This is a genomic window from Streptomyces spinoverrucosus (assembly GCF_015712165.1).
Classification (GTDB): Bacteria; Actinomycetota; Actinomycetes; order Streptomycetales; family Streptomycetaceae; genus Streptomyces; species Streptomyces spinoverrucosus_A.
In genome coordinates this window covers 1595548-1710890 of the sequence record NZ_JADPZX010000001.1, presented here as the reverse complement: position 1 = coordinate 1710890, position 115343 = coordinate 1595548, and the positions used below count along the sequence as shown (strand labels likewise).

The following is a 115343-nucleotide window of genomic DNA, read 5'->3' as shown; positions in this document are numbered from 1 at the left end:
GCACCCTGCGCGGCCGCGCCCGCCGCGGGCACGCCACCACCACCCCCGACCACATGCGCGAGCCCGGCCCGCTGCGCGACGCGCTCGTCCTGGAACTCGGCAACCGCTCGCTCGCCGAGTCCCGCGCCGTGAGCGTCCTGTCCAATTACGTCATCGGCGCCCCCGGCGTCGTCGAGCAGGAGTTCTTCGTCACCCAGGTGGTGGACGAGGCCCGCCACGCCCTGATCTTCCGCGACCACCTGACAGACCTGGGCGTCCCCGCCGAGGGCCTGCTCGACTTCATCGCCGAACAGGGCACCGACTACACCCGACGCGTGCTCAACCCCATCGCCGAGTTCGCCACCTCCGTCGTGCGTGACGAGGGCGACTTCATCGGCGCGGTCGCCGTGTTCACCATCGTGATCGAGGGCGTGCTCGCGCCGGCCGCCGAACTGAGCGAGCGCAAGTGGACCCTGCTCGACCCGGCCGCCGCCGAGATCGCCCGCGGCGCGTCGATCGACGAGATCCGTCACCTCACCGTCGGCAGCTCCATCGTCCGTGAGCACCTGGCGCGCTGCCCCGAGTACCGGCCGCGCCTGATCGAACTCATCCGCCGCGGCCGCGCGCTCTGGGACGAGCTGCCCGCGGAGGAGTTCGTCCTGGAACGCGAGGAACTGTTCCAGCAGGGCATGGGCGCCCACGCCGAACTGCTGCGCGACTACGAGGTCTTCCCCGGCTGCAGGCTTCTGGAGACCACCCCGAAGCAGCGCTACGACCTCGCCGAGCGCTGGACCGACGACATGGCCGAGGTACGGCTGCCGTACATGGGCATCCCGGAAGCCGTCGAGCTGATCCGCACCACGCGGTGACCCGGATGGCCGCGCACGGGACGACGCCGCTGCGGGGCTCCCTGACGACGCCGAAGATCGTGTTCCTGGTGGCCGCGGCGGCGGCCCCCATGTCCGGCGTCGTCGGGTCCGTCCCCCTCGCCTACGCCATCGGCAACGGGGCCGGCGTGCCGGCGGCCTTCGTACTGGCCGGACTCACCCTGCTCTGTTTCTCGGTCGGTTACGCCGCCCTGAGCCGCAGGGTGGTGAACACGGGCGGCTTCTACGCCTACATCGAACGCGGACTGGGACGGCACCTCGCCGTGGCGGGCGGGCTGGTGGCGGTGCTGTCCTACAGCGCCGCCGTGGCCGGCGTCGCCGGCGCCCTCGGCTACTTCGCCGAACTGGCCGCCGCCTCCCACGGCTGGCATGTGCCGTGGACGGTGTGGACCTCGGCGGGCATCGCGCTGGCCGGCCTCATGGGGTACCGGCACATCGACCTCAGCGCCCGGCTGCTCGCCGTCCTGATGATCGCCGAGGTCGCCGTCCTGCTCGTGCTCGGCGTCGCCGTCGTCGCCGACCACGGCACCGCCGCCTTCCCGGCCACGTCCTTCGCCCCGCACACCGTGGTCGCCCCGGGACTCGGCGTGGCGTTGATGTTCGCCCTCATCTCGTACGTCGGGTTCGAGGCCGCGGCGCTGTACGGCGAGGAGAGCCGTACGCCCCGGCGCAGCGTGCCCGTGGCGACGTACTCCTCGGTCGTCCTCATCACCGTCTTCTTCGCCCTGATGAGCTGGGTGGGGGTGGGCGCGGTCGGTGCGGACGGCCTCAGCGGGGCGGCCGGGACCCAGCTCGGCGACCTCTTCTTCAACCTCGCCGGCCACTACCTCGGCGGTGGGATCACCACCGTCATGCAGATCCTGCTGTGCACGAGCCTGTTCGGCGCCCTGCTGGGCCTGCACACCGCGGCCAACCGCTACCTGTTCGCCCTCGGCCGTGAGCGGATCCTGCCGGGCGCGCTGGCCCGGACCCACCCGCGGCACGCCTCCCCGCACCTCGCGAGCCTGGCCCAGATCACGGTGACGGCCCTGGTCTGCGCGGCCTTCGCGCTCGCCGGCGCCCACCCCTACACCAACCTCGCCACCACCATGCTCGGCTTCGGAACGGTGGGGATCGTCGCGCTCCAGGTCGCGGTGAGCCTCTCCGTGATCGCCTACTTCCGCCACGACCCCGAGCGCCACTGGTGGCGGACCGTCGTCGCCCCGCTCCTGGCCACCGCCGGTCTGACCGGCACGCTGGTGCTTCTGCTGTCGAAGTTCTCCCTGGTCACGGGCTCCACCTCCGCAGTCGTCAACAACCTGCCCTGGCTCCTGCCGGTCACCGCGGCGGCCGGCCTCGCCCACGCCCACCGCCTCCGCACCCATGACCCGGGACCACCACCATCGTCCGGGCCCTTCTCCTCACCAACCCGGTCGCGCGCGCCTGCCGAACAGCAGCCCGCGCGGTTCCGGCGGCGGGGGCGTGCCCGGCTTCAGGGGCCAGGCGAGCAGCATGCCGACCAGGAAGCCGACGATGTGCGCCGCGTACGCCACGGTGCCCGCGTCGGAGACGCCCTCGCCGGCGGAGTACACCGCCTGGAGCCCGAACCAGCCGCCCAGCACCAGCCAGGCCGGCAACCTCAGCGGCAGGAAGATCAGGAACGGGACCAGCACCCACACCCTGGCCTTCGGGTACAGCACCAGATAGGCGCCCAGTACACCGGCGATCGCCCCCGAGGCGCCGATCAACGGCTCGCCGGACTCGGAGTTCAGGAGCGCGAAGCCGTACGACGCCGCATAGCCGCAGACGCCGTAGAACAGCGCGAAGCGCACATGCCCCATGCGGTCCTCGATGTTGTTGCCGAAGATCAGCAGGAAGAGCATGTTGCCCAGCAGATGCAGCCAGCTGCCGTGCAGGAACATCGCCGTGAGCACGCTCAGTTCGGGCGACTTGTCGTACGTCGGCGGGCCCACCACGCAGCCCGGGCCCTGCGGGCCGACCGCGATGTCGCCCGTGGGCACCAGGCGTGGCAACTGATGGTGAATCAGTTCCTGGGGCACCACCGCGTACCGGTCCAGGAACGCCTGGAGATGGCACAGTTGCGCCAGACTGCTGTCACCCGCCACCGAACCCGCGAGGCCGGGCATGAACAGGAACACGACGACGTTCGTCGCGATCAGCGCGTACGTCACCCAGGGCGTGCGGCGCGCGGGGTTCACGTCATGGACGGGGATCACCACAAGGAAGTAGTGCCCTCGATGCGCCCGCCGAACCGGTGAACGCGGCCGCCCGGGTGTGCGTATGTCTCCTCGACCGGCCGCGGCACGGCGAGGCGCGTCGCGGGACGAGGTGAGGACAGGCGATGAACGACCGAGTTACTCCTCCGATGCAAGCCACCCCCGACGGCGAGGCGCAGCTCGCGCTGGTGGTCCACCTCCCCTGGGAGGACGTCGCCCGACTCGGCCAGGAGGCCGGCCGTATGGCGGCGCAGTTGCAGCGACCGGTGACGCTGGACGAGGCGGTGAGCCACCGGTTGCGGTCCGTTTCCCCGGGGGCGCACGCGAAACCGGCGGGGGCGCAGCCGAGTGCCATGCCGGCGGCTGCGTCGGTGTCGTCGTTGCCGTCCAGGCCGCCGTCCGAGCAGGCGCGGCAGGCGATCGACCGGATCAACGGGACGGCGTAGAGGGTGTGCGGGTGGTTTGCCGGGTGCGGGTTGTCTGTGGCTGGTCGCGCAGTTCCCCGCGCCCCTCAGGTTCGCTGCCCTACCGCCTTTGATGCCTTGCGGGCCGCGACCAGCACCGGATCCCACACCGGCGAGAACGGCGGCGCGTACCCCAGGTCCAGTGCCGTCATCTGCTCCACCGTCATCCCGGCCGTGAGCGCCACCGCCGCGACGTCCACCCGCTTGCCCGCCCCCTCCCGGCCGACGATCTGCACGCCGAGCAGCCGCCCCGTGCGGCGTTCGGCGAGCATCTTCACGGTCATCGGGGACGCGCCGGGGTAGTACCCGGCCCGGCTGGTGGACTCGATGGTGACCGCCTCGAACCGCAGCCCCGCCCGCCGCGCGTCCTTCTCCCGCAACCCGGTCCGCGCGATCTCCAGGTCGCACACCTTGCTCACCGCGGTCCCGACAACCCCGGGAAACGTCGCATATCCGCCGCCGGCGTTCATGCCGATGACCTGTCCGTGCTTGTTGGCGTGCGTGCCGAGGGCGATGTGCCGCTCCCGCCCGGCGACCAGGTCGAGAACCTCCACGCAGTCACCGCCGGCCCAGATGTTCTCGTGACCGCGCACCCGCATCGCCAGATCGGTGAGCAGCCCGCCGTGCTCCCCGAGAGGCAGCCCCGCCGCCTCGGCGAGCGTCGTCTCGGGGCGTACGCCGATGCCGAGCACCACCACGTCCGCCGGGTACTCGGCGTCCTCCGTGGCCACCGCCCGCACCCACCCGTCGTCCCCGGTGAGGATCTTGGTGACCTCGGCGTCGTTGACCATGGCGATGCCCATGCCCTCCATGGCCCGGTGCACCAGCCGCCCCATGTCCGCGTCGAGCGTGGACATCGGCTCCGCGCCCCGGTTGACGACCGTCACCTCGTAGCCGCGGTTGATCAGCGCCTCGGCCATCTCGACACCGATGTACCCGGCCCCGACGACCACCGCACGCCGCCCACGCGCGCGTGTGAGGGTGTCCAGCAGCTCCTGGCCGTCGTCCAGGGTCTGCACCCCGTGCACGCCGGGGGCGTCGACGCCGGGCATGTCGGGGCGGATCGGCCGGGCGCCGGTGGCGATCACGAGTTTGTCGTACGACGTCCAGGACTCGGCCCCCGAATCGACGTCACGCGCGCGTACCCGCCCCGCGTCGACGTCGATCTCCACGACCTCCGTGCGCAGCCGCAGGTCGATGCCCCGCGCGCGGTGCTCCTCGGGCGTGCGCGCGATCAGCTCGTCGCGGTCGGAGACCTGGCCGCCCACCCAGTACGGGATGCCGCACGCCGAGTAGGAGGTGAAGTGGCCGCGCTCGAAAGCCACGATCTCCAGCTCGTCCGGGCCCTTCAGCCTGCGGGCCTGGGACGCCGCGGACATGCCCGCGGCGTCGCCGCCGACCACGACCAGTCGCTCTCTGGTACCGCTCGCGCCGCTCATGTTCATGCGAACACGCTACGGCCGCCGGGCATTTCAGTCCTGCTCGCCCCGCTCCTCCGCCCGCGCGGAGCCGGTCGTCGGCTCCGGAGCCTGCCGTGCCGTCGGCAGCGGCCCCAGCGCGGTCGTCGCGGACGCCGTGGCCGTGCGGCGCGTCCTGCGGGGCCGTACGAGACGCAGCCAGACCAGGACGACAAGCGCCGCCAGGGCCGCGAACGGCAGCACCGCGCCCAGGGCCACGACGATCCAGCGCAGCATCGTCACGAACGCGCCCCAGCCGCCCGCCAGCGCGTCCGTGAACCCGGGGTCCTCGTCCTCCTTCGCGGCCTTCTTCACCGGCGTCTCGGACAGCGACAGGGTGATGGTGGCCAGGCTCGTGCGGTCCTTCAGGGACGCCTGCTGGGCGAGCAGCGCCTCCAGGTCGGCCTGGCGGCTGCTCAGCTCGCCCTCCAGCTCCACCACGTCGCTCAGCCGGGTCGCCTGGTCCATCAGCTCGCGGATCCTGGCGACGCTGGCGCGCTGGGTCTTGATACGGCTCTCCACGTCGACGACCTGGTCGGTGACGTCCGTCGCCTTCGCGGCGCGGTCGAGGAGCTTGCCCGCGCCCTCCAGATCGGTGAGGACGTCCTCGTACTTGTCGACGGGCACCCGCAGGACGACCCGGGTGCGCTCGTTGCCGCGCTCGTCCCGGGTGGTGGTCTCGCTGCCCACGAAGCCGCCCGCGGTCTCGGCGGTCGTACGGGCCTCGTCCAGGGCCTTGGGCACGTCCTTGACCTGCACGGTCAGGGAAGCGGTGCGGATGATGTGGCTCGCGGGCGGCCGGGGCGCGTCCGGGGCCCTGTCGGCGCCGGACTGGCTGCCGCTGTCGAAGGCGCCCTCCTTGGCGCCGGGTGCCACGGCCCGGTCCTGGGCGGCGCCCGCGTCACCCCCGGCGGCGGAGGAGGTGGTGTCGTCCGCGCCGCTGCATCCCGTCAGTGCGAGAGCGGCGGCGAGCAGGATCCCCGCCAGGGCCCGGACCGGGCGTGGCGCGGAGTGTCGTGCGGAACGTGATGCGCGCATGTGGGCGTACCCCCGAGGGTCGTGACAACTGACGCTCCTTCGACGCCGGGGCGGGCCGGGACGTTGGACCCGTGCGGTCCCGATGCGGTCACGGTCGGGACTCGGCGCGGCCACGGGGCGGCAGGGGTGACTGTCAGTGGTGTCTGAGAAGGTGGATCCATGAACGCAGCACGCACGGACGCCGGGCAGGTCGTCGTCATCGGAGCCGGAATCGCCGGCCTGGCCGCCGCTCACCGGCTGCTGGGGCGCGGGGCGCGGGTGACCGTGCTGGAGGCCTCCGACCGGATCGGCGGCAAGCTGCTGCCCGGCGAGATCGCGGGCGTGCGCGTGGACCTGGGCGCGGAGTCGATGCTGGCCCGCCGGCCCGAGGCGGTCACCCTCGCGCGCGAGGTGGGCCTCGAGGACCGGCTCCAGCCACCGGCCACCGCGACCGCCGCCCTGTGGACCCGCGGCGCCCTGCGCCCGATGCCCAAGGGCCACGTCATGGGCGTGCCGGGCACGGCGGTGGCGCTCGCCGGCGTGCTGTCCGAGGAGGGCCTGGCGCGCATCGAGCGCGACGCCGACCTGCCTCGCACGGAGGTCGGCGACGACGTGGCGGTGGGCGGGTTCGTCGCGGCGCGCCTCGGCCGCGAGGTCGTCGACCGGCTGGTGGAGCCGCTGCTGGGCGGTGTCTACGCGGGCGACGCGTACCGCATCTCGATGCGCTCGGCCGTCCCCCAGCTGTTCCAGGCCGCGCAGGAGCACGACTCGCTCACCGAGGCGGTCCGGGAGATCCAGGCCAAGGCGGCGGCCGCCCCCCAGACCGGTCCGGTGTTCATGGGCATCGAGGGCGGAGTGGGCAGCCTGCCGGTCGCCGTCGCCGAGTCGGTGCGGGCACGCGGCGGCGAGATCGTGACCGGAGCCCGCGTGACGGAGCTGCGCCGGGCGGGCCGTACGGGCTGGCGGGTCGTGGCCGGCGACCGGGTCCTGCACGCCGACGCGGTGATCGTCGCCGCGCCCGCGCCGGCCGCCGCCGAGCTGCTGCGCGCGGAGGCCCCGGCGGCCGCGACCGAGCTGGCCGCCGTGGAGTACGCGTCGATGGCGCTGGTCACCCTCGCCTACCGCAGGTCCGAGGCGCGGCTGCCCGAGGGCAGCGGCTTCCTGGTGCCGCCGGTCGACGGGCGGACCATCAAGGCATCCACGTTCGCCTCCCAGAAGTGGGGCTGGATCGCCGACGACGACCCGGACCTGATCGTGCTGCGCACCTCCGTCGGGCGGTACGGCGAGACGGAGATCCTCCGCCGTGACGACGCCGACCTGGTGGCCGTCTCCCGACGCGACCTCGAAGCGGCCACAGGCCTGGACGCCACGCCCGTCGCCACCCGCGTCACGCGCTGGGACGCGGGCCTGCCCCAGTACCCCGTCGGCCACCACGCGCGCGTGGCCCGCATCCGCGAGCACGTCGCCAAGCTCCCGGGCCTCGCCGTGTGCGGCGCGGTGTACGACGGGGTGGGCATCCCGGCGTGCGTCGCCGGCGCGTACGCGGCGGTCGACCGGATCCACGGCGATCTCGCGGCTGTGCAGGAGCTCACCGCCCACCCGGTGCAGAGCCTGCACGGCGGAGCGGGAGAATAAGGGACATGAGTGACGACGCCTCCACCCCCGCCCCCGACCGGATCCCGAACAAGGGCAAGCTGGCCAAGGACCTCAACGAGGTCATCCGCTACACCCTGTGGTCCGTGTTCAAGCTGAAGGACGTGCTGCCCGAGGACCGCGCGGGCTACGCCGAAGAGGTCCAGGAGCTGTTCGACCAGCTCGCCGCCAAGGACGTCACCGTCCGCGGCACCTACGACCTCTCCGGGCTGCGCGCCGACGCCGACCTGATGATCTGGTGGCACGCCGAGACCAGCGACCAGCTGCAGGAGGCGTACAACCTCTTCCGCCGCACCAGGCTGGGCCGCGCCCTGGAGCCGGTGTGGTCGAACATGGCGCTGCACCGCCCCGCCGAGTTCAACCGCAGCCACATCCCGGCGTTCCTCGCCGACGAGACGCCCCGCGCCTACGTCAGCGTCTACCCGTTCGTGCGCTCCTACGACTGGTACCTGCTGCCGGAGGAGGACCGCCGCCGGATGCTCGCCGACCACGGCAAGATGGCCCGCGGCTACCCGGACGTGCGCGCCAACACGGTCGCCTCCTTCTCCCTCGGCGACTACGAGTGGCTCCTCGCCTTCGAGGCCGACGAGCTGTACCGCATCGTCGACCTCATGCGTCACCTGCGTGGCTCGGAGGCCCGGCTGCACGTCCGCGAGGAGGTGCCGTTCTTCACCGGCCGCCGCAAGTCCGTCGCCGACCTGGTCGCCGGGCTGGCCTGACGCCTCCGTCGCGGCGGAGCCGCGGCCGGCGTCACCCGGCAACCGACGGCTCGGGCTCCGGGCGCGGTCCGCAGGACGCCCGGCGCTCCGGGAGGCGGCCCTGCAGCAGGTAGGCGTCCAGGTGGGCGTTGACGCACGGGTTGGGGCCGCCCGCCATGCCGTGCGTTCCGGAGTCCCGCTCGGTGACCAGGACCGAGCCGGACAGCCGGCGGTGGAGTTCGAGGGCGCCGTCGTAGGGGGCGGCGGCGTCCCGCTCGGCGGCCAGGATCAGCGTCGGCGGCAGCTCGCCCGGCCCGGTCCGCACATCGAGCGGCCGCTGACGCGGGGCCTGCCAGTACGCGCACGGCAGGTTCAGCCACACGTTGTGCCACGTCTCGAACGGCGCCACGCGCGCGAGCCGCGTGTTGTCCCGGTTCCACACCTTCCACTGCGTCGGCCAGGGCCCGTCGTTGCACTCGACGGCCGTGTAGACGGCGCGGGAGTTCTCCGCCTCCGCCGCCGCCTCCTCGCGCGGCGCCGCCAGGTCGATCAGCGGCTGCGGGTCACCCTTCAGATACGCCGACAGCGCCTCGGCCCGCAGCGGCCAGTGGTCGTCGTAGTAACCGGCCTCCAGGAACGCGCTCTGCAACTGCCCCGGCCCGACCTTCCCGCCCGCCGGGTTCCGGGCGAGCCGCGCCCGCGCGGTGTCGTAGCCGCGCTGCACCTCCCGGGGTGTGGCGCCCAGCCCGTACACGCCGTGGTGCCTGGCGATCCACTCCTTCATGTCCGCCCAGCGCCCCTCGAACGCGGCCGACTGGTCGAGGTTGTTGCGGTACCAGATCTGCGCCGGGTCGGGGTTCACCGCCGCGTCGAACACCATCCGCCGTACGTGCGAGGGGAACAGGGTCGCGTACAGCGCCCCGAAGTAGCTGCCGTACGACGAGCCCACGAACGTCAGTTTCTCCTCGCCCAGCGCGGCGCGCAGCACGTCCAGGTCGCGGGCGTTGTTCAGGGAGTGGTAGTGCCTCAGCGCGCTGCCCGACCGCTGCGCGCACCCGCGCGCGTAGGCCTTCGCCTGCGCGATGCGCTCCTTCTTGAACGACTCCGAGGGGTAAGTCGGCGCGGCCGTGGGGCCCTTGACGTGCTCCTTGAGGTCCTGGCAGGACAGCGGCGCGGAGCGGCCGACCCCGCGCGGGTCGTAGCCGACCAGGTCGTACGCGGCGGTCAGGCGCTTCCACTCGGGGAGCACGTCGACCAGCGGGAAGAGCAGGCCGGAGGAGCCGGGACCGCCCGGGTTGTAGACCAGGGCGCCCTGACGGGGCACCCTGCGCTTGCTGTTGTGCGGATCCCGATGGGTGGCCCGCACCCGGCTGACGGCGAGCCGGATCTGCTTGCCGTCGGGCCGCGCGTAGTCGAGCGGGACGGTGACCGTGCCGCACTCCATGTCCTTCAGCAGGCCCTGCGGGTCGGCGCACCGACCGAAGTCGATCCCGGCCGTCGCGGCACGCGCGGCGGCCACGGCGGTGCCGCGCAGCTCGGCCGCCGCGTCCGGGCCGGCCGGTGCGCTGCCGGCCGGGGTGGCGGCGAGGGTGGTGAGGAGCAGGGAACCGGCGGCCGTGTAGAGGGCGGCAGCTCTCATCGCGTATCCCTTCGGTGCGCGGCAGCGACAGAAGGGATGTTTCGTACGATTGTTGGCAAAGGCAAGCACAGGCGGCCGGTGTCGGCCCCAATGCGCCCATACGCCCTTCGGGAACCCCCGGAGTCCGCGTCAGCCGCGCCGGTACGGGCCGCGATGCGCGAAGGCCGCCCGCAGGTCCGGCTCACCGACCGCGCGGATGCCGCGTACGGCGACCGAGGTGAGGTAGGCGCGCTCGTCCCCGGCGTCGGCCGGGTGCCGGGCCAGCGCACCCAGCAGCCGCTGACCGGCCGGTGAGGCCCAGCGCGAGTACGGGTGGGCCTCGATCCGGGCCAGGGCGAGGCAGCTCAGGCAGAGGACCAGCGGCAGGGCGAACCAGAGGGCGATCAGATGCCGCGGCACCTCGTCCTGAGCCGGCATCAGCAGCGCGGCCACCCCGAGCGCCGACACGGTCAGCGCGGCGAGCCGCACCCGGCGCACCCCGGCCCCGACGGTGGTCCCCGCCCCGGCCGGCACGGCGAGACCGGCCCTGACGAGCCGGTCGGCGAGGCCGTGCATCGCGTCGGTGGCGGCGGCCGCGGCCCGTACCGGAGCGATGGGCGACTGCCCCTCCGGCCCGATCACCCCTATCACCGACCGCTCGATGTCGTCGCGCCCACGCGGGTCCACGACCGTCGCCCAGCCCGTGTGCGCGAGGAGCAGCCGCCGCTGGCGCGCCATCGACACCAGCGTCAGATCGGCGACCCGCGCCGGACCGCCCGACAGGAACGCCGCCTCGTACAGCGTCAGATCGTGTGTCCCGCCCGCTTCCGTGTCGACGCCCGCGGCCCGTACGGCGGCCAGGCACAGCCGGGTGCAGGCCAGGCCGGCCACGGCCCAGGCCAACAACAGAAGGAGGACCCAGAACATGCCGCGTTTCTATGCCAACCGACTGGGAAACTCCATGCCTTGTTCACATTTCGGGACCGAGCGTTGTCGGTATGTGACGTTCCGTTTAATCTGCGGGGCCCTGCAAGGGAACCGGGATGGTGCGATCCGCTCAGCGGCGCAGCAGCACCCGGCGGGCCCGCGCCATCCGCGAGCGCGGACGCGGCGCAGAACCGGACCGCTCCAGCCACCACTCCCGCAACTCCCGCCGCGCCCGCGCCTCCTGCGGCCGGCCGGCCAGCAGCAACCGCTCGGCGAAGTCCAGCGCGTCCCGCCGGTAGCCCCCGGTCATCGGTTGCCGCTGGGCGTATGCGAGGAAGGCGGGCCGGTAGGCGGCCCCCAGTATCTCGGGCAGCTCCGGCGCGACCTTCGCCACCACATCCGCCCGCTTCCCGGACAGCGCCCGCGCCTGCACCCCGAGCCGCACCCGGTCGAACCCTTCGGGCACGGGGGTACCGGCCACCAGCGCGGAGAGCAGCGCGGCCTGGGCGAGGGCGAGGCGCTGACGGGCGGGTTCCCCGGTGGAGTCCGCGGCACCGCGCGCGGCCGCGCGAGCCGTGGCGGCCGACTCCACGGAAGCCGCCGGTATCGCCGTCCGGGCCCGGCCTCCCTCCTCCAGCGCCGCCCGAATCTCCGCCAACTCCCGCTTCAGCTCGGCCGGTTCCGGGAAGTTCTCGTCCCGTTCCAGCAGGACGCCGGGCGGGCAGACGCGGGAGGCGAGGTCGGTCAGGATGTCGAGGACCGGCCGGGGGACCGGGTGGGCGTGGCTGTCGTGCCAGACGCCGTCGCGTTCGAAGCCGCCCGCGACATGGACGTACGCGATGGCCTCAAGTGGCAGCTCGGCGAGCGCCTTGGCCGGGTCCTCGCCCCGGTTGACGTGGTTGGTGTGCAGGTTCGCCACGTCGATCAGGAGCCGTACGCCGGTCCGGTCGGCCAGCTCGTACAGGAACTGCCCCTCGGTCATCTCCTCGCCCGGCCAGGAGATGAGCGCGGCGATGTTCTCCACGGCGAGCGGCACCGGCAGCGCCGCCTGCGCGATGCGGACGTTCTCGCACAGCACGTCGAGGGCGTCCCGCGTGCGCGGCACGGGCAGCAGGTGTCCGGCCTCCAGGCGCGGGGACGCGGTGAGCGGGCCGCCCGCCCGGACGAACGCGATGTGCTCGGTGACCAGCGGCGAGCCGAGCGCCTCCGCCCGTTCGGCGAGGGCCGTGAGACGCGCCGGGTCGGGCCGGTCGGCGCCACCGAGGCCGAGGGAGACGCCGTGCGGGACGACGGTCACCCCGCGCTCGCGCAGCCGCAGCAGCGAGTCGGGAAGGTGGCCGGGGCAGACGTTCTCGGCGACGACCTCGACCCAGTCGATGCCCGGCATACCCTCCACGGCGTCCGCGATCTCCGGCCGCCACCCGATTCCGGTTCCCAGTCGCTCCATGACCCCCTCCTTCACCGCTGTCATGCACCTGGATCCGCTGTGTCGTCTCCTTCGACGGACCGCTGTTTCCGGCGTGAGGGGGGTATGGCCCCGCCACCGGGGCCCGAACCCTGCCGCGTGTGCCTTCAGAGGAACATTTGAGGTTGCGACGGGCCGCCGCCTGGAGGTACGCGGCACACGCCCCGGTTGTTCAAACACCCCCGCGCAGCGCCGGATGATCGGCGACGACGGTGCAGCTACCGGCGGGGATCTCGGTGAATCCGGCATCGCGCACCAACGGCAACCCGGACGTGGTGAGTCGACGCCAGCGAGTCGGCTCCGCGGTCCGGACCGCGAGGGGGAACCCCGCGTCGCGCCAGACGGCGCGCTCCTCCTCCGACAGTTCCCACCAGGCGAGTTGGGCGCCGTGCCCGGCCTGGGCCATCGCCTTGCCGGCCGACATCTCGACCTGCGGATTCAGCCACAGCACCGGCGCACCCGGGTCCGCCTCGACCGGCGGCTCCGGATCGTCGAGATCGGTGCCGGAGACCTGAAGCCGCGCCAGCTCCTTGGGCCACCCGTCCAGGGGAACCGGCGGAAACACCCTCACCTCCGCCGACTTCCCCGTCACCGTGATCCCGGGCAACGCCTCGGCCCGCCGCCACTCGGCCCCCCGGGCCCGCCGCACCACCTTCCGAATCCGCGCGTCCTGCCAGTCCCGCACGGCCTGCGCCCACTCCCCGTCACCCACCGACCGCTCATCACCGAGCATGACGAGCACGGCACGGGCGGCGGTCTCCAGGGCATCGGTCCGCGCGGGAGGCGCCCCCTTTTCGATCCGCACGACAAGAGGCAACACAAACTGCGGCGCGGCATCACGAGCGTTGGTTTCGGGATGGTGATCAACAGGCGGTTCACTATTCACGCCGTCCAGTGTGCCAACCCCAGGGGCGCGGGGCTGTGTCGATATGCGGCTCCGCCGCGTGGGCGCGCCCAGCCCCCCACCACCCGCACCCCGAACTCAAACGGCACTACCCCGAAACAAGCCGTCCTCACGAAACCCCGCCGGAGGCCACCGCCCCGATCAGCTCGGACACCTTCACAAACCGATACCCCTGCCGCCGCAGCTCCGGCACGATCGCCCGAACCGCCCGCTCGGTCGTCGGCGCCGCGCTGCGCGTGCAGTGCAGCACGACGACCGACCCCGGCCGCACCCCCTCAAGCACCTGCCGGGCCACCGCGTCCGCATCCGTCGCGAACGCGTCCCCGCCCACCACGTCCCACTGCACCGCCGTCACACCGGTGGCACTCAGCGCCCGCAGCGCCCGCTGGTCGTAGCAGCCGCCGGGGAACCGGAAGTACGGCTTCACGTCCGGCACGCCCGCCCGGCGGAACGCCGTGTACGCCCGCTCCACGTCGGCCCGCATCCGGTCCTCGTCGATGGTCGGCAGCCCGTAGCAGTCGCCGGTGAAGGCGTAGTGGCTGTAGGAGTGGTTGGCGACCTCGAAGAGCGGGTCCCGGCCGATGCTTCGGGCCTGGATCGGGTACTCCTCCGCCCAGCGGCCGGTCATGAACACGGTCGCCGGCACCTTCAGTGCCCGCAGCGTCGCGATCAGCTGCGGATTGTCGAAGCGTTCGCCCTTGGCTGCCCGGCGTCCCTGATCGGCGGTCATGTCGGCGTCGAAGGTGAGGGCGACGATCTTGCCGTTGGCCCGTGGGCCGTTGGTGAACACCGGCGTGAGGCCCGCGGGGCCGGGGGCGAGCGTGGGAGGCGCCGAGGGGGAGGGAGTGGGCGTCGAGGGGACCACCACCCGGCTGCCCTGCGGCGCCTCCGCGGTGCCGCAGGCAGCCAGGCCGGCCCCCAGTACGCAGACGGTGATGACTCTTCGTGCGTAAGGGATCACCGTATGAAAATATGACAAACGGGGCGGAGCGAGTGTCGACGCGACGGGCGGGTCACCCGGCCGGCGGCCTCCGCCACGGACCGCGCACCGCGAACGTCGTGCCCGGCCTGTAGCAGTTGACGTACATCGTCTCGCCGTCCGGCGAGAACGTGACGCCCGCGAACTCACCCCACTCCGGCGCCTCGGGGGTGCCGGTGTTCTGCCGGTTGCGGGCCAGCGTGTACACCTCGCCCCGGCGGGTGACACCGAAGACGTGCTGAGCGCCGCTGCCGTCCTCGCAGACCATCAGGCCACCACCGGGCGCGAGGCAGACGTTGTCCGGGGACTCGCCGGGGAGCCGGACGTCGGTGTCCGGACCGAACACGATCACCAGGGTGAGGCGGCGCGCCGCCGGGTCGTAGCGCCAGACCTGGCCGAAGTGGTCGGCCGCCGAGCCGTCCCTGCTGCGGGCGTACGAGGAGACGAAGTACACGCCGCGGCCACCCCAGTAGCAGCCCTCCAGCTTCTGCGCGCGTGTGATGCCCCTCGGGCCGTAGTCCTGGAGGCGGACGGGGGTCTCGGCGGCGAGCGGGTCCGGTACGTCCACCCACTCGACGCCGTCGAAGCACGCGCCGGTCTCCTGGATCGACGACAGGTCGGGTACGCCGGGCACGCGCATCGCCTGCAACCGGCCGCCCGCCCGCAGGGAACCCGTCCCGCCGAGCGGCTTCTCGGGCAGGAGCCGGTAGAAGAGGCCGAAGGGCTTGACGAAGGCGTCCTCCGTCTCGTAGACGACTCCGGTGCGGGGGTCGATCGCGACCGCCTCGTGCTGGAAGCGGCCCATCGCGGTCAACGGGACCGCGCCGGTGCGGCGCGGGTCGGCCGGGTCGACCTCGAAGACGAAGCCGTGGTCCTTGGCGTAGCCGCCGGTGCCCGCTCTCTCCTCGGTCTCCTCGCAGGTCAGCCAGGTGCGCCAGGGGGTGGGGCCGCCCGCGCAGTTGACGGCCGTACCGGCGAGGGCGACCCGCTCGGACCGGACTTGGCCGCCGGAGTCCAGCGTCAGCGCCGTACAGCCGCCCTTGGCCGCCGGGTCGTAGGTCAGGCCCTCGACCACCGGGACGGGGATCTTCGCCGTGGCGCGGTTCTCGTGGTTGCGGACGAGGTGGACCCGGCCGTGGCGGCCGGGGAGGGCCGTCATGCCGTCGTGGTTGGAGGGGACACGGCCCTCGCCGGAGGGCAGTGGGTCGCCCTCACGGGAGAGAACCCGGTAGCGGAAACCTTCCGGCAGGTCGAGCAGACCCTTCGGGTCGGGTACGAGGGGGCCGTAGCCGGTGTGGCCCAGGTGCTGGGCGGCGGCCGTACCGGTGAACAGCTCGGACAGGGCGCCGGAGAACGCGATGCCCGCTCCCAGGGCACCGGTGCGGGCGAGGACGTGACGGCGTGTCACGGACATGGGAAACCTTCCTGCTGGCGGACAGGACAGTGACCTCGCCGTGTCTATCAGCTACCGCCGGTCGCCGGAACCACGCGCGTAGCACCTGTCACGGACCGTCGGTGGGGCCCGGGGTGGGGTGCGGTTCCTGTGCGTGGGCCGGGTTGCCGTCGGACTGCCGCGTGAGGCTCGCGGTTTCGTCCGGCTGCGCCGTGAGGCCTGGAGCGGGGCCCGGCAGTTGGGTGAGGCCCGGGGTGGGAGCGGGCTGCTGGGTCGCGTCCGGGGTGGGGCCGGGCTGCTGGGTGAGGCCCGGGGTGGGAGCGGGTGGCTGTGTCACCCCCGGGGTGAGGCCGGGCTGCTGGGTCGCGTCCGGGGTGGGGCCGGGCTGCTGGGTCGCGTCCGGGGTGGGGCCGGGCTGCTGGGTGAGGCCCGGGGTGGGAGCGGGCTGCTGGGTCGCGTCCGGGGTGGGGCCGGGCTGCTGGGTGAGGCCCGGGGCGGGAGCGGGCTGCTGGGTCGCGTCCGGGGTGGGGCCCGGCTGCTGTGTCACCCCCGGGGTGGGGCCGGGCTGCTGGGTGAGGCCCGGGGTGGGAGCGGGTGGCTGTGTCACCCCCGGGGTGAGGCCGGGCTGCTGGGTCGCGTCCGGGGTGGGGCCAGGCTCCGGTGTGGGAAGCGGCGGGTGGTTCGGGTCCTGGGCGTGGGTGTGCGTGTGGTCCGCGACCTGGGGTGCCCTCTCCAGGAAGCGCAGCAGCTCCACCGGGAACGGGAGCACCAGCGTGGAGTTCTTCTCGGCGGCGACCGCCACGACCGTCTGGAGCAGCCGCAGCTGGAGCGCGGCTGGTGTGTTCGCCATCTGCTGGGCCGCCTCGGCGAGCTTCTTCGACGCCTGGAGTTCGGCGTCGGCGTTGATGACGCGGGCCCGGCGCTCGCGGTCGGCCTCGGCCTGGCGGGCCATGGAGCGCTTCATCGTCTCCGGCAGCGACACGTCCTTGATCTCGACCCGGTCCACCTGTACGCCCCAGCCGACGGCCGGGCTGTCGATCATCAGTTCCAGGCCCTCGTTGAGCTTCTCGCGGTTGGACAGCAGGTCGTCCAGCTCGCTCTTGCCGATGATCGAACGCAGTGACGTCTGGGCCATCTGGGAGACCGCGAACTTGTAGTCCTCGACCTTGATCAGCGCGCTCGCCGCGTCGACCACCTTGAAGTACACGACGGCGTCCACGCGTACGGTCACGTTGTCGCGGGTGATGCCCTCCTGGGCCGGCACCGGCATCGTGACGATCTGCATGTTGACCTTGTGCAGCCGGTCCACGAACGGAATGATCAGCGTGAATCCGGGCGACCGTATCTCGCCCCTGAGCCGGCCGAGGCGCAGCACCACTCCGCGTTCGTACTGCTTGACGACCCGAGCCGCCGCGGCGAGGTAGACCACACCCACGGAACCGGCCGCGGCGGCCGCCGCCAGGAGATCTTCGAGCATGACGACCTCCTCACCAGAGGCCCGCGATGTCTGCTCCTGCAACGATATGCCCGGTGTCCGGTCCGGGGCCATGGGGCGACGGAGCGGACACCGGGCGGAAGGCGCCGGTCAGGGGCTGGTGAGCTTCACCGGTTCGGTGCCGGAGGTGCTGTGCCGCTCGGCCCAGCTGTCCAGCGCCGTACGGCACGCGTGGTCCAGATGGTGCAGACCGGACAGGTCCAGCACGATGGGCCGGTCCTGGGGGAGTGACTCCAGGCTGTCGAGTATCTTCGGCAGCCTGAGGAAGGTCGCGTTGCCCGACAGGTAGACCTGGATCGGGCCGGCGCCCTTGTCTATGACCTCCATCTTCAGGTGCGAGGCCGCCCAGGCGGTCTTGACGACCGACAGGGCGAGGCCGATCAGGACGCCCTCGAACATGTTCACGGTGACGATCGCCACCGCCGTGACCACGAGGATCAGTGCCTCACCCCTGTGGCCCCGCCACAGGGCTCCGATCTGGCGGAACGGGATCAGCTTCCAGCCCGCGTGCACGAGGATGCCGGCCAGGGCGGGGATCGGGATCAGCGCCAGGGCCCACGGCATCGCGGCGGCGAACAGCAGCAGCCACACTCCGTGCAGCACCCGCGAGGCCTTGGTCTTCGCGCCCGCGTTGACGTTGGCGGAGCTGCGCACGATGACCGCGGTCATGGGCAGGGCGCCGAGCAGTCCGCAGACGGTGTTGCCCGTGCCCTGGGCGATCGTCTCCTTGTCGTACTGGGTGCGCGGACCGTCGTGCAGCCGGTCCACGGCCGCCGCGCTGAACAGGCTCTCCGCGGAGGAGATCAGCGCGAAGGCGATGATGGTGCCCCAGATGGCAGGCCCGGCCAGCTCACCGAAGGCCTCGGCGCCCGGCGGCTGGACGACACTGAGCAGGCCCTCCACCTGGACGGTGGCGACCGGCAGGCTGAAGGCGAGGGAGGTCACCGTGGCCAGGACCACCGCCGCGAGGGCGCCCGGCACGGACTGCACCGCCTTCGGCAGCTTCTTCCACAGCACGATGACGGCGATGGTGCCGACGCCGATCGCGAGGGAGGCCAAGGCCTCGGTGTCGCCCAACGCGTCGGCGAACGCCCCGGGCAGTCCCACGATCTTGTCGATACCGCTCTGCGGGGCCTTCAGGCCCGCCGCCGCGTAGATCTGACCGGCGATGATCACCAGGCCGATCCCGCAGAGCATGCCCTCGACGACCGAGACCGATATCGCCCTGAACCAGCGGCCTATCCCGAGGAAGCCCATGGCGAGCTGGAGCAGGCCGGCCATCAGCACGATCACGCCGAGCGTGGCCACCCCGAACTCGCTGACGGCCTCGAAGACCAGCACGGTCAGGCCGGCGGCCGGACCGGACACCTGAAGGCTGCTGCCGGGCATGAGCCCGGTGACGATGCCGCCCACGATGCCGGTCACCAGACCCAGCTCCGCCGGGACGCCGGAGGCGACGGCCACGCCGACGCACAGCGGCACCGCCACCAGGAAGACGACGATGGAGGCGAGGAAGTCCTGCCTCAGGTAAGGGAACTTCGACAGCACGGTCATCAGCTCCCTCAAAGCGTCTCGAACGTGCCGGACTCGGCGCGGTGTTCGCGCGTGATGCCGGTGTGGACCTCGTAGTACCAGCCGTGCAGCCGGAGTTCACCCGCGTCGAGGCGCTTGGCGATGCCCGGGTAGGAGCGCAGTCGCTCCAGCTGAGTGAGCACGTGGTTCTGCACGGCCTCGGCGACCGTCGGGTCGCCGGGGTCGGAGCACTTGGGCTCGTCCGCGGCGTGTGCGAGCCAGTCGCGTACGGCGGGTACGGCCGTCAGGTCGTCGTGGCGCACCACCGCGCCGACGGCGCCGCAGTGCGAGTGGCCGCAGACCACGACGTGCTGGACGCCGAGCACCTCCACGGCGTACTCGATGGTGGCCGCTTCCCCCGCGGGGGTGGCGGAGGTGTACACGGGGACGATGTTGCCCGCGGTGCGCAGCTCGAACAGCTGGCCGGGGCGGGCGCCGGTGATCAGGGCAGGTACGACCCTGGAATCGGAGCAGGTGATGAACAGGACCTCGGGGGACTGTCCCTTGGCGAACTGGGCGAACTCCTCAGGGCGCTGTCCGAACATGCGGGCGTTGTCGATGAGGGGCTGCATGGCGTGGTGATTCCTCCTGGCGCGCCGTGGGGGCGCGTCGGACGTGCATGACAGAGGGTCAAGAAGTGGGGGGACTGCTCTGCTCTCAGCAGCGGAAGACCTCAAGTGCGGCCGGAGAGTGGGCGGTCGAGGGTCTCGACATACGGTCGTACGCGGCGCTGGGCACGACCGCGTCGGATGCGGCCCCCTTGTCCCGCGCCGACTGCGGGCACTGGGGCGCGCAGGACGCGGAGTCGACCGCGCGGCGGCGGTCGGGTATGCGCAGGGGACCGGTCGGGTCCCCCGGGTGCGTGCAGCTGTGGGCCGCGGCGCCTTCGGCACGCAGTGCCTCGCCGGAGGGGTTTGTTCCGGGCTGAGCTTTGGCCTCGACGTGACGGGCCGTGTACACAGCTGCGAAGGACGCGGGAGGTGCGAAGAACGGGAGGGCGAACAGGACGGTGATGAGGACCGCGAACAGGGTCCGGGTCGTCGTACCTGGAAACATGAGCCTCCCTCCGGTTCGGCGCACCTCTAGTCCGTACCAACGATTGGTCAACGGTTGGTCAAGAAAGACAGTAACCCTGCAAAGTTGTTTGCACGGTTAACTTGGCGTTTCGAACCGAAGAGAGCCTCAAAAGTGAGGGTGAGCTGGCGCAATCCGCCTCTTGATCTTTGGGGCGGCGTGGCGTTATTGAGGTTCGGTCAGACGCTGGGCGTCCCGGGCCAGCGCGGTCAGCCGGGAGATGGCCCGGAAGTACTTCTTCCGGTAGCCGCCCTTGAGCATCTCCTCGCTGAAGAGCCGGTCGAAGGGCAACCCCGAGGCCAGGACGGGGACTTCACGGTCGTAGAGCCGGTCCGCGAGCACCACGAGCCGCAGCGCCGTCGACTGGTCGGGAATCGGCCGCACGTCGGTCAGGCACACTGCCTTGACGCCGTCCGTCAACGCGCCGTACCGGCTGGGGTGAACCCGGGCGAGGTGGTCGAGCAGCTGCGGGAAGTCGTCGAGCGAGGCGCCCTCGGTGGCGTGCGCCGTCCGGGTCACCTGTTCGCCGCTGTACGGCGCCGGCGCCTCGGGCAGGCCGCGGTGGCGGTAGTCCTCGCCGTCGATGCGCAGGGCGCGGAAGTGGGCGGACAGGCCCTGGATCTCGCGCAGGAAGTCGGCCGCCGCGAAGCGGCCCTCGCCGAGCTTGCCCGGCAGGGTGTTCGAGGTGGCGGCGAGCGCGACGCCCGCGTCGACCAGCTTGCCGAGCAGGGTGGAGACCAGGACGGTGTCGCCGGGGTCGTCCAGCTCGAACTCGTCGATGCACAGCAGACGGTGCCCGGAGAGCGTCTGCACGGTCTTCTGGAAGCCGAGGGCGCCGACCAGGTTGGTCAGCTCGACGAACGTGCCGAACGCCTTGAGGGCGGGTTCGGCCGGGGTGGCGTGCCAGAGGGAGGCGAGCAAGTGGGTCTTGCCCACGCCGTAGCCGCCGTCGAGGTAGACGCCGCGGGGCCCTGCCGGGGGCTTGGGTGCCCTGGCCCTGCCGAAGCCGAAGAATCCGCGCCTGCCCGCGCCGGGGGCCGGGCCGAGGCCGGCCGCGAAGCCCTCCAGGACCTGGACCGCCTCGGTCTGGCTGGGCTGGTTCGGGTCCGGGATGTACGTGCTGAAGCGCACCGAGTCGAAGCGGGGCGGGGGCACCATCTCGGCCACCAGGCGGTCCGCGGGGACGTGCGGCTCGCGCGCGCAGAGGGAGAGGGGGGCGGCTTCGGCGGCTATCGGGCTTCGGCCGGCGGCGGTGGAGGAGGACACGCTTACCCATGCTAAGGGGTGCTTCGGGGGCGGTTTCGGCCACGGGGATAGTTCCCCGCCCCGTGGAACACTGCACGGCATGCGACGCCTGTTTCCTGTGACCGATACGACAGCGGATCCGGCCGGCCGTGAGTGGGAGCTTGCGGAGCTGGCCGAGGCCTATGCCTATCCCGAACCGGAGCCGGGCGAGCCGGTGGCGTGGCTGCGGGCCAACATGGTCTCCACGCTCGACGGAGCCGCCCAGCACGACGGGAAGTCGCAGCCCATCTCCAACGCCACCGACATGCGGATCTTCGGCACACTGCGAGGACTCGCGGACGTGGTGCTGGTCGGTGCCGAAACGGTCCGCCAGGAGGGGTACCGCCCCGCACGCGCGCGTGCGGAGTTCGCGGCGCGGCGGGAAGCCGCCGGACAGGACCCGGCGCCCGCGATCGCCGTGGTCAGCGCCAGCCTGGACCTGGACTTCTCGATGCCCCTGTTCACCTCACCGGTGGTCCCCACGCTGATCCTCACCGGCGCGGCGGCGGCGCCCGACCGGGTGGCCGCGGCCGAGAAGGCCGGCGCGCGGGTGGTGATCGCGGGCGACGGCGTCGGCGTGGAGCCCGCACGGGCCGTCCGGGCGCTCGCCGAGCTCGGCCACACCCGGCTGCTCACCGAGGGCGGGCCGCGGCTGCTGGGCCAGCTGGTGGCGGCCGGGGTGCTCGACGAGCTGTGCCTGACCGTCTCCCCGATGCTCACCGCGGGGGGCGCGCAGCGGATCGCCGGGGGCCCGTCGGTGGCGGTTCCGCAGCGGTTCGAACTGGTTTCCCTGCTGGAAGAGGCCGGATTTCTGTTCTCCCGCTACCGTCGGTCCTGAGATCGACGGAATCTACCGTTCCGTTTAGCTTTCGGCGGGCACACTAGGACTCGCACTACCCGTGCGATCGCGGGGCAGGATGGTTTCCGCAGGGCCAGGTACGGCCCACGGAGGACAGAGGGCCCGTGGGCCCTCGAAGCAGAAGGGGCGCCTTGTGTTCACAAGCGTTTTGATGATCGAGAAGGCCCTCACGTCCGCCGACGTGGAGTTCGTCACCACCTTGCACGGGGACGAGTCGGTCACCTTCCATGTGCTGCTCCAGCCGCGCGGCGAGCAGGCGGACCGGTTGCTGCGCGCCATCGACGACCTCGCGATGGGGGCGCTCGACGAGGCGGCGCGGGAGCGGGAGACGCCGGAGGGCGAGGCGGCGAAGAGTGAGGGGCAGCGGGCGCTGGACGTGTCCCTGCAGGCGCTGCGGGCCTCCGGCAGTGCGGCGGAGGGGCGGCTGATCGAGGATCATCCGCTGGACGCGCTGAAGGGGGTGGTGGAGGAGGTCGGGGCCGACGAGGTGATCGTGCTCACGGATCCCCATTACGTCGAGGAGTTCTTCCATCGGGACTGGGCTTCTCGGGCTCGGCACAAGGTGGGGGTGCCGGTGCTGAAGCTTTTTTCGCACAGCAAGGTGTAGGGGCGGTTGCTGGGTGTCGGCGGGTGCGGGGGTGCGTGGGGGCTGGTCGCGCCCACGCGGCGGAGCCGCATATGAATACAGCCCCGCGCCCCTGGCGGCGTGACCGTGCCGCCCCCTTACAAGGCGCCCCCCGCCGTACGGAATAGGCTGGGGCCGCGCCTCCCCGCCGGGGCGCGCTGATCGTCGTAACGGATCTTGGGAGAACACGCATGGCACCCGGCCTTCCTACCGCCATGGATCGACCGCACTTCATCGGCATCGGTGGGGCCGGGATGTCCGGTATCGCCAAGATTCTGGCGCAGCGGGGGGCCAAGGTCGCCGGCAGTGATGCCAAGGAGTCGGAGACCGTCGAGGCGCTGCGGGCGTTCGGCGCCACCGTGCACATCGGGCACGCTGCGGAGCACCTCGCGGACGACGCCAGCTGTGTGGTGGTGTCGTCGGCGATCCGGGCCGACAACCCCGAGCTGGCCCGCGCGGCCGAGCTGGGCATCCCGGTGGTCCACCGGTCCGACGCGCTGGCCGCCCTGATGGACGGGCTGCGGCCGATCGCGGTCGCCGGTACGCACGGCAAGACCACGACCACCTCGATGCTGGCCGTGTCGCTGTCCGAGCTCGGGCTGCGGCCGTCGTACGCGATCGGTGGTGACCTGGACGCGCCCGGTTCCAACGCGCTGCACGGCGAGGGCGACATCTTCGTCGCCGAGGCGGACGAGAGCGACCGCAGCTTCCACAAGTACGCGCCCGAGGTCGCCATCGTCCTCAACGTGGAGCTCGACCACCACGCCAACTACGCGTCGATGGACGAGATCTACGAGTCCTTCGAGACCTTCGTCGGCCGCATCGTGCCCGGCGGCACCCTGGTGATCTCGGCGGACCACGAGGGCGCGCGGGAGCTGACCCGGCGGGTGGCGGCCTCCGGCGTCAAGGTCGTGACGTACGGCGCGGCGGACGACGCCGACGTGCGGGTGCTGTCGGTCGTGCCGCAGGGGCTGAAGAGCGAGGTCACCGTCCTGCTGGAGGGCCGCGAGCTCACCTTCGCGGTCTCGGTCCCCGGCCGGCACTACGCCCACAACGCGGTCGCCGCCCTCGCGGCCGGAGCGGCCCTCGGGATCCCCGCCACGGAGCTGGCGCCGGCGCTGGCGGCGTACACCGGCGTGAAGCGGCGGCTGCAGCTGAAGGGCGAGGCGGCCGGGGTGCAGGTGATCGACTCCTACGCCCACCACCCGACCGAGATGACCGCGGACCTGGAGGCGATGCGGGCGGCGGCCGGCGACGCGCGGATCCTGGTGGTCTTCCAGCCGCACCTGTTCTCGCGGACGCAGGAGCTGGGCAAGGAGATGGGCCAGTCCCTCGCCCTCGCGGACGCCTCCGTGGTGCTGGACATCTACCCGGCCCGTGAGGACCCGATCCCGGGCGTGACCAGCGAGCTGATCATCGAGGCGGCCCGGGCGGCGGGCGCGGACGTGACGGCGGTGCACGACAAGGGCGAGGTTCCCCAGGTGGTGGCGGGAATGGCCGGGGCCGGTGATCTCGTTCTCACCATGGGCGCGGGCGATGTCACCGACCTCGGACCGCGCATTCTGGACCGCCTGTCGAAGTGAGGGGCTGACACCCATGTCGTACGACGTCGAGAAGCCGGACGAGCAGTGGCGCGTGGAGCTGACGCCGGCCGAGTACGCCGTGCTGCGCCAGGCCGCGACGGAGCCCGCGTTCACCGGTGAGTACACCGACACCAAGACCAAGGGCGTGTACGCGTGCCGCGCCTGTGGTGCCGAGCTGTTCACCTCGGACACCAAGTTCGAGTCGCACTGCGGCTGGCCGTCCTTCTACGACCCCAGGGACAGCGACGCGGTGGAGCTGGTGGAGGACCGCTCGCACGGCATGGTGCGCACCGAGGTGCGGTGCGCGCGGTGCGGTTCGCACCTCGGACATGTGTTCGAGGGTGAGGGGTATCCGACGCCGACGGATCAGCGGTACTGCATCAACAGCATCTCGTTGCGGCTGACGCCGGACGAGGACTGACGCGGGGCAGGGCCGAAACTCGGTCAACTCGCCCCCGGACGCCGGATACTGGTGCCTCTCAGGATGCGGCGACCAGGGGAGTGAGTCTGTGAACTCTGCGGGAGAAACAGGTGGCCGGGGCGGCCGGCACGCGGTCGTCGTGGGCGGAAGCGTCGCGGGGCTCCTCGCGGCGCACGTCCTGGCCGGGCACGCCGACCGGGTGACCGTCGTCGAGCGCGACCGGTTCCCGGACGGCACGAAGGCGCGGCCCGGCGTACCGCAGGCGCGGCATCCGCATGTCCTCCTGGAGGGCGGGCAGGTGGCCCTGGAGTCGCTGCTGCCGGGCTTCCTGACGGAGCTGCGGGCGGCGGGGGCACCACGGGTGGGCATGCCGGCCGACATGGTGCTGTGGCAGGACGGCCGCTGGATCCGCCGGTCGCCCACCACGACGCACATCTACACCGGGTCCCGCGCGCAGCTCGAAGAGCTCGTGCGGCGGCGGGTTCTCGCCAATCCGGTGATCAGCGCGGTGCAGGGGACCGACGTCGTCGGGCTCCTCGGCGACGCCTCGCGCGTGCGGGGCGTGCTGCTGCGGGACCGCTCCGGCGACAGCCGCGCAGAGCCCCGGGCCCTTGAGGCCGACCTGGTCGTCGACGCCTCCGGCAGCGGCACCAAGGCTCCGCAGTGGCTCGCGGCGATCGGCGCCGAGGCCCCGCACGAGGAGACCATCGACACCGGGCTCGCCTACGCCTCCCGCGTCTACCGCGGCAGCAGCGGCGTCCTCGACGGCGAGGCCCTCGGCTACTTCGTCTATCCCAACCCCGACCAGGTGCACGGCGGCGGTGCGCTGCCGTTGGAGGACGGCAGCCATCTGGTCATCGTCTCCGGGCTGCGCGGCGACGAACCGCCCACGGACGACGACGAGTTCGTGACGTACACCAAGAGGCTGCCGCATCCGCTCCTGCACCGGTGGCTGGACGAGGCCGAACCGCTCACGCCGGCGTTCGGCTACCGGCGGACCGCGAACATCCGCCGCCGCTACGACCTGTCCGGCCGCCGACCGGCCGGATTCCTCGCCACCGGCGACGCCCTGTGCACCTTCAACCCGATCTACGGGCAGGGCATGGCCGTCGCCGCGATGAGCGCGGTCGCCCTGCGCGACGCGCTGGCCGATCCACGCCGGGCACCCACGACGCGGCGCGTGCTCCGGGCGCTCCTCGCGGCGTCCCGGCAGGCGTGGGACATCTCCGCCGGGGCGGACCGCGCGATGCCCGGCGCGGTCGGCAACGCGGTCGCCGGCGGGCCCGCGGACCGTGTCGCCGGCTGGTATCTGGGCCGGGTCCAGGAGCGATCCCCCGGCGACCCGGTCGTGGGGCGCGCGTTCCGCTCCGTGCTGACCCTCTCCGCGCCCGTCAGCGCCCTGTTCGCCGCGCCCGTGGCCCGGGCCGTCCTCTTCGGCCCGCCCGCGCCGTCGCCCACCGAGCCGCCGGCGGCACCGGAGCGACCGGGCGCCTGAGCGAGGTCATTCCGTCGGGTCGTCCTTGCCCTCGAACGCCCCCAGGATCCGCTCCGCCGCCAGCGTCGCCGTCAACTCACCGTCCCTCACCTGCTGTTCGAGGGCGGGCGCGAGGGCGCGTACCGCCGGGTGGGCATGCAGGCGGCCCAGCAGGTCGTCGCGGACCATGGTCCAGGTCCAGTCGACCTGCTGGTCGCGGCGCTTGGCGGCGAGGCGGCCGGTGGAGTCGAGCAGCGTGCGGTGCTGTTCGAGGCGCTCCCAGACGGTGTCCAGGCCGGTCGACTCGCGGGCGCTGCAGTGCAGCACGGGCGGGGTCCAGGCGGCGTCCCTGCCGTGCATCAGCCGCAGTGCGCCCGACAGCTCGCGTGCCGCCGCCCGCGCGTCGCGCTCGTGCGGGCCGTCCGCCTTGTTGACGGCGATCACGTCAGCCAGTTCCAGGACGCCCTTCTTGATGCCCTGCAGCTGGTCGCCGGTGCGGGCGAGGGTGAGCAGCAGGAACGAGTCGACCATGTTGGCGACGGCGGTCTCCGACTGGCCCACGCCGACCGTCTCGACGAGGACCACGTCGTAGCCCGCCGCCTCCATCACCACGATCGACTCACGGGTGGCCTTGGCGACGCCGCCGAGCGTGCCGGCCGTGGGGGAGGGGCGCACGAAGGCCGCCGGGTCCACGGCCAGCCGCTCCATGCGCGTCTTGTCGCCCAGGATCGAGCCTCCGGTCCGGCTCGACGACGGGTCGACGGCGAGCACGGCGACCCGGTGGCCGAGCCCGGTCAGCAGGGTGCCGAACGCGTCGATGAACGTCGACTTCCCGACCCCCGGCACCCCGCTGACGCCGATCCGCCGCGCCTTGCCGCTGTACGGCAGCAGTTCGGTCAGCAACTGCTGGGCCAGCACCCGGTGTTGCGGCCGGGTGGACTCGACGAGCGTGATCGCGCGCGCCACGATCGCCCGCTTCCCGTCGAGCACGCCCTTCACATACGCGTCGAGATCGATCACAGTTCGTGCCCGAGGCCGTCCGCCAGCCGCTCGACCAGGTCGTGGGCCGCGTCCGGGATCACCGTCCCGGGCGGGAACACGGCCGTCGCGCCCATCTCCAGCAGCGTCGGCACGTCCTGCGGCGGGATCACCCCGCCGACCACGATCATGATGTCCTCGCGGCCCTCCTCGGCCAGCGCCTCGCGCAGCGCCGGTACGAGGGTGAGGTGGCCGGCGGCCAGCGAGGACACCCCGACGATGTGCACGTCCGCCTCGACGGCCTGGCGGGCCACCTCGGCCGGGGTCTGGAACAGCGGGCCGACGTCCACGTCGAAGCCCAGGTCGGCGAACGCGGTCGCGATCACCTTCTGGCCGCGGTCGTGGCCGTCCTGGCCCATCTTGGCGACCAGGATGCGCGGACGGCGGCCCTCGGCCTCCTCGAAGGCGTTCACCAGGGCGCGGGTGCGGTCCACGGACGGGGACTCACCGGCTTCGTTGCGGTACACGCCGGAGATCGTACGGATCTGGCTCGCGTGCCGTCCGTACACCTTCTCCAGGGCGTCCGAGATCTCCCCGACGGTCGCCTTGGCGCGGGCCGCGTTCACTGCCAGCTCCAGCAGGTTGCCGTCGCCCCCGGCGGCCCGGGTCAGCGCGTCCAGCGCGTCCCGGCAGGCGGTCTCGTCCCGTTCCTCGCGCAGCCGCCGCAGCTTCTCGATCTGCTGGGCGCGCACCGAGGAGTTGTCGACCTTGAGCACCTCGATCTGCTCGTCGCTGTCGACGCGGTACTTGTTGACTCCGATGACCGGCTGGCGTCCGGAGTCGATCCGGGCCTGGGTGCGGGCCGCGGCCTCCTCGACCCGCAGCTTCGGGATGCCCGCGTCGATGGCCTGCGCCATGCCGCCCGCCTGCTCGACCTCCTGGATGTGCTGCCAGGCACGGCGGGCCAGGTCGTACGTCAGCTTCTCGACGTAGGCACTGCCGCCCCACGGGTCGATCACGCGCGTGGTGCCGGACTCCTGCTGGATGAGCAGCTGGGTGTTGCGGGCGATCCGCGCGGAGAAGTCGGTGGGCAGCGCGAGCGCCTCGTCCAGGGCGTTGGTGTGCAGCGACTGGGTGTGGCCCTGGGTGGCCGCCATCGCCTCCACGCACGTACGCGTGACGTTGTTGAACACGTCCTGCGCGGTCAGCGACCAGCCGGAGGTCTGCGAATGGGTGCGCAGGGAGAGGGACTTGGTGTTCTTCGGGTTGAACTGCTTCACCAGCTTCGCCCACAGCAGGCGGGCCGCGCGCAGCTTGGCGACCTCCATGAAGAAGTTCATGCCGATCGCCCAGAAGAACGACAGCCGGGGCGCGAACGCGTCCACGTCCAGGCCCGCCTCACGTCCGGCCCGGATGTACTCCACGCCGTCGGCGAGGGTGTACGCCAGCTCCAGGTCGGCCGTCGCGCCCGCCTCCTGGATGTGGTAGCCGGAGATGGAGATGGAGTTGTAGCGGGGCATCCGCTGCGAGGTGAAGGCGAAGATGTCGGAGATGATCCGCATCGACGGCTTCGGCGGATAGATGTACGTGTTGCGGACCATGAACTCCTTGAGGATGTCGTTCTGAATGGTCCCCGCCAGCTTCTCGGGCGGTACGCCCTGCTCCTCGGCCGCCACGATGTACAGCGCCAGCACCGGCAGCACGGCGCCGTTCATCGTCATCGACACGGTCATCTTGTCCAGCGGGATGCCGTCGAAGAGCTGCCGCATGTCGTAGATCGAGTCGATCGCCACGCCCGCCATGCCGACGTCACCGGTCACGCGCGGGTGGTCGCTGTCGTAACCCCGGTGCGTGGGCAGGTCGAAGGCGACCGAAAGGCCCTTCTGACCGGCCGCCAGGTTGCGCCGGTAGAACGCGTTGGACTCCTCGGCGGTGGAGAAGCCCGCGTACTGGCGGATCGTCCAGGGCTGGTTGACGTACATCGTCGGGTACGGGCCGCGCAGATACGGCGCGATGCCCGGGTAGGTGTCCAGGAAGTCCAGGCCCTCCAGGTCCTGCCCGGTGTAGAGCGGCTTGACCGCGATGCCCTCCGGGGTCTCCCAGAGCAGGTCGTCGCCGGCGGCCGCCTTCTTCACCGCCGTACGCCACTCGTCGGTGCCGCCGTCGGTGGCCGGGGTCCCCAGCTCGATCCCGGAGAAGTCGGGGACGGACATCAGGACACTCCCATCCGGTCGAGGGTCGCGGAGAGCACGGCGACCGCGTCACAGCCCGCGAAGACGTAACTGTCGACACCCGTGTACTGCCCCGGCTTCCCCGCGAGGAACACGTGCGTGGCGCCCGCCGCCGTCAGCTCGCGGGCGTGGTCCTCGGCCTGCTCCGCGTACAGCTCGTCGCTGGAGCACAGGCAGGCCTCGCTCGCCCCGCTCTGCTCGAAGGTGCCCTCCGTGACGGGCTCGATGCCGCCCGCCTGGAAGAGGTTCGCGGCGAAGGTGGCGCGCGCGGTGTGGGCGGCGGCCGGGCCGAGGGTGGCCAGGAAGATCCGGGGGCGGGAGCCGGTCGCGGCGAGGTGGGCGTCGGAGCGGGCGCGCAGCGCCTCGTAGGCGTCGTCGCGGCGGACCCGGGGCAGGCCGCCGGTGGGCGGCTCGGGGGCGGGCTCGCGGACGACGGGCTTCTCGGCCAGGTGCGGGAACTCGCTGACGCCGGTGACGGGTTCGCGGCGCTTGGCGAGCTTCGCGCCGCGCGCGGCCCAGGTCTCGGCGAGCCGCTCGCGGACCATCCCCGAGCGCAGGGCGGCTTCCTGACCGCCCGCGCGCTCGATCGTGCGGAAGAACTCCCAGCCCGCGTGGGCGAGTTCGTCGGTGAGCCGCTCCACGTACCAGGAGCCGCCCGCCGGGTCGATCACCCGGGACAGGTGCGACTCCTCGATGAGGATCGTGGAGGTGTTGCGGGCGATCCGGCGTGCGAAGGCGTCCGGCAGGCCCAGCGCGTGGTCGAACGGCAGTACGGTCACGGCGTCGGCGCCGCCGACACCGGCGGCCAGCGTCGCCACGGTGGTGCGCAGCATGTTCACCCACGGGTCGCGGCGCGTCATCATCACCGGCGAGGTCACGACGTGCTGCACCTGCGCCCCGGGCCCGCCGCACACCTCGGCGACCCGCGCCCACAGCCTGCGGGCCGCCCGCAGCTTGGCGATCGTCAGGAACTGGTCGGCGGTGGCCGCGTACCGGAACTCCAGCTGCCCGCAGGCCTGTTCGACGCTCAGGCCCGCTTCGGTCAGCGCCCGCAGATACGCGACTCCGGTCGCCAGCGAGCACCCCAGTTCCTGCGCCGCCGAGCCACCGGCCTCGTGGTACGGCAGCGCGTCCACGGTCAGCGCCCGCAGCCCCGGGAACTCGTCGGCGCACCGGCGCGCGAGCCCGGCCACGACCGAGAAGTCGTACGACTGCCCCGTGCGGGCCTCGAACCCCAGCGGGTCGGCGCCCAGGTTGCCGCGCGCCGCCTCACCGGCGACGCCCCGCTCCTCGTACAGTCGCAGCAACTCCCGCGCCGCGTCCTCGACCTCGCGTCCGGCGTCGAGGACCACGGGTGCCAGGTCGAGATAGACGCCGTCGAGGACCCGGCCGAGCGACGACACCGGCAGGCCGCTCTCGCCGACGACCAGCCAGAGCGAGGTGACGCCGTTCTCCAGGTCGGCGAGGACCGCGCCGCCGTCGACGGTCGCGTGCCGCTGCCGTACGTCCCAGCCGCCGAGGGTGTTCCCCTCGGCCCGGGCGCCCCGTACAAAGGGTGCGAAACCGGGGAGGCCGGGCTCGGGCGCGGCATCGTGGGCGGTGTACAGGGGGCGGACGCGGAGTCCGTCCTCCAGCGTGGTGGCCAGGGCGTCCTCGGCGGCCGTGCCCTCGACGTCCTTGCCCGACTTGCGCAGTACGCCCGCCACAAGGCGCTGCCACTGCTCACGGGTCGCGTCGGAGAACTCGGCGGCCAGAGTAAGCCCGTCGTCGGGCAGGACCGTCATGCTCGGATGCTAGGCCAGGTGGACAAAGGAGCAGCAGAGGGCACGGCTGTGACCTTGCCCTCTCCGGGTGGGCCTTGAAGGGGCGGCGGATTCCGTACTACGCCGGGGTGTGACCGCTCTCACGCGTGCGGCGCCGGCCGCTGCTCGGGTTGCGGTGCGGCCCACAGGCCGCGGACATGGCCCAGATGGCGGGTCATGACGGCGTGCACGGCCCGCTCGTCGCGGGCGAGCAGGGCGTCGAGGAGTTCCAGGTGCTCCTCGGCCGACGCCTGGAGCCGGCCCTGCTCCACGAGTGCGGTCAGGCCGTACAGGCGGGCGCGGCGGCGCAGGTCGCGGACCACCTCGACGAGGTGCTCGTTGCCCGCGAGGGCCAGCAGGCCGAGGTGGAACCGCAGATCGGCCTCGACATAGGCGATCAGGTCGCCGGCCACGGCCGCGGTGACGATCTCCTCGGCGACCGGACGCAGCCCGGCGAGCGCCACCGGGTCGGCTGTGCGGGCCAGTTGGACCGTGGTCGGGATCTCGATCAGCGCACGGATGTGGGTGTACTCGTCGAGCTGTCTCTCGGAGACGGCCGTGACCCGGAAGCCCTTGTTGGGCACCGCGTCGACCAGGCCCTCCTTGGCCAGGTCCAGCAGCGCCTCGCGCACCGGCGTCGCGGAGACCCCGAAGCGGGCGGCGAGCGCGGGCGCCGAGTAGACCTCGCCGGTGCGCAGCTCACCGGCGATCAGGGCGGCACGCAGGGCGTCGGCGACGCGCTCGCGGTAACTGCTCCGCCTGCCGCCGAGCGTGGGCAGGCCGGGGGTGGTCGTGGGGTGCGTCATCGCCGTTCCTTCCTCACAGGACGAACCCGGCGGGGAAGGGGTCGTCGGGGTCGAGCAGGTACTGGGCCGTGCCCGTGATCCACGCCCGCCCCGTGAAGCTGGGCAGCACCGCCGGGATCCCGGCCACCTCGGTCGTGCCGAGCAGACGGCCGGTGAAGTGGGTGCCGATGAAGGACTCGTTCACGAAGTCGGTGTGCAACGGCAGTTCACCCCGGGCGTGCAGTTGCGCCATGCGGGCGCTGGTGCCCGTACCGCAGGGGGAGCGGTCGAACCAGCCGGGGTGGATCGCCATCGCGTGGCGCGAGTGGCGGGCGGTGGCGTCCGGGGCGAGCAGATGGACATGGTGCAGGCCGTGGATCGACGGGTCCTCGGGATGGGCCGGCTCCTCCTCGGCGTTGACGGCCTCCATCAGCGCCAGGCCCGCCTTCAGGATGTCGTCCTTGCGAGCGCGGTCGAACGGCAGGCCGAACTCCGCCAGCGGCAGGATGGCGTAGAAGTTGCCGCCGTACGCGAGGTCGTACGTCACCGTGCGCCCGTCGGCGAGCGTGGCCTTGCGGCCGAGGCCGACCGAGAAGGACGGCACGTTGCGCAGGGTGACGTTGCGGGCCGCGCCGCCCTCGACCGCGACCTCGGCGACCACGAGCCCGGCCGGGGTGTCGAGGCGGACGGTGGTGACCGGTTCGGTGACCTCGACCATGCCGGTCTCCACCAGCACGGTCGCCACGCCGATCGTGCCGTGCCCGCACATCGGCAGATAGCCGGAGACCTCGATGAAGACGACACCCCAGTCGCAGTCGGGCCGGGTGGGCGGCTGGAGGATTGCGCCGCTCATCGCCGCGTGACCGCGCGGCTCGTTCATCAGCAACCGCTTGATGTCGTCGCGGTGTTCCCGGAAGTACAGCCGCCGCTCGTTCATGGTCGCGCCGGGGATGGTGCCGATCCCGCCGGTGATCACGCGGGTGGGCATGCCCTCGGTGTGCGAGTCGACGGCGTGCAGGACGAGAGTGCTGCGCACGACCAACCTCCTTTACGCCAGTCCCGCCGCGACGGCCTTCTCCGTCGCCGCCCGCACCGCCGCCTCCTGCTCCGGCGCCAGCGGCGCCCGCGGGGGCCGGCACGGGCCGCCGTACCGTCCGACGATGTCCATCGACACCTTGATGGCCTGCACGAACTCCACGCGCGAGTCCCAGCGCAGCAGCGGGTGCAGCTGCCGGTACAGGGGCAGCGCGGTGCCCAGGTCGCCGGCCACCGCGGCCCGGTACAACTGGACCGAGGCCTTCGGCAGCGCGTTCGGATACCCGGCCACCCAGCCCTTGGCGCCCGCGATCGCCAGCTCCAGCGCGACGTCGTCGGCGCCGATCAACAGGTCCAGTTCCGGGGCGAGTTCGGCGATGCGGTACGCCCGCCGGACGTCGCCGGAGAACTCCTTGACGCCCCGGATCAGCCCCTCGCCGTGCAGCCTCGCGAGCAGCTCCGGTACGAGGTCGACCTTGGTGTCGATCGGGTTGTTGTAGGCCACGACGGGCAGGCCGGCCCGGGCGACCTCCGCGTAGTGCGCGAGGACGGACCGCTCGTCGGCACGGTAGGCGTTGGGCGGCAGCAGCATCACCGCGCCGCAGCCCGCGTCGCGCGCCTGTTCGGCCCACCGTCGGGCCTCGGCCGCACCGTAGGCGGCGACCCCGGGCATCACGCGCTCGCCGCCGACCGCGGCGACGGCGGTCTCGACGACCCTGGCGCGCTCCTCGGGGGTGAGGACCTGGTACTCGCCGAGCGAGCCGTTCGGTACGACACCGTCACAGCCGTTCGCCACGAGCCAGGCGCAGTGCTCGGCGAACGCCTCGTAGTCCACGGACAGGTCGGCGGTGAGCGGGAGCGCGGTGGCGACGAGGACGCCGCGCCAGGGGCGGTGCTGGTCAGTCGTCATGGGGGTCCTTCCCGTCCGGCGGGTTGTCGGGTGGTCCGGTCTGGGTGTCGCGGCCCTGCCCGGCCAGCACGCCGAGCGGCACCGGCCTGGCGAACGGTGTGCGGGCCGGGGTCGGGGGGCAGCCGGTGAGGGCGGCGACGGCGGGCCCGCACATCCGGCCCTGGCACCAGCCCATCCCGGCGCGGGTGAGCAGCTTCACGGTCCGTACGTCACCGGCGCCGAGCTCGCGCACGGCCGCCCGGACGGCGCACGCCGGCACCTCCTCGCAGCGGCAGACCAGCGTGTCGTCGGTGACCTGCTCGGTCCAGTGCGCGGGCGGCGCGTACACCGAGTCCAGCGCGGCGAAGAACCCGCGCAGTGCCGCCCGGCTCCGCGCCGCCCCGGTCCACGTCCGCGCGTCGGGCCGCCGGCCGGTCAGCCGTGCGGCGGCGGAGCGGCCCGCGATGTGTCCCTCGGCGAGCGCGAGGTCGGCGCCGCCGATGCCGGTGGCTTCGCCCGCCGCCCACACGCCGGGCACGTCGGTGCGCTGTTCGTCGTCCACTTCCACGGCGACCCCGTCGAGGCGGCAGCCCAGGGTGGCGGCGAGGTCGGTGTGCGGCAGCATGCCGTGGCCGACGGCGAGCGTGTCGCAGGCGATACGGCGCCGGGTGCCCGGACGGACCCGGCCCCCGGCGTCGAGGGCGGCGACCGTCACGGCGTCCAGCCGGTCGTCGCCGTGTGCCTCCACCACCGTGTGGCGGGCCAGCAGGGGGACTCGGTGGCGCAGCAGCAGCCGGGCCGCGTATCCGGCACCTTCGGCGAGCTTGACCGGCAACGCGGCCAGGGCGCGGGAGTGGCGTACGAGGGCCTTCGGGTCGGCGGACTCGACCAGTGCCGCGACCCGCGTGCCCGCCGCGGCCAGCCCGGTCGCCACGGGCAGCAGCAGCGGCCCGGTCCCGGCGACCACGGCCGTGCGTCCGGGCAGCACGAGCCCGCCCTTGAGCATGGCCTGGGCGCCGCCCGCCGTGACCACACCCGGGAGCGTCCAGCCGGGGAACGGCAGCACCTTCTCGTAGCCGCCGGTGGCGAGGACGACCGCGTCGGCGTCCACCGTCACGCCGTCCTCCTGGAGCGGACCGCGCAGCGCGTGCACGGTGATGCCGACGGGGTGCCGTTCCACGCACCAGACGTGATGGTCCGTCAGGTGCGTGACGTGGCCCGCCGTGAGCTGCCGGTCGAGGCCCGCGCGCAGTCGCCGCCAGGTGCGCCACTGGTGATGCAGCGCCTGCGGGCGGCGGGCGCCGAGCCCGGACGCGGGCTGCCGGTAGAACTGGCCGCCCGCCTGAGGGGCGGAGTCGACGAGGGTGACCCGGACGCCCTCGGCGGCGGCCGCCAGTGTCGCCGCGAGGCCCGCCGGGCCCGCGCCGATCACCGCGAGGCGGGGACGGTCAGTCATCGTGCCCCGTCCCGTCCTGCGTACGGATCGCGTCGCCGGGACGTGCCGGGACCAGGCAGGCGCGTTGGTTGGGGCGGCCGTTGACGGTCACCAGGCAGTCGAAGCAGACGCCGATCCCGCAGAACACCCCGCGCGGCCGGCCGGCGCCGCGCGTGCCGCGCCAGGAGGTGACACCGGCCGCCCAGAGCGCGGCGGCGACGGTCTGGCCGGGCAGCGCGTCGATCTCGCGGCCGTCGAAGGTGACCGTGAAGGCGGGACCGGGCCGGGCGTCGGTCAGCTCCAGGGGGTTCATCGGACGCCCTCCACGCAAGGGTTCACGGGGCCAGGGTTCACGGGGCCTCCTCCGCGAAACGGTCGGGACGGAAGGGCGCCAGGTCCAGCTCCGGCGCCCGTCCGGTCAGCACCTGGGCGATCAGAAGTCCGGTCCCGGTCGCCAGCCCGATGCCCGCGCCCTCGTGTCCGCAGGCGTGCAGCAGGCCGGGCAGGCGCGCATCGGGGCCGATGGCGGGCAGGTGATCCGGGAGATACGGCCGGAAGCCGACGTACGTCCGCATGGCCCGCACCCGCCCGAGGAACGGGAACAACCGGACCGCGCCCGCCGCCAGCGCCCGTACCACCGGCAGGGAGAAGGACCGGTCGAAGCCGACGCGTTCGCGGCTCGCGCCGATCAGCACCGGGCCCGCCGCCGTGCCCTCGACGACCGGCGAGGTCTGCAGGGCGGCCGAGTCGCTGGCCACGTCGGCCACGTAGTCGGCGGCGTACACCTTGTGCCTGACCAGACGCGGCAGGGGCTCGGTGACCAGGACGAACCCGCGGCGGGGGAGGACGGGCAGCCGGACCCCGGCCAGTGCGGCGATCTCACCGCCCCAGGGCCCGGCGGCGTTCACGACGGCGGGCGCGTGGATCTCGCCCCGGTCGGTCCGCACGCCGCGCACGGCACCGTCCGGCCCGCGCAGGACGCCGGTCACGGTCCGGCCGGTTTCGAGCCGGGCACGGGAGGCCCGTACGAGGTGCGCGGCGGCCAGGGCGGGCATGACCTGGGCGTCCTGCGGATAGTGCACTCCGCCCGGGAGGCCGGGCGCCAAGTGCGGCTCCAGCTCCTTGAGCTGCCGCTCGCCGACGGGTACGGCGTCGACGCCGGCGGCCCGCTGGCCGGTCGCGAACTCCTCCAGGGCGGCCAGGTCCTCGGGCGAGGAGGCGACGACCACGCCGCCCTTCGCCTCGTACTCGACCGCGGTGCCGAACTCCTGCGCCAGTTCCGCCCACAACCGGGCGGACAGCAGGGCGAGTCGGAGCTCGGGGCCGGGTTCCTTGTCGGAGACGAGGACGTTGCCCTCGCCGGCGCCGGTGGTGCCGCCGGACACCGGGCCCCGGTCGACCAGCGTGACGTCCAGGCCCGCCCGGGCCGCGTGGAAGGCGCAGGCGGCGCCCACCATGCCGGCCCCCACTACCACGACATCGCAGGTCAGCGGCTTGGTCACGGCAGTAATATGTCACATGGCGCAGGGTCACGGGAATACCCTCGACCCGGGTTCCTCGGTGGTCGTACGCGTTACCCGGCCGATTCGGCCGCGTGCGGGCTGATCACTCCGAAGGTCACCAGGGCGATGATCACCACGCCGAGCGCGATGCGGTAGTGCACGAACGGCATGAAGCTCTTGGTCTCGATGAACTTCATGAACCAGGCGATCACCGCGTACCCCACACCGAACGCGATGAGTGTGGCCAGCACCGTGGGTCCCCAGGTGACATGGCCGCCCTTGGTGGCGTCCCGCAACTCGAACAGGCCGGAGGCGAGGACGGCCGGGATGGCGAGCAGGAAGCAGTAGCGGGCCGCGGCCGCGCGGGTGTAGCCCATGAACAGGCCGCCGGAGGTGGTGGCGCCGGAGCGGGAGACGCCCGGGACGAGGGCCATCGCCTGACACAGGCCGTAGATCAGGCCGTCTCTGACGGTGAGGTCGTGCAGGGTCTTGCCGGGCACGGCGGCCTGGCCGCCGCCCGCACGCTCGGCGCGGGCGGCGAGGCGGTCGGCCACGCCCAGCACGAGGCCCATGGCGATGAGCATGGTGGCGGTGAGCCGGAGATCGCGGAACGGCCCTTCGATCTGGTCCTTGAACGTGACACCGAGGACGCCGATCGGGATCGAGCCGATGATCAGCATCCGGCCCAGCCGGGCGTCCTGGTCCCCGCGCATCGTGCGGTCCGTCAGGGAACGGCACCAGGCGGTGACGATACGGGCGATGTCCGAACGGAAATAGATCAGCACGGCCGTCTCCGTGCCGATCTGCGTGATCGCCGTGAAGGCCGCGCCGGGATCGTGCCAACCGGAGAAGGCGGCCACGAGACGCAGATGCGCGCTCGACGAGATCGGCAGGAACTCGGTCAGTCCCTGGACCAGACCGAGAATGACGGATTCGAACCAGCTCATGGGGGTGCGCCGTCCCGGGATGTCGACGTCCGAAAACGAAGCGCCAGCGTATCCAAGGGATCCAAGGGGTTCCGGGCGGCGCTTCGGGCAGGGAGTTCCGGTTGCGCGTAACCGGAAAATGGCGGTTTCGTGAATTCACGGTGTCCTTGTCAACCAGTGTTTCTGGCGAACGTCACGAGGTGAGAGGGCGAGTCTGCCGTGATGACCGAGGACGGTCGCCCCTGCCGCCCCGGCCGCCCCGAGCGGGAGGGTCGGAATGGCGGGCAGTCGATGCGTGGTCTATGTCGGTTTGTCACCCATTTAAGGTGTTCTGTGTGGCGCGATGGCTCCAGTCGTTCCGAAGACCTCCGACGGCCGGTGCCGTCGGCCGTACGAACACGCCCGCACCGGGAACCGGCGTGTCGTCGCGGCTGACGGCGCTGCGGTCGACCGTGGCCGGGATCGGGACGACGCTCGACGAGCAGACCACCTGCGGTGAGCTCACCAAGGTGGCCGCCGGGCACACCGGGTGCACCGCGGCGATCGTGCGGCGCGCCTCGGAGGAGGGCGAGGTGGAGTTCGAGGCGGTCAGCGGCGACCACACGCTGCTGCCCGACCTCCGGTGGGCCGCGGAGGTGGCGTGCCGGGCGGACAGCCGGGTCGGGCACGAGAGGTACGGCCCCGCGCTCTGCGTGCCGCTCGCCACCGGCGAGGACCGCTACGGCGTCCTCGTGTGCGTCCGGCGCCACGGGCCCTTCACCCCGTCGGAGGTGGACATGCTGGCGCTGCTCGCCGAGCGGGCCGCCTCGCACATCCGGCACGCCCGGGAGCACGACCGGATGAGCCGGATCGTCGGTGATCTCCAGCGCGCGCTGCTCGCCGAGCCGGGCCGCCCGCACCCCAACCTGGACGTCGCCATCCGCTATCTGCCGGTGGGGCAGCGCGCCCTGGTCGGCGGCGACTGGTGCGAGACCGTGCGGCTGCACTTCGGGCGGACCCTGCTCGTCGTCGGCGACGTGATGGGCCACGGCCTGGAGGCGGCCGTCGACATGACCGCCTACCGTTCCGCCCTGCGCTACATCGCCTCCTCCGACCTCCCGCCGCACCGTGTACTGCGCCAGCTCGACGACATCGCCTCCAGCGAGTCCGAGCGTCGGCCGGCCACCTGTCTGATCGCCCGCGTCGACCCCGTGCGCGGTCAGGTCACGCTGGCCAGTGCCGGTCATCTGCCGGCCGCCGTGATCGACGGCAAGGGTGACACCTCGCTGCTGCCGGTGCCGGTCGGCCCGCCGCTGGGCACCGGTCTCGGCGGCTACGAGCCGGCGACGTACCACCTGGAGGCCGACGAGACGCTGCTGCTGTTCACCGACGGGCTCGTCGAGCACCGCGGCGAGGACATCGACGAGTCCCTGAACCGGCTGGCCAGGCTGCGCTTCACCGCCTCGGAGGGCGTGGAGACCATCCTCGACACCGTCCTCGCCAACCTCGACGCCCGCCACGCGGAGGACGACGTGGCCGTCCTGGCGTCCCGGCTGCGGCACCGGCCGCAGCCGGGGGACGAGGGCGCGGCGCTCGGCATGTGAACGCCTCCTCGTGAGGGTCCTGGGCCTCTTACGGATGTGCGTTCCTTACGGATCCAGGACATCTGAGGCCCCCCGTCCCGTACCCGCGCTCGGGGTGCGAGGCTGGCGGCATGGAACAGCAGCCGTACGGAGCCCGGGTCCTGGTCGTCGACGACGACCCGACCGTCGCCGAGGTGGTCTCCGGGTATCTCGACCGGGCCGGATACGTCGTGGACCGGGCCGGTGACGGCCCCGACGCGCTGGCGCGGGCCGCCGCGCACTGGCCGGACCTGGTCGTGCTGGACCTGATGCTGCCCGGCATGGACGGTCTTGAGGTGTGCCGGCGGATGCGGGGGCGAGGCCCGGTGCCGGTGATCATGCTCACCGCGCGCGGGGACGAGGACGACCGCATCCTCGGCCTGGAGGTGGGCGCCGACGACTACGTCACCAAGCCCTTCAGCCCCCGCGAGCTGGTCTTGCGGGTGGAGTCCGTGCTGCGCCGCACCCGGCCCGCCCCGCAGTCCACGGGCACCCTCGGTGCCGCCGGGCTCACGGTCGACCCGGCCGCCCGGCGCGCCACCAAGAACGGGACCGAACTCGCCCTCACCATCCGGGAGTTCGACCTGCTCGCGTTCCTGCTGCGGCACCCCGGGCGGGCGTTCAGCCGGGAGGAGCTGATGCGTGAGGTGTGGGGGTGGGACTTCGGCGACCTGTCGACGGTGACCGTCCATGTGCGGCGGCTGCGCGGGAAGGTGGAGGACGATCCGGCCCGGCCGCGGTTCATCCAGACGGTGTGGGGCGTCGGCTACCGCTTCGACGCCGGCGACGGGGAGGCGTGAGCCGTGCGGGACACTCTGCTCATCGCGCTGTTCGCCTTCCTCGGCGCCGTCGCGGCCGGGCTGGTCGGCGCCGGTGTGCTGCTGCTGGTCCGGCGGCGCTCGCTCACCGCGCACATCACCGTGGTCGCCGCCGTCGCCGTCGGCGCGATGTTCGCGGGCACGCTCGCGGTCGCGCAGGCGATGTTCCTGTCCGCGCACGACCTGACCGTGGTGACCACCGTGGTCGCGATGGCCGCCGTGGTCTCCCTGGCCACCGCACTGCTGCTGGGCCGCTGGGTCGCCGCCCGCAGCCGGGCCCTCACCCTCGCCGCCCGCTCCTTCGGCGACGGCGGCGACTTCACCAGCCCCGACGGCCCCGCCACCGCCGAACTGGCCGCACTCAGCCGGGAGTTGGAGGCGACCAGCCGCAAGCTCGCCCAGTCCCGGGACCGCGAGCGCGCCCTGGAGAGCTCCCGGCGCGAACTGGTCGCCTGGATCTCGCACGATCTGCGCACCCCGCTCGCCGGACTGCGCGCCATGTCCGAGGCCCTGGAGGACGGCGTCGCCGCCGACCCCGACCGCTACCTCCGCCAGATCCGCGCCGAGGCCGAACGCCTCAACGACATGGTCGGCGACCTCTTCGAACTCTCCCGCATCCACGCGGGCACGCTGGCGCTCAGCCCGAGCCGGATCTCGGTGTACGACCTGGTGGGCGACGCCCTCGCGGGCGCGGACCCGCTCGCCCGGGAGCACGGCGTACGGCTCGTCGGCGACCGGGTCGAGCAGGTGCCCGTCGAGGTGGACGGCAAGGAGATGAGCCGGGTGCTGGGCAACCTGCTCGTCAACGCGATCCGGCGGACGCCCGCCGACGGCACGGTGGCGGTGGCCGCCGAGCGCTCGGCCGACGGCGTGGTCCTGTCCGTGACGGACGGCTGCGGCGGGATCCCGGACGAGGACCTGCCGCGCGTCTTCGACACCGGCTGGCGTGGCACCGACGCCCGGACACCACCGGCCGGGGCCGGGCTGGGGCTCGCCATCGTGCGGGGCATCGTGGAGGCCCACCACGGGCGGGCCGCCGTACGCAACGTTTCCGGCGGCTGCCGTTTCGAGGTGACGCTGCCGACGGCGGACGTGTGAGGCACCGGGGCGGGCGGCGACCGTGCTACGGCGCCTCGGACGCCGCGTACCGCTGGAACAGCGACGCCGTGCTACCGCGCCTCGGACGCGCGTACGGCTGAACGGTGCGCCTGGTGGGCAGCCGCGCCGGGGCGGGACTCTCTACCGCGCCGCCGACGTCGCGTACTCCTGAACGGGCGCGTCGGCCGGCAGCCGGACCGTGAACGCCGTCGCCCCCGGTGCGCTGGTCAGTTCGATGGTGCCGCCGTGGGCCCGTACCAGTGAGCGCGCCACCGACAGGCCCAGCCCGCTGCCGCCGCGGTCGCGGCTGCGCGTCTTGTCGACCCGGTAGAAACGGTCGAAGACGCGTTCCCGGTCGGCGGCCGGTATCCCGGGACCCGCGTCGGAGATCCGCACCAGCGCCGCCCCGGCCGCGACCGAGACCGCCACGCACACCTCGGTCCCGGCCGGGGTGTGCACGGCGGCGTTGGTGAGCAGGTTGTCCAGCACCTGCCGGATCCGCTGCGGATCAAGCCGCAGTTCCACCGGCCGGTCCCCGGTGGTCACCGTCAGCGGATGGCCGGGGTGCGCGGCGCGGAACGCGTCGGCGGCCTGCTCGACCAGCTCGACCAGGTCCGCGTCCGCGAGCCGCAGCGGCGCCTCCACCTCGGCGGCGTCGAGCCGGGCGAGCAGCAGCAGGTCGTCCAGCAGGAAACCCATCCGGGCGGCCTCGGCCCGCAGCCGCGCCAGGTGCTTGTCCCGCTCCTCGGGCGCGTTGGCGGCCGCGTACTGGAAGAGGTCCGCGTAGCCGCGTACCGACATCAGCGGCGTCCGCAGCTCGTGCGAGGCGTCCGCGACGAACCGGCGCAGCCGCTGCTCGGCCTCGGCGCGCACGGCGAGGGAGTCGTCGATGTGCTCCAGCATGGTGTTGAACGCCGTGCGCAGCTCCTCCACCTCCGGACCGCCGCCCCGCCGGTCGGCGCGCAGCGGCAGCCGGGCCGCCGACTCGGTCAGGTCGTGCGAGGCGATGCCGTGCGCGGTGTGCGCCATGTCGCTGAGCGGTTGCAACCCGCGCCGCAGCAGCTTCCGGCCGGCCACCACCAGCGCCAGCAGCGCCAGTCCGAACGTGACCGCCTGGATCGTGATCAGCTGCCGGACCGTGTCGTCGATGTCCGCCATGGGGGCGGCGCTCACCAGCACCACGCCGGGCTCGACCTCGCAGGCGCGCAACCGGTACTGGCCCGCGCCCCTGATGTGCTCGGTGCGCAGCAGCTCCGTGTCGGCGGCGGTCTGCGCCCGGGCCAGGGCGGTGAAGTCGTCGACGTCCGCCGGCAGGTCGGCGGGATCCTCGGGGTTGCGGAGCACGGCGGCGCCGCCCGACACGTCGTACACCGCGTAGTACCAGCTGTAGTACTTCTTGCCCGAGAGCGTGCCGTAGTCCGCGATGCTCTTGGACTGGGCGATCTGGCCCTGCGCCAGCTGTGTGTCCAGCTGGGCCGACAGATAGTCCCGCATGTACGTCGTCAGGGCCGTGCCCACGACGGAGAACACCACCAGCGACAGCACGCCCAGCCCCAGCGCCAGCCGGGTGCCGAGGCGCAGCCTGCCGTACGCCCCGCGCAGCCGGCGGATCACTGGGCCGCCTTCCGGATCACGTATCCGAAGCCGCGGACCGTGTGGATCAACGGCTCGCCCTCGTCGTCCAGCTTGCGGCGCAGTCGGCTGACGACCAGTTCCACCACGTTGGAGCGGCCGCCGAAGCCGTACTCCCACACATGGTCGAGGATCTGCGCCTTGGTGAGCACCGTCGGCGACTTGCGCATGAGGTAGCGCAGCACCTCGTACTCGGTCGGCGTCAGCGTCAGCAGCCGTTCGCCGCGCCGCACCTCACGGGTGTCCTCGTCCATGGTCAGGTCCCCCACCCGCAGCACCGACCGCTGGAACCCGGGCCCCGTGGCGCGCCGCAGCACCGTGCGCAGCCGGGCCATCAGCTCCTCGACCGCGAACGGTTTCACCAGGTAGTCGTCCCCGCCCCGGGTCAGCCCCGCCACCCGGTCGGAGACCGCGTCGCGCGCGGTGAGGAACACCACCGGCACCATCGTGCCCGAGGCGCGCAGCCGGTCGAGCACACCGAAGCCGTCCACGTCCGGCAGCATCAGGTCGAGCACGACGATGTCCGGACGGAACTCGGCGGCCCGGCGCAGCGCCTCGTCGCCGGAGTTCGCGGTGACCGCCTCCCAGCCCTCGTAGCGGGCGACCGTGGCGACGAGGTCGGCGATGGGCGGGTCGTCGTCCACGACCAGCAGTCGTACTTTCTCCACCCGTTCATAGTGCGGCAACGGCCGCCCGCCACCAGACCCGGTCACCATCCGGACACACATCGATATCCACCTGAAAGTTGCACGACAGGGAAACGACAGCTCCGGCCAGCCAAGCTCGGTGTCCCAAGGCCCCGACCAAGGAGTTGCCGTCCGTGACGACCGTCCAGTCGCCCGCCGCGCCCGTCGCGGCGATACGTCCCAAGGTGATGGCCCGCACCGGCCTGTACGCCGTGCTGGCCGCGAACGTGGCCGTGGTCACCTACTTCTTCGTCCAGGCCGGATTCGCCTCCAACGCGCTGATCGTCATCGGCCGCCTCGCCGGGCTGTACGCCGCGCTCCTCATGGCCTTCCAGCTGGTGCTGGTGGCCCGGCTGCCCTGGTTCGACCGCCGGATCGGCATGGACCGGCTCACCCTCTGGCACCGCCGGCTCGGCTTCTCACTGCTGTGGACGCTGCTCGCGCACGCGGTGTTCATCACCTTCGGCTACGCCGACTCCTCCGGCCTGGACCCGGTCAACCAGCTCGTCGACCTCGCCGAGACCGTCGAGGGTGTGCTGCGGGCGGTGGTCGCGCTGGCGCTGATCATCGTGGTCGGCACGGTCTCGGGGCGGTTCGCCCGGCGTCGGCTGGCCTACGAGACGTGGCACTTCATCCACCTCTACACCTACCTCGCCGTGGTGCTGGCCTTCTCCCACCAGGTCGCGGTCGGTACGACCTTCGTCGCCTCGCCCACGGCCACCGGCTACTGGTGGACCCTGTGGACCGTCGCCCTCGGCTCGGTGGTCGTGGGCCGCCTGGTGCTGCCGTTGTGGCGGAACTGGCGTCACCAGTTGCGTGTCTCGGCCGTCGTCCCCGAGAACGACAACGTCGTCTCCGTCTACGTCACCGGCCGCGACCTCGACCGGCTGCCCGCCCGCGCCGGCCAGTTCTTCCTGTGGCGGTTCCTGACCCGGGGCCGCTGGTGGCAGGCCAACCCCTGGTCGCTGTCGGCCGCGCCGGACGGCCGCTCCCTGCGGCTGACCGCCAAGGCCCTCGGCGACGGCAGCGCCGGACTGCGCCACCTCGAGGTCGGCACCCGCGTCTTCGCCGAGGGGCCCTACGGCGCCTTCACCACCATGCACCGCACCCGGCCGGACGCCCTGCTGATCGCCGGCGGAGTCGGCATCACCCCGATGCGGGCCCTGCTGGAGGAACTGCACGGGCACGCCGTACTGATCTACCGGGTGGCCACGGACCAGGACGCCGTGCTCTACGACGAGCTGCGCGAACTGGCCCACGCCAAGGGCGCCGAGCTGTACCTCGTCACCGGCCCCGCCCAGCCGGACCGGCTGTCCAAGGGCGAACTCGCCCGGCTGGTGCCCGACATCGCCGACCGCGACGTCTACCTGTGCGGACCGCCCGGCATGACCCGCGCGGTGCTGAACAGCCTGCGCGAGCTGGGCGTGCCCAAGGCGCAGATCCACCACGAGCGCTTCAGCCTGGCCGGCTGACGGACCCGACGGGAACGAGGAGCACCACATGAAGCGAGCACTGCCCGTCCTGGTCCTGACCGTCGCGGGGCTGATCCCGGTCTTGCGCTACGAGCCGTCCGAGACGACGACCACCACCGAGGCGACCCAGCCGGCCTCGACACCCTCTTCTTCAGCGGCTTCGGGGACGTCAGGGGCTTCGGGGACGTCAGGGTCGTCAGGGACTTCAGGGTCTTCAGGGACTTCCGTCTCTCCCGTAGTGGCGGGCTCGACGGTGAACACCGAGAAGGGCCCCGTACAGGTGGAGGTCACCTTCGAGGGCGACGAGATCACGGCGGTACGGATGCTCCAGCAGCCGGACCATCCGCAGACGACGGCCGCCGTGCCGACGCTCATCAAGGAGACCCTCGAAGCCCAGAGCGCGGACGTCGACTCGGTGTCGGGCGCCACGATCACCAGCGAGGGCTACAAGGAGTCGTTGCAGGCCGCGATCGACGCGAAGGGCGCCTGATGCACCGGGTCGAACACGTCATGGGCTTCCCGGTCTCCCTGCGGATCGACGACGAGCACGTCCCCGAGGGGCTCGCGGACGCCGTGTTCGCCTGGCTGCGCGAGGTGGACGACAGGTTCAGTCCGTTCAAGGCGGACAGTGAGGTGTCCCGGCTGGACCGGGGCGAGATCGGCCTCGGCGGGGTCAGCGCCGACCTCGCCGAGGTCCTCGACCTGTGCGAGCAGTACCGGATCGCGAGCGGCGGCGCCTTTGACGCCCGCCTGCCCGGTCGGGGCCTCGACCCGTGCGCGGTGGTCAAGGGCTGGTCGGTGCAGCGGGCGGCCGAACTGCTGACGGCGGCCGGGGTGCGGCGGTTCTGCCTCAACGCCGGGGGCGACGTGGTCGTCGCAGGCGGTCCGTGGCGCGTGGGGGTACGGCACCCCGAACACGCCGATCAGGTGTGCACCGTCCTGGAGCTGACCGACGGGGCGGTCGCGACGTCCGCGTCGTACGAGCGCGGCGAGCACATCGTCGACGGGCGCACCGGCCGTGCGGCGACCGGCCTGCTCAGCGTCACGGTCGTCGCGCCGACCCTGACGGAGGCGGACACGGCGGCGACGGCGGCGTTCGCGATGGGCGCGGAGGGGGTTGCCTGGGCGGCCGCGCGGGAGGGGTGCGAGGTGTATGCCGTGGACAGGGTGCGGCGGGTGCGGCGTACGGCCGGGTTGCCGGTCGCGGTGTGAGCCGGCCCCGCCGGGTGTCTCACAGTGCGGCTCCTCGAACACGACCGACGTCAGCAGCCGCCCGAGAGCCGCGCCGATGCCGTAGTGCGGGCCGTGCCCGAACGCGAGGTGCCCGTCCCCCGGGCCGAACTCCCGGGTGAGGTCGAGGCGTTCGGGAGTCTCGTACTCCGCCTGGTCGAAGTCCTCCGTGCGTATCGGCGTGGCGCCGATACGCACCAGGGTGACGTACCGCAGGAGTTCGGGGACCGCCCGCCGCAGCAGCTCTGCGCGTACTCCCGAGGAAGCACTCGGAGCCTTCCGCCGGCAACTCCGCCTGCGGATCCGGTACCGCCTCTTCCGTAAGGAATCGATCGCGACCCGCCAAAGTCCCGCAACACAACCCGTCTAGACTCTCCCCGCAACGGCCCGCCCCCCAGGCGAGAGCGGGCGGCGACTGCCACACCCGAAGGGCGCTCGGCGTTTTGATACGGATAGATTCAGTCACGAAGCGGTATCCCGACGGGACGGTGGCGGTCGACCGGCTGTCACTGGAGATACCGGACCGATCCATCACGGTCCTCGTCGGTCCCTCGGGGTGCGGCAAGACGACGACCCTGCGGATGATCAACCGGATGGTCGAGCCCAGCGAGGGCAGGATCCTGCTCGACGACGTCGACATCATGCAGCAGCCGGTGAACACCCTGCGCCGGTCCATGGGGTACGTCATCCAGAACGCCGGCCTCTTCCAGCACCGCACGATCGTCGACAACATCGCCACCGTGCCCCGCATGCTCGGCTGGGGCAAGGACAAGGCCCGCTCCCGGGCGCGGGAGCTGATGGAGCGCGTCGGTCTCGACGCCTCCCTCGCCAAGCGCTACCCCTACCAGCTCTCCGGCGGACAGCAGCAACGCGTCGGCGTGGCCCGGGCGCTGGCCGCCGACCCGCCGGTACTGCTGATGGACGAGCCGTTCTCCGCCGTCGACCCGGTCGTCCGCAAGGGCCTCCAGGACGAACTCCTGCGCATCCAGGACGAGTTGGGCAAGACCATTGTCTTCGTCACGCACGACATCGACGAGGCCGTCAAACTCGGCACCATGGTCGCCGTGATGCGCACCGGCGGCCGGCTCGCCCAGTTCGCCCCGCCCGCCGAGCTGCTGTCCAACCCCGCCGACGAGTTCGTCGAGGACTTCCTCGGCGCCGACCGCGGCATCCGGCGGCTGTCCTTCTTCCCGTCCGCCGGACTGGAACTGCTCACCACGCCGATCGTCGCCGTCGACGCCTCCGCCGAGCAGATCGCCGACCGCGGCTCGGCCGACGTCCCCTACCTCCTCGTCACGGACCTGGACGGCAGGCCGCTCGGCTGGAGCACGCCCGGCGACCTCACCGCCGGGCGGATCGAACCGGAGCGACTGCTGCCGTACGGGCGGCCGTTCGTCGCCGAACGGGACTCGCTGCGGGCCGCGCTCGACGGTGCCGTCCTGTCTCCCACCGGCTGGGCCGTCGCCGTCGACGGGGAGGGCCGGGCCGCCGGGGTCGTCTCGCAGCAGACCATCGGCGAGGCGATCCGGGGAGCGCACCAGGAGAGCACCCCGGCCGAGCGGGTCGCCGGATGAACGGCCTCTTCGACCTGCCCAGCGACCTCCAGAACACCTACTGGGGCCTGATCGCCCTGCACCTGCGCGAGGCGCTGATCCCGGTGCTCGCCGGACTGCTCGTGGCGCTGCCGATCGCGCAACTGTGCGTGCGGCTGCGCTGGCTGTACCCGCCCGTGCTGTGGGTGACGACCGTGCTGTACGCGATCCCCTCGCTCGCCTTCTTCGTCGTCCTCATCGACTACACCGGCCTGAGCGAGACCACGGTGATGATCCCGCTCGCCGTCTACAGCCTGGTGGTGTTCGTCCCGGCGATCGTGGACGGCGTCCGCTCGGTGCCCCGCGAGACCCTCGACGCCGCCACCGCCATGGGCTTCGGGCCGGTACGCCGCTATGTGCAGGTGCAGTTGCCGATCGCCGCGCCCGCGATCATCGCGGGGCTGCGGGTGGCGTCGGTGTCGAGCATCTCCCTGGTCAGCGTCGGCATGCTGATCGGCAACCAGGGCGCCCTCGGCAACCTGCTCAACAGCGGCATGATCTACAACCAGCCGCGCCTGATCTGGCTCTCCGTCATCGGCACCGCCGTCCTCGCCATCCTCGTGGACGCCGTGCTGATCGGCCTGCGGATCCTCGTCACGCCCTGGATGCCGCGCGGCACCCGTCAGAACGCGCGCCCGACCGCCCTGAAGGACGCCGCCCGGTGAACGTACTCGACTTCATCAACGCCTTCTTCAGCGACAGCGCCCACTGGCAGGGCTACGACGGCATCCCCACCCGCCTGCTGGAACACATCCAGTACACGCTGATGGCGCTCGGCATCGCCGCCGCCGTCGGACTCCCCGTCGGACTGCTGACCGGGCACACCGGGCGCGGCGGCAACACACTCGCCCTCATCGCCACCGCCGCCCGCGCGCTGCCCAGTTTCGGCCTGATGGTGCTGATGTTCGTGCTGCTCGGGCTCGGTCTGGCGCCGGTGATGATCCCGTTGGTCGTCCTCGCCATCCCGCCGATCCTCGTCACCACCTACGAGGCGATGCGCTCGGCCGACCCCGCCCCCGTGGACGCCGCGCGGGGCATGGGCATGGCCGAGGCCGAGGTCCTCTTCCGAGTCGAACTCCCGGTCGCGCTGCCGCTGATCCTCAGCGGCCTGCGCTCGGCGGCCATCCAGATCGTCTCGACGGCCACCATCGCCGCGTACGTCAGCTTCGGCGGCCTCGGCCGCTACATCGTCGACGGCCTCTACCAGCGGGACTACGAGAAGGTCGTGGGCGGCGCCACACTGGTCGCCGTACTGGCCCTGGCGACGCTCGGCGTGTTCTGGGCGGCAGCGCGCCTCACGGTGTCCCGCGGGGTCCGCCGGGGCGCCTGACACCGCCTCATCCCTCGGTGCGGGCCAACGCCAGCTCCAGTACGACGAGCAGCGCGTCCCGCACCGAGCCGCGCTCCCGGGCGTCGAACACGACCACCGGGACGTGCTCGGCGACGTCGAGCGCCCAGCGGACCTCCTCCAGCGCGTGCTCGACCCGCCCGTCGAAGGCGTTGATCGCCACCGCGAACGGGATCTGCCGGTGCTCGAAGTAGTCCACGGCCGCGTAGCAGTCGTCCAGCCGCCGGGTGTCGACGATGACCAGCGCGCCGACCGCGCCCTCCACGATGTCGTCCCACATGAAGCCGAACCTGTCCTGCCCCGGCGTACCGAACAGATACAGCTTCAGCGTCGGGTCGATGGTGATGCAGCCGAAGTCCATCGCGACCGTGGTCGTCGTCTTGCGCGGCGTGTGCGACAGGTCGTCCACCCCGGCCGCGACCTCCGTGATGGCGGCCTCGGTGGTCAGCGGCTCGATCTCGGAGATGGCGCCGACGGCGGTGGTCTTGCCCACGCCGAAGCCGCCCGCGATCACCAGCTTCACCGGCAGTGGCGGCCGTACGGCACTCTGCGCGGCCACGCCGACGGCGAGCGGTTCAGTCGGTGTCACGGAGTACCCCCCGGGAGTCGGGGATGGCGCGGAGGCCATCGATAACCCTGCGCAGGACGGACGCGTCATGGGTGACGGCGGCGTTCGGCACGTACACCGCCAGATGCCCGGCGGTGCGCAGGTCCTCGGCGAGGACCCGGACGACGTTGAGGTGCAGCCGCAGCAGCGCGGCGATCTCCGCGATGGACTGGGGCTGCTTGCAGGCGGCGACGATGTCGTGCCGCTCGAAGGAGAGCCCGTCGAGCGCGTCGAGCCCCTCGGCGGTGGCCACCACCTGGGTCTCGACGGGCATCGCCCGGGCGGACGCGGCCTCGCCCGCGCCCGCCACCCGGCCCGCGGTGACGAGGAACGGCCGTACGGCGGGGACGGGGCCGACCGGGTGCGGTCCCGGGGGCGTCGAGTCGTCCGCCATGGGGTGTCTTCCTCCTCGACCGGGCGGTGACCGGTCAGCCCGTCGACGCGACGCCGACGCTGTTCTTCAGTTCGAGCACGAGCTGGGGGCTGAGCGCGGCACCGGCGCGGTTCGCGAACAGCGTCATCTCGTAGGCGATGTTGCCCAGCTTGGCCTCCTTGTCGGCGACCACGCCGAGCACGGCGCCGCTGCCGATCGCGGAGACCAGCACATGACCGCCCTCCAGGTCGATGATGACCTTGTTCAGCGCGCCCAGGCCGTAGTTGCCGGACGCTCCGGCGGCCAGGCTGGTGAGGCCGGAGACGATCGCCGCGAGCCGCTCGGAATGTGCGCGCTCACGCAGCTGCGCGACGGCGATCAGCAGTCCGTCGGAGGACACCGCGATGGCGTCCACGACGCCCGCGGTCTCGGTCGCGAAACGGTTGAGCAGCCACGTGAAGTCGGCTGCGGCGGCCCGCAGTTCGTCCGGCGTGGTGCCTCCCGTCGGAGTACCACCTGTCGACGTGCTCACTGCTCCGCTCCTTCCGGGAGGTGCCTGGGTTCTTGCGAGTCGCTGTCGCGCGTGCCGGGTGTGCTGCCCGGGTTCTCGTTGTCGCGGGGGTCGTACGAGGCCTGCGTGCCGTCCGCTGTGCCGTCGGCGCGCCGGGCGTCCCGGTGGGCGCGTGCCACGGCCGCCTCGAACTCCTCCAGGGCGTCGCGGACGGCTTCGGCGTCGGCGGGCGCGGCGGCGGCCGATCGCGTCTCCGGGCGCTCGGCCTCGGCGCCGGCGGTCGTCCGCAGGGTCGCACCACGGACGCGGCGACGCAGCGGACGTGGGCCGTCCGGGGGTGCCTCGGTGCGGGCTCGGGGAATGAGGGGCTGCTGGTCGCCGGTGCGGGCGGCGACATGCCGGGGGACTCGGCGGGGGAGCGGGGTGGAGTCGTCCGCGGGGGCGCCGGGTCGGGCGTGCGAGGTGTCCACCGCTTCCGAGGGCACGCCCGGTACAGCGGTCGAGGAGCGCGGCCCGGACGGGACGTGCGCCTGGTCGCCGCCTTCTTCGCCGGGCCCGGACAACACGGCCCGCCCGGCCGCCACCTCGGCACTCGTACGGCCCCCTGACGTGCCCCCGGAGACCACCGTGCCGCCCTCCGCCGAACCGCCGGGTGCCGCAGAACCGCCGCCCTCCGCCGAACCGCCGGGTGCCGCCGTGACGCCGGGTGCCGCCGCGTCGTCGCCCGCCGAACCGCCGGAGGCAACCGCGCTCATCGTCAGCAGCAGCGTCGACGGGATGCCGACCTCGGCCGTGACACCGCCGCCGGGTGTGCGGGAGAGGGTCACGCCGATCTCCCAGCGGCGGGCCAGGGTGCCCACCACGAACAGGCCCAGCACCTTGGTCGGGACCAGGTCGAGGCGTTCGCGGCGGATCAGGCGGGCGTTCTCCTCGGCGAGCCGCTCGGCGCTCATGCCGAGGCCGTGGTCGGCAACGGTGATCGTCGCGCCCTCGTCGCCCGCCCGCACGGTCACCTCGACGGGGCTGCCCACGGGCGAGAACGACACGGCGTTCTCCAGGAGTTCGGCCACCATCAGCGTGAGGTCGCCGACGATGTCCGGCTCGACCATGATCTCGGTACCGGCGTGCAGCTCCACCCGCTGGTAGCCCTCGATCTGGCCGAGCGCGGCCCGTACCACGTTGGTGAGCGCGGTCGGCCCGCCGTCCAGGACGGTCTCGCGGATGCCGGCGAGCAGCATCAGGCTGTCGGCGTTGCGGCGCAGCCGGACCGCGATGTGGTCGATGCTGTACAGCCGTTCCAGCAGGGCCGGGTCGGTCTCGCCGCGCTCGACGGCGTCGATGAGGACGAGCTGCCGGGTGGTGAGGTTGCTGACCCGGCGGCCGACGTTGCCGAACATCTCGGCGACGTTGCGGCGGCTGAGCACCTGCCGCTCCAGCAGCGCGGCGGCGGTGGTCTGCACCTGGTTGAAGGCGTCGGCGAGGTCACCGATCTCGTCCCTGGCGGCGACCGGGATCTCCCGCAGCCGCGGCGGCGCGTCGTCCTCGGTGTCGTCGTCGGCCACGCGCGCGAGCTCACGTCCGGCCACGTCGGCGACCTGCCGGGCGGCGCCGGTGAGCGCCTGCACCGGACGGACCACCGAGCGGCGTACCACCACCGAGACGGCACCCCACAGCAGGAAGCCGAACAGGGCCAGGCCCAGCAGCCAGGCCGCGTTCCACCAGGCGTCGTTGGAGGCGTCGTCGGCGCGGTCGGCGATCTGGTCGATGAGCGAGCCGGTGATCGCCAGCCGGGTGTCGGACTGCTCGCCGTAGGTGGGGTAGCCGGACAGGGCGAGGGTGAACTTCGCGCGGAGCACGCTCGGCGTCGCGGCCTGCAGCGCGCTCGGGTCGATCTGCAGCTCGGCGTACTGGCGCAGGATGTTCGCCTGGGCGGGGTTGTGCTCGATGCCGCGCAGCTCGGCCGTCTGCTCCTCGGTGGCGAACCGGCCGAACCGCTCGGCCTGGTGCTCGTACAGCTCGTAGGCGCCGACCGCGCTGATGAACTCGATGAGCGCGTTGGAGTCGCCGGTCGAGGCCGAGAACACGCTGGTCTCGAACGAGCTGTGCGCGGCGTCGGCGCGCAGCAGCGAGTCCAGCAGATTGCCGGTGAAGGTGGCCGCGAGGGCCGCGTTGCGGTCCAGGCCGAGGCCGTCGATCAGGCCTCTGGCGGCGTTGTGGTAGGCCGGGTCGATGTTGTCGGCGGGCAGATAGCCTTGCTCGATCGTCCGCCGCAGACTGCTCAGGCCCTCGACTTCCCGCAGCGCCTGCGCCTCGGTCTCCGGCAGCCGGTCGCCGAACGTGCCGCGCACCTTCTCGACCTGGGCGTCGGTCGCGCGCTGCGCCGCGCGGTAGTCGTACAGCGAGGGCGTGGCGCCGCTGCCGCCGGCCTCGTACCGCACGGACAGCAGGATGGCCTGCTGGTGCTCGGTCTCCACCTGGTCGACGAGTTCGGCGACCCGCGCGCTGTCCCGGACGAGGGTGGCGGCCTCCGCCGCGTCGCGCGCCTGCGTCACCTGGCCGGAGATGAGGTACGTGAGCAGCACCGCGAGTCCGGCCAGCGGCACGCCGACCAGGACGTTGAGCTTCTGACGGAACGGCCGGCGGTCGGCGAAGCCGCGAATGCCACCCCGGGCCCGCGGCGAGGCCGAGAGCGCGGGGGAGGGCGCGCCCACCTCGTTCGTGGACACCGGGCCTCCTTCGTGGGGTGTGTGTCACGGCTGTGACCGGAGGGCAACTCCGGTGAGACTATCGCCTCTTGTGACGGCGGATCGCACCACTCCAAGTCAAGAATCCGTTACAACCTGCTCTTCAATGAGCGGGAATCGTTCGCAACTCCCTCACAACCGGTCACTCATCGAAGCCATTTGGTGACCTGGCTGCTCTTGACTGAGTGAGAAGCGGCTGGATTGGATCAGTAAGTACGGTGTGCGCGCCGTATCGCCCAATCCTTCAGCCCGGAACGGGAAACGTGACTTCAACCGTGAAGAGCACCTGGTCCAGTACGAGACAGCGCGGCGCGGCCGCCGTCGCCCTGGCCGTCGCGGCGACGCTGGTCGCCGGTTGCGGCTCGTCCTCCGACGACACGGCCGACAACCCGCTCGCGGAGGGCACGTCGGACGGCAAGACCGTCGTCGTCGGCTCCAACAACTTCCCCGAGAGCATCCTGCTCGCCGACATCTACGGCGAGGCCCTGAAGGCCAAGGGCATCGAGGTCGAGTACAAGCCCAACATCGGCAGCCGTGAGACCACCTACGGCCTGATGAAGAACGGCACGGTCACCGTGCTGCCCGAGTACAACGGCTCGCTGCTGGCCTACCTCGCCCCCGACACCGAGCAGAAGTCGACCGAGTCCGTGAACGCGGCCGTCAAGGCCAAGCTGGACTCCAAGCTGACGCTGCTGGAGTCGGCGCCGGCCGAGGACAAGGACTCGGTGTCCCTCAACGCCGAGACCGCGAAGAAGTACAACCTCACCGCCCAGTCCACCCTCGCCGACCTCAAGGACATCGCGCCCGAGCTGGTCATCGGCGGCTCGCCGGAGTTCCAGACCCGGCACCAGGGGCTGATCGGGCTGGAGAAGGAGTACGGCCTGAAGTTCAAGTCCTTCAAGGCCCTCGACGCCGGTGGCCCGCTGACCCAGGCGGCGCTGACGAAGAACACCGTGCAGGCCGCGGACATCTTCACCACCGACCCGACCATCACCAAGGAGAAGTTCGTCGTCCTCAAGGACCCGAAGAACCTCTTCGGCTTCGCGAACGTGACCCCGCTGGTGTACAAGGACGGCCTGCCCCAGGAGGGCATCGACGCCCTCAACGCGGTCTCCGCCAAGCTCGACACCAAGACGCTGCTCGACCTGGACACCCAGGTGCAGCTGGAGAACAAGGACCCGCTGGACGTGGCGAAGGCCTGGCTGGCGTCGGTCGGCCTGAACTGACCCGGCTCACCGCCTCGTCGTCCCGACGTGCCCCGCGCCGCCTCTGCCGGCGCGGGGCACGCTTGCGTACCGAGGCAATCGCCGTGTGAACCGAAACTGGACATTCACTGTCAACCCTCGGACAGCAAGGGTGAGTTTCCGGCCGGACAAAGGGTTTCCCCTGTATCCGCGCGGCCGTCCCGTTGCCTATCGTTCCTGCACAGCTGACCCCCAGGTAACCCCTGAAAGGGCCCGCTCCGCGCCAGGCCGGCCTCCGCACGCCGCTTTTCGACATCACCCCCCTCCGCTTCGACGTGGAAGCGCATCGACCGCCGCTCCGCCCTGCCCGGAGCACGGCCACGAAAGGCAAGCCCTTGCGAACCTCCCCTGCCAACAGACGCAAGCTGATATCCGTCGCCGCCGTCTCCGCGGCGCTGCTCACCGCCGCCGCCCCGGTCGCCGCGGCCCAGGACCCCTCGCCCGGCGCAGCCGCCGTCCCCACCGCCCAGACCGAGGCCGCCCCCGGCACCCCCGCCGAACGCCTCATCGTCGGCTACAAGTCCGGCGCCGCCGAGGCCAGGTCCAACAAGTCCGCCGAGGCCGACGCGGCGGCCAAGGGCGAGAAGACCGGCGAGGACCTCGACTTCCAGCGCCGCCTCGGCACCGGCGCCGCCCTGGTCGACCTGGGCGAGAACCTCACGAAGTCGGACGTCGCCGACGTCGTCGCCGAGTACCAGGCGGACCCGCAGGTCGCCTACGTCGTACCGGACCGCCTCAACACCCCGCAGGCCGACCCGAACGACACCGACTACGCCAAGCAGTGGGACCTGTTCGAGTCCACCGCCGGCATGAACGTGCCGGCCGCCTGGCCGACCTCCACCGGCAGCGGTGTGACGGTCGCCGTCATCGACACCGGCTACGTCGCCCACTCCGACCTCGCCGCGAACATCGTCGGCGGCTACGACTTCATCGCCGACACCGCCGTCTCCGTCGACGGCAACGGCCGCGACAGCAACCCGGCCGACCCGGGCGACTGGTACAACGCCAACGAGTGCGGTTCCGGCATCCCGGCCAGCAACTCCTCCTGGCACGGCACCCACGTCGCCGGCACCATCGCCGCCGCCACCAACAACAGCAAGGGCATGGCGGGCATCGCCTACGGCGCCAAGATCTCCCCGGTGCGGGTGCTCGGCAAGTGCGGCGGCTACGACTCCGACATCATCGACGCCATCACCTGGGCGTCCGGCGGCACCGTCTCCGGCGTCCCCGCCAACTCGAACGTGGCCAAGGTCATCAACATGAGCCTCGGCGGCGACGGCGCCTGCACCAGCGCCACCCAGAACGCCATCAACGCGGCCGTGAACCGGGGTACCACCGTCGTCGTGGCCGCGGGCAACGACAACGACAACGTGGCGAACCACTCGCCGGGCAACTGCAACAACGTCATCTCGGTCGCCGCCACCAACCGCTCCGGCGCCAAGGCGTCCTACTCCAACTACGGCTCCCTGGTGGACATCTCGGCCCCCGGCGGCCAGACCAGCACCGGCACCGCCAACGGCATCTACTCCACGCTGAACTCCGGCACCAAGACGCCGTCCACCGAGTCGTACGCCTACTACCAGGGCACCAGCATGGCCACCCCGCACATCGCCGGCCTCGCCGCGCTGATGAAGTCGGCCAAGCCGTCGCTGACCCCGGCCCAGATCGAGTCGGCGATCAAGTCCAACGCCCGAGCGCTGCCCGGCGCCTGCTCCGGCGGCTGCGGCGCGGGCCTGGCGGACGCCGCGAAGACGGTCCAGGCCGTGGCCGGTGGTACGTCCACCGGTACGACGTTCTCCAGCAGCTCCGCCGTCTCGATCCCGGACGCCGGTTCGGCCGTCGAGTCGCCGATCACCGTCAGCGGCCGCAGCGGAAACGCGCCCTCGGCCCTCCAGGTCGCGGTCGACATCACCCACACCTTCCGCGGTGACCTGGTCATCGACCTGGTCGCGCCGGACGGCTCCACGTACCGCCTGAAGTCCTCCAGCAGCTCGGACTCCGCGGACAACGTCAACACCACCTACTCGGTGAACGCCTCCAGCGAGACCGCCAACGGCACCTGGAAGCTGCGGGTGCAGGATGTCGCCGCGCAGGACACGGGCCGGATCAACAGCTGGAGCCTGACGTTCTGACGTACGTCCTGACAGGACGCGTCTCCTGAGCGGGCGGGTCGACCGGTGCGGATGGGCGCCGGCCGGCCCGCCCTGTTGTCGTTGCCGGGACGCCTTGAGCCGTCATGGGCCATGGCGCCGCACGCTTGACCGGCGGCTCACTACGCCACGCGGCTGTCCAGCGACGCCAGCACCCGCGCCCCCCGGTCCGCCCGGCTGTCCAGCCCGAGCAGCAGGCCGGGCACCGCGATACTCGGCAGCACGTGGGACCACAGCACCGACAGACGTCGCCCCAGATCGTCCCGCCCGGTCAGGGCCCGCGACATCAGCTGTATGCCGGTGAACGCACCGACCAGCAGCTCCACCGTCTCCCGCGGATCCACCGTCGGCAGCAACTCCCCCTGCGCGCACGCCTGTTCCAGCAGCGGTGTCAGATGGTCGGCCCACTGCCGGAACGGCCCGGTGTGATCCACTCCCGGCGGCGCGCACTGGTCCACCGCCAGTCGCATACTCCCCCGGAGCAGGGCGTTGCTCAGCAGCCGCTGGCCGACGACGAAGGTGATGTCGATGATCTCCTGCAACTTGCACGGCTGGGAGGGAATCGCACCGAAGGGCACCTGCTCGTCGAGCACCGCCTGGGCGAGGGACTCCTTGGACGGGAAGTGGAAGTACAGCGCGCCCTTGGTGACTTCGGCCCGCTCCAGCACCATGGCGATGGTGGTGGACGTGTAACCGTGTTCGTCGAAGACCGCGCCGGCGGCTTCCAGGATCGCCCTGCGTGTCCTGATGGCGCGCTCCTGTTTCGCCATGAGAGACCCTCTCCGGCGCCCAGTTGGCCGGTTCATGCCGGTGGCGCCACGATCGTGCCGGAACTGCCCCGATCATAGGGTGTTACGGAGTGATCGCATTGAAAACAAACCGGTCGCCTCGTATTCTGACGCCCCATCCGCAGCGGACGTTCCCACCGTCCGCAGAGCCCTTCGGGGGACCGTAGGGAGAAACATGCCTCAACTGCGGCAACTTGCTGAAATCCCGACCCTGACGGCGACTGTTCCCCGGCAGCTCGTGCATCGCGCGGCCGTCGCCGAGACCTTCCTCACCGGCTGGAGACAGACGGAAGCCGACCGCTTCGCCGTCACCGCCCAATGGCCCCGAGCCCATGGGTTACACGTGTCGCCCGACCGCTCCGCGTACGAGCCGCTGCTCGTCGTGGAAACCGTGCGCCAGAGCGGAACCCTGATCGCGCACACCGAGTACGACGTGCCCCTGGGCCACCACTTCGTGCTCCAGGAATTCGAAGTCGACACGTTTCCCGAGCACTTGGCCGTCGGCCCGGTACCCGCCGAGCCGGTCGTCGACGTCCACTTCACCGAGGTGCGCCACCGGGCCGGCCGCCCCGCCGGAGCCCGCTACACCGCCGAAGTGCTGCTCGACGGTGCCCGCGTGGCGACCGCCCGGGTCGCCTTCACCTGCGTCGCCGAGTCCGTCTACCGCAGGCTGCGCGGCGGCCGCACCCCGGCCACCGTCTCCGCCCCGCCGACGCCGCCCGGACTGCCGCCCGAGGTCGTGGGCCGCGCCCTGCCGGCGGACGTCGTCCTGGCGCCGGGTGACCGGGACGACCGCTGGCGCCTGAGAATTAATACCGCGCATGCTGTTTTCTTTGACCATCCGCTCGATCACGCCCCAGGGATGCTCCTGCTGGAGTCCGCCCGCCAGGCGGCCCGGGCCCGGGCACCCGAGGCCGGGACGCCCGCATCCTTCCGGTCGGTCTTCCATCGCTACGCGGAACTGGACGAACCCATATGGATCGAAGCATCGGACGAGGGTCACGCAGGCATACGAGTCGTGGCCACACAGGGGGAGTCGGCCGTCTTCGAGTGCCTGGTCGGCCGGGCCGAGGAGTGAGATAGTGTGTGCGCCGGGTAATAAACAAACGGCATAACCCGTTTTCATTCCCAGGAGAGTCCAGCCGATGGCGAGGCAGTTACGAGCCGAGCAGACCCGCGCCACGATCATCACGGCCGCCGCCGACCTGTTCGACCGTCACGGCTACGAGTCGACCAGCCTGAGTGACATCGTCGAGCACGCCCAAGTCACCAAGGGCGCCCTGTACTTCCACTTCGCGGCCAAGGAGGACCTGGCGCACGCCATCATGGAGATCCAGTCGCAGGCCGCACGGCGGCTGGCCCGTGAGGTGGACGACCGGAAGTGCTCATCACTCGAAGGGATGATGCGCATCACGTTCGGCCTCGTGCGGCTCACCGTGGAGGGGCCGGTGGCCCGCGCCGGACTCCGGCTCGCCACCGGCGGAGTCGGGGTGCGGCCGCCGCTGCCGCACCCCTTCACGGAGTGGCTCGACATCTTCTCCAGAAAACTCCTCGGCGCCGTCAAGGAGTCCGACATCCACCCGGACGTCGACATCGACGCCGTCACCCACTCCCTCCTCAGTTTCTTCGTCGGGATACGCGTGACGGGCCGCACCCTCGAACCCGTCCCGCGGCTGCCCCGCCGGCTCGCCGAGATGTGGTACGTCCTCATCCGCGGCCTGGTCCCGGTGACCCGGCGCCCGCGGTATCTCGGCCTCGCCACGCAGCTGGAACGGGAGATCAGAACCGTCTGAGCGGCGCGCGGTACGGTGAGCCGCATGCCCGACACCGCGCCCGCGCCCGTGATCCTCGGCAACGAAACCGGCTCCTTCCCGCACAGCGTGCTGGCCGAACGCCACCCCGCGATCATCCGGCAGGTGCGCGAGTCCCTGCCGTACGGCCCCGACCGGCAGCGCGCCCTCGACACCCTGCTCACCAGCTGCACCAAGGGCGTGATCGACCCGCTCCCGTCCGACGCGCACGACCGGGACCGATGGGCCGCGTGGGGACTCGACACCTACGCCGGGCAGTCCTGGTTCGACGTGCCCTGGCTGTGGTCGGAAAGCTACTTCTACCGCCAACTCCTCGAAGCCGTCGGTTACTTCGGTGCCGGGCCCGAGCAGGCCATCGACCCGTTCCGTCCGGTCAAACTCGCCGAGCTCGACGCACCGCAGACCGACGAGGAACTGGCCGCCCTCGACCGCCTGGAATCCCGCCCGTCCGAAGAGCGCGCCCAGGCGCTGCTGCACGGCTCGCTCTGGGGCAACCGCGCCGACCTCGGCTTCCGGCTGTCCGCCGGCGGCGACACCCCGGCCGCCGCCCCCGGCCTGGTCGCCGACGACAGCGACACTCTGTGGTCACTGCTGCCGCCCTCCGGCACCGGCACCCTCTGCCTGATCGCCGACAACGCCGGCCGCGAACTCATCCCCGACCTGCTCCTCATCGCCCACCTCCTCGCCGAGGGCCGCGTCGAGCGGGCGGTGCTGCACGTCAAGCCGTACCCGTACTACGTCTCCGACGCCACCCCGGCCGACGTGCTCGACGCACTGCGTCGGCTCGCCGCGGCGCCGGGCGCGGCCTCCGCGTACGGGCGCCGCCTGTGGTCGGCGACTGTGGAGGGGCGCCTGACGGTACGGACCCACCCCTTCTCCTGCGGCCCTCTGCCGTACGCCGACATGCCCGACGACCTGCGCGCCGAGTTCGCCGCGGCGACGCTCACCGTCGTGAAGGGCGACCTCAACTACCGCCGCCTCGTGGGGGATCGCCGCTGGCCCCCGACCACCCCTTTCGCCGACGTCACCGGCTACTTCCCCGGGCCGGTCGCCGCCCTGCGCACCCTGAAGTCCGACGTGATCTGCGGCCTCGACGCCGACACCGAGGCGGCATTGGTCGCCGCGGAGGGGCAGCGCTGGCGGACCGGCGGCACGCATGCGCTGATCCAGGTCAACGCGGGTGCGGGTGTGGCGGGTGCGGGTGGAGGCCGAGACGCAGGTGCAGGTGTTTGATGCCGTTGATGAAGTTCGAGACCAGCCGTTTCGGGGGCCCGGCGGTCCGCGGCGCCGCGGGCAGGGCTCGTAGCGCCTCCTGATACAGCACCCGCAGTTGCAGCCGGGCGAAGTGCGCGCCCAGGCAGACGTGCGGGCCGTCGCCGAAGGAGACGTGCGGAACCGGCTTCCGGAACAGGTCCAGCCGGTCCGGCTCGGCGAAGACCCGCTCGTCACGGTTCGCGGCCGCGTGGAAGACGACGACCTTGTCCCCGGCCCGGATCGGCCGCCCGGCAAGCTCCGTGTCCTGTACGGCGGTCCGGCGGAAGCTGAGCACGGGTGGATGCCAGCGCAGCAACTCCTCCACGGCCGAGGCGACATCGACCGAGCCGGTGCGCAACTGCTCGTAGGCGTACGGATGCTCCGCCAACGCAAGCAGTCCGCCCGGTGCCGCGCTGCGTACCGTGTCGTTTCCGGCCACCGTGAGCAGGAAGAAGAACATCTCCAGTTCGGCGTCGGCGAGCTCTCTCTCGTGGGCGAGTGTGGTCAGCACGTCGTCGGAGGGGTGGCGGCGTTTGTGCGCGGCGAGTTGCTGGGCGTACCCGAACATGTCCCGCAGTGCCGCCGGTGACCGTGGGTTGAGCGGTTTGCCCGTCGCGTCCAGGACCGGGGGACCGGCCTCGTCGGGGTCCTGGTAGCCGATCACGCGTTGGGTCCAGTGCAGCAGCAGCTTGCGGTCGCTCTCCGGGACGCCGAGCAGGTCGGCGAGGTTGAGCAGGGCGTAGTCGTCCGTGACGGCGGTGACGACGTCGACGGCGCCGTCACCGGTCCGGGCGAGTTCGACGGCGTCCGCGAACAGGCTCCGCGCGCGCTCCCGCACGACCGCCGTGAAGCGCTCGGTCCGCCCGGGGGTGAACGCGCGGCTCACAAGACGCCGCAACCGGTTGTGGTCCGGCGGATCCTGATTGAGCATCATGCGGCGGATGAACGGCAGATCATCCGCGTCCGGGTCGCGGATCTGGGTCGCGCCGAGACACGACGAGAAGGTCGCCGAGTCCTTCAGGACGCGGACGACATCGGCGTGCCGGGTCACCGCCCAGAAACCGGGCCCGGCCGGCCAGCCCAGCACCTCGGGCTCGTCCTGCCAGGCCACCGGGTGATGGTCACGCAGGACGCGGTAGGCGTCGTACGGCACCCCATCGGCGTACCGACGCGGGTCGAAGACGTCGGGGACGGACGGGGGTGCCGACGGCGTCATGCGGGGTCGCCTTCGGCCGGTGCGCCGCCTTGGCCTTCTCGGCCGTCGCCGGGTCGCACGCCGTCCCGGCCTTCCTCGCCGTCCCGGCGGAGGAAGTCCTCGACCACGCGGATCAGTTCGAGCGGGGTCTCGTCCATCGCGTAGTGGCCGGCGCACGGCAGCTCGTGGAGTTCGGCTCGTGCGTACCAGGTCAGCCATGTCCGGCGGAGCAGATCGGCCGAGAGGGCGGGGTCGAGCGCTCCGGCGACGGCGAGCGCCGGGACGGTCGAGCCCTCGACCTGCTCGTGGAAGTCCTCGCGGGCCCAGGAGTCCAGCCAGGCGCGGAACGCCTTCGGGTCGCTGTCCGTGAGGGAGCGGGCGACCATGCGGTCCAGCCAGGCCGCCGGGCGGCGGCCGCCCGTGGTGATGTCGATGATGGCGCGGCGGTTCTCCGGCAGCTGGGCTGCGTCCGCGAACAGCTCCCACTGCTCCGGCGGCAGCGCGAGCCCGCAGGCGGGCACCGGTGAGATGCCCACCACCGTGCGCAGCCGGTGCGGGGCGACGGCGAGCAGCCGCTGGGCGATCGCGCCTCCCATGGAGTGCCCGACGACGGAGAACCGCGGCCAGCCGAGCCGGTCGGCCAGCGCCACCAGGTCGAGCGCCGCCTCACCGGTGGTGTACGCGCCGTCCGTGTCCTTGGCCTGCCCGTAGCCGCGCAGATCGACGAGCGCGTACTGGAAGGACGTACGGTCCAGATCCGGTAGGACGGGTGCGTACGCGGACCGGTCGGCGAACCAGCCGTGCACGGCGAACACCTTGTGGGTGCCGTCGCCGTGCAGCTCATGGGGAAGCACGAAGGAGGTCATGCGAACACCGTGGCCGGTCGGCCGGGGCTCGGCAAGGGCGCGCGGCGGGGCGGCGCGGGCTCAGACCACCCGCACGTCCTGCCAGACCAGCCGGTGGTCCGAGGTGGGGACCGGCCAGCCGCTGCCGACCAGCCGGTACAGCGGGTCGTCGGACGTCGGCCAGAACACGCCGTTCGCGACCGGCGTCAGTCCCTTGCCGGGTATGACGTAGTCCACCCGCAGGTTGCCGGGCGCGGTGTCGGTGAAGTCGGCCGTGTCGTAGGCCGGGTTGCCGGTGTGGGTGGTGTTGGCGCCGCCCTGACGGCTCGCCGCCTCCACCGCGCCGGCGCTTGCCGGTGGGGTGGCCGGCAGGTTGACCGCCGGGTGGTCGAGCAGCTGACGTATGGCGTTGGCGTAGCTGTCGCCGTCGTGCGGGTCGGCGTTCTGGTCGCCCGCGATCACGAAGCGCGCGCCGGGGCGCAGTCCGCCGCGCCGGCCCTTGTCGTCGTAGAGGTAGAAGCCGCGCCTGCGGCCGCCGATGTAGTCGGCCCAGAGGCGGATCTCGTCGTGGTTGCGGCGGCCGTTGCGGTCCTCGGGGCCGTCGAAGGTGGGCGGTGTCGGGTGCGAGACGAGGAAGTGGACGGTGTCGTGGCCGATGCGGACCGGTACGTCCCAGTGGCTCTTCGAGGAGAGCCGGAAGATCGCGCGGGCCTCGTCGCTGTAGTAATCCGCCGGGAGGAGGTTGCCCGGCATGTCCTTCCACAGGAAGCGCTGGAAGGTGCGCACCGCGCGCGTGTCGATGGGGTACTTGGAGAGGACGAGCATGCCGTACTGCCCCGGGAACCAGCCGTAGCCGAAGGCGTCCTGCCCGTACGCGTCGGAACCGGGCGTCGTGACGGCGCCGTTGCGTCCGTCGAAGTCGACGCCGGAGGCGACGCCCGTGTTGACGGGGCCGGTGAAGTGGTACCGGTAGCGCACGGGACGCGCGCCGTTCTGGCTCACCGCCAGGTAGTTGCGCCGGAACAGGCGCGCCGCGGTGCCGTCGGCGTCGTAGTCGAACTCGTTGATCAGCAGGATGTCGGGGTCGACCCGCTGGATGGTCTCGGCGGCGTTGCGCGCCTGGACGTTGTCCGGGGTGGACAGGTCGGTGACGAGGGCGCCCTCGGCGGAGCGGTTCAGCGAGGCGTTGAACGTGGCGAACCGAACCGTCCGCCGGTGCCGGCCGGTGGCCGACGCCGGGAACGCCGCGGTGCCGGCCAGCGCGGCCCCGGCGAGCGAGGTCAGCGCGGCCCGGCGGGAGAGGGCTCTGGGGTCGTTCATCGGGACTCCCAAGGTCGGGGACACGTGAAGTGCCGTGGTCGGCGGTTTGCCTGGTCTGGTGGAGCCGGGGTTGCCTGTTGTGCGATTGCCGTAGTCTGCGCGCGTAGAGATGAACGCCACAAGGTCTGGCGAGAACTCCCGGATTCACCCCCGATTCACGCGATGGTGTGATCATGTCCGGGCCGGCGGATGCCCCCGGCGGGCCACGGGTAGGGCCCGGCCATGACGCAGCAGCCGTTCGAACTCCCGCACTTCTACATGCCGTATCCCGCGCGGCTGAACCCACATGTCGACGAGGCCCGGGCCCATTCGACCGTGTGGGCGCGCGAGATGGGCATGCTGGAGGGGTCCGGGATCTGGGAGCAGGCCGACCTCGACGCGCACGACTACGGCCTGCTCTGCGCCTATACGCACCCCGACTGCGACGCCGAAGCCCTCTCACTCATCACCGACTGGTACGTGTGGGTCTTCTTCTTCGACGACCACTTCCTGGAGACCTTCAAGCGCAGCCAGGACCGTGCCGGCGGCAAGGCCTATCTGGACCGGCTGCCGATGTTCATGCCGCTCGACATGTCAACACCCGTACCGGAGCCGGAGAATCCGGTCGAGGCGGGCCTCGCCGACCTGTGGGCGCGCACGGTGCCCTCGATGTCCATGGACTGGCGCCGCCGCTTCGCCGTCGCGACCGAACATCTGCTGAACGAGTCGCTGTGGGAACTGTCCAACATCAACGAGGGGCGGATCGCCAACCCCGTCGAGTACATCGAGATGCGCCGCAAGGTCGGCGGCGCGCCCTGGTCGGCCGGGCTCGTGGAGTACGCGACCGCCGAGGTGCCCGCGTCCGTCGCCGGTTCCCGGCCGCTCAGGGTGCTGATGGAGACGTTCTCCGACGGCGTCCACCTGCGCAACGACCTGTTCTCCTACCAGCGGGAGGTCGAGGACGAGGGCGAGCTCAGCAACGGAGTGCTCGTCCTGGAGACCTTCTTCGGCTGCACCACCCAGGAGGCCGCCGAGGCCGTCAACGACATCCTGACCTCCCGCCTCCACCAGTTCGAGCACACCGCGTTCACCGAGGTGCCCGCGCTGGCCCTGGAGAAGGGCCTCACCCCGGACGAACTGGCCGCGATCGCCGCCTACACCAAGGGCCTGCAGGACTGGCAGTCCGGCGGCCACGAATGGCACATGCGCTCCAGCCGCTACATGAACGAGAACGCCAGGGCCACCGCCCCCTGGAGCGCCGGAACCACCGGACTCGGCACCTCCGGCACCGACATCCGGGCGCTGCTGGCCTCGGCGGGCGTCGAGCGGCTGCGCGCCTACACGCACGTGCCGTTCCAGAAGGTCGGGCCGACGCGCATTCCCGAGATCTACATGCCGTTCCAGGTACGCCTCAACCCCGACCTCGAGGGCGCCCGCGCCCGTCTCCTGCCCTGGGTACAGGGCCTTGGCATGCTCAGCGAGGGCGTCTGGGACGAGGACAAACTCGCCGCCTTCGACCTGCCGTTGTGCTCGGCGGGCCTCGACCCGGACGGCACCCCGGAAGCCCTCGACCTCAGCTCGCAGTGGCTGACCTGGGGCACGTACGGCGACGACTACTACCCGCTCGTCTTCGGGCACCGCCGCGACCTCGCCGCCGCCAGGCTGTGCACGGAACGCCTCTCGGCCTGCATGCCCATCGACGGCGCGGCGCCTCTCGTCCCGGCCAACGCCATGGAGCGTGGCCTCGTCGACCTGTGGCAGCGCACCACGGCCGGCATGAACGAGGACGCCCGGCGCCGGCTGAAGGCCGCGATCGACGTGATGACGGAGAGCTGGGTGTGGGAGGTGGCGAACCAGGTCCACAACCGCATCCCCGACCCCGTCGACTACCTGGAGATGCGCCGCGCCACCTTCGGCGCCGACCTCACCCTCGGCCTCTGCCGGACCGGGTACGGCCCGGACATCCCGCCGGAGGTCTACCGCAGCGGCTCCGTCCGCTCGCTGGAGAACGCCGCCGTCGACTACGCGTGCCTCCTCAACGACGTCTTCTCCTATCAGAAGGAGATCGAGTACGAGGGGGAGATCCACAACGCCGTCCTCGTGGTGCAGAACTTCTTCGGCGCCGACTACCCGACCGCCCTCGGCATCGTCAACGACCTGATGACGCAGCGCATGCAGCAGTTCGAGCATGTGGCGGCGACGGAACTTCCGGTCGTGTACGAGGACTTCGGTCTGTCGGACAAGGACCGCGAGAGCATGGCGGGATACGTGGGCGCGCTGCAGAACTGGATGGCGGGCATCCTGAACTGGCACCGCGAGGTCGATCGCTACAAGGCGGACTATCTGGCGCGCCGAGCCCACGGCTTCCTGCCGGACCGCGCGCCGTCCGTGCCGGTGCCGGTCAGCTGATTCACCGAGCCCACCGATTTCACCGAACCACTGATTCCACTGATTCCGTGCAGCCGCGCGGCCGTCTCCTCGGCGAGCTCTCTCATGCCCTTCGCGGCGTTTTCCGAGAGCTCGCCGAGTATCGCGTCGTCGGCCGCGAGGCGCAGGGCGTGGGCCTCTGCCCCGTGCGTCGGAGCGCCTTCCATTTCTGATGGTGAACCAGTCTCACTCGTTCGTGGCTCGTTGTGCGCCGGTGCGCCGGGTAGTGCACCAGGGGAGGCGAACCATGGAACAGACTGCGCTGCGTCCCAAGCCGATGCCCGGTCAGGAGCCCGGCGACACCGGCTCGGACCCCGTCCGGCGCCCGCATGCCGCGCGGCGCCGCGGCCGGCGGCTCACGACCCTGCTGCTCGGCCTGCTCGTCGGGGTGGTACTGGTGCTGTCCGGCGTCGGACTGGGCACGGTGGCCGCCACGGTGATCGGCATGAGCAACCTCGCCGAACTCCAGAGCCGGCCCGGCCGGCCCGGACCGTCGGGGTCACCGGTGACTCCGTCCGTCTCGCCCGGCCCCAGCGCTTCCGGGCCGTCGGCCGCCGGGCCGACCCCTGCGGCCGACATGATCCTGGGCGTCGAGGTCGTCGACGCGGAGAAGTCCGGTGCCCTGGTCGTCGGGGTGCACATCCCCGGGCCCGGCTATGCGGCGGGCCTGGTGCGGGGCGACGTACTGCTCACGTTCGACGGCGCACCCGTCGAGTCCGCGGCGGACCTCGTACGGGCGGTCGACCGGTCCCGTCCCGGGGCGACGATCACGGTGACGGTACGGCACGTGAGCGGCGGCTACCAGCAGTTGGCGGTGGCCCCGGCGATCGTCACGTGACCACGGGCAACGCTTAATAGGGTTACACGTATGCAGGCATTTGACGCACTGCTCGGCTCGGCCCCGCTGCTCGATCCAGGTCCGGCAGACCGCACGACCACCGACATGCGGGGCCGGCCACACCCCGACTTCCACCCGAATCCCCGTTTACCGGCTCGCGTCGCCCCCTCCGGGCGGGCAGGATGCTGCCCGAGGTGTTCCCGCACCGGCTCAGGGAGGCTTGGATGACCGGCAGTACGGCCGCGCCCTTCACCGCCGACGACTACCGCGCCCGTATGGAGCGCGCCGCGCGGGCGGCCGCCGACGCGGGGCTGGCCGGGCTGCTGGTGGCGCCGGGGCCGGACCTGGTGTGGCTCACCGGCTACGCGCCCACCGCGGCCACCGAACGGCTCACCCTGCTGGTCCTCGCCGCCGACCGGGATCCCGTCCTCGTCGTCCCCACCCTGGAGGCCCCCGACGCCGCGCACGCGGCGGGAGCGGCCGCCCTGACACTGCGGGACTGGACCGACGGCAAGGATCCCTACGCCCTGACCGCAGGCCTGCTCGCCGCCTCCGGACGCTTCGGCATCAGCGACAACGCCTGGGCCATGCATCTGCTGGGCCTGCAGAAGGTGCTGCCCGGCACGTCGTACGCCTCCCTGACGGAGGCGCTGCCGATGCTGCGTGCCGTCAAGGACGCGGCGGAGCTGGAGCTCCTGGCGGCCGCGGGAGCGGCCGCGGACGCAACGTTCGAGGAGATCCGGAAGGTTCCCTTCGGCGGCCGACGGGAGTCCGACGTCGCCGGCGACCTCGCCGACCTGCTGCGCCGCTTCGGGCACTCCCAGGTCGACTTCACCATCGTCGCCTCCGGCCCGAACGGGGCCAACCCGCACCACGAGGTCGGCGACCGTGTCATCGAGCGCGGCGACATGGTCGTCCTCGACTTCGGCGGCCTCAAGAACGGCTACGGCTCCGACACCTCCCGCACGGTCCACGTCGGCGAACCCACCGACGAGGAGCGCCGGGTGCACGACATCGTGCGCGAGGCCCAGGAGGCGGGCTTCCAGGCGGTCCGGCCGGGCGTGCCCTGCCAGGAGGTCGACCGGGCCGCCCGCGCGGTCATCGCCGACGCCGGCTACGGCGAGTACTTCATCCACCGCACCGGGCACGGCATCGGCGTCACCACGCACGAGCCGCCGTACATGATCGAGGGTGAGGAGCAGCCCCTGGTCCCCGGCATGTGCTTCTCCGTGGAACCGGGGATCTATCTGCCGGGCCGGTTCGGGGTGCGCATCGAGGACATCGTGACCGTGACCGAGGACGGCGGCCGCCGCCTCAACGACACCAGCCGGGAGATGCTCATAGTCGAGTGACCGACCCAGGAGTCCCTGTACACACCCGAGCGACAACGGTCCGACCATGACCCAGGCACCGACACCCACCGAGGACACCGTCCGCAGACTGGTCCGTTCCCTGCTCAAGGAGGGCGCGGCCGGTCCCGACGTCCGGCCGGTCACCGAGGGGGGTGGGCAGGCCACGTGGTGGGTCGGCACCCGGCACGTGCTGCGTCTCGCCCCCGACCGCGAGGCCGCCGCACGCCAGCGCCGCGAACTGCGCCTGCGCGACCTCGTCCGCCCGCACGTCCCGGTCGCCGTGCCGACCAGCGTGGCGCACGGCGAGTGGGCGCCCGGCCTCACCTACACGCTGGACACCAAAATGCCCGGCGGCTCGGCGCCCGAGCACGACGTCTCCGCCCTCGGCGAGGCCGACCTGGCCGGACTTCTCACGGGGCTGCGCGAGGTGCCCGTACGGCAGGCGGAGGCGCTCGGCGTGCCGCGCACCGCCCCGCGCTCCCTGGAGGCGCTGCGCAAGGCCGCCGGACGCGCCGCCGAACGCCTCGCCGCGGCAGACGAGTTCGACGCCGCCCGACTCCACCAGTTCACCCCGCCCGCGGCGGTCCAGCTCGCCGCCCAGCCCGGCGGTGCGGTGCTCGTCCACCACGGCCTCACCGGCGCGCACCTGGTGGTCAGCGCCGACGGCCGGGTCCGCGGCGTCCTGGGCTGGGCCGACGCGGTCGTCGGCGATCCGGCCGAGGACATCGCCGGCCTCGCCCTCGCCGTCGGCGCCCCCGCCGCCGTCCGCGCCGCCACCCTGGCCGGTTACGGCGCCCGGCCCTGCCTGCGCGGCCTGTGGCTCGCCCGCTGCGACAGCGTCGTCCACCTGGCCGACCGCCTCGCCGGCAAGGGCGAAGAGCCCCTGCTCCACCTCAGGACCCGGCTCCGGTACGCGTGGGAGGCGATCCTCCTGGAACGCGTGACGGAACTCCGGGGAGACGACACGGACGACGCCCTCTAGGGAGGACCGGCCTCCGTCCGCACTGAGCGGACACCCACAGGCGTGCGCGCCTCCGCCGGAGGCCGCACCAGGGCGGGCACCCACGCGGGCCGGCTGGGCCGAGCAGGCACCCGCACGCGCGTGTGCCCCCTACGGCTGTACCACCACCACACAGCACTCCCCAGGCACCCTCAGCACCCCCTCCTCGTCCGGCGGCCCGACCGGCTCCCACGCGGCGAGGACCTCGGCCGGGCGGGTGCCCAAGGGGATCTCGGCCGGGGTCTTCGCGAGGTTCACGGCCACGCAGATGTCCCCGCGCCGGAAGGCGAGCCAGCGTGCCTCCTCGTCGTGGGCGACCTTGATGTCGGCGAGGTCCGGGTCGGTGAGGTCCGGCTGGTCGTGGCGGAGGGCGATGAGCCGGCGGTACCAGGCCAGCACGCGCGCGTGGGGCTCGCTGTCGGGCTCGGCCCAGTCGAGGCACGAGCGGTCCCGGGTCGCCGGGTCCTGCGGGTCAGGTACCTCGTCCTCGGCCCAGCCGTGCGCCGCGAACTCCCGCCGCCTGCCCTGCCGTACCGCCTCCGCGAGCTCGCGATCGGTGTGATCGGTGAAGAACTGCCAGGGCGTGCCGGCCGCCCACTCCTCGCCCATGAACAGCATCGGCGTGAACGGCCCGGTCAGCACCAGCGCTGCCGCACAGGCCAGCAGGCCGGGGGAGAGCTGGGCGGAGAGCCGGTCACCCTGGGCGCGGTTGCCCACCTGGTCGTGGGTCTGGCTGTAGCCCAGGAGCCGGTGCGCGGAGACCCGCGTGCGGTCCAGCGGCCGCCCGTGGTGCCGGCCCCGGAAGCTGGAGTAGGCACCGTCGTGGAAGAACCCGCCGCCGAGCGTCTTGGCGAGCGCGCTGACGGGGGCGCGCGCGAAGTCCGCGTAGTAGCCCTGCGACTCGCCCGTCAGGGCGGCGTGCAGGGCGTGGTGGAAGTCGTCGTTCCACTGCGCCTGTACCCCCAGCCCGCCCTTGTCGCGGGCGGTGATGAGCCGCGGGTCGTTCCGGTCGGACTCGGCGATCAGGAACAGCGGGCGACCCGAATCCGCGGCGAGGGCGTCCACCGCGGCCGACAGCTCCTCCAGGAAGTGCAGCGCGCGCGTGTCCGCGAGCGCGTGCACGGCGTCCAGCCGCAGCCCGTCGAGCCGGTAGTCGCGCAGCCACGCCAGCGAGCTGTCGATCAGAAACGCCCGCACCTCGTCCGACCCGGGCGCGTCCAGGTTGACGGCCGTGCCCCACGGGGTGTGGTGCGTGTCGGTGAAGTACGGGCCGAACTCGGGCAGGTAATTCCCGGACGGACCGAGGTGGTTGTGCACGACGTCCAGGACCACGCCGAGACCGAGTTCGTGGGCCCGGTCCACGAAGCGTTTCAGCGCCGCGGGCCCGCCGTACGGCTCGTGCACCGCCCACAGCGACACCCCCTCGTAACCCCAGCCGTGCCGCCCGGGAAAGGGGCACAGCGGCATCAACTCGACGTGTGTGACGCCCAGTTCTGCGAGGTGCCCGAGGCGGTCCGCGGCCGCGTCCAGCGTGCCCTCGCGCGTGTACGTGCCCACGTGCAGCTCGTACAGGACCGCGCCCGGCAGCGGGCGGCCGGACCACTCGACGCGCCACGTGTGCAGCCCATGCTCGACGACCGCGCTCAGCCCGTCCGGGCCGTCCGGCTGCCGCCGCGAGCGCGGATCGGGCCGCACCGGGCCGTCGTCCACCGAGAAGCCGTAGCGCGTGCCGTCACGCGCCTCCGCGTCGACGGTCCACCACCCCGCTCGCTCCGGATCGTGCTCCATCGCGCGCGTCGCTCCGTCGCAATGGAGCGTCACACGGTCGGCCTGCGGTGCCCACACCTCGAACTGCACGGACGGTTCCCCTTCGTCTGCTCACCGTGATGTCGCCCGATCATCGTGCTTCAAACGAGATCAATCCGCTTGTGCTTACCCCCTTTTACGGCGGGTGTCGTCCGGTACGCGCGCGTGGTGGTCGTTTCCCCGATTTCTGGACACCCGGGGTTCACTGCCCGACAATCAGCCGTGTGACGTCGTCCTTCGAGTTCTCGACCTACCCCGCGCGGCTGTCCGACGCGGAGCGCGACAAGGCGCTGAAGGTGCTGCATGACGGCGTCGCCATGGGCCGTCTGTCGCACGACACGTTCATCCGGCGCATGGAACTGGCGCTCGCCGCCCGCCGGTCCGACGAGCTCGCCGCCCTCACCGCCGACCTGCCCTCCGAGGGCCGGTTCGCGCGCCTGGTGTTCGGCACGGTCGAGGCGGTGTCGGGCTTCACCGAGCGGCTGCGCAGGGCCTGGCGGGCGGAACGGCTGCCCAAGCTGCTGCTGCCCCACCCGGCGGCCGGTCGCCCCCTGCGCATAGGGCGCGACCCGGCCAGCGGACTCCGGCTGAACCACGAGACGGTCTCCCGGGTGCACGCGGAACTCACTCGCCAGGGTGGCATGTGGGTCCTTCGGGACCTCGGCTCGACGAACGGCACCACCGTGAACGGGCGGCGTGTCATCGGAGCGACCGTGGTCCGCGAGGGCGACCAGGTCGGCTTCGGGCAGATGGCGTTCCGGCTCGCGGCCAACTGACCCGGACCACCCCACGGACTCTCACACCGATGCCCGAGCCCGAACACCCCAAATGACCCTGATCGGCGCGGTGTTGACGTACACCTGAACTCGTGACTGACTGTGCGTACACCACACACATCAGGTGAACCGACGGCACCACGGAGGTGTGCCCTGCCGCCACTCCTCCGCTATCCGACCGTCGACGAGCTGGGCGCGAGAGCGGCCGCCCTCGTCGCCCGCCACCCCCGTTCCGCCCGGCTGCGCCGTATCGGCACCTCGCGCGCGGGTACGCCCCTGTGGCTGCTGTCCGCCGGCCGCGGCAGCCGCCACACCCTGATCGTCGCCGGGCCGCACGCCAACGAGCCCGTCGGCGGCGCCACCGTCCTGCTGCTGGCCGAGCGGATCCTCGCCGACCCCCACCTGACCGAGGGCGCCGACACGACCTGGAACCTGCTGCTGTGCCTCGACCCCGACGGCCTGCGCCACAACGAGGGCTGGCTGACGGGCCCGTACAGCCTCGACCGGTACTTCCGCGGGTTCTTCCGCCCCGGCTTCCTGGAACAGCCCGAGTGGCTGCCCGACGGCGCGGCCGGCGCAGTACTGCCGGAAACGCGCGCCCTGCTCGCCCTCCAGGACGAACTGAAACCTTTCTTCCAGTGCTCCCTGCACGGCGTCGACGTCGGCGGCGGCTTCGTCGAACTCACCCGCGACCTGCCCGGCCTCGCGCGGTCCGTGTCGCAGACGTCGGCCCGCCTCGGCATCCCGCGCGAACTCGGCGCGTACGACGCCCTGTACTGGCCGGCACTCGGGCCCGCCGTCTACCGGATACCGCCCCCGCGCCGGGGCGACCTGGTCGCGGCCATCACCGAGGCGGCCGTCGAGTCGACGTGGTACCACCCGCACCGGCACGGCACGGTGACGGCCGTCGTGGAGGCGCCCATGTGGGGCGTGGACGCCGTGGCGGACGACTCCGCGCCCACCGACCCGGACGCCGCGCTGCGCGCCCTCAGCCGCACCCTGCGCCACGACACGCGGCTGCTGCGGGGCATCCTCGCGCGCGTGCGCCCGCATGTCGCCGCCGTCCCGGACGCGGCCCGCCTGCTGGCGCCGGTCGACGACTACCTGCTCGTCTGTCCCGGGCTCGCCGACGCCTGGGACCCCGACCTCGACCTAACGCGCCGCCCCCTGCCGCCGCTGACCACCGCCCACCTGACAGCCCTGCGCATCGCCGGACGGCGCCTCGCCCTGCGCACGGCGGGGCTGCTGCACCAGCTCGTCACGCGCGCGGGGCGCGATCCGGCCGGTGTGCTGCCGGAGCTGGACGAACTGGTCGACCAGTGGTGCGCCGAGTACCGGGACGGCTGCGGAGCCCGCTGGATCCCCGTCCCGCGCCAGGCCGAGTACCAGTCCCAGGTGGTCCTGGCCGCGTTCGAACTGGCCCGGCGGCACGCACCCGGGGGTTCCCGTTCGGGTGAGTCGGGCTGGGGTTGTGAGCGGGTCGTGCCGATGCATCGGGAATGACGTACACCCTCACGACGAAAGCCGTACGGGGCGGTCTGCTGGCGGCGGCCGCCCTCCTCGCCGTCGGCGCCGCACCGGCGCCGGCGACGGCCCAGGAGTCCCGCGTGAGCGACTGGCTCTATCTCTCGGTCATCCGGGGCGACGCCCGGTCCAGCGACACGAGCGGCACCCTGCTGATGTGCGACCCGCCCCAGGGCCACCGGCGGGCCGCCGAGGCCTGCACCCAGCTCGACGCCGTGCACGGCGACATCAGCCGCATGCCGCTGAAGCACGCCTACTGCACGATGGTCCACGCGCCGGTGACCGTCCACGCGCGCGGGCAGTGGCGTGGGCAGCCGGTCGACTACCGGCAGACGTTCTCGAACGACTGCGAGATGGAGGCGCGCACGGGGGCGGTGTTCGCGTTGGACGGCTGACGGACGGTGGCTGGTGGCGACCGGTCGGCGGCGGTCACGCCGACCGGTCGCGCGCGTGGAGGGCCGCCGCGACGACGGTGCGGGCCTGATGCTCGACCTGGTTCTCCAGGGGTACCCAGCGGGCGCGGAAGCGGTCGGCGAAGGCCTCGCTCCAGGTCGCGACGAGCCGTTCGAGGCGCGGGGCGGCCCGGTCGTCGGTCTCCTGGAGGACCCGCAACAGCATCGCCGCCGCCCGCAGAGGCAGGCGGCGGGCGAAGGCGTCGACACTCCCGACGTACGCCATCGTGTGTCCGGCGGGCGGCGTGTACGTCCAGTCGGCGGCCAGCCCCGGCACCAGCTCCAGCGCCCATCTCGCGGCCCGCAGCAGGGGCCCGTCGACGCCCTCCAGGCGCGGTGAGGCGTCGGACAGCACCCGCTCCACCTGGAGCGTGTCCCGCTGCAGACGGCCCGCCAGGCGCCGCATCGCCGCGGCCGGCGCCGGATGCGGGGCCGGGTCGTCCACCAGGTCGCTCGCCCACATCGGCACCTCCACGACCGCCGTCAGGCCGCCGTACCGGTGCACGTGGTACCAGGTGCTGTGCCGGGCGTCGTCCGCGGGCAGGCTCGGGTACGCCAGGCTCGCACCGGCGGCCGGCATCACATGCACCCCGGGTCCGGTAGCGGGCCAGCCCGCCGCGTCCGACGCCCCCGTCTCCACCGGTATGTGCAGCTCCGCCGCCGACTTGGCGAACGGCTCGGCCAGGCCGGGTATCTCCTTCGTCAACTGCACCCAGCTGCCGCCCAGGTCGGTGCCGTGCAGGGTGACCTGGAGGTAGGGCCGCAGCTCGTCGATGACCCCGGTCAGGGCCCGTGTCTCGGGCGGCAGCCGGTCCGGCGGCAGCACGGCCGGCGACCACTCCGGCTGCTCCGGGCCGGCGGGCCGGAAGAACCCGAGGTGGTAGTCGAGCAGGCTGCGCGGCGCCGGCGTGACGTGCAGGCTCGCGCCGTCCGGGTCCGCGCACAGCAGGAAGTGCCACGATATGCCGGACCGCAACTGCCGCCCGTGCACCACCCGTTCGGCGACCGTGAGCAGCGTCGAACCCCCGGTCGGTTCGTTCGCGTGGGCCCCCGCGACGACCAGGACCGCGCGCCGGGCGCGACCCACGGACAGCAGATGCAGCGGCCGGCCCGCGCGGGAGACGCCGATCTGCCGGAGGGCGCACAAGCCGGGATGCCGAGCGGCCAACGCCCCGGCGGACGCGACGATTTCGGTCACGGTGGGGTAGCGCAGCTCCGGCAGGAGACTCACCCCCGACTTGTCCGCCCGGCTTCGCACCCGCAGTACCGCACGGTCTCCGTGCAGTGTCAAGGAGAGAACGGGGGAGCCTCCAGGGGGCGCCCGGATGCACGCACCGCCGGGCGGACGCGTGTTCGCGCCAGGGCCAGGCGTTCGCGCCCCCACCCCCAAGCCCTCCGCCGGTCTCCGGTCGGCGCCCGAACCCGCAACCAGCACGGACCCGACGGCCCCACCGCGCGAACCGCCCGCCCCTCAGCCAACCCGCTCCAGCAACACCACAGGCAACGGCTCGAAAAGCTCCCCCACGCGCGCGTGCCCGCTGAACTCCCGACCCGGAGCCAGCACGTCGGCCCAGCGCCCCGGCGGCAGCGGCAGGGCCGTGTCCCGCCAGCCGCCCGCCTCCGCCAGCCGCAGCGACAGCCGGGTGACGGCGGCGACGACCTCGCCGGAGCGCACGTACGCCAGGCAGTGCGCGGCCGCCGGGCCCTCGGCCGCCAGCGGCGCGTATGTCGCCGCGTCCCCGAACACCTCGGGCCGCCGCGCCCGCAGCCGCAGCGCCGCCGCGGTCACCGCACCCTTGGCGCCGGCATCCTCGGCGGGCGGGAACCCGACAGGCCGACGGTTGTCCGGGTCGACCAGCGCCCGGTACTCGGCCTCCGTGCCCTGGTACAGATCCGGCACCCCCGGCATGGTCAGATGGACCAGCGCCGTGCCGAGCACATTGGCCCGGACGTGCGGCTCCAGCTCGCCGCGCAGGGCGGCCACCGGCTCTCCCGGGGGACCGCACGGGCCCGCCGCCACGAACGCCGTCACCGCCTCCTCGTACGGCGGCTCCTGCTCCGTCCAGCTGGTGTACAGCCCGGCCTCGCGCACATGCTTCAGCAGCGCCTGCCGCACCCGGTCCGGATCGGCCGGGCCGAGGCCGAACACCGTCTGCCAGGCCGCCCACGCCAACTGCGCGTCCGGCACACCCTCGCCCGTACGGGTCACCTCGGTCAGCACGTCCGCCCAGCGCCGCGGGCACTCGGTGAGCACGGCCAGCGCCGCGCGCACGTCCGCGCTGCGCTTGGTGTCGTGCGTCGACACGACGGTCCCGGTGAGCGGCCAGTCGCGCTGCACGCGCGCGCAGTACGCGTGGAACTCCTCCGGAGACAGCGCGGGGATCCCCGGGTTCCCGCCCACCTCGGTTGCCGACAGCAGCGGCACATAGCGGTAGAACGCCGTGTCCTCCACGGACTTCGCCCGCAGCGCGGACGCGGTCTGCGCGAACCGCGCCCGGAACTCCAGATGGTCCGGCGCGTCCCCGTGCCGCCCCAGCACCAGCCCGCGTACGACGTCGACCGCACCGGCCTCCTCGTCGACGACGAAGGCCGCCCTGGCCTCCGCCGCGGCCTCCTCCGTGACGACCGTCGCCGCGTCCCCCGAGGCGTACGGCCGGTACACCTCCAGCCGCACCAGCAGCTCCCGCAGCGCCGTGTGCAGCGCCCAGGGCGCGCGGTCGCGCAGCGCGGGGTCCGGCGACGCCGCGCACAGCCGGCTCGCCGACCGGGTCAGCCGGTCCACCTCGGCGGCCAGCTCGTGCTCCAGCACGCGGTACGCGGCCCGCCGTACCGTCGACTCCCAGTGGCCGCCCCGGTCCGTCTGCGGGGCTGCGAACCGCCGGTACTGGCCGAGGAGTTCACCGGCGCCCGCGGGGTCCGTGAACACGCCGTCGACGTGCCGCAGGGCGTCGTAGCCCGTGGTGCCCGCGACGGGCCAGGAGGCCGGCAGACGCTCCCCGTCGGACAGGATCTTCTCCACCACCGTCCAGCGGCCGCCGGTCGCCTCGTGCAGCCGCCTCAGGTAGACGTCGGGGTCGGCGAGCCCGTCGGGATGGTCGATGCGCAGCCCGTCGATCACCCCGTCGTGCAGCAGCTGCAGGATCTTGGCGTGCGTCGCCTCGAACACCTCGGGGTCCTCCACGCGCACCCCGATGAGCTCCGAGATGCTGAAGAAACGCCGGTAGTTGATCTCGGTGCGGGCCAGCCGCCACCACACCGGGCGGTACCACTGCGCGTCCAGCAGCTGTGGCAGGGGCAGCTGTTCGGTGCCCTCGCGCAGCGGGAACGCGTGGTCGTGGTAGCGCAGGACGTCTCCGTCGACCTCCAGGTGCTCCATCTCGGCGCCGAGCGGATGCCCGAGCACCGGCAGCAGCACCTGGCCGCCCTGTGCCTCCCAGTCGATGTCGAACCAGCGCGCGTACGGCGACTTGGGGCCCTCCCGCAGCACCTCCCACAGGGCGCGGTTGTGGCGCGGCACCATCGCCATGTGGTTCGGCACGATGTCCAGCACCAGTCCCAGACCGTGCTCCCGCGCGGTGTGCGCGAGCGCCCGCAGCCCTTCCTCGCCGCCCAGTTCCGCACGCACGCGCGCGTGGTCCACGACGTCGTAGCCGTGCAGTGAGCCCGGCACGGCCTCCAGGACGGGGGACAGGTGCAGATGCGAGACGCCGAGCGAGGCCAGATACGGCACGGCCGCCGCCGCGGCCCCGAACGGGAACTCGGGCTGCAACTGCAGCCGGTACGTGGCCGTGGGCACCGTCGGGTCAGGACGCTCAGGTGTCATGGAAAGCTACGTACCCGCCCGGCCGGGTTTCGTGTCATCGTCCCCTGCGCGTGCGCCCACACGCGTGGCTAGCTTCGAGCGATGGGAAGCACGGGGTGGCGCGGCACGCTGGGGACCTACCACGAGGTGATCGGCCTGACCGGGCCGCTGCTGCCGGTCGTGTCCTTCCTCGGGCGGCTGCCGACGGCCACCGTCCAGTTCGGCAGCGTGCTGCTCGTGGCCCGCACCAGCGGGTCGCTCGCCGACGCCGGGCTGACCGGCGGCGCGCTCGCGATCGGGCAGGTGGCCTGTGGGCCGCTGGTGGGCCGGCTCGCCGACCGGCACGGGCAGCGGACGGTCGTGCTCGCCTTCTCCCTCACCAACGCCCTCGCGATCGCCGCGCTCGTCGTCGGCGCGCTCGCCGGGCTGCCGGCGCCGCTGCTCGCCCTCCTGGGGGCGGTGGCGGGCGCCAGTGTGCCGCTGATCGGACCGCTGGCCCGCACCCGCCTGGTGGCCCTCGCTCGCCGCTCGGGCGCGCCGGACGCCACGGTGGGCACGGCCCTGTCCTTCGAGAGCGCCCTGGACGAGGTCTCCTTCGTCCTCGGCCCGGCCCTGGTCGGCCTCGCGGCGGTGCTGGCTCATCCCGCACACGCCCTGGGGGTGGCGGCGTTTCTGGTGGCCACCTGCGGCACCGGCTTCGCGCTGCATCCGACGGCCAGGACGACGGCGGCCCGGTACGGGCCCGTCGCGACGTCAGGGGAACGCCGGTCGAACCGCACCCCGGGGCCCGCTCCCCGTCGCTCCCGTTCCCTGCACCCCCTCTGTGCCGCCCTCGGCCTCCAAGGCGCCATGTTCGGCGCCTGCCAGGCCGGCATCACCGCGCTCACCGATCGCCTGGGGCAGCCGGAGCAGGCCGGACTGGTGTACGCCGCCATGGGAGTGATGAGCGCCGTGGCGGGCCTCTCCATGGCCGCCGTACCGGCCCGTATCGCCCTCCGGGCGCGCTGGCGAGCGGCCACCGCCGCCGCCTTCGCCCTCTCGCTGCCCCTGCTGTGGACGGACGGACTGGCCGCCCTGTACGCCGTCGTCATCGTCCTCGGTGTCGCCTACGCCCCGCACCTGATCACCGTGTTCGCGCTCACCGAACGCGCGGTCCCGAAGCAGCGGCTCGCCGAGGCGATGGCCCTGGGGACGAGCGCCCTGGTCGGCGGTCAGGCCCTGGCCGTCGCCGTCACCGGCCGCCTAGCGGAGTCGTACGGCCCCACCGCGGCGTTCGCGGCGGCGAGCACGGCCGCCGCACTCGCCGCCGCGATCGCGTGGACGGCGCGCCCGGCGACGTACACCCAACGCACCGAGAGCACCTTCCGCGCGCGCGTGCCCGGCAGCGACACCCGCGCCTAGGCGGGCCGCTGCAACACCGTCAGGCTCCGGTCCACGAGCGTCAGCCGGTCGCCGGCCGCCACCTTGGTACCCGTGCCCGGCGGTACACCCTCGGGCCGGGCGGTGTCGACGACGACCTGCCACTGCCGTCCGTGGTTGACCGGCAGGACGAAGTCCAGGGCCTTGGGTGAGGCGTTGAACATCAGCAGGAACGAGTCGTCGGCGATCCGTTCCCCGCGCGGCCCCGGCTCGGAGATCGCGTTGCCGTTGAGGAACACCGTCAGCGCCGACGCCTGCGCCGACTCCCAGTCCCGTTGGGTCATCTCCTTGCCCTCAGGGGTGAACCAGGCGATGTCGGACAGCTCGTCGTGCGTGCCCTCCACCGGCCGTCCGTGGAAGAAGCGCCGCCTGCGCAGCACGGGGTGGTCCTTGCGCAGCCACACCATCGCGCGCGTGAAGTCCAGCAGCTCGCTGCCGTCCTGCGGCCACTGGACCCAGGCCAGGTCGCTGTCCTGGCAGTAGGCGTTGTTGTTGCCGTGCTGGGTGCGCGCGAACTCGTCGCCGTGGCTGATCATCGGCACGCCCTGGGACAGCATCAGCGTGGCGATGAAGTTCCGCATCTGCCGGGCCCGCAGCTCCAGAACGCCAGGGTCGTCGGTCTCGCCCTCCGCGCCACAGTTCCAGGACCGGTTGTGGCTCTCGCCGTCGCGGTTGTCCTCTCCGTTGGCCTCGTTGTGCTTGTGGTTGTACGACACCAGGTCGTGCAGGGTGAAGCCGTCGTGGCAGGTCACGAAGTTGATGGAGGCGAGGGGCCGGCGTCCGTCGTCCTGGTAGAGGTCGGAGGAGCCGGTCAGCCGGGAGGCGAACTCCGCCAGCGTGCGCGGCTCGCCCCGCCACAGGTCCCGCACCGTGTCCCGGTACTTGCCGTTCCACTCGGTCCACAGCGGTGGGAAGTTGCCCACCTGGTAGCCGCCCTCGCCCACGTCCCAGGGTTCGGCGATCAGCTTCACCTGGGACACCACCGGGTCCTGCTGCACCAGGTCGAAGAACGACGACAGCCGGTCCACCTCGTGGAACTGCCGGGCCAGCGTGGCCGCGAGGTCGAAGCGGAAGCCGTCGACGTGCATCTCGGTGACCCAGTACCGCAGCGAGTCCATGATCAGCTGGAGGACGTGCGGGGACCGCATGAGCAGGGAGTTCCCGGTCCCGGTCGTGTCCGTGTAGTACCGGGGGTCGTCGGCCAGGCGGTAGTACGACGGGTTGTCCAGGCCTCTGAAGGACAGCGTCGGGCCCAGATGGTTGCCCTCGGCGGTGTGGTTGTAGACGACGTCCAGGATCACCTCGATCCCGGCCTCGTGCAGCGCCCGCACCGCCGACTTGAACTCCAGGACCTGCTGCCCGCGGTCGCCCCAGGAGGCGTACGTGTTGTGCGGGGCGAAGAAGCCGATGGTGTTGTAGCCCCAGTAGTTGTTCAGGCCCATGTCCACCAGACGGTGGTCATTGACGAACTGGTGTACGGGCATGAGCTCCAGGGTGGTGACGCCGAGCCGGGTGAGGTGCTCGATGACCGCCGGATGGGCGAGCGCCGCGTAGGTGCCGCGCAGTTCCTCCGGCAGCCCCGGGTGGCGCATGGTCAGGCCCTTCACATGGGCCTCGTAGATCACCGTCTCGTGGTACTCGGTGCGCGGCGGCCGGTCGTCGCCCCAGTCGAAGTACGGGTTCACCACGACGGACGTCATGGTGTGCGGTGCGGAGTCCAGGTCGTTGCGCTTGTCCGGTGAGCCGAACGGATAGCCGTACACCTCCTCGCCCCACGAGACCGAACCGCTGATCGCGCGCGCGTACGGGTCGAGCAGCAGCTTCGCCGAGTTGCAGCGCAGCCCGCGCTCGGGGGCGTACGGGCCGTGCACGCGGAAGCCGTACCGCTGGCCCGGCATGACGCCCGGCAGGTACGCGTGCCGGACGAACGCGTCGCTCTCCCGCAGTTCCACCGCCGTCTCCGAGCCGTCGTCGTGCAGCAGACACAGCTCTACTCGGTCCGCGGCCTCCGTGAAGACCGCGAAGTTGGTGCCGGCGCCGTCGTAGGTGGCGCCGAGCGGATATGCCTCTCCAGGCCAGACCTGCATGGATACGACTCTTCCAGGTGTGTCGTGCCGGTGGGGCCGCCTTGACCCCCGAGTCTCCCCGAAAGTGAGGGAACCACCTATGACTTACTCCCCTCTTACCGGTCGACCAGTGCATACGACGTATGCCGAACCAGTGGGCAGACACGTACTCCCCTGGAGACCAGGGGGAGTAGGGGGAGATTGTGCGCAACATAGTGCACCGCCATCTGGGCAAGGTGGTGGCCGGTGCCGCGATCGCGGTCGCCGGGACGGCCGTGATGGTGGGAATCACCCTGCCGGGCACGGCAGGAGCCGACGACACGGCCGGGGGGACGGCCGGTGGACGCGGGGCCCAGCAGGCGGCTCAGAGCGCGGGAGAGGGCCAGGCAGCCGTTCCGCCGGGTGTCGTGGAGCAGGCCCCCGCCCAGGGCGAGAAGGGCACCGGCCGCGACCCGCTCACCGAGGACGAGATGAAGCGGGTCGAGCGGATCGCCCTCAGCCGGCAGCCGCGCGGCTCCGGCGAGGACGTCGACGGGGACCGTGGGCCGCAGCGGCTCGGCGTCGACCTCGCCGAACCGGAGGCCGGCGAGCTGGGCGACGCGAAGGCGCCCCGGCGCGCCGAGGTGTCGTTCTACGACTACCGGGACGACACCCTCGTCACCAGGACCGTCAACCTCGACACCGGGAAGGTCGAGCGGACCGCCAGTCAGCAGGGCGTCCAGCCGCCGCTCAGCCGCGACGAGGCCAACGAGGCCGCCCGGCTGCTGATCGCCGACCCGCTGGGCGCGGGCCTGAAGGCCGACTACAAGGACGCCACCGGCAAGGAGCTCACCTCGCCGGACCAGCTGCTGCTGAACAGCATGGTGTACCGGGCCGCGCCGGGCGCCCAGCCCGCCGTACTCGACCAGTGCGGTGAGCACCGCTGCGTGCGGCTGTTCCCGAAGGTGAAGAACGGGCCGTGGATCGACGCCCGTTCCCTGGTGGTCGACCTGAGCGCCCGCAAGGTGGGCGAGCTCGCCGACTGAGCCACCCGCGCGCGGGAGCAGCCCGCGATCAGCGCGACTCAGTCCACTTTTCCAACCGATCCTCCAGAAGGCTCTGGTGAGCCTTCCGCAAGGGAGTCGTCTCGTCATGCCCGTGAACAGCAACAGCCGTGCCCGCAAGCGGACGGCCCTGGCCCTCGCCCTGGCAGGGCTGGCCGCCGGTGCCACCACCGGGGCGGCTCCGGCCGCCGCCCAGCCCAAGGCCGCACCGGCTCCGGCGGCCGACTGCAGCGCCGCGTACCGCATCGAGCAGAAGCTCTCCACCGGCACCACCTGGCGGATGTGCTGGCGCTACCACAAGGAGGCCGGTCTCGTCCTGGAGCACATCACCTACCAGCCGCCGGGCGAGGCCCGCCCGATCAAGGTGCTGGCCTCCGGCAGGCTCGGCCAGATCCATGTGCCCTACGACGACGGCAAGAACGAGTACCACGACCTCACCCAGGCCGGATTCGGCCAGGGCCTGATGGACCTGGCGCCCGGCGAGTGCCCCGGCGGCACCATCAAGACCGTCCGGGTCCCCGAGGCCTGGGACCCGTCCCGCCAGAACGTCAAGGGCCTGTGCACCACCACCCGTTCGCGTGGCCACGCCTACCGCATGCAGGGCGACACCGCGAACAAGGTCTTCCAGAAGCAGGGCAAGGACCTGCTCGTGTACACCGTCAACCAGGTCGGCTGGTACGAGTACATCACCGAGTGGCGCTTCCAGGACGACGGCACGATCAACATGAACGTCGGCGCCACCGGCACGCTCTCGCCCATGGACTACGACGCCGGCGACGGCCGCGGCTGGCCGATCGGCAAGGGCGCCAAGGCCTACGCCACCAGCCACAGCCACAACGTCTTCTGGAAGCTCAACTTCAACCTGGACGGCTCCGCCAAGGGCAGGATCGAGCAGTACGATTCCAAGGTCAGCGCACCCGCGAACGGCCGCCCGGCGCCCACCAACAAGACCACCCGCACCCAGGTCACCAAGGAACTCGCGGGCGACGCCAAGAACATGCGCTGGTGGCGCGTGGTCAGCGCGACCGGCAAGAACAAGGACGGGCACGCACGTTCGTACGAAATCGTGCCCGGCGCCAGCGCCAAATACCCCGGCCGCAGCTACACCAAGCACGACGTGTACTTCACCGAGTACAACAAGTGCGAGCAGTTCGCCAGCGACAACCTGCCCAACTGCGGCGCAGGGCACGGTAAGTCCGTCGACAAGTGGGTCAACGGCCAGGCCCTGAAGAACCCCGTGGTCTGGGTGAACGTCGGCTTCCACCACGTGGCGCGGGACGAGGACCAGCAGCCCATGCCGGTCCACTGGCAGGGACTGTCGGTCGCCCCGCGCGACGTCACCGCTATGAATCCGCTCACGCCGGCCGAGCTCGCTGATCAGAATGGGCGGCCCGAATAAGGAAGTTGGGAAACGAGCCTGCCCATCCGGCTGCACCGCCGACCGCTCCCGGAGTACCCTTCCTTGATCGTTGGGACGGGGAGTGCTCGGGGGAGCGGAAGGCGGTGCGCGGGTGGGCTCGGGAGGGCTGGAGCTGCCCCCTGGTGACGACGGTCACGAGGGGAACTCCACAGACGTCCCGCCCGGCACGGTGTCCCTGGCCAGACCGATGGAGACCCACTCGATCGGCCCGGAGTTGGACTGGGACGCCGACGCCTGGCGCGAGGTGCGCACACGCGCCCAGCGAGCCGGCCGTGCCTACATCTGGCTGAACCTGGTCGAACAGCGGCTGCGCGCGGTCGTGGCCGCCGTACTGCGCCCCATCTACGAACCCGTCCACGGCGACGACTGGGTGGTCGCCGCGGCCGGCCCGGCCGGCCAGGAGTGGGTCCAGCGCGCGGTCGCCGTGCGCGAAGTCAGCCGCCGCAAGGGCTACCTGCTCGACCCCGCCGACGACAACGTCCTCAGCTTCCTCACCCTGCCGCAGCTGCGCGAGCTGATGGTGCAGCACTGGCCGTGCTTCGAGCCGTACATCGACGAGCGGCGGGACGTCGAACTCGCGCTCGACGAGCTGGAGGTCACCCGCAACGTCGTCTCCCGCAACCGGGCCCTGTCCGAGGCCGTGCTGAACCAGGCCGAGCGGGCCTCGGCACGCCTGCTGGAGATCCTCGGCACGGGCGGGGACGTTCCGTCGGCGCGCCGGCTGCCGGTCGACGCGGTCGAGGACCTGGTCGGCGACCGCTACTCCGACGTCGTCGCCGTGCACTCCGACCGGGTGCGGCTGATGCGCCAGTTCCCCGCCGAGGACATCTTCGGCGGCGCCCGCCGCCTCGACGCCATCGGCATCGGCCTCAACCTGCTCGTACAGAACTTCTCCGGGCGCCGCATGGTGCGCCTGGCCGAGAGCGGCTGCCGGGTGCGGCTGCTGTTCCTCAACCCGGCCTCCAGCGCGGTGAAGCGGCGCGAGCGCGAACTCGGGATCAAACGGGGCGAACTGGGCCGAGCCGTGGAGATGAACATCCTGCACATGCGCCGGGTGCGCGCCCGGCTGCGGGACCCGGACGCCTTCGAGATCCAGGTCTACGACGAAACACCCCGCTTCACCGCCTACCTCGTGGACGGCGACGGCTCCGACGGCATCGCGGTCGTGCAGTCCTATCTGCGCCGCACCCGCGGGATGGAGGCGCCGGTGCTGGTGCTGCGGAACGGCAACCGGGTGGTCAAGTCGGGCGAGGTGGACGAGGGCGGTCTCTTCGGTACCTATCGGGAGGAGTTCGAGGCGGCATGGGTGGATTCACGCCCTGTGTCCTGAATCGGCGTCACCCTTCCCGCCGTCCCGCCCGCGCCACGAGCCGTCACGCCGGCGCCTCAAGCCGCCACGCCCCCGCCACGATCCGTCACGCCGGCGCCTCAAGCCGTCCCGCCCGCGCCGTAAGCGGAACGCTGCCCTCTGATTGTCAGTGCCGCATGCGATCGTGGAGGCCACTGGGGGAAAGCACCACCAAGAAGGGGGGCCGCCCATGGGCTGGCACCGGGAGCTGCTGATCGGCTTCGACCTGGAGACGACCGGGACCGATCCGCGCGAGGCTCGCATTGTCACGGGGGCCGTGATCGAGGTCAGGGGCGGGCAGCCCATGGGACGCCGGGAGTGGCTGGCGGACCCGGGAGTGGAGATCCCGGCGGACGCCGTGGCGGTGCACGGGATCAGCAACGAACGCGCGGCCGCCGAGGGCCGCCCCGCCGACCGGGTCGCGGACGCCATCGCGGACGTGCTCGTGGCTTACTGGAAGACAGGCGTTCCGGTCGTCGCCTACAACGCGGCCTTCGACCTCACCCTGCTCTCCGCCGAACTGCGCCGGTACGGCCTGCCGTCCCTGCGCGACCGCCTCGGCGGTATGAACCCGGCACCGGTCATCGACCCGTACACCATCGACCGCCAGGTCGACCGCTACCGGCGCGGCAAACGCAACCTCGAAGCGGTCTGCACGGAATACGGCATCGCTCTCGACGCCGCCCACGACGCCTCTGCCGACGCCCTCGCCGCGGCTCTGCTGGCCTGCGCTATAGCCGGCCGCCACCCCAAGATCGCGGCCCTCGGCCCGGCGGAACTGCACCGCCGCCAGGTCGAGTGGTACGCCGAGTGGGCGGCGGACTTCCAGAGCTTCCTGCGCCGCAAAGGCGACGCCACCGCCGTGGTGGACGGGCTGTGGCCGCTGCGGGAGTTGGCGGACGAGCGAGTCTGAGCCTGCCCGGCAACGGCCGACGGCTCAGAACGGATACCAGCGCACCGTCTCGTCCCCGTCCCGCAGGGACGCCACCCGGCGCTCGAACTCGGCCAGCGCCTTGGGATTGCTCGGCGCGTGCTGGGCCACCCAGGCGCAACTGGCCGTCTCGCGCGCCCCGCGCAGCACCGCACACCCCTCCCACGCGCGCACGTCCCAGCCGTAGGCCTCGGTGAAGGAGTCGTAGGCCTCGGCCGGGAGCCCGTAGCGGTCGCGGGAGAGGGCCAGCACCACCAGGTCGTGCTCGCGCAGGTCGGCGGAGAAGGTCTCCAGGTCGACCAGGACCGGTCCGTCGGGGCCGATGTGCACATTGCGGGGCAGCGCGTCGCCGTGGATGGGGCCGGGCGGCACATGCGGGGTGAGCACGGCCGCGGCCGCCGCGAACCCGTCGCGCCGCTCGCGCAGATACGCCGCGTCCGCCGGGTCGATCGCGTCGCCGGCGAGCCGCAGCCAGCGTTCCACACCGCCCAGCAGATCGCGGGGCGGCAGTTCGAAGGAGGGGGAGGGCAGTGCGTGGACGACGCGTAGCAGTTCGGCCAAATCCCTGGGCTCGGCGGGCCGTACGGGGTCGGGCAGTCGATGCCACACGGTCACCGGGTGCCCCTCGACGAGCAGCGCCGTGTCCCCGGCCGCCCGGACCGCGGGGACACCGGCGTCCGCCAGCCACAGCGCGACGGCCAGCTCCCGGCGCGCCCGGCCGAGGAGTTCGGCGTCGCGGCCCACCTTGACGACCAGGTCACCGGCGGCGAACACCGCGTTCTCGCCGAGGGCGAGGAGCCGCGCGTCCCGTGCCGGACCGGGCAGCACCCCTGCCGCGGCCAGTACGTCCCGCGCCCGTGCCTCGTCCATCGTTCGCCTCCGTGCTTCGTCGTCGCGGGGCCGTGACCCCACCTTGCGGTGTCGCGTTCCCGCCGTCCGCCCGCCAGTGTCGCATTCGCACAGGTCGGACGGTGTGCACGATGCCTTGACGACCCCTGCCGCCTTCACGACCATGACGGGGGCCCACCGGGCTCCAGCACGTCACGAGCCGCGCAAAGGAGCCGATTTTCGTGACCTTGGTGACCGAGGTGAGGCGCCCCGCGAGGCGTGCGCCGAGCCGGGGCCGTGAGCGGCGTGGTGGCGACCACGGCGCGTGGTTCCTGGTGTTGCCCGCGCTGATCCCGATCCTCGTGCTGAGCGTGGGACCACTGCTCTACGGCATCCTGCTGGCGTTCACCGACGCTCAGTCGGGCCGCACCGAGCCCACCGAGTGGATCGGCGCCCTGAACTTCCGGGACCTGCTGCGGGACACGCTGTTCTGGGAGTCGTTCCGGATCGGGCTGGTGTGGGCGGTCGGCGTCACCGTGCCGCAGTTCCTGCTGGCGCTCGGTCTCGCCCTGCTGCTCAACGAGAGGCTTCGGCTGCGCTGGCTGGCCCGTGCCCTGGCGATCATCCCGTGGGCGATGCCCGAGGTCGTCGTCGGCATCATGTGGCGGCTCGTCTACAACCCGGACGCGGGCGTCCTCAACGAGACCCTGCGCGACCTCGGCCTCGGCGACGGCCGGGACTGGCTCAGCGGGCTCGGCACCGCCCTGCCCGCGGTGATCGTCGTCGGTGTCTGGGCGGGGATGCCCCAGACGACCGTCGCCCTGCTCGCCGGGCTGCAGAACACCCCGCGCGAACTGCACGAGGCGGCCGCGATCGACGGCGCGGGCGCCTGGCGCCGCTTTTGGACGGTCACCTGGCCCGCCCTCAGACCGGTCGCCCTCGCCATCACGGCGCTCAACTTCATCTGGAACTTCAACGCGTTCGCCCTGGTCTACGTCCTGACCAGCGGCGGTCCGGGCGGACGCACCCGGCTGCCGATGCTCTTCGCCTACGAAGAGGCCTTCCGCTACGGCCAGTTCGGCTACGCGGCGGCGATGGGCTGCGTGATGGTCGCGGTGATCTCGATACTGCTCGCCGTCTTCCTGGTGGGCCGGCTCAAGGGAGGTGACGACGCATGAGGGCCAGTACCGGCGCGCGCGTCGGCCAGTACGTGGCGCTGCTCGCGTATCTCGTCTTCCTCGCCTTCCCCTTCCTCTGGCTGATCTCCACCGCCTTCAAACCGCCGCAGGAACTGGGCAGCCTGCACCCCACCTGGATCCCGGAGAACCCCACGCTCGCCAACTTCCGGCAGGCCTTCGACGAACAGCCGCTGCTGCGGGCCGCGCTCAACTCGCTGCTCGCCGCGACCGGAGCGGCGGTGATCGCCGTAGTGATCGCGACGCCGATGGCGTATGTCATGGCCCGCCACCGCACCCGGCTGGCGCGGGCGGCGACCGGGTGGGTGGTGGTCAGTCAGGCGTTCCCCTTCGTGCTGGTGATCATCCCGCTGTTCCTGGTGCTGAAGAACCTGCGGCTGATCAACTCCGTGCCGGGCCTGGTGATGGTGTACGTCGTGTGGGCGCTGCCGTTCGCGCTGTGGATGCTCGTCGGGTACGTCCGGGCCGTGCCGGCCGAGTTGGAGGAGGCGGCGGCGGTCGACGGGGCCGGGCGGCTGCGGACGCTGGTGTCGGTGACCGCGCCGCTGCTGGCGCCGGGCATCGTGGCGACGGCCCTGTTCGCGTTCATCACCGCGTGGAACGAGTTCTTCTTCGCCCTGGTCCTGCTCAAGACCCCGGAGAAACAGACACTGCCCGTGATCCTCACCCACTTCATCGGAGCGGAGGGCGTGGCGGACCTGGGCCCGCTGGCCGCCGCCGCGTTCCTCGCGACCCTGCCCTCGCTGGTCGTGTTCGCCGTCATCCAGCGGCGGATCACGGGCGGCATGCTCGCCGGGGCGGTGAAGAGCTGATGCGCGCCAGGAGTGGATGGATTGTCGCGGCCGTGCTGCTGCTGCTCACCGGTTGCACGGGCGGCGCGCGGGATGGCTCGGCGGACGGCCGGATCACGCTGCGCTTCCAGTCCCTGGCCTGGCAGGAGGAGTCCGTCGAGGCCAACAAGGAACTGGTCGCGGAGTGGAACGCCACCCATCCGGACGTGCGCGTCGAGTACGTCCAGGGCAGCTGGGACAGCGTGCACGACCAGCTCCTCACCTCCTTCGAGGGCGGCGAGGCGCCGGACATCATCCACGACGCCTCCGACGACCTCGCCGACTTCGCCTACGGCGGCTATCTCGCCGATCTGACCGACCTGCTGCCCGAGCGGCTCAGGGCCGACATCCCGCAGCGGAGTTGGGAGACGGTGACCTTCGGGGACGGGATCTACGGGGTGCCGTTCCTCCAGGAGCCGAGGGTGATCATCGCGAACGCGACCTGGCTGAAGGAGTCGGGCGTACGGATCCCGACCCCCGAAGCGCCCTGGACATGGGCGGAGTTCCGCGAGGTGACGAAGGAGCTGAGCAGCGAGGGGAAGTACGCGGTGGCCTGGCCGCTGAAGGAACCCGTCTCGGCGACGCTCAACCTCTCCCTGTCCGCCGGCGGGCAGCTCTTCCACCGGGGCGCGGACGGCAAGGTCACCGTCCGCTTCGAGGCGGGCGACGAGGTCGTGCCGCGCACGGTCCACGACCAGGTCAACACCGACGCCAGCGCGTCGGGTTCGACGCTGGGCAGCGGCGGCTCCGACACGCTCCCCGGCTTCTTCGGCGGCAAGTACGCGATGGTCCCGCTCGGATTCTCGTACCGCCAGCAGATCGTGCAGCAGGCACCGAAGGGCTTCGACTGGCAGGTGTTGCCGGCCCCGGCCGGGGCCGAGGGGCTGGCCCAGGGGGTCAGCCCGCAGACCCTGTCCATCGCCGAGGACAGCCCGTACAAGAAGGAGGCTGCCGCTTTCATCGACTTCCTGCTGCGGCCGGAGAACATGGTGCGCCTCGCCCTGGGCGACTGGATGCTGCCCACCGGCACGCAGGCCCTGAAGGACCCGGCCCTGCACACCACCCGGCACGACTGGGCCACCGGCACCGCTCTCGCCACCCACCTCCGCTCGGCGCCCGCGCAGTCCGTGCGCGGCTATCCGGAGTGGAAGGACAAGGTGGCGACCCCGGCGTTCCAGGAGTACTACAGCGGCGCGATCGACCTCGGTGAGCTGCGAAGACGGCTGGAGGAGGACGGGAATCCGGTGCTGGCGCGGTATCAGCGGTGAGGGGAGACGCGGGGGCGGCGGGTCAGAAACAAAGAAAGTTGCACGAGACGTCTCGTCTCGCGTATGGTCGAGGACATGACCCACATCGCCATGTTCTCCATCGCCGCCCACGGCCACGTGAACCCGAGCCTGGAGGTGATCCGCGAGCTCGTCGCGCGCGGGCACCGGGTGACGTACGCGATCCCTCCGGTGTTCGCGGAGAAGGTCGCCGGGACCGGTGCCGAGGTGAAGCTGTGGAACTCGACGCTGCCCTCGCCCGACGACGACCCGGAGGCGTGGGGCACCACCCTGCTGGACAACGTCGAGCCGTTCCTGAACGACGCCATCCAGGCTCTGCCGCAGCTGATCGCGGCGTACGAGGGCGACGAGCCGGACCTCGTGCTGCACGACATCAGCTCGTACCCGGCACGGGTGCTGGCCCACCGCTGGGGCGTCCCGGCCGTCTCCCTCTCGCCGAACCTCGTCGCCTGGGACGGTTACGAGGAGGAGGTCGCCGAGCCGATGTGGGAGGAGCCCAAGAAGACCGAGCGGGGCCGGGCCTACTACGCGCGCTTTGAGGCCTGGCTGAAGGAGAACGGCATCTCCCAGCACCCCGACCCGTTCGCCGGCCGCCCGGCCCGTTCCCTCGTCCTGATCCCGAAGGCGCTCCAGCCGAACGCCGATCGGGTCGACGAGACCGTGCACTCCTTCGTCGGCGCCTGCCAGGGCGACCGCAGCGCGGAGGGCGACTGGCAGCGGCCCGCCGACGCCGAGAAGGTCGTGCTCGTCTCGCTCGGGTCGGCCTTCACCAAGCAGCCGGAGTTCTACCAGGAGTGCGTGAAGGCGTTCGCCGGGCTGCCGGGCTGGCACCTGGTCCTCCAGATCGGCAAGCACGTGGACCCCGCCGAGCTCGGGGAGGTGCCGGGGAACGTGGAGGTGCGGTCCTGGGTCCCGCAGCTCGCGATCCTCAAGCAGGCCGACCTGTTCGTCACGCACGCGGGCGCGGGCGGCAGCCAAGAGGGCATGGCCACGGCCACCCCGATGATCGCCGTACCGCAGGCGGTCGACCAGTTCGGCAACGCGGACATGCTCCAGGGCCTCGGCGTGGCCCGCCACGTCCCGGCGGAGGAGGCCACCGCCGAGACGCTCCGCGAGGCGGCCCTCGCGCTCGTCGACGACCCGGAGGTCGCCCGCCGGCTGGCGGACCTCCGGGCGGAGATGGCGAAGGAGGGCGGCACGCGGCGGGCGGCCGACCTGATCGAGGCCGAGCTGGCCGCGGCGCGCGTGAGGGCGTGAGCGCAGGACCGAGGGCCCGCCGGTTCCACTGGAACCGACGGGCCCTCGGCCGATGAGGGGTCCGGCCTGCCCGGAAAGGAGGGCCCCGACCGGGCGGGGGCTCGGACCTCAGACCCGCACCCGCTCCCCTTCCTCTTCCTCCACCACCGGCGTCCGCGTCCCCGTCACCGCGTCGGCGGTCTCGTCGTGTGTCAGGTCGGGCAGCCGGCGGAGCCACTTCGGCAGATACCAGTTCCGCTCACCGAGCAGCGCCATCACCGCCGGCAGCAGCACACCCCGGATGATCGTCGCGTCGATGAGCACCGCCGCCGCGAGGCCGACGCCCATCTGCTTCATGGACTGCATCGACAGGGTGCCGAAGATCGCGAAGACGGCGACCATGATGACCGCGGCGCTGGTCACGACCCCCGCCGTGGTGACCACGCCGTGCGTGATGGCGTCCTTCGTCGTACGGCCACGCAGCCGCGCCTCACGGATCCGCGAGACCACGAACACGTGGTAGTCCATCGACAGGCCGAACAGGATCACGAACAGGAACAGCGGCAGCCAGCTGACGATGGCGCCCACACCCTCCGCGCCCACCAGTGACGCGCCCCAGCCGTGCTGGAAGACGGCGACCAGGATGCCGTAGGCCGCGCCCACCGACAGCAGGTTCAGCGCGATCGAGGTGATGGCGATCGTCAGCGAACGGAACGACAGCAGCATCAGCAGGAACGCGAACACCACGACGAACACGAAGACCGGGGCGACCGAACCGACGAGCTGGTCGTTGAAGTCCTTCGAACCGGCGACCTGACCGGTGATCGGCGCCTGGACGCCCTCGACCGTGCCGAGCGTCGCGGGCCGCACCTCGTCGCGGAGTTTGTCCAGGCTCGCGCCCGCCTTGTCCAGGTCGGAACCGCCGACCAGCGGGACGTATACGAAGGCGACGTTCTTCGCGTCGTCCAGCTTGATGTCGACCGGGCCGCGTGAGGCGCCCGAACTGATCGCCCGTTCACGGAAGTCGGCGAGCGCCGACTGCACGTCGGGCGCGTTGATGTCGTCCGCCCTGACGACCACCTCGGCCGGCTCGGAGCCGCCCGGGAAGGCCTCGTTGACCCGGTTGTACGTCTGCACGATGGGCAGCGAGTCGCCGAACTCCTGGTCCAGCGTGAGGTTCTGCGTCTTCATGCCGAGCGCGGGAGCGGAGATCGCCAGCAGCGCGCCGGCCGCCACGACCACGGAGACCACGGGCTTGGCGAGGACGCCCTTCAGTACGGCGGTCCAGAACCGGCTCTCCCCGGAGCCGGAGCCGGCGCCGTTGCCGTTCCGGCGACGGCGCCGCAGAAACGGTATCCGGCCCTTCTCCACCCGCTCGCCCAGCAGCGACAGCAAAGCCGGCAGCACCGTCACCGAACCGACCATGGCGACCGCCACGACCATCAGGGAGGCCAGGCCCATCGCCTCGAACTCGGCGAGCCCCGTGAACAGCATGCCCGCCATCGCCACGCACACCGTGACACCGGAGACGATGATCGCCCGACCACTCGTCGCGGCGGCGACCCGCAGCGCCGTCTGCGCGTCCCGGCCTGCCTCGCGCTCCTCGCGCTCGCGGCGCAGATAGAACAGGCAGTAGTCGACGCCGACGGCCAGACCGACCAGCAGCATCACGGAGTTGGCGGTGTCGCTCATCGGCATCACATGGCTGACGACGCCCATCAGGCCCATCGTCGCCATGATCGCCGTGATCGCCAGCGCCACCGGCAGCAGCGCCGCCACCACCGCGCCGAACGCGATGAGCAGAATCCCGAGCGCCACCGGTACGGCCGAGTACTCGGCCTTCTTGAAGTCGTCGCCGAACGCGTCGTCGAACGTCTTCATCATGCTGGCGCCGCCGATCTCCTCGATCCGCAGCGTCTCGTGCTCCTGTTGGACCCGCTCGACGGCCTTCAGGACCGGCTCCACCCGCTCACCGGCGGTGTTCGAGTCCCCGCGGATGTCGAACTGCACCAGGGCGCTGCGGCCGTCCTGGGAAATCGTCTTCGTGTCGTACGGCGTGGTGATGTCCGTGACCTCACCGGTCGCGTCGACGGCCTTCACCACATCGGTGACGGCGGCCCGGAACGCGGGATCCGTGGCCTTGAGGCTGCCGTCCTTCGACTGGATCAGGACGGTCTCACTGGCCGGTTCCTCGATGCCGGCGTCCTCGATGATCTTCGCGGCGGTGTGTGTCTCCCCCTTGAGCTGGTCGCTGTCCTTGACGTCGACCCGGCCTGCGGCCGAACCGAGCCCCATCGCCAGGACGACGAACAGCACCCAGATCCCCACGGCCGCCCATCGGTGCCGGGCGCTCCAGCCGCCGGCCCGGGCGGCGAGTCCCCGCACGCGTATGTCTCCGTTCCCCATGACGGGCTGCCCCCTCGTGAGCGGTGGCGGCCCCCTGCCGCCACCTTTCGTCTCGAAGGTATGGGCCGGATAAAGCCGTCTCGTCGTGCTGCCCGGTGAAGCGCCGGGGCCCTGGATCCTCCGAACGGCCACCCCACTCTCAGCACTGGGGAGGACACCGGCCCCTTACATCTATCGGCGGATGTCCGGGCCGATGATCAGGGATCCGGCCTTGGCGCCCTTTGTGCCGACTCGTGATTACAAAACTTTGTTGAGCAAGTCACAGGTGCGTGTAGTGGTTGATCCCGGCCCGTTCATCGGCCAGAGTTTCGCGCAACCCCCACCCAGGACCGGCCGTCGTGCCCGCCCCCACGGGGCACGACGGCCGCCAGGGCCTAGGGTGGACGGATGACGACGTACGCGGCGCTGCTGCGCGGAATCAACGTGGGCGGCAGCAAGAAGGTCCCGATGGCCGACCTGCGCGCCCTCATGGAGAACCTCGGGTACGACGCCGTGCGTACGTATCTGCAGAGCGGCCAGGCCGTGTTCGCGAGCGGACACGGCGACGAGGAGTCCCTGGCCGCCGAGCTCACGCAGGCGATCGAGGAACAGTTCGGCTTCGCGGTGGACGTCATGGTGCGCGACCACGCCTATCTGCGGGCGGTCGCCGACAGTTGCCCGTTCCCGGCCGCCGAACTGGAGGGCAAGCAGCTGCACGCCACGTACTTCTCCGCGCCGGTCGACGCGGAGCGCTTCGCCGAGATCGACCAGGCCGCCTTCCTCCCCGAGGAGTTCCGGCTCGGTGACCGCGTCCTGTACCTGTACGCGCCGAACGGCCTGGGCCGCTCCAAGCTCGCCGAGTACCTGGCCAAACCCCGGCTGAACAAGGGCGTGATGGCCACGACCAGGAACTGGAACACCGTCGTCAAGCTCGTGGAACTCACCGAGCCGACGCCAGAGTGACCTTGGTCAGGTCAGACGACCCGCGCCCCTGACGCCGACGCCGACGACGGCCCTGGTACCTCGAGCGCACACCCGACGGCAACGCACACAGCGGCCGCGATCATGCCCGCCGCCACCACGGTGTCCGGGCCGGGCGTCTGGCCGAGGGCGTTGAGCAGTGCCTTGGCCGCGATGGCGAGTTGGCCCAGGGCGACGAGCGCCAGCCACACCGCACGCACGCCCCGGGGGCTGCGCGTACGCGCCTTCTCCAGCCCAAGAAGCGCGGCCGCGCCCGCCAGGGCCACGATGATGCCGAGGGCGGCGGCGGGGACGACCGCCTTCTCCATCGCCGTGGTGTCCGGCTGGTCGATTCCCCCCGTGTCCGGCGGCAGGACCGTGAAGGCCACCGTCAGCAGGACGACGTAGGCAACCTGGAGGAGGAGAAGGAACGGCGCCACGCGCCGGCTGAGCTTGTCGGTCATGAGTTGGTCCTGACGAGGCGGCCGTTCTTGTTGATCACAGGCTGCCACACTTGCGGGCCTCGGCCGACGGAGAAGCGCTCCGCTTCGACTCAGCAGGAGCGCTCGTTCAGGCCCCGACAGCCGTCAGCATCGGCACCCGCGCCCCGTCGTACCGCTCCAGCAGCACCCGGGCCACCTCCGGCGCCGGGCCCAGCACATCGGCCAGTACGTCCGCCTCGGCCGCCCCCCGCGCGATGCGGTCCGGCAGGAAGCCGGGGGCCAGGACGTACGGCGCGACGGCGACGCGTGCGCAGCCGAGGGTGCGCAGCTCCCGTACCGCGTCCTCGGTACGGGGGAGGGATGCGGAGGCGAACGCAGGTCGCACGGCGCACCAACCGGTGTGCCGCCACTCCCGCGCGATTTCTGCGATCACTGCGATCGCCTCCGGGTCGGTGGACCCCGCCGAGGCCAGCACGACCCCGGTCGAGGACTTGTCGGCGGGCGTCAGCCCCGCCTCGTACAGCCGCCGCTCCAGCGCGTCGAGCAGCAGCGGCGAGGGGCCGAGCACCTCCGCCTGGCGGATCCGCAGCCGCCGCGGGGCCTCGCGCAGCACCGCCGGGATGTCCGCCTTCGCATGGAAAGCGCGCGTCAGCAACAGCGGCAACGCCACGACATCGCGGACCCCCTCCGCCGCCAGGGACTCCAGTACGCCCTGCACGGACGGGATGTTGAAGTCCAGGAAACCGGTTTCGACACGCAGGCCCGGCCGCAGCGACCGCACCCGCCGCACCAGGGCGTGCACGGTCGCGGCGTGCCGCGGGTCGCGGCTGCCGTGGGCGATGACGAGAAGGACCGGTTCGTGGCGCATGGGGATCAGCTCTTCACCAGCAGGCCGCGGCTGCGCAGCACCCGCCGCTCCAGCGGGCTGAAGATCAGCAGGTCGATGGCGATACCGACGACGAGGATGAGCAGGATGGCGAGGAACACCATGGACATGGAGCTGGTGTTGCGGCCGTTCTCCAGCAACTGGCCGAGCCCCACGCCCAGGTCGGGGGAGGAAGCGATGATCTCGGCGGCCATCAGCGACCGCCACGAGAACGCCCAGCCCTGCTTCAGACCGGCCAGGTAGCCGGGCAGCGCGGCCGGCATCACGATGTGCCAGGTGCCCTTCAGACCGGTCGCGCCGAGCGTGCGGCCCGCCCGCAGGAACAGCGGCGGCACCTGGTCCACGCCCGAGACCAGGCCGTTGGCGATGGACGGGACGGCGCCCAGCAGGATCACGGCGTACATCATCTGGTTGTTCAGGCCGAGCCAGATGACGGCCGGCGGCACCCAGGCCACCGACGGCAGCGACTGCAGTCCGGACAGGATCGGCCCGATCGCCGCCCGCACGAACCGCACCCGGGCCACCAGCAGCCCCAGCGGGGTGCCGATGGCCAGCGCCAGCAAAAAGCCCAGCAGGCCACGGGAGACGCTGGTCCAGATGTAGTCGAACAGGGTGCCCTGCAGCCAGGCCGTGCGGACCTCGCCCCACACGTCGGAGGGGGAGGGCAGCTTGCTCGGGTCGTCGACGACGTTGAAGCTGATCAGCGCCTGCCACACCGCCAGCACCAGCAGGATGGCGGTGACCGGCGGCACGATCTTCTGCGTGAACGTCGTGCGCAGCGGCGTACGCCCGGTGTGCACCGTCTCCAGGGCGTCCAGGCCCGCCTCGAGGCCGGCCAGGTCGTGGCCGTCCTTGCCGTCCTTGACGTTCTTGACGGCGGGCGTGTCAGTGCTGGCCATGGCGGCGGATCTCCCCACGCAGTTCCTCGGTGATCTCACGGGACAGTTCCGCCACCGCGGCGTCCTCGATGCGGCGCGGCTGCGGGATGTCGACCGTCCACTGGCGCGCGATCCGTCCCGGACGCGACGACAGCAGCACGACGCGCTGCGCGAGCCGCACCGCCTCGCGCACGTTGTGCGTCACGAACAGCACCGACAGCTGCGTCTCGTTCCAGATCCGGGTCAGCTCGTCGTGCAGCACGTCGCGGGTGATCGCGTCCAGCGCCGCGAACGGCTCGTCCATCAGCAGCAGCTTGCTGTCCTGCGCGAGCGCACGGGCCATCGCCACCCGCTGCCGCATACCGCCGGAGAGTTCGTGGACGCGCTTTCCGTACGCCCCCTGGAGCCGGACCAGCTCCAGCAGTTCCTCCGCCCGGCCGCGCCGGTCGCCCTTGGGCACACCGCGCAGCTTCAGGGCCAGCTCGATGTTCTTGCCCGCGGTCAGCCACGGGAAGAGGGCGTGCTCCTGGAACATCAGCGCCGGACGGCCGTCCGTCGAGATCGCGCCGGACGACGGCTTGTCGAGCCCCGCCACCAGGTTCAGCAGCGTGGACTTGCCGCAGCCCGAGGCCCCCAGGAGGGTGACGAACTCGCCGGGCGCGACATCGAGCGTGATGTCGTCGAGGACGAGCTGCTGCCCGGCTGGGCCGGCGAAGGACTTCGAGACATGCTCGATGCGCGCGGCGTGCTCCACCGACGTACCGGCGTCGGCGGCCTTGGCGAAGGTCGTGGCCATGGTCGTCACCTCCTGGAACTCAACTGGGCAGTCATCTGGGCAGTCATCTGGGCACTTGTCCGGAAATTCATCAGGGCCTCACGAAGCGGCGCCGAGGCCGGCGTCGCCGACGGTGGCCTCGCCCTCGGCGGCGAGGATCTTGTTGAGCGGCGTGAGGTCGTAGATGCCCTTCAGGTCGGACTGCTCCAGCAGCCCCGCCTTCACCGCGTGCTCCGCCTGGGTGTCGAAGGTGGCCGCCAGGGGGTCGTCGGTGATCCGGATCGACTTCCACGCCGGGTCCAGCACGTCGGCCGGGAGCGGCTTTCCGGTGTCCACCTGGAGCTGCTGGTTCGCCGCCGTCTTCGCCTTACCGGGGTTGGCGTTGATCCATTTGTTGGTCTCGACGGACGCCCGCAGCACCGCCTCGACGGCCTTGGGGTGCTCCTTGAGGAAGCTCTGCGAGACGATGACGTTCGTGATCACGAACTGCTGCTCCGGCCACAGCGTCGACTCGTCGAGCAGTACCTTCGCGCCCTCGGCGACCAGCTTCGACGCGGTCGGCTCGGGCACCCATGCGCCGTCGACGGACCCCGACTTGTAGGCGTCCGGGGTCACCTTGTTGTCGGTGCGGATCACGGAGACGTCGCCCTCGCCGCTCTGCGCGTCGACCTTCCAGCCCTGCTCGGCGATCCAGTTCAGAAACGCCACGTCCTGCGTGTTTCCGAGCTGTGGGGTGGCGATCCGCTTGCCCTTGACGTCCTTCAGAGACTTGATCTTCTCGGGGTTGACCACGAGCTTCACACCGCCCGACGCCGAACCGCCGATGATCCGCAGATTCTTGCCGCCCGACTTCAGGTAACCGTTGATCGCCGGGGACGGACCGATCCAGCCGATGTCGATGGAGCCCGAGTTGAGGGCCTCGATCTCGGAGGGTCCGGCGTTGAAGGTGGCGTACTGGGCCTTGGTGGCGCCGAGTTCCTTCTGGAAGAAGCCCTGCTGCCGGCCGACCAGCGCGGTGGCGTGGGTGAGGTTGCCGAAGTAGCCGATCCGGACGGAGTCCAGACCGTCGATCTTCTTCGCCCCGGCGGCGACCTTGACGGTGTCGTCGTCCTTGGCCTGGGAGCCGTAGCCGCAGGCGGCGAGCGCGAGGAGGGGGAGCGCGGCCATCGCCGCGAGACCGCGGCGCAGGACGGTGGTGGCAGGCACGGGAGGTGTTCCTCTCGGTGGCCCGGCGGTCACGACACCTCAGGTCGTGGCCGGGAGGTCGGCGGGTTTTCGGCGGCGCGCGCAAGGGGCGTAGGTCCGCGCACGAGGCGCGTAGGTCCGCGCACGAGGCGCACAGGTCCGTGCGCGGGGCGCGTACGTCAGCGCACACATCGCGGGCATCACGCCACACATCGCGCCACTCCGCCCTGCCCGCTGCCGAGGGCGCCGCTGCCGACGCGGCCGCCCTCCTTCGCGAACGACGAGTAGAAGTCGGTCGAGGTCATGTTCAGAAGTCCCACCCGTCGTCCTCGGCCTCGTCCCGGACCGGCTCCGGGGAGGCGAACGACTCGCCGACCATGCCCGCGGTGAGCGTGGTGCCGTCGCTGGGGTCGATCAGGATGAACGAACCGGTGCGCCGGGAGTCGGAGTAGGAGTCGACCGGCAGCGGCTCGGCGGTGCGGACCTTCACCCGGCCGATGTCGTTGGCGACGAGCTGTCCCGGGTGCGGGTGCAGGGACAGGTCGTCGAGGGTGAGCCGGGACGGGATGTCCTTGACGATCGCCTTGACCGTGCGGGTGCCGTGCTTGAGCAGCACCCGGTGACCGACGGTCAGCGGCTGGTCCGCCACGTGGCAGACGGTCGCCTCGATGTCCTGGGTGGTCGGCGGCGCGTCCTTGCTCGGCACGATCAGGTCGCCGCGCGAGATGTCGATGTCGTCCTCCAGCAGGAGGGTGACCGACTGCGTGGTCCAGGCGACGTCGACCGGCTCGCCCAGCAGGTCGATCCCGGAGATCTTCGTGGAACGGCCGGACGGCAGGACGGTGATCTGCTCGCCGACGCGGAAGGTGCCGGCGGCGATCTGGCCCGCGTAGCCCCGGTAGTCGGGGTGCTCGGCGGTCTGCGGCCGGATCACGTACTGCACGGGCAGGCGGGCGTGGCAGTGCGCCAGGTCGTGGCTCACCGGCACGGTTTCCAGGTGTTCCAGGACGGTGGGGCCGCCGTACCAGTCCATGTGCGCGGACGGTTCCACGACGTTGTCGCCGTTGAGCGCGGAGATCGGGATCGCGGTGACCTCGGGGACGCCGAGTTCGGTGGCGTACGCGGTGAACTCCTCGGCGATCGCGCCGAAGACGTTCTCCTCGTACCCGACGAGGTCCATCTTGTTCACCGCGAGCACCACGTGCGGGACGCGCAGCAGGGCGGCGATCGCGGCGTGCCGGCGGGTCTGCTCGACCACGCCGTTGCGGGCGTCGACGAGGATGACCGTCAGCTCGGCCGTCGACGCGCCGGTGACCATGTTGCGGGTGTACTGCACGTGTCCCGGCGTGTCGGCGAGGATGAACCGGCGCCGCGGGGTGGCGAAGTAGCGGTAGGCGACGTCGATGGTGATGCCCTGCTCGCGCTCGGCGCGCAGGCCGTCCGTCAGCAGCGCCAGGTCGGGAGCGTCCTGCCCCCGCGAAGCCGAGGCGCGCTCCACGGCCTCCAACTGGTCGACGAGGACCGACTTGGAGTCGTGCAGCAGGCGGCCGACCAGGGTGGACTTGCCGTCGTCGACCGACCCCGCGGTGGCGAACCGCAGCAGGGTGGTCGCCGACAACTGCTCGACCGACAGCGTCTCGGTGGGTTCGGTGGTGCTGGTCATGGCTAGAAGTACCCCTCGCGCTTACGGTCTTCCATCGCGGCCTCGGAGAGCTTGTCGTCGGCCCGGGTGGCGCCCCGCTCGGTGAGGCGGGACGCGGCGATCTCGGCGATCACCTGCTCCAGGGTCTCGGCGTCGGAGTCGACGGCGCCGGTGCAGGACATGTCGCCGACGGTGCGGTAGCGGACCTGCCGCTTCTCGACGGTCTCGCCCTCCTTGGGGCCGCCCCACTCGCCGGCGGTCAGCCACATGCCGTTGCGCTGGAAGACCTCACGCTCGTGGGCGAAGTAGATCTCCGGCAGCTCGATGCCCTCGCGGGCGATGTACTGCCAGACGTCCAGCTCGGTCCAGTTGGACAGCGGGAAGACGCGGACGTGCTCGCCGGGGGCGTGCCGTCCGTTGTACAGGTTCCACAGCTCGGGGCGTTGCCTGCGCGGGTCCCACTGCGAGAACTCGTCGCGCAGCGAGAACACCCGCTCCTTCGCCCGCGCCTTCTCCTCGTCGCGGCGCCCGCCGCCGAACACGGCGTCGAAACGCTCGCTCTGGATCTTCTCCGTCAGCGGCAGCGTCTGGAGCGGGTTGCGCGTCCCGTCCGGACGTTCGCGCAGCACACCCCGGTCGATGTAGTCCTGTACGGACGCGACATGCAGCCGCAGCCCGTGCTTGTCCACCGTACGGTCGCGGTAGTCGATGACCTCGGGGAAGTTGTGGCCGGTGTCGACGTGCAGCAGCGAGAAGGGCACCGTCGCGGGCGCGAACGCCTTCAGCGCCAGGTGCAGCATGACGATGGAGTCCTTGCCGCCGGAGAAGAGGATCACCGGCCGCTCGAACTCGCCCGCCACCTCGCGGAAGATGTGCACCGCCTCCGACTCCAGCGCGTCCAGGTGCGACAGCGCGTACGGGGTGTCGGTGCCCTCGTCGATCGTGGCGACGGTCGTCATGCCAGTCCCCTCTCGGTGAGCAGCGCGTACAGCGACGCCGCGGACTCCTGCACGGTCTGGTTCTGGGACTCGATGCGCAGGTCGGGCGCTTCGGGCTCCTCGTAGGGGTCGTCCACGCCGGTCAGTCCGGTCAGCTCGCCCGCGGCCTGCTTGGCGTACAGCCCCTTCACATCGCGCACGGAGCACACCTCGACCGGAGTCGCCACGTGCACCTCCAGATAGGGCGTGCCGTTCGTCTCGTGCCGTTTGCGCACCGCGTCGCGGCTGTCGGTGTACGGCGCGATGACCGGGACGAGGGCCTTCACACCGTTGCGGGCGAGGAGTTCGGCGACGTAGCCGATGCGCTGGACGTTGGTGTGCCGGTCCTCGCGGGAGAAGCCGAGGCCGGCGGAGATGAACTCGCGGATCTCGTCGCCGTCGAGCACCTCGACGAGGTGGCCCTCCTCGCGCAGGCGGCCGGCCAGCTCGTACGCGATCGTGGTCTTGCCAGCGCTGGGCAGGCCGGTGAGCCAGACGGTGGCTCCGCTCGTCACGTGCTTCTCCTGAGGGGTCGCTGTGGTGGTCATCCGTGCAGTCCGCACTCGGTCTTGGCGCGTCCGGCCCAGCGGCCGGCGCGGGCGTCCTCGCCGGCGAGGACGCGGCGGGTGCAGGGGGCGCAGCCGACGGAGGTGTAGCCGTCCATCAGCAGCGGGTTGGTCAGCACGCCGTGTTCGGTGACGTAGGCGTCGACGTCGTCCTGGCTCCAGCGGGCGATCGGGGAGATCTTGACCTTCTGGCGCTTGTCGTCCCAGGCGACGACGGGGGTGTTCGCGCGGGTGGGGGACTCGTCGCGGCGCAGTCCGGTCGCCCACGCGTCGTAGTTGGTCAGCCCCTGCTCAAGCGGTTTGACCTTGCGCAGGAAGCAGCACAGGTCGGGGTCGCGGTCGTGCAGTTTCGGGCCGTACTCGGCGTCCTGCTCGGCGACGGTCTGGACGGGGGTGAGGGTGATGACGTTGACGTCCATCACGGCCTCGACGGCGTCGCGGGTGCCGATGGTCTCCTCGAAGTGGTAGCCGGTGTCGAGGAAGACGACATCGACCCCGGGCATCGCGCGGGAGGCGAGGTGGGCGACCACCGCGTCCTCCATCGAGGACGTCACACAGAACCGCTTGCCGAAGGTCTCCGCCGCCCACCGGAGAATCTCCAGCGCGGAAGCGTCCTCCAGGTCGCGGCCCGCCCGCTCGGCGAGGGCCTTCAGCTCCTCTGTCCGTCGCGTTTCCTGAGCGGTCGTCATATCTCGTCCCCTCCCGTTGTGTCGTGCTGGAGTCCGCGGGCCAGCAGCCCGAGGAACTTCAGCTGGAATGCGCGGTTGCACGCCGCGCATTCCCAGGAGCCGTGGCCCTGCTCGCTCGGACGCAGGTCCTCGTCGCCGCAGTAGGGGCAGTAGAACGGTGCGGCACGCTCACTCATGACAGGGCCTCCTCGGAGGCACGGGCCGCCCAGGTCGCGAACCGCTCGCCCTCCTCGCGCTCCGCCTGGAAGCGCTTCAGCACGCGCTCCACGTAGTCGGGAAGCTCCTGCGAGGTGACCTTCAGACCGCGCACCTTGCGGCCGAAGCCGGCCTCCAGGCCGAGCGCGCCACCGAGGTGCACCTGGAAGCCCTCGACCTGCTCGCCCTGGTCGTTCATCACCAGCTGGCCCTTGAGACCGATGTCCGCGACCTGGATACGGGCGCAGGCGTTCGGGCAGCCGTTGATGTTGATGGTGATCGGCTCGTCGAAGTCCGGGATCCGGCGCTCCAGTTCGTCGATCAGGGAGGAGCCGCGCGCCTTGGTCTCGACGATGGCGAGCTTGCAGTACTCGATGCCGGTGCAGGCCATGGTGCCGCGCCGGAACGGGGAGGGCTTGGCGGTGAGGTCCAGCGCCTCCAGGGACTCGACCAGCGAGTCGACCTGTGCCTCCTCGACATCGAGGATGATCATCTTCTGCTCGACGGTGGTCCGGACCCGGCCCGAACCGTGTGCCTCGGCGAGCTCGGCGATCTTCGTCAGGATCGTGCCGTCGACGCGGCCGACGCGCGGGGCGAACCCGACGTAGAAACGGCCGTCCTTCTGCCGGTGCACACCGACGTGGTCGCGCCAGCGCTGCAGCGGCTGAGCGGGGGCGGGACCGTCGGCCAGCTCGCGCTTGAGGTACTCGTCCTGAAGGACCTGGCGGAACTTCTCCGCGCCCCAGTCGGCGACCAGGAACTTCAGGCGGGCGCGCGTACGAAGGCGCCGGTAGCCGTAGTCGCGGAAGATGCCGATCACGCCCGCCCAGACGTCCGGGACGTCCTCCAGCGGCACCCAGGCGCCGAGCCGGACGCCGATCTTCGGGTTGGTGGACAGGCCGCCGCCCACCCACAGGTCGAAGCCGGGGCCGTGCTCGGGGTGGTGCACGCCGACGAACGCGACGTCGTTGATCTCGTGCGCCACGTCGAGCAGCGGCGAGCCGGAGATCGCCGTCTTGAACTTGCGCGGCAGGTTGGAGAATTCCTTGCTGCCGATGTACCTGCGGTTGATCTCCTCGATGGCGGGGGTGCCGTCGACGATCTCGTCCTCGGCGATACCGGCGACCGGGGAGCCGAGGACGACGCGCGGGGTGTCACCGCAGGCCTCGGTGGTGGACAGCCCGACGGCCTCCAGGCGGTTCCAGATCTCGGGCACGTCCTCGATCCGGATCCAGTGGTACTGGACGTTCTGCCGGTCGGTGATGTCGGCGGTGCCGCGCGCGAACTCCTGCGAGATCTCACCGACGACCCGCAGCTGCTGGGTGGTGAGGCGGCCGCCGTCGATGCGGACGCGCAGCATGAAGCACTCGTCGTCCAGCTCCTCCGGCTCCAGGATCGCGGTCTTGCCGCCGTCGATCCCGGGCTTGCGCTGGGTGTACAGGCCCCACCAGCGCATCCGGCCGCGCAGGTCGTTGGGGTCGATCGAGTCGAAGCCGCGCTTGGAGTAGATCGTCTCAATGCGTGTCCGCACATTGAGACCGTCATCGTCCTTCTTGAACTGCTCGTTGCCGTTGAGCGGGGTGAAGTGCCCCGCGGCCCACTGACCCTCACCGCGGTGACGGCTCACCTTGCGGCGGGGAGTCGCGGCAGCTGGGTTCTGCGGGGTGGCGGCCATGGTTCTACGTCCTTCGGGACAGGCGGAAAGCGGCTCTGACCTGCGCGTACGGCGCATCGGGGCATACGTGCGCATCATTGCGCAGGGACAGACAAAGCGGGGGAGAACGGCGTTGCTGGAGAGGTCTCAGCTCGCCGGACAGATGGCGCTGGACATGCGGCCGAGGTCGACGTGCCGCCGACTCACCAAGGCAATTCCAGTTCCAGACATGACGGAAGCGTGTCACGGCGATCTGGACACAGTCCAGCTTTATCCAACATGCGGACACCCTTGTCCCGGAATGTGGAACAAGGGTGTCGTCGGTCACAAGGCGTGAATGCCGTCTTGTCGGGCCAGGTCAGGCAGGGTATGCGCCCGGCCAGGGACCCGGCGTCGCGATCTGCGGCTCCTCCTCGACCTTGGTGTCGAACAGCTTGAAGCCGCGCCGCAGGTAGTTGTCCATCGCGTGCTCGCCGTCCTTGCTGCAGGTATGCAGCCACACCCGCTTCGTCGGCGCAAGCCCCGGCCAGCGGTCCGCGAGATCCCACGCGCGGGCAGCGCCGTACGACAGCAGGTGCCCGCCGATGCGCCGTCCGCGGAAGGCCGGGATCAGGCCGAAGTAGGCGATCTCCACCACCGAGTCGTCCTGCGGCTCCAGCTCCACATAGCCGGCGGGCGTGCCCCGGTCGTAGGCCACCCAGGTCTCCACTCCCGGCCGCTCCAGGTACTCCTGCCACCGCGCGTACGTCCAGCCCAGCCGGTCCGTCCAGCGGATGTCCCCGCCCACGGACGCGTACAGGAAACGGCTGAACTCGGGCGAGGGCACCTCGGCACGGGCGATCCGCACGTCGCCCTCCGGCGCCGCGGCCGGGAGCAGGTCGGTCGGGGCGGTCTGCTCCAGGGACCAGGTGGTCACGGGGATGTTCGTCATGCAGGTCAGGGAATCATCTAGCTCATCGCCCTGTCGATCGTGTCCAGCGGCAGCGAGAACAGCATCCGCCCCGACTGCGACCAGACCTCACCGCTCTCCTCCCAGTAGGAGAGGGACTGCGCGGGACCGCTCCAGCACAGATACGTCTCGTCCGTCCCGCACCGCGCCGCCCGCGCGCCACCGTCGTCCTGCCGCCACAGCGTCCCGTGCTCGCCCGCCGCTCGGGACAGGTACCACTGGGACCGGTGGGCGAGCACCCCACGGACGTCGGCCGCCTTCGTCTCGTACGCCTCCAGCGCCCCCGTGGAGAGCAGGCCGGCGTCGGACGGGTCGTCGTCGAGGGCGTAGCGCCACAGGCGGGTGGACCGGTCGCCGTCCGGGACCGACTCGCTCGCGACGAGGCTGTCGGGCGTGGTGCTGCGGTCGAGGGAGAGCGCGCCGATCCGGGCGCCGGTCAGACGGTACGAGCGGACGGCGGGCAGCGTGTAGCGGTCGCCGCGCGCCGGTGGCGCGGTCGCGGCGGTGTCGGCGGAGGCGCGCCGGATGCGGTCCAGGTCGTAGACGTACAGGGCGCGCCCCTCGTCGCCGGTGACGAGCAGCTTGTCCTGGTACCAGACCATTCCGGACAACGGGGACACGAGTGGCCTGCCGACGGGGTCGCCGCCCGCCGGAACGGTGAGCGCCACCCAGGTGTAGGTGAGCCGGTCCGGGTCGTCCGCGTCGACGAACGCGACCCGGGAGTGGCCCCGCTGGTCGCTCCAGCCGGAGAGGATCACGCGGTTCGCGCCCCACCGGCCGTCGTCGTCGGCGTCCCCCGAGGTGGTCACCGCGCCGGTGTGCCATCCCTCGGTGCCGGCCTCGTCCCAGCAGTGCGCTCGGGTGGCCGCGGGCGCTATGGGCAGCGCGGAGCGCTCGGCGCCGGTGCAGTCGGGCGCGGCACGCAGGCTGCGGTCGGCGTCCGTGAGGACGGTGGCGACGCCGACGGGCTGGGCCGGCCCGTCGGGCACGGGCTGCGGGATCCGCGCCTCGCGCAGCCGCAGATCCGCCAGGGAGGCGGCGGAGGTGACCGGCTTCAGGGCGCCCGGATCGGTGCCGACCGTGGCCTGGGAGGCGCTGATCAGGGTGGCGGCGCCGGTGAGCGCGAGGGCGGTCCCGGCCAGGAACGCCCGCAGCGCCTGGCCCCGCTTGCGTCGGCGGTGTCTGCCGCGATGCTTCATCTGGTCCTCCCGAGGCGGGCCAACTGCGCCTGATGATCTGTGCGTTGACCTGGGAGCAGGTGGGGTGGCCCGATAGTGGATGCTACGTCAGGTACGGCGGACTGTGGACGCAGACCCCGCAAATATGCGGAAGAAGCCCTCGGACGTGCGGAAGCCACGTGCGGACGCACGGCGACGCCGTACCCTTCGAAGCGCCTACGGCACCCCCGAGGCCGCCCGCGCCCTGAGCACCGTCGGCGCGGTGGAGTGCGGCAGCAGGTCGGACGGCTGGGGCGGCAGGATCACCTCGATCTCGGCATCGTCGCGGAAACGATACGGCCGATGCTCCAGAAAGCCCCCGAGATACCGCCGTACCCGCGACATCTCGGCACGCACCGTCACGGTGCGGTAGGGGTCGCCGAACACGTCCGCGGCGAGCTGCGCGGCGGTGCGGCCGGCCCGGTGCTCGGCCAGCAGGTACAGCAACTCGGCGTGCCGCGGACTCAGTTCATGGGTCCAGGAACCCGCGCCGCCCGACACCGTCACCGTCCAGCGGCGCGGCTGCCCCAGGTCGAGCACGATCCGGGTGGCCCCGGTCGGCACCGGCTCGTCGGCGGGCCGCACCAGCCAGCCCTCGGCGAGCGGTTCCACCACGCACAGGCCCAGCACGGGCAGCCAACGGCGGCCCGGCGAGAGCGCCTTGGGCAGCGCGATCCGGTTGGTGTACGGCATCCCCGTCACGGCCGCGGTCCAGCCCTCTCGGTCCACCACCAGCGCGCGGCCGGTCAGCCGGGCCAGCACCGGAGCGGCCACCGCGCGCAGCCGCTCCAGCGCGGTCAGATGCAACACCCGCAGCCGGGCCTCCGCGAGCTTGGCCACCGAGTCGACCCAGGCGAGGGTGGCCGGATGCATCGTCTCCAGCGGCCCGCTCACGTCCACCACGCCGATCAGTCGCCCGTCGCGCGGATCAGTGATGGGGGCGCCGGCGCAGGTCCACGAGGCGTGCGAGCGGACGAAGTGCTCCGCGGCGAAGACCTGCACGGGCCGCCGTACCACCGCGGGCGTCCCGACGCCGTTGGTGCCGACGATGTTCTCCCGCCAGTCGGCGCCGAGCAGGAAGCCCAGCCCGTCCGCCTTGCGCAGCACCGCGGAACTGCCCTCGCGCCACAGCACCCGGGCGTCCGCGTCGGCGATCACCATGATGTGCTGGGCGGTGTCCGCGACCGAGACCAGGCCTTCTCTGAGCACCGGCAGCACATGCCGCAGCGGCGAGTCCTGCCGCCGCCGCATGATCTCCTCCGGCTCCAACAGGCCGGATCTGAAGTCGTGGTCCGGGTCCACGCCACCGCGCAGCATGCGACCCCAGGACTCCTCGATGACCGGCCGGGGGGCGAGGTCGGGGCGCTTGCCGGAGAGGGCGGCGTCGCGCACCGCGCTGAGCATTCGCGCGGCCCGTGGCGCGTCGACGGCGGCCAGGTCCGTCACATTCATCGGCGACCGCGGCACTGTGGTCCTCCCCCGGGTTCACACTGACGTGCGACCGGCTGTCAAGCTCTGGCGGCGTCGTTTTCCGGTCGCGTCCTGATGGTGCGTCCCATACTGCCGCCCGCCGAGGACGGAGGGGCCCAGTCCGGTCACAGACACCGGAAAGTTGCAACCCCTTGCAACTCTGGTGAACCTCCCCCGGTGTTTGAAACTTGAGCGACGTCGCCCGTGCGGCGCGCATGGCCTCAACGGGCCTGCAGGGGCAGGGGTGGTGCCGTGTCGGCGCAGCACCACCCCTGTCGGCGTGCGGTTTTCCCGGTGCGCGCGGGCCTTTCGCCGCAGGGCGCCACAGCCGCCGTACCCCGGGTCAGGAGACCGGCCGCGCCCGCTCCACTACTGACGCGAGGTTCAGCGTGTGCGGAAGCGTCCCGAAAGCGCTTCCCCAGTCGCCGCCCAGTCGCGAGCCGCAGAACGCGTCGGCGACCTCCGGGGGCGCGTACCGGACGAGCAGCGCCCCCTGCAGCACCAGCGCGAGCCGCTCGACCAGGCGCCGCGCGCGGGCCTCGACGCCCTCCAGATCGGCCAGTTCTGTCAGCAGGTTCTTGATCGCGGCGTCCAGCCGGTGGTCGGCGCCGCGTGCCAGGCCGACCTCCTGGAGGTAGGCGTTGAGGGCCTCCGGCTCGCGTTGCAGCGCGCGCAGCACATCCAGCGCCTGGACGTTGCCCGCGCCCTCCCAGATCGAGTTCAGCGGCGACTCGCGCACCAGCCGGGGCAGCCCCGACTCCTCCACGTAACCGTTTCCGCCCAGGCACTCGGCCGCCTCCACCGTCACCGGCGTACAGCGCTTGGTCACCCAGTACTTGGCGGCCGGCACCGCCAGGCGCAGAAACGCCCGCTCCTGTTCGCTGCCGTCGTCGTAGGCGGCGGCGAGGCGCAGCCCGAGCGTGGTCGCCGCCTCCGACTCGAGGGCGAGATCGGCCAGAACGTTGCGCATCAACGGCTTGTCGATCAGTTTTCCGCCAAACACCTCCCGATACGTGCAGTGGTGAACGGCCTGCACGACGGCCTGCCGCATCAGCCCCGCCGAGCCGAGCACACAGTCGAGCCGGGTCGCGGCGACCATCTCGATGATGGTCCGCACCCCGCGTCCCTCCTCGCCGACCCGGCGCGCCCAGGTCCCGTCGAACTCGACCTCGCCGGAGGCGTTGGAACGGTTTCCCAGCTTCTCCTTCAGCCGCTGGAGCAGGAACACGTTTCTGGTGCCGTCCGCGAGCACCCGCGGCACCAGGAAACAGGTCAGCCCGCCCGGGGCCTGGGCCAGCACCAGGAAGCCGTCCGACATCGGTGCCGAGCAGAACCACTTGTGCCCGGTCAGCTCGTACGTCCCGTCCTCGGCCAGCGGCCGGGCCACGGTGGTGTTGGCGCGGACGTCGCTGCCGCCCTGTTTCTCCGTCATGCCCATCCCGAACAGCACCCCCGCCTTCTGCTCGGCGGGCCGCAGATCACGGTCGTAGATCATGGACGTCAGCCGCGGCTCCCACTCGGCGGCGAGGTCCGGGTCCACGCGCAGGGCGGGCACGGCGGCATGGGTCATGGACAGCGGGCAGCCGTTGCCCGCCTCGACCTGCGTCCACATCAGGAACCCGGCCGCCCGGCGCACATGCCCGGCGGGCCGCGTCCAGGCCGCGGTCAGGCCCGCGGCGACGCCCTTGCCGAGCAGCCGGTGCCAGGCCGGATGGAACTCGACCTCGTCGACGCGGTGGCCGTAGCGGTCGTGGGTGTGCAGCCGGGGCGGGTTCTCGTTGGCCAGCACCCCCCACTCCTGCGCCTGCGCCGACCCGCAGGTGCGGCCGAGCCCCGACAGCTCGTCCAGGACCTCGTCGAGCAGATGCGGGGCGACGTGCCGCTCGACGGCCGCCACGAGGGCCCGGTCGGCGCGGAAGACGTCGTGCCCCACGAGCGGCGGCGCCTGGTTGGTCACGGTGTGGGTGCTGCGTGCCATGTCTCGGAACCTACCCCGAGGTACGGAGGCGGTCACCCCACGGGCACAGACACGGACGCGGACACGGGCACCCGTGGCCCACCGTCCCACCAGGGTGAACCGCGCCCCGTGCGGCGGATACCTTTGGGTCGTGCAGCCAGCAAGTGATATCCCCGAACGACCCTCCGGTCGCCTCCACCGCGCGCGTGCCCTCTACCGGGACGTCTCCAAGCGCAGGACGGCCTGGCTGCTGCTCAAGGACACCGTCAACTCCTGCATCGAGTACCGCATCCTCGGTCTGGCCGCCGAGGCCGCCTTCTTCACGCTGCTGTCCGTGCCGCCCCTGCTGCTCAGCCTCATCGGCCTGCTCGGCTACGTCGACGACTGGACCGGTACCGACACGATCTCCAGCCTGGAGACCAACCTGCTGGAGGCCTCCCGCACGGTCCTGTCCGACAAGGGCGTCAACCAGATCGCGCGGCCGATCCTGGACGACGTGATGCAGGGCGGGCGACCGGACGTCATCTCCATAGGTTTTCTCTTCGCGCTCTGGTCCGGCTCCCGCGCGGTGAACGTCTTCATCGACACCATCACCGTCATGTACGGCCTCGACGGCGTCCGCGGCATCGTCAAGACCCGGCTGGTGGCCTTCCTGCTGTTCATCGCGGCCCTGCTGATCGGCTCGGTCGCGCTGCCGCTGATGGTCGCCGGTCCGGACGCGGTGGTGCGGATCCTGCCGTGGTCGACGACGGTGGTTCAGGTCCTGTACTGGCCCGTGGTCATCGTGCTGTCGATCGTCTTCCTGACCACGCTGTACCACGTCTCGGTCCCGGTCCGCTCCCCGTGGGTCGAGGACGTCCCGGGCGCCCTGGTCGCCCTCGGCATGTGGGTGCTCGGCAGCTTCCTGCTCCGCATCTACCTGCAGAACACCATCGAGGGTGCGACGATCTACGGCTCCCTGGCCGCCGCCGTCGCCGTTCTGCTGTGGATCGGTGTGTCCGCCTTCGCCGTGCTGGTCGGCGCCGCCGTCAACGCGGCGATCGACCGCGTCTGGCCGGCCGCCGCGACGGCCGCCGCCCGCGCCGCCAACGAACGGCTGCGCGAGGCGCAGGTCGCCGAGTACGTCGCCCGCGCCGCCGCGTCCCGCGACCCGGACGACCCCGACATGCCGTCCGAGTTCCCCGAGCGCTGGTCCCGCTTCCTGCCGCCGGAGGACGTGACGGCACGACTGCGTACGCAGGTGAAGAGCGCGCAGAACTCGCACAAGCCAGGCGGGGAGGAGACCGGGGAGAAGTAAGGGGCCCTCGCTCAGGGCGTCCACGTCCCCGCCGCCGCGGCCTCCGTCACGAACTGCGTGAAGTCGCGCGGCTCGCGGCCCAGCACCTGCTGGACACCGTCCGAGAGGTGGGCGTTGCGGCCGTCAAGGAGGGTCTCGAAGACGTCCACCAGCAGGTCGACCGCCTCGGGCGGCTCCCCGAACGCGGCCAGGTGCGCGCCGTACTCCGCCGCCGGCACCGGCCGGTACCTCAGCTCCCGCCCCGTCGCCTTCGCGATCTCCGCCACCGCCTCCCCGAACGTCAGCAGCCGCGGCCCCGACACGTCGATGCCCTGCCCGACGTACCGGTCGCCCGCCGCCAGCGCGGCCACCACCACGTCCGCGACGTCCCGCAGGTCGACGAACGGCTCCCGCACCTCACCGCCCGGGAACACCAGCTCCCCGCTCAGCCGCAGCCCCTCCACCAGGGGCCCCTCGCTGAAGTTCTGCATGAACCACGCGGACCGTACGACCGTCCAGTCCGCGCCCGACTCCCGCAGCGCCTCCTCGGTCGGCCGCGCCTGCACCTCGCCGCGCGCCGACAGCAGCACCAGCCGCCGTACGCCGAGGGAGACCGCCTCGTGCGCGAGCAGCCCGACCGCCCGGGTGGCCTGCGGGGAGCCGACGTCCCCGGGGTGGACGAGGTACGCCGCGTCGGCGCCCCGCAGCGTCCGCGCCCACGTCGAGCGGTCCGCCCAGTCGAAGCCCTGGGCGCGCGAGGCCGCCCGCACCGTCAGCCCGGCCGCCTGCACGGCCCGCGCCACCCTGCTGCCCGTACGACCGGTCGCCCCGGTCACCACCACTGTCGTGTCCGTTTTCTTCGCCATGCCTCCAGTGAACTGCCGTACCGCTTTCCGGGCCCATCGCTGAACGGCTCATTCCCATGCGGGCGCGTCTACGCTGACGCCATGGACGCCCTGACAGGCCTCTTGGAGGGCCCACGTGCGCGTGGTGCCTTCATGATCCGGGCATGCTTCGACCCGCCCTGGGCCGTGCGGGTCGAGGACCGGGCACCGCTGACCGTGATGCTGATGGTGCGCGGAGACGCCTGGGTCGTCCCGGACACCGGCGAGCGCGTACGACTGCGGGCCGGTGACCTCGCCATCGCGCGCGGCCCCGACCCCTACACCTGCGGCGACGACCCGGCGACGGCGCCGCAGGCGCTGATCCTGCCGGGCGGCGAGTGCCGCTACCCCGACGGCGGCTCCCTGCGCGGCCGGATGGACCTGGGCGTGCGCACCTGGGGCGACCGGCTCGACGGTTCGGCGGTGATGCTGATCGGCACCTACCTCTGGCAGGGCGAGATCAGCGGCCGGCTCCTCGACGCCCTGCCGCCGCTGCTGTCGCTCCCCTCGGATGTCTGGCGCTGCCCGCTCACCCCGCTCCTCATGGAGGAGATCGTGCGCGACGAACCGGGCCAGGAGGTCGTCCTGGACCGTCTTCTGGACCTGCTGGTCATCGCCGCGCTACGGGCCTGGTTCTCCCGCCCCGAGGCCGAGGCCCCGGCCTGGTACCGGGCACAGGCCGACCCGGTCGTCGGCCGCGTCCTGCGCCTCGTACAGGACGATCCCGCGCATCCGTGGACGGTGGCGTCGCTCGCCGCCAAGGCCGGGGTCTCCCGGGCCGCGCTCGCCCGCCGGTTCACCGAACTCGTGGGCGAACCCCCGATGACGTACCTCACCGGCTGGCGCCTCGCCCTCGCCGCCGACCGCCTGCGCGACACCGACGACACCTTGGAAGCGATCGCCCGCCAGGTCGGGTACGGGAGCGCGTTCGCCCTGTCCAGTGCGTTCAAACGGGTGTACGGGGTGAGTCCTCAGGAGCATCGGGCGCGGCGGGCGCAGGGGGTGGGGGTGTAGCTCCGCGCGGGTGCCCCGTGCGCGGAGGACGGCCCGGCGTAGCCTGGCGAGCGTGTACGTGGAGCGGGCGTCGCGGTTGACCGGCGCGGTGGTGTGGACGAACACCCCGTCCGCTGCCGCCGGCGCGGGGCGGGTGCTGCCCGACGGCTGCATGGACCTGCTCTGGCACGACGGGCGGCTCCTCGTCGCGGGCCCGGACACGCGCGCGCACCGCACGGACGGCAGGGGCGGCGCCTGGGCGGGCGTCCGCTTCCTCCCGGGCACCGCGCCCACCTTCCTGGGGCTGCCCGCGCACGAGGTCCGCGACCGGCGGGTCGAACTGGCCGACCTGTGGCAGGCCGCGCGGGTACGCCGGCTCACCGCGCGCGTGAACGCGGCCGCCGACCCCGCGAGCGGCCTGGAGGAGGTGGCGCTGGCCCTGGCGGCCGACGCCGACCCACCGGACCCGCTGTTGATGCGGATCGTCACGGCGCTGGACGCGGGCCGCCCGGTCGCCGCGACCGCCGACGAACTCGGCCTCGGCGCCCGGCAGTTGCACCGCCGCGCGCTGACCGCCTTCGGATACGGCCCGAAAACGCTTGCGCGCGTGTTGCGGCTGCAACGGGCCCTGACCCTCGCGCGGGACGGCACGCCGCTCGCGGAAACAGCCGTGGCGGCCGGTTACGCGGACCAGCCGCACCTGGCGCGGGAGGTCAGGGACCTGGCGGGGGCCACCCTGGGTGAGCTACTGGGCGGTGGCTGACGGGAGCGGGGCGAACAGGTCGACGCCGTTGCCGTCCGGGTCGTTCAGGACGGCGTACCGCTGGCCCCAGAAGGCGTCCCACGGCTTGAGCTCGCCCTGGTGGCCGGCGCCGACCATCTCCTCGTACACCGCGTCCACCTCACCCGGCCCGTCGCACAACAGCGCTAGCGAGGCCCGGCCGCCCCCGGCGGGCGGCTGCCACCCGGCGTGGAACGAGCGCACGGTCTCCTCCGTGTCCAGCAACAACCGCAACCCACCCGGCAACGCGGCCTCCGCATGCGGCTGCCCCTCCGCCCCCTGCGGGAAGGCGAAACCCAGCCGACGGTAGAAGGCGACAGAGGCGGCCATGTCGGAGACGACGAGGCCGATGGCGTCGAATCGTGGAGTCATGGGGTCACGGTAGGCAGGGGTGGGGGGAGGGGTCTTGAAGAAAACGGACGGCGTCGTGCGCTCAGTCGAACCGCACCGGCCCTCTTGGCGTGTCCACCGTGAACGACAGTCCCACCGGGCCCTCGCTGAGGGGTAGTTCGGTGTCCAGAGCCGCCAGAAGAGGGCGGATCTCGGCGGGATCGGGTGCCGTGGCCGACAGGGACAGCAGCGGAGTGACGGGCAGGCCGCTCGCGGCGGGGTGACGTGTGGAGCCCCAGTCGATGAGGAAGGGGACGAGGCCAGAGGGGTGGGCGGCCGCGCCGTCGGTCAGACGCCAGCGCAGGAGCGTGCCGTCGGGACTGCGACGGCTCATCGCCTGCGGCGGACCGGGGTCGTAGCCCCGCGCCCGCGCCGAGGCCACCGCGGCGTCCAGGTCGGGAGGGCTGATCGCCCAGGTGAGCGTGCGCGGCGCGGGCAGCTCGTCGATGCCGAAGGCCCAGGGGCCGTCGGGCGTGGACTGCTCGGGATCCGGGCCGATGATCTCCAGGTAACCGCTTCCGCCCAGACCGACCAGATAGTTGCGGGTGCCGAGACCGACATGAGCACCGCCGGCAACCGGTTCCACACCGGTGCGCCGCGTGAACTCGGCGACCGTTGCCACCAGATCCGGGGTCGCGAGGACGAGATGGTCGAGGTGTGCGGGAATCGTGTTCATCTCCGCCGAG

At 72.0% G+C, this 115343-nt stretch carries 100 protein-coding genes and 3 pseudogenes (1 of these 103 running past the window's edge); 44 read left to right on the top strand and 59 right to left on the bottom strand.

The window, feature by feature from the left end; all coding sequences use genetic code 11:
• Both I2W78_RS07770 and I2W78_RS07765 read left to right on the top strand, forming a co-directional pair.
• Positions 1-848 carry the 3' portion of a VlmB-like protein gene (locus tag I2W78_RS07770; protein WP_196458134.1) on the top strand. The gene continues 127 nt to the left of window position 1, outside the view, so only the last 848 of its 975 coding nucleotides appear in the window; the start codon falls outside the window, past its left edge; the stop codon is at positions 846-848.
• 5 nt (positions 849-853) lie between these two features.
• Positions 854-2104: pseudogene (locus tag I2W78_RS07765) on the top strand (APC family permease); the annotation flags it as partial.
• A 162-nt stretch (positions 2105-2266) separates the two neighbouring features.
• Here I2W78_RS07765 and I2W78_RS07760 read toward each other — a convergent pair.
• Entirely contained in the window at positions 2267-3085 is an 819-nt protein-coding gene (locus I2W78_RS07760; protein ID WP_196464463.1) for a rhomboid family intramembrane serine protease, read from the bottom strand.
• A 122-nt stretch (positions 3086-3207) separates the two neighbouring features.
• On the opposite strand from I2W78_RS07760, the gene I2W78_RS07755 reads away from it, so the two are divergent.
• Entirely contained in the window at positions 3208-3528 is a 321-nt protein-coding gene (locus tag I2W78_RS07755) for a hypothetical protein (protein ID WP_171116086.1), read from the top strand.
• Positions 3529-3593: 65 nt separating this feature from the next.
• Here the strand turns inward: I2W78_RS07755 and I2W78_RS07750 are convergent, their stop codons facing one another.
• Positions 3594-4991, bottom strand: a complete 1398-nt coding sequence (locus I2W78_RS07750) for an FAD-dependent oxidoreductase (protein WP_196458132.1) — start codon at positions 4989-4991, stop codon at positions 3594-3596.
• Between the two features lie 27 nt (positions 4992-5018).
• Complete coding sequence (locus I2W78_RS07745) at positions 5019-6041, bottom strand: DUF4349 domain-containing protein (protein WP_196458115.1); 1023 nt, start codon at positions 6039-6041, stop codon at positions 5019-5021.
• A gap of 159 nt (positions 6042-6200) precedes the next feature.
• Between I2W78_RS07745 and hemG the strand changes: the two genes are divergently transcribed.
• Entirely contained in the window at positions 6201-7655 is a 1455-nt protein-coding gene (hemG, locus tag I2W78_RS07740) for a protoporphyrinogen oxidase (protein ID WP_196458113.1), read from the top strand.
• Positions 7656-7660: 5 nt separating this feature from the next.
• Positions 7661-8392 (top strand): hydrogen peroxide-dependent heme synthase, encoded by a 732-nt coding sequence (gene hemQ, locus I2W78_RS07735; RefSeq protein WP_196458111.1) that lies wholly within the window; start codon positions 7661-7663, stop codon positions 8390-8392.
• 31 nt (positions 8393-8423) lie between these two features.
• Here hemQ and I2W78_RS07730 read toward each other — a convergent pair whose 3' ends face one another.
• The 11 genes and pseudogenes from I2W78_RS07730 to zapE form a co-directional block, all read right to left on the bottom strand.
• Positions 8424-10010 (bottom strand): alpha/beta hydrolase, encoded by a 1587-nt coding sequence (locus I2W78_RS07730; protein WP_196458109.1) that lies wholly within the window; start codon positions 10008-10010, stop codon positions 8424-8426.
• A 129-nt stretch (positions 10011-10139) separates the two neighbouring features.
• Positions 10140-10916 (bottom strand): TIGR04222 domain-containing membrane protein, encoded by a 777-nt coding sequence (locus I2W78_RS07725; protein WP_196458107.1) that lies wholly within the window; start codon positions 10914-10916, stop codon positions 10140-10142.
• A 130-nt stretch (positions 10917-11046) separates the two neighbouring features.
• Positions 11047-12363 (bottom strand): DUF692 domain-containing protein, encoded by a 1317-nt coding sequence (locus tag I2W78_RS07720; RefSeq protein WP_196458105.1) that lies wholly within the window; start codon positions 12361-12363, stop codon positions 11047-11049.
• A 190-nt stretch (positions 12364-12553) separates the two neighbouring features.
• The gene (locus I2W78_RS07715) at positions 12554-13267 is read right to left on the bottom strand and encodes a peptidyl-tRNA hydrolase (RefSeq protein ID WP_374222652.1); all 714 of its coding nucleotides are present in this window, start codon (positions 13265-13267) and stop codon (positions 12554-12556) included.
• 127 nt (positions 13268-13394) lie between these two features.
• Complete coding sequence (locus tag I2W78_RS07710; protein ID WP_196458103.1) at positions 13395-14246, bottom strand: polysaccharide deacetylase family protein; 852 nt, start codon at positions 14244-14246, stop codon at positions 13395-13397.
• 52 nt (positions 14247-14298) lie between these two features.
• Positions 14299-15678 carry an alkaline phosphatase PhoX gene (locus I2W78_RS07705; RefSeq protein WP_196458101.1) on the bottom strand — a complete coding sequence of 460 codons (1380 nt, stop codon included), beginning with the start codon at positions 15676-15678 and terminating at the stop codon, positions 14299-14301.
• 696 nt (positions 15679-16374) lie between these two features.
• Positions 16375-17134, bottom strand: a pseudogene (locus I2W78_RS07700) (slipin family protein); the annotation flags it as partial.
• A 108-nt stretch (positions 17135-17242) separates the two neighbouring features.
• Positions 17243-18706 (bottom strand): SulP family inorganic anion transporter, encoded by a 1464-nt coding sequence (locus tag I2W78_RS07695; protein WP_196458099.1) that lies wholly within the window; start codon positions 18704-18706, stop codon positions 17243-17245.
• An 8-nt stretch (positions 18707-18714) separates the two neighbouring features.
• Entirely contained in the window at positions 18715-19296 is a 582-nt protein-coding gene (locus tag I2W78_RS07690; protein ID WP_196458097.1) for a carbonic anhydrase, read from the bottom strand.
• 85 nt (positions 19297-19381) lie between these two features.
• On the bottom strand, positions 19382-19780 hold the full coding sequence (locus tag I2W78_RS07685) for a hypothetical protein (protein ID WP_196458095.1): 399 nt from the start codon (positions 19778-19780) through the stop codon (positions 19382-19384).
• Between the two features lie 183 nt (positions 19781-19963).
• On the bottom strand, positions 19964-21064 hold the full coding sequence (gene zapE / locus I2W78_RS07680; RefSeq protein WP_196458094.1) for a cell division protein ZapE: 1101 nt from the start codon (positions 21062-21064) through the stop codon (positions 19964-19966).
• A gap of 79 nt (positions 21065-21143) precedes the next feature.
• Here zapE and I2W78_RS07675 point away from each other — a divergent pair, with 79 nt between their 5' ends.
• From I2W78_RS07675 to I2W78_RS07655, 5 genes are all read left to right on the top strand, one after another.
• Positions 21144-21920 carry a pyrimidine reductase family protein gene (locus I2W78_RS07675; RefSeq protein ID WP_196458092.1) on the top strand — a complete coding sequence of 259 codons (777 nt, stop codon included), beginning with the start codon at positions 21144-21146 and terminating at the stop codon, positions 21918-21920.
• Positions 21921-22074: 154 nt separating this feature from the next.
• Positions 22075-22548 (top strand): indole-3-glycerol phosphate synthase, encoded by a 474-nt coding sequence (locus I2W78_RS07670; protein WP_196458090.1) that lies wholly within the window; start codon positions 22075-22077, stop codon positions 22546-22548.
• Between the two features lie 209 nt (positions 22549-22757).
• The gene (gene murC / locus I2W78_RS07665; protein ID WP_196458088.1) at positions 22758-24149 is read left to right on the top strand and encodes a UDP-N-acetylmuramate--L-alanine ligase; all 1392 of its coding nucleotides are present in this window, start codon (positions 22758-22760) and stop codon (positions 24147-24149) included.
• A gap of 13 nt (positions 24150-24162) precedes the next feature.
• Complete coding sequence (msrB, locus tag I2W78_RS07660) at positions 24163-24570, top strand: peptide-methionine (R)-S-oxide reductase MsrB (RefSeq protein ID WP_196458086.1); 408 nt, start codon at positions 24163-24165, stop codon at positions 24568-24570.
• A 139-nt stretch (positions 24571-24709) separates the two neighbouring features.
• Positions 24710-26065 carry an NAD(P)/FAD-dependent oxidoreductase gene (locus I2W78_RS07655; protein WP_196464461.1) on the top strand — a complete coding sequence of 452 codons (1356 nt, stop codon included), beginning with the start codon at positions 24710-24712 and terminating at the stop codon, positions 26063-26065.
• 6 nt (positions 26066-26071) lie between these two features.
• Here the strand turns inward: I2W78_RS07655 and meaB are convergent, their stop codons facing one another.
• The 10 genes from meaB to I2W78_RS07605 all read right to left on the bottom strand — a co-directional run bounded on the left by meaB (position 26072) and on the right by I2W78_RS07605 (position 37648).
• A complete protein-coding gene (gene meaB / locus I2W78_RS07650) occupies positions 26072-27064 on the bottom strand; it encodes a methylmalonyl Co-A mutase-associated GTPase MeaB (RefSeq protein WP_196458084.1) in 993 nt (330 codons plus the stop codon).
• Positions 27061-29235, bottom strand: a complete 2175-nt coding sequence (scpA, locus tag I2W78_RS07645; protein ID WP_196458082.1) for a methylmalonyl-CoA mutase — start codon at positions 29233-29235, stop codon at positions 27061-27063. Before scpA ends, meaB begins: the two co-directional genes overlap by 4 nt.
• Positions 29235-31037, bottom strand: a complete 1803-nt coding sequence (locus I2W78_RS07640) for a methylmalonyl-CoA mutase subunit beta (protein WP_196458080.1) — start codon at positions 31035-31037, stop codon at positions 29235-29237. The genes scpA and I2W78_RS07640 overlap by 1 nt, the downstream gene beginning before the upstream one ends.
• Positions 31038-31156: 119 nt before the next feature.
• A complete protein-coding gene (locus tag I2W78_RS07635; RefSeq protein ID WP_196458077.1) occupies positions 31157-31861 on the bottom strand; it encodes a GntR family transcriptional regulator in 705 nt (234 codons plus the stop codon).
• Between the two features lie 13 nt (positions 31862-31874).
• Complete coding sequence (locus tag I2W78_RS07630) at positions 31875-32876, bottom strand: proline racemase family protein (protein ID WP_196458075.1); 1002 nt, start codon at positions 32874-32876, stop codon at positions 31875-31877.
• 12 nt (positions 32877-32888) lie between these two features.
• Complete coding sequence (locus I2W78_RS07625) at positions 32889-33785, bottom strand: dihydrodipicolinate synthase family protein (RefSeq protein ID WP_196458073.1); 897 nt, start codon at positions 33783-33785, stop codon at positions 32889-32891.
• The gene (locus I2W78_RS07620) at positions 33775-35220 is read right to left on the bottom strand and encodes an NAD(P)/FAD-dependent oxidoreductase (protein ID WP_196458071.1); all 1446 of its coding nucleotides are present in this window, start codon (positions 35218-35220) and stop codon (positions 33775-33777) included. Before I2W78_RS07620 ends, I2W78_RS07625 begins: the two co-directional genes overlap by 11 nt.
• Complete coding sequence (locus tag I2W78_RS07615) at positions 35213-35512, bottom strand: (2Fe-2S)-binding protein (RefSeq protein ID WP_196458069.1); 300 nt, start codon at positions 35510-35512, stop codon at positions 35213-35215. Before I2W78_RS07615 ends, I2W78_RS07620 begins: the two co-directional genes overlap by 8 nt.
• Positions 35513-35549: 37 nt before the next feature.
• Positions 35550-36701: an NAD(P)/FAD-dependent oxidoreductase gene (locus I2W78_RS07610; protein ID WP_196458067.1), complete on the bottom strand. Its 1152-nt coding sequence runs from the start codon at positions 36699-36701 to the stop codon at positions 35550-35552.
• A 71-nt stretch (positions 36702-36772) separates the two neighbouring features.
• A complete protein-coding gene (locus tag I2W78_RS07605; RefSeq protein WP_196458065.1) occupies positions 36773-37648 on the bottom strand; it encodes an undecaprenyl-diphosphate phosphatase in 876 nt (291 codons plus the stop codon).
• Between the two features lie 314 nt (positions 37649-37962).
• Between I2W78_RS07605 and I2W78_RS07600 the strand changes: the two genes are divergently transcribed.
• From I2W78_RS07600 to I2W78_RS07590, 3 genes are all read left to right on the top strand, one after another.
• Positions 37963-39210 carry a PP2C family protein-serine/threonine phosphatase gene (locus I2W78_RS07600; protein ID WP_307783628.1) on the top strand — a complete coding sequence of 416 codons (1248 nt, stop codon included), beginning with the start codon at positions 37963-37965 and terminating at the stop codon, positions 39208-39210.
• A gap of 110 nt (positions 39211-39320) precedes the next feature.
• Positions 39321-40028: a response regulator transcription factor gene (locus I2W78_RS07595; RefSeq protein ID WP_196458061.1), complete on the top strand. Its 708-nt coding sequence runs from the start codon at positions 39321-39323 to the stop codon at positions 40026-40028.
• Between the two features lie 3 nt (positions 40029-40031).
• Entirely contained in the window at positions 40032-41144 is a 1113-nt protein-coding gene (locus I2W78_RS07590; RefSeq protein WP_196458060.1) for a sensor histidine kinase, read from the top strand.
• A gap of 141 nt (positions 41145-41285) precedes the next feature.
• On the opposite strand, the gene I2W78_RS07585 is transcribed toward I2W78_RS07590, so the two are convergent.
• The gene (locus tag I2W78_RS07585) at positions 41286-42758 is read right to left on the bottom strand and encodes a sensor histidine kinase (protein WP_196458057.1); all 1473 of its coding nucleotides are present in this window, start codon (positions 42756-42758) and stop codon (positions 41286-41288) included.
• Positions 42755-43444: a response regulator transcription factor gene (locus I2W78_RS07580; RefSeq protein ID WP_307783627.1), complete on the bottom strand. Its 690-nt coding sequence runs from the start codon at positions 43442-43444 to the stop codon at positions 42755-42757. Before I2W78_RS07580 ends, I2W78_RS07585 begins: the two co-directional genes overlap by 4 nt.
• Before the next feature lie 152 nt (positions 43445-43596).
• Between I2W78_RS07580 and I2W78_RS07575 the strand changes: the two genes are divergently transcribed.
• The 6 genes from I2W78_RS07575 to I2W78_RS07550 all read left to right on the top strand — a co-directional run bounded on the left by I2W78_RS07575 (position 43597) and on the right by I2W78_RS07550 (position 49086).
• Positions 43597-44934 (top strand): ferredoxin reductase family protein, encoded by a 1338-nt coding sequence (locus I2W78_RS07575; protein WP_307783626.1) that lies wholly within the window; start codon positions 43597-43599, stop codon positions 44932-44934.
• A gap of 28 nt (positions 44935-44962) precedes the next feature.
• The gene (locus I2W78_RS41840; protein ID WP_196458053.1) at positions 44963-45424 is read left to right on the top strand and encodes an FMN-binding protein; all 462 of its coding nucleotides are present in this window, start codon (positions 44963-44965) and stop codon (positions 45422-45424) included.
• Entirely contained in the window at positions 45424-46146 is a 723-nt protein-coding gene (locus I2W78_RS07565; protein ID WP_196458051.1) for an FAD:protein FMN transferase, read from the top strand. The genes I2W78_RS41840 and I2W78_RS07565 overlap by 1 nt, the downstream gene beginning before the upstream one ends.
• Positions 46147-46607: 461 nt before the next feature.
• Positions 46608-47738, top strand: a complete 1131-nt coding sequence (locus tag I2W78_RS07560) for an ABC transporter ATP-binding protein (RefSeq protein WP_196458049.1) — start codon at positions 46608-46610, stop codon at positions 47736-47738.
• On the top strand, positions 47735-48421 hold the full coding sequence (locus tag I2W78_RS07555; RefSeq protein ID WP_196458047.1) for an ABC transporter permease: 687 nt from the start codon (positions 47735-47737) through the stop codon (positions 48419-48421). Before I2W78_RS07560 ends, I2W78_RS07555 begins: the two co-directional genes overlap by 4 nt.
• Entirely contained in the window at positions 48418-49086 is a 669-nt protein-coding gene (locus tag I2W78_RS07550; protein ID WP_196458045.1) for an ABC transporter permease, read from the top strand. Before I2W78_RS07555 ends, I2W78_RS07550 begins: the two co-directional genes overlap by 4 nt.
• Positions 49087-49093: 7 nt before the next feature.
• Here the strand turns inward: I2W78_RS07550 and I2W78_RS07545 are convergent, their stop codons facing one another.
• From I2W78_RS07545 to I2W78_RS07530, 4 genes are read right to left on the bottom strand one after another with little or no spacing between them, the layout of a single operon-like run.
• A complete protein-coding gene (locus I2W78_RS07545) occupies positions 49094-49693 on the bottom strand; it encodes a GTP-binding protein (RefSeq protein ID WP_196458043.1) in 600 nt (199 codons plus the stop codon).
• Positions 49680-50105 (bottom strand): DUF742 domain-containing protein, encoded by a 426-nt coding sequence (locus I2W78_RS07540; protein WP_196458041.1) that lies wholly within the window; start codon positions 50103-50105, stop codon positions 49680-49682. The genes I2W78_RS07545 and I2W78_RS07540 overlap by 14 nt, the downstream gene beginning before the upstream one ends.
• Positions 50106-50139: 34 nt before the next feature.
• On the bottom strand, positions 50140-50616 hold the full coding sequence (locus I2W78_RS07535) for a roadblock/LC7 domain-containing protein (protein ID WP_141307947.1): 477 nt from the start codon (positions 50614-50616) through the stop codon (positions 50140-50142).
• Positions 50613-53321, bottom strand: coding sequence for an ATP-binding protein (locus tag I2W78_RS07530; RefSeq protein ID WP_196458040.1), 2709 nt, complete (start codon positions 53319-53321; stop codon positions 50613-50615). Before I2W78_RS07530 ends, I2W78_RS07535 begins: the two co-directional genes overlap by 4 nt.
• A 281-nt stretch (positions 53322-53602) precedes the next feature.
• On the opposite strand from I2W78_RS07530, the gene I2W78_RS07525 reads away from it, so the two are divergent.
• Both I2W78_RS07525 and I2W78_RS07520 read left to right on the top strand, forming a co-directional pair.
• Complete coding sequence (locus I2W78_RS07525; protein WP_196458038.1) at positions 53603-54565, top strand: ABC transporter substrate-binding protein; 963 nt, start codon at positions 53603-53605, stop codon at positions 54563-54565.
• A gap of 353 nt (positions 54566-54918) precedes the next feature.
• Positions 54919-56715, top strand: coding sequence for a S8 family peptidase (locus tag I2W78_RS07520; RefSeq protein WP_196458036.1), 1797 nt, complete (start codon positions 54919-54921; stop codon positions 56713-56715).
• Between the two features lie 140 nt (positions 56716-56855).
• On the opposite strand, the gene I2W78_RS07515 is transcribed toward I2W78_RS07520, so the two are convergent.
• Complete coding sequence (locus I2W78_RS07515) at positions 56856-57503, bottom strand: ScbR family autoregulator-binding transcription factor (protein WP_196458034.1); 648 nt, start codon at positions 57501-57503, stop codon at positions 56856-56858.
• Between the two features lie 193 nt (positions 57504-57696).
• Here I2W78_RS07515 and I2W78_RS07510 point away from each other — a divergent pair, with 193 nt between their 5' ends.
• The 3 genes from I2W78_RS07510 (at position 57697) to I2W78_RS07500 (ending at position 60565) form a co-directional block, all read left to right on the top strand.
• The gene (locus I2W78_RS07510) at positions 57697-58599 is read left to right on the top strand and encodes a ScbA/BarX family gamma-butyrolactone biosynthesis protein (protein ID WP_196458032.1); all 903 of its coding nucleotides are present in this window, start codon (positions 57697-57699) and stop codon (positions 58597-58599) included.
• A gap of 67 nt (positions 58600-58666) precedes the next feature.
• Positions 58667-59314: a ScbR family autoregulator-binding transcription factor gene (locus I2W78_RS07505; protein ID WP_196458030.1), complete on the top strand. Its 648-nt coding sequence runs from the start codon at positions 58667-58669 to the stop codon at positions 59312-59314.
• A 24-nt stretch (positions 59315-59338) separates the two neighbouring features.
• Positions 59339-60565: a damage-control phosphatase ARMT1 family protein gene (locus I2W78_RS07500; RefSeq protein WP_196458028.1), complete on the top strand. Its 1227-nt coding sequence runs from the start codon at positions 59339-59341 to the stop codon at positions 60563-60565.
• On the opposite strand, the gene I2W78_RS07495 is transcribed toward I2W78_RS07500, so the two are convergent.
• Genes I2W78_RS07495 through I2W78_RS07485 form a run of 3 tightly spaced genes read right to left on the bottom strand, consistent with a single transcriptional unit; the run spans position 60504 to position 63946 of the window.
• Positions 60504-61802, bottom strand: a complete 1299-nt coding sequence (locus tag I2W78_RS07495) for a cytochrome P450 (protein ID WP_196458027.1) — start codon at positions 61800-61802, stop codon at positions 60504-60506. The two genes, I2W78_RS07500 and I2W78_RS07495, sit on opposite strands and share 62 nt — an antisense overlap.
• Positions 61799-62647, bottom strand: a complete 849-nt coding sequence (locus I2W78_RS07490) for an alpha/beta fold hydrolase (RefSeq protein WP_196458026.1) — start codon at positions 62645-62647, stop codon at positions 61799-61801. Before I2W78_RS07490 ends, I2W78_RS07495 begins: the two co-directional genes overlap by 4 nt.
• A gap of 60 nt (positions 62648-62707) precedes the next feature.
• Entirely contained in the window at positions 62708-63946 is a 1239-nt protein-coding gene (locus tag I2W78_RS07485) for an endonuclease/exonuclease/phosphatase family protein (protein WP_196458025.1), read from the bottom strand.
• A gap of 222 nt (positions 63947-64168) precedes the next feature.
• Between I2W78_RS07485 and cyc2 the strand changes: the two genes are divergently transcribed.
• The 4 genes from cyc2 (at position 64169) to I2W78_RS07465 (ending at position 69524) form a co-directional block, all read left to right on the top strand.
• Complete coding sequence (gene cyc2 / locus I2W78_RS07480) at positions 64169-66334, top strand: germacradienol/geosmin synthase Cyc2 (RefSeq protein ID WP_196458024.1); 2166 nt, start codon at positions 64169-64171, stop codon at positions 66332-66334.
• Between the two features lie 265 nt (positions 66335-66599).
• Positions 66600-67190, top strand: coding sequence for a PDZ domain-containing protein (locus tag I2W78_RS07475; RefSeq protein WP_196458023.1), 591 nt, complete (start codon positions 66600-66602; stop codon positions 67188-67190).
• 224 nt (positions 67191-67414) lie between these two features.
• A complete protein-coding gene (locus I2W78_RS07470) occupies positions 67415-68542 on the top strand; it encodes an aminopeptidase P family protein (protein WP_196458022.1) in 1128 nt (375 codons plus the stop codon).
• A gap of 46 nt (positions 68543-68588) precedes the next feature.
• Positions 68589-69524, top strand: coding sequence for a phosphotransferase family protein (locus tag I2W78_RS07465; protein WP_196458019.1), 936 nt, complete (start codon positions 68589-68591; stop codon positions 69522-69524).
• 129 nt (positions 69525-69653) lie between these two features.
• On the opposite strand, the gene treZ is transcribed toward I2W78_RS07465, so the two are convergent.
• The gene (gene treZ, locus I2W78_RS07460) at positions 69654-71399 is read right to left on the bottom strand and encodes a malto-oligosyltrehalose trehalohydrolase (protein ID WP_196458017.1); all 1746 of its coding nucleotides are present in this window, start codon (positions 71397-71399) and stop codon (positions 69654-69656) included.
• Positions 71400-71572: 173 nt separating this feature from the next.
• Between treZ and I2W78_RS07455 the strand changes: the two genes are divergently transcribed.
• The 3 genes from I2W78_RS07455 to I2W78_RS07445 all read left to right on the top strand — a co-directional run bounded on the left by I2W78_RS07455 (position 71573) and on the right by I2W78_RS07445 (position 74043).
• The gene (locus I2W78_RS07455; protein WP_196458015.1) at positions 71573-72124 is read left to right on the top strand and encodes a DUF1707 and FHA domain-containing protein; all 552 of its coding nucleotides are present in this window, start codon (positions 71573-71575) and stop codon (positions 72122-72124) included.
• Positions 72125-72226: 102 nt separating this feature from the next.
• On the top strand, positions 72227-73627 hold the full coding sequence (locus I2W78_RS07450) for a M14 family zinc carboxypeptidase (protein ID WP_196458013.1): 1401 nt from the start codon (positions 72227-72229) through the stop codon (positions 73625-73627).
• Positions 73624-74043: an SSI family serine proteinase inhibitor gene (locus I2W78_RS07445; RefSeq protein ID WP_196458011.1), complete on the top strand. Its 420-nt coding sequence runs from the start codon at positions 73624-73626 to the stop codon at positions 74041-74043. Before I2W78_RS07450 ends, I2W78_RS07445 begins: the two co-directional genes overlap by 4 nt.
• 34 nt (positions 74044-74077) lie before the next feature.
• On the opposite strand, the gene I2W78_RS07440 is transcribed toward I2W78_RS07445, so the two are convergent.
• The gene (locus I2W78_RS07440) at positions 74078-75331 is read right to left on the bottom strand and encodes a M14 family zinc carboxypeptidase (protein ID WP_196464459.1); all 1254 of its coding nucleotides are present in this window, start codon (positions 75329-75331) and stop codon (positions 74078-74080) included.
• 240 nt (positions 75332-75571) lie between these two features.
• The gene (gene treY, locus I2W78_RS07435) at positions 75572-77923 is read right to left on the bottom strand and encodes a malto-oligosyltrehalose synthase (RefSeq protein ID WP_196458009.1); all 2352 of its coding nucleotides are present in this window, start codon (positions 77921-77923) and stop codon (positions 75572-75574) included.
• An 81-nt stretch (positions 77924-78004) separates the two neighbouring features.
• On the opposite strand from treY, the gene I2W78_RS07430 reads away from it, so the two are divergent.
• Positions 78005-79303, top strand: coding sequence for an MFS transporter (locus tag I2W78_RS07430; RefSeq protein WP_230885365.1), 1299 nt, complete (start codon positions 78005-78007; stop codon positions 79301-79303).
• Here I2W78_RS07430 and glgX read toward each other — a convergent pair.
• Positions 79300-81408, bottom strand: a complete 2109-nt coding sequence (gene glgX, locus I2W78_RS07425) for a glycogen debranching protein GlgX (RefSeq protein WP_196458007.1) — start codon at positions 81406-81408, stop codon at positions 79300-79302. The two genes, I2W78_RS07430 and glgX, sit on opposite strands and share 4 nt — an antisense overlap.
• Positions 81409-81590: 182 nt before the next feature.
• On the opposite strand from glgX, the gene I2W78_RS07420 reads away from it, so the two are divergent.
• The 4 genes from I2W78_RS07420 (at position 81591) to I2W78_RS07405 (ending at position 86111) form a co-directional block, all read left to right on the top strand.
• Entirely contained in the window at positions 81591-82412 is an 822-nt protein-coding gene (locus I2W78_RS07420; RefSeq protein WP_196458005.1) for a Tat pathway signal sequence domain protein, read from the top strand.
• Between the two features lie 106 nt (positions 82413-82518).
• Positions 82519-83829, top strand: a complete 1311-nt coding sequence (locus I2W78_RS07415; protein ID WP_196458003.1) for a copper amine oxidase — start codon at positions 82519-82521, stop codon at positions 83827-83829.
• A 112-nt stretch (positions 83830-83941) separates the two neighbouring features.
• Positions 83942-85180: an SAV2148 family HEPN domain-containing protein gene (locus I2W78_RS07410; protein ID WP_196458001.1), complete on the top strand. Its 1239-nt coding sequence runs from the start codon at positions 83942-83944 to the stop codon at positions 85178-85180.
• Positions 85181-85388: 208 nt separating this feature from the next.
• Positions 85389-86111: a 3'-5' exonuclease gene (locus I2W78_RS07405; protein WP_196457999.1), complete on the top strand. Its 723-nt coding sequence runs from the start codon at positions 85389-85391 to the stop codon at positions 86109-86111.
• A 24-nt stretch (positions 86112-86135) separates the two neighbouring features.
• Here I2W78_RS07405 and I2W78_RS07400 read toward each other — a convergent pair whose 3' ends face one another.
• Entirely contained in the window at positions 86136-86999 is an 864-nt protein-coding gene (locus tag I2W78_RS07400) for a phosphotransferase enzyme family protein (RefSeq protein ID WP_196457997.1), read from the bottom strand.
• Positions 87000-87199: 200 nt separating this feature from the next.
• Between I2W78_RS07400 and I2W78_RS07395 the strand changes: the two genes are divergently transcribed.
• From I2W78_RS07395 to mgt, 4 genes and pseudogenes are all read left to right on the top strand, one after another.
• Positions 87200-88135: a carbohydrate ABC transporter permease gene (locus I2W78_RS07395; RefSeq protein ID WP_196457995.1), complete on the top strand. Its 936-nt coding sequence runs from the start codon at positions 87200-87202 to the stop codon at positions 88133-88135.
• A complete protein-coding gene (locus tag I2W78_RS07390; RefSeq protein ID WP_196457993.1) occupies positions 88132-88965 on the top strand; it encodes a carbohydrate ABC transporter permease in 834 nt (277 codons plus the stop codon). Before I2W78_RS07395 ends, I2W78_RS07390 begins: the two co-directional genes overlap by 4 nt.
• Positions 88965-90251: an ABC transporter substrate-binding protein gene (locus I2W78_RS07385; protein ID WP_196457991.1), complete on the top strand. Its 1287-nt coding sequence runs from the start codon at positions 88965-88967 to the stop codon at positions 90249-90251. The genes I2W78_RS07390 and I2W78_RS07385 overlap by 1 nt, the downstream gene beginning before the upstream one ends.
• Positions 90248-91526, top strand: a pseudogene (mgt, locus tag I2W78_RS07380) (macrolide-inactivating glycosyltransferase). The gene I2W78_RS07385 and the pseudogene mgt overlap by 4 nt, the downstream one beginning before the upstream one ends.
• Positions 91527-91634: 108 nt before the next feature.
• Here mgt and I2W78_RS07375 read toward each other — a convergent pair.
• Positions 91635-93911: an MMPL family transporter gene (locus tag I2W78_RS07375; RefSeq protein WP_196457990.1), complete on the bottom strand. Its 2277-nt coding sequence runs from the start codon at positions 93909-93911 to the stop codon at positions 91635-91637.
• 387 nt (positions 93912-94298) lie between these two features.
• Between I2W78_RS07375 and I2W78_RS07370 the strand changes: the two genes are divergently transcribed.
• Entirely contained in the window at positions 94299-94853 is a 555-nt protein-coding gene (locus tag I2W78_RS07370) for a DUF1697 domain-containing protein (protein WP_196457989.1), read from the top strand.
• 11 nt (positions 94854-94864) lie between these two features.
• On the opposite strand, the gene I2W78_RS07365 is transcribed toward I2W78_RS07370, so the two are convergent.
• The 16 genes from I2W78_RS07365 to I2W78_RS07290 form a co-directional block, all read right to left on the bottom strand.
• A complete protein-coding gene (locus I2W78_RS07365) occupies positions 94865-95314 on the bottom strand; it encodes a hypothetical protein (protein WP_196457988.1) in 450 nt (149 codons plus the stop codon).
• Positions 95315-95420: 106 nt separating this feature from the next.
• Entirely contained in the window at positions 95421-96161 is a 741-nt protein-coding gene (locus I2W78_RS07360) for a sirohydrochlorin chelatase (RefSeq protein WP_196457987.1), read from the bottom strand.
• Positions 96162-96166: 5 nt separating this feature from the next.
• Positions 96167-97078, bottom strand: a complete 912-nt coding sequence (locus I2W78_RS07355) for an ABC transporter permease (RefSeq protein ID WP_196457986.1) — start codon at positions 97076-97078, stop codon at positions 96167-96169.
• The gene (locus I2W78_RS07350) at positions 97065-97853 is read right to left on the bottom strand and encodes an ABC transporter ATP-binding protein (protein ID WP_196457985.1); all 789 of its coding nucleotides are present in this window, start codon (positions 97851-97853) and stop codon (positions 97065-97067) included. Before I2W78_RS07350 ends, I2W78_RS07355 begins: the two co-directional genes overlap by 14 nt.
• Positions 97854-97931: 78 nt before the next feature.
• Complete coding sequence (locus tag I2W78_RS07345; RefSeq protein ID WP_196457983.1) at positions 97932-99038, bottom strand: aliphatic sulfonate ABC transporter substrate-binding protein; 1107 nt, start codon at positions 99036-99038, stop codon at positions 97932-97934.
• A gap of 286 nt (positions 99039-99324) precedes the next feature.
• On the bottom strand, positions 99325-100680 hold the full coding sequence (locus I2W78_RS07335) for a sulfate adenylyltransferase subunit 1 (protein WP_196457979.1): 1356 nt from the start codon (positions 100678-100680) through the stop codon (positions 99325-99327).
• A 2-nt stretch (positions 100681-100682) separates the two neighbouring features.
• A complete protein-coding gene (gene cysD / locus I2W78_RS07330) occupies positions 100683-101618 on the bottom strand; it encodes a sulfate adenylyltransferase subunit CysD (protein WP_196457977.1) in 936 nt (311 codons plus the stop codon).
• Entirely contained in the window at positions 101615-102151 is a 537-nt protein-coding gene (cysC, locus tag I2W78_RS07325) for an adenylyl-sulfate kinase (RefSeq protein ID WP_374222651.1), read from the bottom strand. Before cysC ends, cysD begins: the two co-directional genes overlap by 4 nt.
• Before the next feature lie 29 nt (positions 102152-102180).
• Positions 102181-102891 (bottom strand): phosphoadenylyl-sulfate reductase, encoded by a 711-nt coding sequence (locus tag I2W78_RS07320; RefSeq protein ID WP_196457973.1) that lies wholly within the window; start codon positions 102889-102891, stop codon positions 102181-102183.
• Positions 102888-103067 carry a hypothetical protein gene (locus I2W78_RS07315; RefSeq protein WP_196457971.1) on the bottom strand — a complete coding sequence of 60 codons (180 nt, stop codon included), beginning with the start codon at positions 103065-103067 and terminating at the stop codon, positions 102888-102890. Before I2W78_RS07315 ends, I2W78_RS07320 begins: the two co-directional genes overlap by 4 nt.
• Positions 103064-104761, bottom strand: coding sequence for a nitrite/sulfite reductase (locus I2W78_RS07310; RefSeq protein WP_196457969.1), 1698 nt, complete (start codon positions 104759-104761; stop codon positions 103064-103066). Before I2W78_RS07310 ends, I2W78_RS07315 begins: the two co-directional genes overlap by 4 nt.
• A gap of 126 nt (positions 104762-104887) precedes the next feature.
• Entirely contained in the window at positions 104888-104971 is an 84-nt protein-coding gene (locus tag I2W78_RS41635; RefSeq protein WP_309486338.1) for a putative leader peptide, read from the bottom strand.
• A 127-nt stretch (positions 104972-105098) separates the two neighbouring features.
• A complete protein-coding gene (locus I2W78_RS07305) occupies positions 105099-105671 on the bottom strand; it encodes a GNAT family N-acetyltransferase (protein WP_196457968.1) in 573 nt (190 codons plus the stop codon).
• A 17-nt stretch (positions 105672-105688) separates the two neighbouring features.
• Positions 105689-106888, bottom strand: a complete 1200-nt coding sequence (locus tag I2W78_RS07300) for a hypothetical protein (protein ID WP_196457966.1) — start codon at positions 106886-106888, stop codon at positions 105689-105691.
• 195 nt (positions 106889-107083) lie between these two features.
• Entirely contained in the window at positions 107084-108373 is a 1290-nt protein-coding gene (locus tag I2W78_RS07295; protein ID WP_196457964.1) for a GAF domain-containing protein, read from the bottom strand.
• 346 nt (positions 108374-108719) lie between these two features.
• The gene (locus I2W78_RS07290; RefSeq protein WP_196457962.1) at positions 108720-110354 is read right to left on the bottom strand and encodes an acyl-CoA dehydrogenase family protein; all 1635 of its coding nucleotides are present in this window, start codon (positions 110352-110354) and stop codon (positions 108720-108722) included.
• Between the two features lie 130 nt (positions 110355-110484).
• Here I2W78_RS07290 and I2W78_RS07285 point away from each other — a divergent pair, with 130 nt between their 5' ends.
• The gene (locus tag I2W78_RS07285; RefSeq protein ID WP_196457960.1) at positions 110485-111630 is read left to right on the top strand and encodes a YihY/virulence factor BrkB family protein; all 1146 of its coding nucleotides are present in this window, start codon (positions 110485-110487) and stop codon (positions 111628-111630) included.
• Positions 111631-111641: 11 nt separating this feature from the next.
• Here I2W78_RS07285 and I2W78_RS07280 read toward each other — a convergent pair whose 3' ends face one another.
• Complete coding sequence (locus I2W78_RS07280; protein ID WP_196457958.1) at positions 111642-112475, bottom strand: NmrA family NAD(P)-binding protein; 834 nt, start codon at positions 112473-112475, stop codon at positions 111642-111644.
• 81 nt (positions 112476-112556) lie between these two features.
• Here I2W78_RS07280 and I2W78_RS07275 point away from each other — a divergent pair, with 81 nt between their 5' ends.
• Positions 112557-113507 (top strand): AraC family transcriptional regulator, encoded by a 951-nt coding sequence (locus I2W78_RS07275; protein WP_196457957.1) that lies wholly within the window; start codon positions 112557-112559, stop codon positions 113505-113507.
• A gap of 52 nt (positions 113508-113559) precedes the next feature.
• Positions 113560-114249 (top strand): helix-turn-helix domain-containing protein, encoded by a 690-nt coding sequence (locus tag I2W78_RS07270; protein ID WP_196457956.1) that lies wholly within the window; start codon positions 113560-113562, stop codon positions 114247-114249.
• Here I2W78_RS07270 and I2W78_RS07265 read toward each other — a convergent pair.
• Positions 114232-114639, bottom strand: coding sequence for a VOC family protein (locus I2W78_RS07265; protein WP_196457955.1), 408 nt, complete (start codon positions 114637-114639; stop codon positions 114232-114234). The genes I2W78_RS07270 and I2W78_RS07265 overlap by 18 nt on opposite strands.
• A gap of 61 nt (positions 114640-114700) precedes the next feature.
• Entirely contained in the window at positions 114701-115333 is a 633-nt protein-coding gene (locus I2W78_RS07260; protein WP_196457954.1) for a VOC family protein, read from the bottom strand.
• Positions 115334-115343: the final 10 nt, after the last annotated feature.

What these genes read in the sequence shown, in the direction of transcription:
- I2W78_RS07265 (WP_196457955.1), bottom strand. Translation starts at nt 114,639, where the DNA reads ATGACTCCACGATTCGACGCCATCGGCCTCGTCGTCTCCGACATGGCC.
- I2W78_RS07495 (WP_196458027.1), bottom strand. Translation starts at nt 61,802, where the DNA reads ATGACGCCGTCGGCACCCCCGTCCGTCCCCGACGTCTTCGACCCGCGT.
- I2W78_RS07300 (WP_196457966.1), bottom strand. Translation starts at nt 106,888, where the DNA reads ATGAAGCATCGCGGCAGACACCGCCGACGCAAGCGGGGCCAGGCGCTG.
- I2W78_RS07675 (WP_196458092.1), top strand. Translation starts at nt 21,144, where the DNA reads ATGCGACGCCTGTTTCCTGTGACCGATACGACAGCGGATCCGGCCGGC.
- I2W78_RS07730 (WP_196458109.1), bottom strand. Translation starts at nt 10,010, where the DNA reads ATGAGAGCTGCCGCCCTCTACACGGCCGCCGGTTCCCTGCTCCTCACC.
- I2W78_RS07400 (WP_196457997.1), bottom strand. Translation starts at nt 86,999, where the DNA reads ATGGACGAGGCACGGGCGCGGGACGTACTGGCCGCGGCAGGGGTGCTG.
- I2W78_RS07745 (WP_196458115.1), bottom strand. Translation starts at nt 6,041, where the DNA reads ATGCGCGCATCACGTTCCGCACGACACTCCGCGCCACGCCCGGTCCGG.
- I2W78_RS07390 (WP_196457993.1), top strand. Translation starts at nt 88,132, where the DNA reads ATGAGGGCCAGTACCGGCGCGCGCGTCGGCCAGTACGTGGCGCTGCTC.
- glgX (WP_196458007.1), bottom strand. Translation starts at nt 81,408, where the DNA reads ATGCAGGTCTGGCCTGGAGAGGCATATCCGCTCGGCGCCACCTACGAC.
- I2W78_RS07505 (WP_196458030.1), top strand. Translation starts at nt 58,667, where the DNA reads ATGGCGAGGCAGTTACGAGCCGAGCAGACCCGCGCCACGATCATCACG.
- I2W78_RS07305 (WP_196457968.1), bottom strand. Translation starts at nt 105,671, where the DNA reads ATGACGAACATCCCCGTGACCACCTGGTCCCTGGAGCAGACCGCCCCG.
- I2W78_RS07620 (WP_196458071.1), bottom strand. Translation starts at nt 35,220, where the DNA reads ATGACTGACCGTCCCCGCCTCGCGGTGATCGGCGCGGGCCCGGCGGGC.
- I2W78_RS07635 (WP_196458077.1), bottom strand. Translation starts at nt 31,861, where the DNA reads ATGACGCACCCCACGACCACCCCCGGCCTGCCCACGCTCGGCGGCAGG.
- I2W78_RS07690 (WP_196458097.1), bottom strand. Translation starts at nt 19,296, where the DNA reads ATGCAGCCCCTCATCGACAACGCCCGCATGTTCGGACAGCGCCCTGAG.
- I2W78_RS07640 (WP_196458080.1), bottom strand. Translation starts at nt 31,037, where the DNA reads ATGACGGTCCTGCCCGACGACGGGCTTACTCTGGCCGCCGAGTTCTCC.
- I2W78_RS07705 (WP_196458101.1), bottom strand. Translation starts at nt 15,678, where the DNA reads ATGTCCGTGACACGCCGTCACGTCCTCGCCCGCACCGGTGCCCTGGGA.
- I2W78_RS07605 (WP_196458065.1), bottom strand. Translation starts at nt 37,648, where the DNA reads ATGAGCTGGTTCGAATCCGTCATTCTCGGTCTGGTCCAGGGACTGACC.
- I2W78_RS07365 (WP_196457988.1), bottom strand. Translation starts at nt 95,314, where the DNA reads ATGACCGACAAGCTCAGCCGGCGCGTGGCGCCGTTCCTTCTCCTCCTC.
- I2W78_RS07555 (WP_196458047.1), top strand. Translation starts at nt 47,735, where the DNA reads ATGAACGGCCTCTTCGACCTGCCCAGCGACCTCCAGAACACCTACTGG.
- I2W78_RS07350 (WP_196457985.1), bottom strand. Translation starts at nt 97,853, where the DNA reads ATGGCCACGACCTTCGCCAAGGCCGCCGACGCCGGTACGTCGGTGGAG.
- I2W78_RS07685 (WP_196458095.1), bottom strand. Translation starts at nt 19,780, where the DNA reads ATGTTTCCAGGTACGACGACCCGGACCCTGTTCGCGGTCCTCATCACC.
- I2W78_RS07430 (WP_230885365.1), top strand. Translation starts at nt 78,005, where the DNA reads ATGGGAAGCACGGGGTGGCGCGGCACGCTGGGGACCTACCACGAGGTG.
- I2W78_RS07275 (WP_196457957.1), top strand. Translation starts at nt 112,557, where the DNA reads ATGGACGCCCTGACAGGCCTCTTGGAGGGCCCACGTGCGCGTGGTGCC.
- I2W78_RS07290 (WP_196457962.1), bottom strand. Translation starts at nt 110,354, where the DNA reads ATGGCACGCAGCACCCACACCGTGACCAACCAGGCGCCGCCGCTCGTG.
- I2W78_RS07370 (WP_196457989.1), top strand. Translation starts at nt 94,299, where the DNA reads ATGACGACGTACGCGGCGCTGCTGCGCGGAATCAACGTGGGCGGCAGC.
- I2W78_RS07500 (WP_196458028.1), top strand. Translation starts at nt 59,339, where the DNA reads ATGCCCGACACCGCGCCCGCGCCCGTGATCCTCGGCAACGAAACCGGC.
- I2W78_RS07720 (WP_196458105.1), bottom strand. Translation starts at nt 12,363, where the DNA reads ATGGAGCGACTGGGAACCGGAATCGGGTGGCGGCCGGAGATCGCGGAC.
- I2W78_RS07320 (WP_196457973.1), bottom strand. Translation starts at nt 102,891, where the DNA reads ATGACGACCGCTCAGGAAACGCGACGGACAGAGGAGCTGAAGGCCCTC.
- I2W78_RS07490 (WP_196458026.1), bottom strand. Translation starts at nt 62,647, where the DNA reads ATGACCTCCTTCGTGCTTCCCCATGAGCTGCACGGCGACGGCACCCAC.
- I2W78_RS07385 (WP_196457991.1), top strand. Translation starts at nt 88,965, where the DNA reads ATGCGCGCCAGGAGTGGATGGATTGTCGCGGCCGTGCTGCTGCTGCTC.
- I2W78_RS07485 (WP_196458025.1), bottom strand. Translation starts at nt 63,946, where the DNA reads ATGAACGACCCCAGAGCCCTCTCCCGCCGGGCCGCGCTGACCTCGCTC.
- msrB (WP_196458086.1), top strand. Translation starts at nt 24,163, where the DNA reads ATGTCGTACGACGTCGAGAAGCCGGACGAGCAGTGGCGCGTGGAGCTG.
- I2W78_RS07355 (WP_196457986.1), bottom strand. Translation starts at nt 97,078, where the DNA reads ATGGCCAGCACTGACACGCCCGCCGTCAAGAACGTCAAGGACGGCAAG.
- I2W78_RS07335 (WP_196457979.1), bottom strand. Translation starts at nt 100,680, where the DNA reads ATGACCAGCACCACCGAACCCACCGAGACGCTGTCGGTCGAGCAGTTG.
- I2W78_RS07360 (WP_196457987.1), bottom strand. Translation starts at nt 96,161, where the DNA reads ATGCGCCACGAACCGGTCCTTCTCGTCATCGCCCACGGCAGCCGCGAC.
- I2W78_RS07510 (WP_196458032.1), top strand. Translation starts at nt 57,697, where the DNA reads ATGCCTCAACTGCGGCAACTTGCTGAAATCCCGACCCTGACGGCGACT.
- I2W78_RS07445 (WP_196458011.1), top strand. Translation starts at nt 73,624, where the DNA reads ATGACGTACACCCTCACGACGAAAGCCGTACGGGGCGGTCTGCTGGCG.
- hemG (WP_196458113.1), top strand. Translation starts at nt 6,201, where the DNA reads ATGAACGCAGCACGCACGGACGCCGGGCAGGTCGTCGTCATCGGAGCC.
- I2W78_RS07515 (WP_196458034.1), bottom strand. Translation starts at nt 57,503, where the DNA reads ATGGCGAAACAGGAGCGCGCCATCAGGACACGCAGGGCGATCCTGGAA.
- I2W78_RS07625 (WP_196458073.1), bottom strand. Translation starts at nt 33,785, where the DNA reads ATGACGACTGACCAGCACCGCCCCTGGCGCGGCGTCCTCGTCGCCACC.
- I2W78_RS07475 (WP_196458023.1), top strand. Translation starts at nt 66,600, where the DNA reads ATGGAACAGACTGCGCTGCGTCCCAAGCCGATGCCCGGTCAGGAGCCC.
- I2W78_RS07695 (WP_196458099.1), bottom strand. Translation starts at nt 18,706, where the DNA reads ATGACCGTGCTGTCGAAGTTCCCTTACCTGAGGCAGGACTTCCTCGCC.
- I2W78_RS07725 (WP_196458107.1), bottom strand. Translation starts at nt 10,916, where the DNA reads ATGTTCTGGGTCCTCCTTCTGTTGTTGGCCTGGGCCGTGGCCGGCCTG.
- scpA (WP_196458082.1), bottom strand. Translation starts at nt 29,235, where the DNA reads ATGTCCGTCCCCGACTTCTCCGGGATCGAGCTGGGGACCCCGGCCACC.
- I2W78_RS07755 (WP_171116086.1), top strand. Translation starts at nt 3,208, where the DNA reads ATGAACGACCGAGTTACTCCTCCGATGCAAGCCACCCCCGACGGCGAG.
- I2W78_RS07310 (WP_196457969.1), bottom strand. Translation starts at nt 104,761, where the DNA reads ATGGCCGCCACCCCGCAGAACCCAGCTGCCGCGACTCCCCGCCGCAAG.
- I2W78_RS07470 (WP_196458022.1), top strand. Translation starts at nt 67,415, where the DNA reads ATGACCGGCAGTACGGCCGCGCCCTTCACCGCCGACGACTACCGCGCC.
- I2W78_RS07375 (WP_196457990.1), bottom strand. Translation starts at nt 93,911, where the DNA reads ATGGGGAACGGAGACATACGCGTGCGGGGACTCGCCGCCCGGGCCGGC.
- I2W78_RS41635 (WP_309486338.1), bottom strand. Translation starts at nt 104,971, where the DNA reads ATGTCTGGAACTGGAATTGCCTTGGTGAGTCGGCGGCACGTCGACCTC.
- treY (WP_196458009.1), bottom strand. Translation starts at nt 77,923, where the DNA reads ATGACACCTGAGCGTCCTGACCCGACGGTGCCCACGGCCACGTACCGG.
- cysD (WP_196457977.1), bottom strand. Translation starts at nt 101,618, where the DNA reads ATGACGACCGTCGCCACGATCGACGAGGGCACCGACACCCCGTACGCG.
- murC (WP_196458088.1), top strand. Translation starts at nt 22,758, where the DNA reads ATGGCACCCGGCCTTCCTACCGCCATGGATCGACCGCACTTCATCGGC.
- cyc2 (WP_196458024.1), top strand. Translation starts at nt 64,169, where the DNA reads ATGACGCAGCAGCCGTTCGAACTCCCGCACTTCTACATGCCGTATCCC.
- I2W78_RS07280 (WP_196457958.1), bottom strand. Translation starts at nt 112,475, where the DNA reads ATGGCGAAGAAAACGGACACGACAGTGGTGGTGACCGGGGCGACCGGT.
- I2W78_RS07260 (WP_196457954.1), bottom strand. Translation starts at nt 115,333, where the DNA reads ATGAACACGATTCCCGCACACCTCGACCATCTCGTCCTCGCGACCCCG.
- I2W78_RS07465 (WP_196458019.1), top strand. Translation starts at nt 68,589, where the DNA reads ATGACCCAGGCACCGACACCCACCGAGGACACCGTCCGCAGACTGGTC.
- hemQ (WP_196458111.1), top strand. Translation starts at nt 7,661, where the DNA reads ATGAGTGACGACGCCTCCACCCCCGCCCCCGACCGGATCCCGAACAAG.
- I2W78_RS07415 (WP_196458003.1), top strand. Translation starts at nt 82,519, where the DNA reads ATGCCCGTGAACAGCAACAGCCGTGCCCGCAAGCGGACGGCCCTGGCC.
- I2W78_RS07615 (WP_196458069.1), bottom strand. Translation starts at nt 35,512, where the DNA reads ATGAACCCCCTGGAGCTGACCGACGCCCGGCCCGGTCCCGCCTTCACG.
- I2W78_RS07595 (WP_196458061.1), top strand. Translation starts at nt 39,321, where the DNA reads ATGGAACAGCAGCCGTACGGAGCCCGGGTCCTGGTCGTCGACGACGAC.
- I2W78_RS07405 (WP_196457999.1), top strand. Translation starts at nt 85,389, where the DNA reads ATGGGCTGGCACCGGGAGCTGCTGATCGGCTTCGACCTGGAGACGACC.
- I2W78_RS07315 (WP_196457971.1), bottom strand. Translation starts at nt 103,067, where the DNA reads ATGAGTGAGCGTGCCGCACCGTTCTACTGCCCCTACTGCGGCGACGAG.
- I2W78_RS07540 (WP_196458041.1), bottom strand. Translation starts at nt 50,105, where the DNA reads ATGGCGGACGACTCGACGCCCCCGGGACCGCACCCGGTCGGCCCCGTC.
- I2W78_RS07565 (WP_196458051.1), top strand. Translation starts at nt 45,424, where the DNA reads ATGCACCGGGTCGAACACGTCATGGGCTTCCCGGTCTCCCTGCGGATC.
- I2W78_RS41840 (WP_196458053.1), top strand. Translation starts at nt 44,963, where the DNA reads ATGAAGCGAGCACTGCCCGTCCTGGTCCTGACCGTCGCGGGGCTGATC.
- I2W78_RS07750 (WP_196458132.1), bottom strand. Translation starts at nt 4,991, where the DNA reads ATGAACATGAGCGGCGCGAGCGGTACCAGAGAGCGACTGGTCGTGGTC.